The sequence below is a fragment of the Massilia sp. HP4 genome (assembly GCF_005222695.1).
Taxonomy (GTDB): Bacteria; Pseudomonadota; Gammaproteobacteria; order Burkholderiales; family Burkholderiaceae_D; genus Telluria.
The window spans coordinates 1-114,787 of sequence record NZ_STGG01000035.1 but is presented as its reverse complement, the minus strand read 5'-3'; the positions used below and the strand labels follow the sequence as shown (position 1 = coordinate 114,787).

The window sequence follows — 114,787 nt, the reverse complement described above, 5'->3', positions numbered from 1 at the left end:
GCCACGACAATGCCGTGGCAGAGAGCTTTTTCTCAAACCTGAAAAACGAAGTGACCCATCACACGATCTACGATGACCACCAATCAGCATTGGCTGCAATCACTGATTACATCGACGTGTATTACAATCATCAGCGCCTCCACCAAACCCTCGGCTACCAAACGCCCTCCCAGGTGGAAAAAATGCACAGGTGTACCTGATTAACCCTGTCCACCATCCCGGTGCATCTCACTCTGACCCTCATTATTCCCCTACCTGACTGCCGGCACCTGCTTATTAGAAATAGCTGCCGATCAAGTCAAGAAATTGCTCAATAATTTTACTCTGACCCTAATTGTGGAAGCTTAGCTGCCGAAGTAGCGGCCGGCGCGGTGCCAGGCCATGACCATGCTGCTCATGGCGATTGCGCTTACTGCCGACCAGCCGACCAGGTGGGGGGCCACCAGGCCCAGGGCCAGCAGCAGGATGACGCTGTCGATCATCACCTGGGTGCGGCCGGCGTTGATGTTGTATTTCTTTTGCAGCCACAGGGTCACGATGCCGGTGCCGCCCACGCCGGCGCCATGGCGCGCCAGCGCCAGGATGCCCATGCCGCAGAAGGTGCCGCCGCCCAGCGCCGCCACCGCGGGATGGATGTGGTCGATCACCAGCACGTAGGGCATGATCTTCAGCAGGCCCATGATCAGCGCACTGCCGGCCAGCGACTTCAGCGTGAAGAGCGGGCCCATGAACAGGTAGCCGAACAGGAAGAATGGCACGTTGATCATCATGAACAAGGTGCCGACCGATACCCCGCTCACATACGACGACAACAGCGCGATGCCGGCCACGCCGCCGGTGATCAGCTGGGCCGCCTGCAACAGCACGATGCCGACCGTGACGAACAGCACGCCCACGGTAATCCCGTAGACGTCATCGAGCAGCGAATGCGGCTTAGCCACGACGGGGCGCGGGCTCGGCGCGGCCGAACCCGGGAACATGGCAGACTGGCTCATCCTCGTACCGCCGCATCGGTGTCGATGGAAGCGATCGCCACGCCAACGGAAAGGTTCCGCCGGATGGCCGTGCAGGGGGTAGTGACGAGCGACGAGCTGAAGTTCATGTTCCTTGCGATAGTCTGGCAACAGGGTTCAACGGCGCGCCTGGTGGGCGCAAAAGACCGAATCTCACGGGGTACGGAGTGCTTCGGGTCGCTATTATCGCTCATGTTGCGATGCAATGTCGATACGTGCGGCATCCGTGCGTACCGAATGGGAAACATTCTTGTGCGATGCACTATTGCGGTGCAGTCACTCCCGATCGAGGTGCGGCCCAGGCCGTAACTATGCCCTAGCCTGGCGCCTGCGCCGCCGCCAGTTCGCGCTCCAGGAACTCCACGCACACCCGCACCTTGGCCGAATTACCCAAGCGCTGCGGATAGACGGCCCACACATTGGCGTCCTGGGTGAAATCGGGCAGCACCTGCACCAGCCGCCCGGCATCGAGATGGGGCTGCGCATGCCAGCGCGAGCGCAGGATGATGCCGGCGCCGTCGAGCGCCCAGCGCAACGCGATCTCGCCATGGTTGGTCGACAGCGCGCCCGAGACCTTCACCGTCTCGTCGACACCGCGCGAACGCAGCCGCCACACGCCGAATGGATGGTCGCGTTCCTTGATCACCAGGCACTGGTGACCGGACAGCTCCTGCAGCGAACGCGGTGCACCGTGCTGCGCGACATATCCAGGCGCGGCGCACAGGATGCGGTGATTGGCCATCAGCTGGCGCGCAATCAGCTGCGGCGCGATCTCGTCGCCGATCCGCACATCGAGGTCGAAGCCCTCGGCCACCGGATCGACCAGGCGGTCGAACACCTCGAACCGGATCTGCAGCGCCGGCCAGGCGCGCACCAGTTTCGCAATGGCCGGCGCCACCACATTGCGCCCGAAGCCGAAGCTGCTGCAGATGCGCACCCGTCCACTCGGCTCGCGGCGCCGCTCGGACACCTCGTCGACCAGGTCGTCCAGGCTGTCCAGGATGGCCTGGGCGCGGCCGAATGCCTGTTCGCCGTCCTCGGTGATGACGATGCGGCGCGTGGTGCGCTGGAACAGCCGTACGCCCAGCGCGTCTTCAAGCACGCCGATCCGCTTGCTGACATAGGCCGCTGACATGCCCAGCTCCGCAGCCGCCGCCGCGAACGATCCCTTGCGCACCACGGTCACGAAGACCCGCAGGTCGGCATTCTCCAACAGATTATTCACGCATCGTGTTCCTTGATATCACAGAGTGCCACATTATAAACAATCCGTTTGGGATTATGCTGATCGCTCTACCTAAGCACAGCAAGAGGACGCCCCATGAAAACCCACAAGATCGCAGTCATCGCCGGCGACGGCATCGGCAAGGAAGTCATGCCCGAGGGCCTGCGCGCGCTGGACGCGACGGCGCGCCGTTTCGGCATCGCGCTCGAATTCACCACCTTCGCCTGGGCCGACTGCGACTACTACGCGCAGCACGGCAAGATGATGCCGGACGACTGGCGCCAGCAGCTGGACGGTTTCGACGCCATCTATTTCGGCGCCGTCGGCTGGCCCGACACGGTGCCCGACCACATCTCGCTGTGGGGTTCGCTCCTTAAATTCCGGCGCGAGTTCGACCAGTACGTCAACCTGCGCCCGGTGCGCCTGATGCCGGGCGTGCCCTGCCCGCTGGCAGGCAAGAAGCCGGGTGACATCGATTTCTACGTGGTGCGCGAAAACACCGAAGGCGAATACTCCTCGGTCGGCGGCAAGATGTTCGAAGGGACCGAGCGCGAATTCGTGCTGCAGGAATCGGTGTTCACCCGCCACGGCACCGACCGCATCCTCAAGTACGCTTTCGACCTGGCCCGGCGCCGCCCGAAGAAGCACCTGACCGCCGCCACCAAGTCGAACGGCATCTCGATCTCGATGCCCTACTGGGATGAGCGCGTGGCCGCCATCGGCCAGGACTACCGCGACGTCAAATGGGACAAGTACCACATCGATATCCTGTGCGCGCGCTTCGTGATCTCGCCCGAGCGCTTCGACGTGGTGGTGGCCTCGAACCTGTTCGGCGACATCCTGTCCGACCTCGGCCCGGCCTGCACCGGCACCATCGGCATCGCGCCATCGGCCAACCTGAACCCGGAACGCACATTCCCTTCCCTGTTCGAACCGGTGCACGGCTCGGCGCCCGACATCTACGGCCAGAACATCGCCAACCCGATCGCGATGATCTGGTCCGGCGCGATGATGCTCGAATTCCTGGGCCAGGGCGATGCGACCTATACCGCCGCGCATGACGCCATGCTGGCGGCAATCGAGCAATGCCTGGTCGAGGGTCCGCGCACGCCGGACATGGGTGGCGCCGCCAGCACCACCGAGGTCGGCGAGGCAGTAGCGCGTTACCTGGGTGCCGGCGCCTGATTCGCAGCGGCTTGCCTGGCCGTGTTCCAGGTGCTAATGTCGCTGGCACCATCGACATCACGCCAGGAATGACAGCATGGCGCCACACGACACGAACGAACCGGAATACGTTGGCTTCTGGGCCAGGGTGGGCGCGGCCCTGCTCGACACCATCCTGTTGATGATGCTCACCGTGCCGCTGCTCTGGCACCTGTACGGGCCGGCCTACTGGCACGAACCGTCCTTCGACGGCGGACTGGCCGACCTGTTCATCAGCTGGGTACTGCCCGCCATCGCGGTCATGCTGTTCTGGCTCGCGCGCTCGACCACGCCGGGCAAGATAGCGATCGACGCAGTGATCGTCGACGCCCGCACCGGCGAGCAGCCCAGCGCGCGCCAGTTCCTGCTGCGCTATATCGGCTACTACGTCTCCACGATCCCGCTCGGGCTCGGCCTGTTCTGGGTCGGCATCGATCCACGCAAGCAGGGCTGGCACGACAAGATGGCAGGCACCGTCGTGGTCAAGCGACGAAAGCCCTCGGTCAGGCGCCGCTGACAAGCATCGAGATGGCGGCGCCCAGCAGCACTGTGCAGAACGCCACCCGGAGCAGGCGCTGCGGCAAGGTATGCGCCAGGTGCACGCCCCACGACACGGTGAGCACACCGCCCAGCGCCAGCGGCAGGCCGACCTGCCAGTCGACCGCGCCGCTATGGCCATAGGTCGCCAGCGCCACGAAGGCGCCCGGCACCACCAGGGCCAGGGCCATGCCCTGGGCCCGCGTCTGCGGCATCTTGAACAGGCTGACCAGGGCCGGCACCACCACCATGCCGCCGCCGATCGTGAAGAAACCGGACACCGCGCCGCTGGCGACACCGATCACCGGCATCAGGCGGCGTGGCACTTCCCTCTCCGGCGGTGGAGCACCGGTCTTGCGGCGCGACGGCCAGCCGAAATACACGGCCAGCGCGACCAGGAAGGCGGCGAAGGCGTAGTGCAGCAACTGCGCATCGATCGCGACCGCGAAGCGCGCCGCCAGCCATGCCGTGCCGATCGAGCACAGGCCGGCCACGCCGACCGAGCGCAAGTCGACCGGATGCTTCTGGTGATAGCGCCAGAAGCCGATCGCCACGTTCGGCGCGATCATCACCAGCGCCGTGCCCTGGGCCAGGTGCTGGTTCATGCCGTACAGGATGCCCAGCACCGGAATGGCGATCAGGCCACCGCCGATGCCCAGCATGCCGCCGGCAATCCCGAGCGAGGCGCCCAGGCCAAAATTCAGTGCGATGTCGATCAGGGAAGCCATGGCTGAAAAAAAAGGACGGCGGCCCGCAAGGGGCCGCCGGATATCCGGCCGCGACCGGAAAAAGCGCGCTTAAACGACCTGCGCAGCCGCCAGCGCCGTCATGTTGACGATGCGGCGCACGGTGGCGCTCGGGCTCAGGATGTGCACCGACCTGGCGGCGCCCAGCAGGATCGGGCCGACCGTCACGCCCTTGCCGCTCGCGACCTTGAGCACATTGAACAAGATGTTGGCCGCGTCCAGCGACGGCATCACCAGGAGGTTGGCGCTACCCGAGTAGCCGGCGTCGATCCCGTAGATGTCGCGGATTTCCTGCGACAGCGCGGCGTCGCCGTGGATCTCGCCGACCACCGCCAGCCCGGGCGCCTGCTCGGCCAGCAGCGCACGCGCCTCGCGCATGCGGCGCGCCGACGGACGCTCGGACGAGCCCTGCGACGAATGCGACAGCAGCGCCGCCTTCGGCTCCAGGCCGAAGTGCTGCAGCGCGTCGGCCGCCTGGCGGGTGATCGCCGCCAGTTCCTGGGCGCTCGGGGTCTCGTTGACGTAGGTGTCGGTGATGAACAGGGTCAGCTTGTCGAGCACCAGCGCGTTCATCGCGGCCAGCACGGCGCCGGGCGCCACGCCGATCTCGCTCTTGACGTGCTCCAGGTGGCTGTCGTAGCTGCCCTTCATGCCGCAGATCAGGGCGTCGACCTGGCCCGACTTGAGCAGGCGCGTACCTTGCAGCGTGGTGTCGGATTCAGCGGCGACCACGGTGTAGTCGCTGCCTTCCTGCAGGCGCAGGCCGGCGGCCTTGATGCCGCTGGCAATCGCCTCCGGCGCGCCGATCAGGACCGGATGCGCGATGCCCTCATCGACCACGGCCTGCACCGCGCGCAGCACGCGCGGCTCTTCTGCTTCGGCGTAGGCCACCTTGCGCACATTGGCGCGGGCCTTGTTGAACACCGGCTTCATGAAGAAACCGGTGTGGTAGATCATCTGGCCCAGCTTGTCGCGGTAGGCGTCCATGTCCTCGATCGGACGGGTCGCCACGCCCGATGCGGCGGCGGCTTCGGCCACGCGCGGGGCAATCGCGGCCAGCAGGCGCGGATCGAACGGTTTCGGGATGATGTACTCAGGGCCGAAGGCCAGGTCTTGCCCTTCGTAGGCCAGCGCCACCACGTCGCTCGCCTCGGCTTCGGCCAGTTCGGCGATCGCGGTCACGCAGGCCAGCTTCATCTCGTCGGTGATGCGGGTCGCGCCGCAATCCAGGGCGCCGCGGAAGATATACGGGAAGCACAGCACATTGTTGACCTGGTTCGGATAGTCCGAGCGGCCGGTGGCGATGATGACGTCCGGACGCGCGGCCTTCGCCACCTCTGGACGGATTTCGGGTTCCGGGTTGGCCAAGGCCAGGATCACCGGCTTGTCGGCCATGGTCTTGACCATCTCGGCGGTGAGCACGCCGGCGGTCGAGCAGCCCAGGAACACATCGGCGCCAGCCACGATGTCGGCCAGGTTGCGGGCGTCGGTCGCCTGCGCATAGCGCGCCTTGTTCGCTTCCATATTCGCTTCGCGGCCCTGCCAGATCACGCCGCGCGAGTCGGTCACGTAGATGTTCGACTGCTTCACGCCGAGCAGGACCATCATGTCCAGGCAGGCGATTGCCGCCGCGCCGGCGCCCGAGGCGACCAGCTTGATCTGGCCGATGTCCTTGCCGACCACCTTCAGCGCGTTCAGCAGCGCCGCGGTCGAGATGATGGCGGTGCCGTGCTGGTCGTCATGGAAGACCGGGATGTTCATGCGCTCGCGCAGCTTCTTCTCGATGTAGAAGCATTCCGGCGCCTTGATGTCTTCGAGGTTGATGCCACCCACGGTCGGCTCGAGCATGGCGATGGCGTCGACCAGCTTGTCCGGATCGAGTTCGTCCAGCTCGAGGTCGAACACGTCGACGCCGGCGAATTTCTTGAACAGGCAACCCTTGCCTTCCATGACCGGCTTCGAGGCGAGCGGGCCGATGTTACCGAGACCCAGCACCGCGGTGCCGTTCGAGATCACGGCCACCAGGTTGCCGCGCGAGGTGTAATCGAAAGCGGTGGCCGGGTCGGCGGCGATTTCCTCGCAGGCGTAGGCCACTCCCGGCGAGTAGGCCAGCGACAGGTCGCGCTGGTTCGACAGCGGCTTGGTCGCGACCACCTCGATCTTGCCGCGGGTCGGGCTGCGGTGGTATTCGAGCGCGTCGATGCGCAATTGCGTGTTCTGGGCTTCGTTCAGATTACTGTCGGTACTCATGTTCTTCCTATAGCTTGGTGTCGCGGCGTGGAAGGCGGCCTTCCATTCATGGGCAAACATTCTAGCCGAAGCGACAGCATCGCGTGCGGGCCTGCTTCAGCACGATCGTTCGCAATTCACGACCGCCGCAGGCGCGCATACAGCAGCACGGCGCCGGATATGTCGCGCGCCAGCAGCAGCAGCGCCACCAGGAGGAACAGGCCGGCGGGCCGCGCCAGCACCGCCGGGAACACGCAGGCCAGCGCCAGGAGGACCAGGCCGGCGAGGTGCCAGCGCCACTGGCGCGCCGCCTGCGCCTCGCCCAGCACCGCCGACAGTTTCGGCATGCGCTCGCGCGGCAGGCGCGCATCGTCCACATGTGCGTGCGCCAGGTGATACCAGACCAGGAAGGGCACGATCTTGTACAGCATGCCGTTCACCGCCGACATCGCGCAGCCGACGATCACCAGCACGCCGGTCAGCAATGGCAGCGCATCGGGCGGCACGAGCAGGCGCTCGAGCGCAATGAAATGCAGCAGCGCCGCCAGCAGCAGGCTCCCCATCGCCAGCATCCAGTAGCGGGTGCCGGTATCCGGCTTGCGCTTGCGGCGCCGCAGGTAGCGCACAGTGGTGAACGCATAATGCAGCAGCAGCGCGGCGATGCCGATCTCGCAGGCCAGGCGCCACCAGGCGGCGTCGTGCAGCCGGGCCGCGCTCCAGCCGAACAGCAGGACGAACAGCAACGGCGGCAGCCAGGTCTCGAGCAGGCGAGGATAGGTCGCCGTGCCCTGGAACATCGGGATCACCTGGAACGACACCGTCGCGGTCAGCACGATCACCCAGCCGACCAGGCCCCAGGTGGCGTGGATATCGGTCAGCAGCGGCGCATTCACGACACCGATCCCTCCCAGGTAAAGGGCCAGCGTCGCGCCGATCGCGATGGTGATCGCCAGCGACGCCGCGGCATAGCGGATGCCTTCGACCAGCGCCTTCGCGCCCGGCGGCACGCGCCCGGCGATCGCGGCGCCGATCGCGCTCAGGAACACGAAGCCGGCGCTGCCGAGCAGGCCCGCCGCGACGCGGAACGCCTCCGCGCCCAGTCCAAGGCCGAGCGAGGCGGCCAATAGCGCGGTGCCCAGTCCCAGCGCGCACCAGCAAAAGAGCGCCACCGGTCGCGCCAGCGGCACGGCCACGCCGGCCGTCACCGGCAGCAGCTGGAACAGCGCGCCGACGATGGTCATGGTGAGAAAACCGAGCGCGATCAGGTGGGTCATGCCGAGCGTGACCGGGGTCCAGCGCGAGACCAGCGCCAGTTCGCCATGCCACACCAGCAGCAGCGCAGCCGCCAGCGCGAAGCACGGCGCCGCCAGCATGAACGACAGCGGCACCGAGATCGCCGGCATACCCGCGTAGTTCAGGGCGCGCTGCATGCCATCGCTTCGATCTCGAGGTCGTAGCGCGCATCCGGCCGGCGCATGGTGCGGTGGGCGTAGCCGCGCCGGTCGAGGATTTCGTACAGCGGAAACGGTTCGCGGTGGATCAGCACCTGCAGCCGGCCGCCGGGCGGCAGCGCATCGAGCGCGTCGAGGATGCGCTCCATCGGTTCCGGCGCTGCCAGGGCCGAGACGTCGATGGCGACGATCTGGTGACTGTTCATGCGCCCTCCTCCAGCGTCGAATGCTGCCAGCGCCATGCATTGGTCGCCAGCCAGCCCGGCACGCCGTCTTGCGGCTGGGCGCTGCTGGAAATCAGGTCGGCCAGGGTCACGCGATTGAGTTCGGCCAGGTAGGCGGCGGTGGCCACCGCCAGCGATTGCTGCAGCCGGTCGTCCGGCTGGCCGCATGCGGGCCGCTCTCCCTCGGGAGCGCCGCGCGCGCCGCGCGCCAGCCCGCGCTCGGTGCAGCGCACGACTTCACCCAGGCGGATGTCGCGCGGCGCGCCGGCCAGGCGCATCCCGCCCAGGCGGCCGCGCGAAGTCTCGATCAGGCCCGAGGCGGCCAGCACGCACGACACCTTGGCCAGGTGATGGCGCGAGATGCCGTAGCGTTCGGCGATCTCATTGATGGTCGCGATGCGTTCGCGGTGCTTGCCCAGGTAGACCAGCAGGCGCAGTGCGTTGTCGGTGAATTCGGTCAGGTGCATGTACATATGACTGCCTCCGTAAGTGGGTGATGGCGGCGCGGCGTCAGCCTTCATAGGCGCGCAGGCGCTCGATATCGAGGATGGTGATGCTGCGCCCGGCGATGCCGACCATGCCGCGGTGGGCCATGTCGTGCAGCACGCGCGAGAAGTATTCGGGCGACAGCGAGAGGCGCGACGCAATCATCTTCTTGCGCGCCGCCAGCGTCACCTGCGCGCCCTGCGGCGGGTCGTCCTTGAGCAGGTAGCTGACGATGCGCTGGCTGCCGCTGCGCAGCGTGTAGGATTCGACGTCCGAGATCAGGCCGTGCAGGCGCCGGCTCATGCACGCCAGCATGCGCCGCGCGAAGCCGGGATTGCGCTCGATCTGCGCGAACAGCGCGTGCTTCGAGATATGCAGCAGCATGCTGTCGGCCAGCGTCTCGGCCTGGGTCATGTAGGGCCGCTCCATGAACAGCGGCGCCTCGCCGAAGCTCTGGCCGGGGCCGATCAGCTCGACCACTTTCTCGTCGCCTTCGCTCGAAACGATCGAGAGCTTGACGTCGCCGTAGATCACGGCGTGCAGGCCGCTGCAGGATTCGCCGCGCTCGACGACCACGCGGCCGCGCGGCACATGCAGCTCGGTGGTTGCTTGCGCGAGCAGGTCGAGCTGCTCGGGCGAGAGGTCGGCGAACAGGGGCAGGGTTGCCAGGAACTGGCGGGGTGCGATGCGATGTCGGCTCACGATAAACTCGGGGCGAAGCCCATAAAAACACGGTCAGGACTGGTGCGCCGACAAGTTCCGGTGCACCGGCAGTGCGTCCGGCCAGAGTGGTGAACGCGTATGCCGCATCCTACAATTCGTTGACTAAATAAAAACTTGATGTGGATCAAAAACGACCGAGCTAAGTGTTGAAGTAGTCAATTTGAACTAGCGACCGTACGTCGTCATGCCAACTGCCTGCGCCGCGGCCCCTGCCTACAATGCGGTAAACCGGAGGCCGACATGCAGGACATCGAAAAATTCATCCGCGGCTTCAGCCGCTTCCAGGACCAGTACCTGAAAGAGCCGACCGCGCTCGACAGCCTGCGCCAGGCCCAGCACCCGCGCACCCTGGTCATCGGCTGCTGCGATGCGCGCGTCGATCCGGCGCTGCTGACCGGCTGCGACCCGGGCGACATCTTCGTGGTGCGCAATATCGCCAACCTGGTGCCGCCCTGCGCGCCGGATGCGCCGCCGGGCGTGAGCTCGGCCATCGAATTCGCCGTCTGCGGCCTGGAAGTGGCGCGCATCATCGTGCTCGGTCACGCGCGCTGCGGCGGCATTCGCGCGCTGATGTCGGGCGCCGGCACCAGCGGCGAGGCGCAGGAAACCGGCTTCGTCGCGCGCTGGATGCAATTGGCCGAACCGGTGCGGGTCGAGGTGCTGCGCGAGCTGCACCACAAGCACGGCGACGAGCAGTGCCGCGCCGCCGAACTGGCCAGCATCCTGCACTCGCTCGACAACCTGCTGACCTATCCATGGATCCGGCGCCGGGTCGAGGCTGGTACACTGGCGATGCACGGCTGGTATTTCGACCTGGCCGCCGGCACCCTGCTCGCGTACTCGGCGCGCAAGCAGGAGTTCTTACCCATCCTCGATCCGGTCGCGGTCCCGAGGCCACGCGCCGCCTGAACCGCCTGAACCGCATGCCAGCCTATTCCGCCCTCGCTCCCGCCAAACGCCTGTCGACCAAGATCGTCGGCGCCCTGATCAGCTTTTTATTGCTGGCCCTGGCGGCAATCGGCGCCACCCTGTGGCTGTCATGGCAGCTCGAAGGCGCGGCGGCGGCGATCAACGAGACCGGCAGCCTGCGCCGCCACAACTACCGGCTCGCGCTGGTCTTGCCGCGCACCCCGCAGGCGCCCATGGTCGAGGCCTACCGCAATGTCGAGCGCCAGATCGCCACCATCGAGGCGACCCTGCTGCTGCTCGAACGGGGCGACCCGCAACGCCCGCTAGGCCTGCCGCCGACGCCGGCGATCCACGGCGCCTTCCTCGACGTGGCGCGGCGCTGGGGCAGCCAGGTGCGCCCCGCGGCGCGCCAGGTGCTGCAACAACAAGGACCGGCGCGCGCCGAGGCCCTGCGCCTGTTCGACAACCAGCTCGAAGACTACGTGGCCGACATCGACCGCCTGGTCTCGCTGATCGAACGCGACAACGAGTTGCGCACCTTCTGGCTGCGCGCCTCGCAGCTGGTGCTGGTCGCGCTGGCGATTGGCGGCACGGTGGCCCTGGTCTACCTGATGTTCGGGATGATCGTCGCGCCCGTGATGCGGCTGCGCGAGGGCATGCGCAGCATGGCCGGCAGCGATTTCGGCGTGCGCCTGGACGTCGAGAGCCGCGACGAATTCGGCCAGCTGTCGAGCGGCTTCAACGAGATGGCCGACCGCCTGCAATACTTGTATTGCAACCTCGAAGACGAGGTGCGGCGCAAGACCGCCAGCCTCGAAGACAAGAACCGCGAACTGGCCCTGCTGTACGACTGCGCCGCCTTCCTGCAGCAGCGCCATACGCTCGAGACCATGAGCAGCGGCTTCCTGGCGCGCATCGCCGCCTATTTCGGCGCCGCCGGCAGCACCGTGCGCATCGTCGACCCGGGCAACGAGAACATGCACATGGTGGTGCACGACGGCCTGTCGAGCGAGATGGCCGAGTCCGAGCGCTGCATGAAGATCGGCGAATGCCTGTGCGGCGAAGCGGCGGCCAAGAAGATCTCGGTGGTGCACAAGCTCGAAGACATGCCGCAGGTCGGCCCGCTGGCCTGCAGCCGCGAGGGCTTCGCGACGCTCTCGGTGTTCCAGATCCATGCGCAAGACCAGCACGTCGGCCTGTTCAGCCTGCACTTCATGGAAAAACGCAGCTTCAGCGAACGCGAACGCGCGCTGCTCGAGACCCTGGCCAAGCTGGTTGGCGTGGCGATCGAGAACATGCGCCTGGCCGCGCGCGAGCGCGAGATGGCGATCTCCGAAGAGCGCAACCTGGTCGCGCGCGGCCTGCACGACAGCATCGCCCAGGGCCTGAACTTCCTTAACCTGCAAGTGCAGATGCTGGAAACTTCGCTCGCCAAGGGCCATCATGCCGAGGCGCAGGACATCGTGCCGCTGCTGCGCGCCGGGGTCCAGGAAAGCTACGAGGACGTGCGCGAGCTGCTGTTGAACTTCCGCAGCCGGCTGGCGGAAGAAGACCTGAACGCGGCCCTTCACAAGACGGTGCGCAAGTTCGCCGACCAGTCAGGCGTCGAGACCGCGTTCTCGGTGCACGGTAAGGGTGGGCCGCCGATCGGGCGCGAGGCGCAGCTGCAGATCCTGTTCATCGTCCAGGAAGCGCTGTCGAACGTGCGCAAGCATGCGCAGGCCAGCCGGGTGGAGGTGCGGGTCGACGACGGCGACGACTACCTGGTCGGCATCAAGGATAATGGCGCCGGCTTCGACACCGACGCCCGGCCGGGAGCCGACGGCAGCCACGTGGGCCTGCACATCATGGGCGAGCGCGCCGGCCGCATCGGCGCGAGCCTGGACATCGAATCGAGGCCGGGAGCGGGCACGCTGGTGCGGCTCCGGCTCGCGCAGGCGCAGCGCCGCGCCGCCTGAACCACTGGATAGGAGACCATGAATGACTGTTGAGTCCAATACGGAGGGCAGCACGATCAGCGTGCTGCTGGTGGACGACCATACCCTGTTTCGCAGCGGCGTGCGCTCGCTGCTGCAGCGCAATCCGCGTTTCAATGTGGTGGGCGAAGCGGCCGACGGCGTCGATGGCGTCAAGCGCGCCTTGCAGCTACGGCCCGACGTCGTCCTGCTCGACCTGAACATGCCCGGCATGTCGGGTATCGAGACCCTGCAGTTGATGCTGCAGGACCGACCCGGCGCCGCGGTGCTGATGCTGACCGTGTCCGAGGAAGCCGACGACCTGGCGGCGGCACTGCAGGCCGGCGCGCGCGGCTACCTGCTCAAGAATATCGATGCCGACTACCTGACCCGGGCCGTGGAACGGGCCGCCGCCGGCGAATCGGTGCTGGCCGAATCGTTGGCCGGCAAGCTGTTCGCCCACGTGCAGCGCGCCAACGCGCCCAGGGCTCCGACGCCGGCCTCGGAACTGGATAAACTGACCCCGCGCGAGCGCGAGATCCTGGCCTGCCTGGCGCGCGGCGAAAGCAACAAGGTGATCGCACGCGCGCTCGACCTGGCCGAGAGCACGGTCAAGATCCACGTCCAGAACATCCTCAAGAAGCTCGGGCTGTCGAGCCGGGTGCAGGCGGCGGTGTTCGCGGTGGAGCATGGGCTGCAGTCGGGCCAACAGGCGGGACAAGAGCGGCGCGACTAGCCGCGCCCATTACTCGCCGTCGAGCGCCATCCTGACCTGGCTTGCCAGCTGCGCCAGCGTGAACGGCTTGGCCAGGATCCTGGCCCGCGCCAGCATGCCTTCCAGGACTTCCACGTTGCGCGTATGCCCGCTGGTGAACAGGACCGGCAGGCCGGGCCGCTGCTCCAGCGCGCGCACGGCGAGCTCGCGGCCGTCGAGTTCGGGCATCAATACATCGGTAAACAGCAGTGCGATATCGGGATGCGCAGCGAGCAGGCGCAGGGCCGCCGCCGCGCCGTCCGCCACGTGCACCGTGTAGCCCAGCATCTGCAGCATTTCCGCCGACAGGTCGCGCACCGCGGCCTCGTCGTCCACCACCAGGACCGCCTCAAAGCCGCGCGCGCGCACGATGTCCGGCGCCGCCACGCTCGGCACGCTCGGCACGGCCATGCTCGCTGGCGCCAGGTGGCGCGGCAGGTACAGTTCGACCCGGGTCCCCTGGCCGGGAACGGAGTCGATCCGCACCTGGCCGCCGGACTGCTTGACGAAGCCGTAGACCTGGCTCAGGCCCAGCCCCGTGCCGCGCCCCACTTCCTTGGTGGTGAAGAAGGGCTCGAAGGCCTTGGCCAGCACCTCGCGCGCCATGCCGGTGCCGGTGTCGGCCACCGCGATCATCACGTACTCGGACGGCGCGGCGTCGCCCAGTTCCACGAAGGCGTGCCGGTCGAGCACGCGGTTGGCGGTCTGGATCAGCAACTGGCCGCCGCGCTCCATGGCGTCACGTGCGTTGACGGCCAGGTTCAGGATCGCGTGCTCGAGCTGGTTGTGGTCGACGTGCAGCAGCCACGGATCGCCGCCCAGTTCGAGCTCGACGCGGATGGCGCCGCCGAGCGAATGGCGGATCAACTCGGACATGCCGGCCACCAGGTCGTTGGCGCACACCGACTCGGGCTGCAAGGGCTGCTGGCGCGAGAACGCCAGCAGGCGCTGCGTCAGCTGGGCGGCGCGCCGTACGCCCCCCTTGGCGATGCCGACATAGTGCAATGCGCGCTCGTCGCTGCCGGCCAGGCGCCGGCCGAGCAGCTCCATCGCATTCGACACCACGGCCAGCATATTGTTGAAGTCGTGCGCGATCCCGCCCGTGAGCTGGCCCACCGCCTCCATCTTCTGCGACTGGCGCAGCGCTTCTTCCATGCGCGCATGGCGCTGGACTTCTTCTTGCACCCGGCGCTCGAGCGTGTCGTTCATGTCGCGCAGCGCCAGTTCGGCGCGGTGGCGCTTGGTGATGTCCTGGAACAGCACCGCCACCTGGCGCCGCTCGGGCGGCTCGATGCGCAGCGCCGCCAGTTCCAGGAAACGTCCGGTATGCCGCAGCTCGCGCTCGAAGCGCAGCGGCCGGCCGCCCTCGAGCACTTCGCGGTAGGTGTCGATCCAGGCCTGGGCCTCGAGCGGCACCATGTCCCTGGCCCGTTGCCCGACCACGTCCTCGATGCCGGTATTGGCGGCATACGCCGGGTTGGCCAGCACGTGCACATAGTCGCTCAGCGGCCCATGCGGGCCATCCACGAACTCGATCACGCAAAAGCCCTCGTCGATCGACTCGAACAGGGTGCGGAACAGGCGCTCGCTTTCCCGCAGCGCCGCGCGGGTCGCCTTTTGCTCGCTCAGGTCGAGCATCGCGCCGATCATGCGCAGCGCCCGGCCGTCGGCATCGCGCAGCACCGTGCCGCGGTCGAAGATGTCGGCATAGCTGCCGTCGGCGCGCCGGAAGCGGTACTCGCCCGACCAGCTGCTGCCCTGGCTGTCGATCACCGCATGGATCGTGCTGTCGATGCGCGGCCGGTCGTCGGGATGGATGTGGTCGAGCCACCAGTCGGCGCTGGTCGCGTCCGGCGTGTGGCCGAACAGCGTCTGCACCGCCCGGTTCCAGATCACGTGACCGTCGGCCAGGTTCCAGTCCCAGACAGCATCGTTGGTCGACAGAACCGCCAGCCGGTAGCGCTCGGCCGTCTCCAGGGTCTGGGCATTGCGCAGCGCCGCCGCGGCCTCGCTGTCGCGCAGGCTGCACCGGGCGGCCACCAGCGGGCCCAGGTCCTGCATGGTGCACAGCAGGCCGCGCACGCGGCCATCGTCGTCGCGCAGCGGCGCGAACGAGAACTCCGCCCAGGCCGAGGCGGCGCCCTGCCCACGCTCGACGCGCAACTCCAGCTCTTCGATCAGGCTGCCCCGGCCCTCGATCGCCTGCATGGCGGCCGGCCGCAGCGCGTCCCAGGCATCGGCCCAGGCATCGGCGGCGGGCGCGCCCGGCCGATAAGCGTGCGCGGCCGGCAGCAGTGCGCGGCAGGCGTCGTTGGCAAGCAGTGCCAGCGCATCGTCCCAGGCCAGCCACATGGGCGCGGGCGAATCGCGCACCAGCGATGCGGCCAGGCGCAGTGCCGACGGCCAGCCGCACGGGTCGCCCAGCGGCGAATCGCGCCACTGCTGTTCGCTCCATTCCGCCTGGCGTGATACGGCCATGTTCATCGATCCATGCAGATAAAGTAAAGGGACTCGGGTGGCCAATGCCGCCAAGGATGGTACAGGAATGCCAAGTCATTGTCGCGTCAAGAATCAGCCCGCCGGCTTCCAGCGCAGCGCCCGCACGGATACCGTCACCCGCCGGAATGCGGCTCTCGCTTACGTACCCTGGCGTCGCGGCAGTGTCAGGGTAAAGGTCGTGCCGTCTTGCGGCGTCGACGCGACGCTCAGCTGGCCGCCGTGCGCCTGGACGATCTCGCGCGAGATGAACAGGCCGATCCCGAGGCTCGTGCGCTCGGTGTAATCGGTGTTGACGCTCGACGCGATGCGCACCAGGGGATCGAAGATCCCGGCCAGCTTGTCGGGCGGGATCGAGGGACCGCGGTTGTTGACCGCAATGACGACCGCCTCGTCGCCATCTTTCACGCGCACCTTGACCGAAGCTTCCGGCGCGCCGTACTGCAGGGCGTTGCCGATCAGGTTCGACAGGACCTGGGCCATGCGGCTGCCGTCGAATGCCGCTTCGAGCTTGGCCGGCGCCTGGAAGTCGATCAGCTTTTCGGGGTGGGAGGTGCGCAGTTCCTCGACCACGTCTTCACATACCTTCAGCAGATCGCCGTCCCTGGCCTTGATCGGAATGCCCGGCCCCAGGTGAGTGCGCGTGAAATCGATCAGGTCGTTGATCAGTTTGCTCATGCGCTTGGCGCTGTTGAACATCCGTGTCGCCACCAGCACGTATTTGGGCGGGATGTCCTGCGCCTGCATGACGACGCTGGCGCCAGTGACGATGGTGCCGAGCGGGTTGCGCAGGTCGTGGCCGAGAATGGCCAGGAACATGTTCTGCGATTGCTTGACCATCGCCTCGTAACGCGCGACCGATTCGGCCAGCGCCTGGTCGACCGCCTCGTTGAAGCGATTGACGTCGTCCATGTCGGTCGACTGGCCGGTCGCGACATCAGCCGCCCACAAGGTGAGCACACTGGATCGCAGCGCGCGGTACTCGGACACCAGTTGCACCACGGTATAGCCGGAAACCAGGCGCGCTTCGGCATGGACTTCGGCTGCCGTGTCGGCGCGCCCACGTTTGCCGAGGCCGCGCGATTTCGCGCTGCGCTCTTCGTCGCTCTGGGGCTGCGCCAGGTCGTTGGCGAACGCCTGCAGCATCTGCTTGGCGTGGTCGCGCAATTCGACGTCGTCCATCGTCAGTGCGGGAGGCTCGATGGTGCGCGCGAAATCTTCCCAGGCCTGCAGGATAGGCTCAAGATTATCGCGGATAAAATCACCGAGTCGATGTTTTGTCATTATTATCTATTCCATTTCCCGACTTTGCGTCAATCGCATCGCACCGAGCCATTTCATCATAACAGTCATCCTCGATTCGCGTAAAAAAGCGCTCGACATTCAACGGGAGATTAAATTAAGAAACAGTTAGGACATCCGACCAAAGTCGTGTATCTTTCAATCCTGCACTACATCAAGTCGTTGTTATTGTTGGATTTTCTTTCCTGTCTCGCCGTTTGGCAGTCCTGTTTGATTCCCTCCCGTCACACCTTTTCTTGGTCGAATGTGCATTTGAGCAATCTTGCTCTGATTAATGCAAAAGGAATTATCGAATGACTACCCAGACCGGCACCGTAAAATGGTTCAACGATTCCAAGGGCTTCGGCTTCATCTCCCCTGATGCGGGCGGCGCCGATTTATTCGCGCACTTTCAGGATATTCAATCCGACGGTTTCAAGAGCCTGTCCGAAAACCAGCGCGTGTCCTTCGTGCGCTCGACCGGACCCAAAGGCGATAAGGCAGGAAACATCTGCGCCATCTGACCTGACGGCCTGCCGGCGGCGCGCACCACGCAGATAGCGTGGGCGAGGCTGCCGCGGGCTGCAAGCGCTTCCCAAAGCCCGCCCTTCGGCGGGCTTTTTGTCGTGGCCGCGCCAGTCGCGCCGCCCTCCGGCCCGGCCCCGCCAACGCTAGGCCCTTGTGCCTAGCCGTTTCCACGCCTCCTAGCCCATCCGGCTGACTTGCCCTAGGCCGTTATTGCTGGCGCCGGCCACCCTCCGGCGAATGGCCGCGCACGCCCGCATTCCCTAACCTTGGTGGTAACCGTCCCACCACCCAAGGAGAAAAACATGGGAACCGATAACCGTCACGCCCATCGTCAAGACCGGCGCCCCCTCGCCGTCCTGGTGAGCAGCACCTTCGCCTTCACGATCTGCTTTGCCGTCTGGATGATGTTCGCCGTGCTGGGCATCCCGATCAAGACCCAGCTCGGCCTGAATGAAACCGAATTCGGCCTGCTGGTCGCCACCCCGGTGCTCACCGGCTCCCTGATCCGGGTCCCGCTCGGGATCTGGACCGACCGCTATGGCGGCCGGATCGTGTTCTTCCTGCTGATGCTGGCCTCGATCCTGCCGATCTGGATGATCGGCTATGCCACCGAATTCTGGCACTTCCTCGTCTGCGGCCTGTTCGTCGGCCTGGCCGGCGGCTCGTTCTCGGTCGGCACGCCCTACGTGGCGCGCTGGTTCAAGCAGGAGCGGCGCGGCTTCGCGATGGGCGTGTTCGGCGCAGGCAACTCCGGCTCGGCCCTGACCAAGTTCCTGGCCCCGGCCATCATCGCGGCCTGGGGCTGGCAGGCGCTGCCCCATGCCTACGCTGCCCTGATGCTGGGCACCGCCCTGCTGTTCTGGGTCTTCTCTTACTCGGACCCTGCGCACAAGGCCCCGACCGGCGTCACCTTCGCCCAGCAGATGAAGGTGTTGAAAGACCCGCGCGTGTGGCGCTACTGCCAGTACTACTCGGTGGTGTTCGGCGGCTACGTGGCCCTCGCCTTGTGGATGACCAAGTACTACGTCGGCGAATACGGCTTCGACCTGAAGCTGGCCGCGCTGCTGGCTGCCTGCTTCTCGCTGCCGGGCGGCGTGCTGCGCGCGCTGGGCGGCTGGATCTCCGATAAATACGGCGCTTATAAAGTCACCTGGTGGGTGATGTGGGTGTGCTGGGTGTGCTTCTTCATCCTGTCCTATCCGCAGACCAGCATGACCATCCAGACCGTCGAAGGAGCCATGGGCCTGGACATCGGCCTCGGCCCGGTCCTGTTTACCGTGCTGCTGTTCGTGGTCGGCGTCGCCATGGCCATCGGCAAGGCATCGGTGTTCAAGTTCATCTCGGACGACTTCACCGACAACATCGGCGCCGTCTCGGGCGTGGTCGGCCTGGCCGGTGGCCTCGGTGGCTTCGTCCTGCCGATCATGTTCGGCGCCGTGGTCGACCTCACCGGCATCCGCTCCAGCTCCTTCATGCTGCTCTACGGGACCGTCTGCGTCTCGCTGGTGTGGATGCATTTCTCGTTCAAGCCCGGCCAGCAGGACCAGCCTGCGGCCGCGCCGCTCAAGCGCGCAGCCTGAGCCCAACCCCATTACAACCATCAGGAGAACAACGTGAGCCGTTACCTCATATCGACCTGGGAGCCCGAGGTTCCCGCATTCTGGCAAAGCCAGGGCAAGGCCACGGCCAACCGCAACCTCTGGATCTCGATCCCGGCCCTGATGCTGGCCTTCGCGGTCTGGATGGTATGGAGCGTGGTGGTGGTCAACCTGCCGAACATCGGCTTCACCTACAGCACCAACCAGCTGTTCTGGCTGGCCGCCGTGCCCGGCCTGTCGGGCGCCACCTTGCGCATCTTCTATTCCTTCATGGTGCCGATCTTCGGCGGGCGCAAATGGACCGCGATATCCACCGCCTCGCTGCTGCTGCCGGCGATCGGCATCGGCTACGCCGTGCAGGACCCGGCCACCGGCTACCCGACCATGCTGGTGCTGGCCCTGCTGTGTGGCTTCGGCGGCGGCAACTTCGCCTCGTCGATGGCCAATATCAGCTTCTTCTTCCCCAAGGCGCAGAAAGGCTATGCCCTCGGCATGAACGCCGGGCTGGGCAACCTGGGCGTGTCGGCGGTGCAGTTCGTGGTGCCGCTGGTGATCACCGCCGCCGTCTTCGGCGGCGACCCGCAGACCTGGACCCGCGCTGGCGTAGTCAAGGAGATGTGGTTGCAGAACGCCGGCTTCATCTGGGTGCCCTTCATCGCCCTGACCGCGCTGGCCGCCTGGTTCGGCATGAACGACCTGGCCTCGGCCAAGGCTTCGTTCGCCGAGCAGGCCGTGATCTTCAAGCGCAAGCACAACTGGCTGATGTGCTGGCTGTATGTCGGCACCTTCGGTTCCTTCATCGGCTACTCGGCCGCCTTCCCGCTGCTGACCACGACCCTGTTCCCCGACGTGAACCCGCTGCAGTACGCCTTCCTCGGCCCGCTGGTCGGCGCCCTGGCGCGCGTGGCCGGCGGCTGGATCTCGGATAAATTGGGCGGTGCGGTCGTCACGCTGTGGACTTTCGTCGCCATGATCGCGGCGGTCGTCGGCGTGCTGCAGTTCCTGCCGCTGCAGGGCAACGCAGGGCAAGGGGTTGGCAACTTCGGGGGCTTCTTCTGGATGTTCATGGTGCTGTTCGCCTGCACCGGCGTCGGCAACGCCTCGACCTTCCGCATGATCCCGGTGATCTTCCTGAGCCTGCACCAGCGCGCCGCCAAGGGCAAACCCGAGGCCGTGCAGCAGCAGGCGATCGTCAACGCCAACAAGGAAGCGGCCGCGGTGCTGGGCTTCACCTCGGCGGTGGCGGCCTACGGCGCCTTCTTCATCCCCAAGAGCTACGGCACCTCGATCGCCCTCACCGGCAGCCCCGGCGCGGCGCTGTGGTGCTTCATCGGCTTCTACGCGACCTGCATCGCGATCACCTGGTGGTACTACTCGCGCAAGGGCGCGGAGATGCCTTGCTAATCAGTCATTAGATCGAAAGGACTAGTCGGTCTAGTCCCGATGCGACGGCACCGACCGACTTCCTGCGAATACCCAGCGTCGCAGCGCAAACCTACACTGGTTCCAGGCTGTACGCACCAATGGAGAAATCATGAGTCACTTTCTGGACCGCCTGAATTTTTTCGGCAAACCGAAGCAAACCTTCTCGAACGGCCATGGCGCCGTGGTCGAGGAAGACCGTACCTGGGAAAACGCCTATCGCCAGCGCTGGCAGCACGACAAGATCGTGCGCTCGACGCATGGCGTGAACTGCACCGGTTCGTGCAGCTGGAAGGTCTATGTCAAGAACGGCCTGATCACCTGGGAAACCCAGCAGACCGACTACCCTCGCACCCGTCCCGACCTGCCCAACCACGAACCGCGCGGCTGCCCGCGCGGCGCCAGCTACTCGTGGTATGTGTATTCGGCCCAGCGCGTCAAGCACCCGATGGTGCGCGGCCGCCTGATGCAGCTGTGGCGCGAGGCGCGCAAGACCATGGCTCCGGTGGAGGCCTGGGCCTGGGTCAGCCAGGATCCGGAGCGTGCGCGTAGCTATAAATCGATCCGCGGCCAGGGCGGCTTCGTGCGCGCCAAATGGGACGAGGTCAACGAGATGATCGCCGCCGCCAACACCTACACGATCGACGAATTCGGCCCGGACCGCATCATCGGTTTCTCGCCGATCCCCGCCATGTCGATGGTGAGCTATGCCGCCGGCACCCGCTACCTGAGCCTGATCGGCGGCGTGGCGATGAGTTTCTATGACTGGTACTGCGACCTGCCGCCGGCCAGCCCGCAAGTCTGGGGCGAGCAGACCGACGTGCCGGAATCGGCCGACTGGTACAACTCGACCTACCTGATGGTATGGGGCTCGAATGTGCCGATGACCCGCACCCCGGACGCCCACTTCTATACCGAGGTGCGCTATAAGGGCACCAAGACCGTGGCCGTGTCGTCGGACTTCGGCGAGATGGCCAAGTTCGGCGACATCTGGCTGGCCCCCAAGCAGGGCACCGACGCCGCGCTGGCGATGGCCATGGGCCACGTCATCATGAAGGAATACCACGCCACGGGTAAATCGGCGTATTTCAACGAGTACGCCAAGCAGTACACCGACTTCCCGATGCTGGTCATGCTCAAGGAAAAAGACGGCCTGCTGGTGCCGGACTACTTCCTGCGCGCCTCGCACCTGGCGAACAATCTCGACGAGACCAATAACCCCGAGTGGAAAACCCTGGTGCTCGATGCGGCCAGCGGCAAGATCGTGGCCCCGAGCGGCTCGATCGGCTTCCGCTGGGGCGAGAGCGGCAAGTGGAACCTGGAGCAGAAGGACGGCAGCTCGCGCGCCGCCATCGATCCGCAGCTGTCGCTGCTGGGCAGTCAGGACGATATCGTCACGGTCGGCTTCCCCTATTTCGGCGGCAAGGATGCCGAGGATCTCCTGGAACGCAAGGTGCCGGTCAGGAAGGTCACCCTGGCCGACGGCACCCAGGCCCTGGTCACCACCGTGTTCGACCTGTCGATGGCCAACTACGGCGTCGACCGCGGCATCTGCCCCAACACCCCCACGAGCTACGACGACGACCTGCCCTACACCCCGGCCTGGCAGGTCAAGCATACCGGCGTCAAGGCGGCCGACGTCATCACCGTCGCGCGCGAGTTCGCCGACAACGCCGACCGCACCCGCGGCAAGTCGATGGTGATCGTGGGCGCCGCCCTGAACCACTGGTATCACATGGACATGACCTACCGCGGCATCATCAATATGCTGATGATGTGCGGCTGCATCGGCCAGAGCGGCGGCGGCTGGTCGCATTACGTGGGCCAGGAAAAGCTGCGTCCACAGACCGGCTGGACCCCGCTCGCCTTCGCGCTGGACTGGAACCGTCCTTCGCGCCAGATGAATTCGACCTCGTTCTTCTATGCCCACACCAGCCAGTGGCGCCACGAGAAGCTCAGTACGTCCGAGATCCTGTGCCCGACCGCCGACGGCGAACGCGCCGAAATGTCCCTGCTCGACTACAACGCCAAGGCCGAGCGCATGGGTTGGCTGCCGTCGGCGCCGCAGCTCGAGACCAATCCGCTGGACGTGGTCCAAGCCGCCGAACGCGCCGGCGAGGATCCGGTCAAGTACGCCGTCGACCAGATCAAGGCCGGCACGCTGAACCTGTCGTGCGACGATCCGGACAATCCGAAGAACTTCCCGCGCAATATGTTCGTGTGGCGCTCCAACATCCTGGGCAGCTCAGGCAAGGGCCACGAATACTTCCTCAAGTACCTGCTCGGCACCCAGAACGCCCTGATGAGCGACGAGGACGATTGCGTCAAGCCGCGCGACGTCAAGGTGCGTCCGGCCGCCGAAGGAAAACTCGACCTCCTGGTGGTGCTCGATTTCCGCATGTCGACCACCTGCCTGTACGGCGACATCGTACTGCCGACCGCCACCTGGTACGAGAAGGACGACCTGAACACCTCGGACATGCACCCCTTCATCCACCCGCTGTCCGAAGCCGTGCAGCCGCTGTGGGAATCGAAGTCGGACTGGGAGATCTATAAAGGCATCGCCGCCAAGTTTTCCGAGATCGGCGGCGCCCACCTGGGCACCCGCAAGGACCTGGTGCTCACGCCGCTGATGCACGACACCCCGGGCGAACTGGGCCAACCGTTCGATCCGAAGGACTGGCGCGCCGGCGAGTGCGAGCCGATCCCCGGCAAGACCATGCCCAGCATGACCGTGGTCGAGCGCAACTTCGGCGACGTCTATAAGAAGTTCACCTCGGTCGGTCCGCTGCTCGAGAAGGTCGGCAACGGCGGCAAGGGCATCGGCTGGAAGACCGGTCACGAAGTCGAGGTCCTGCGCGGCATCAACCGCACCGTGCTGGCCGACGGCGTCTCGAAAGGCCAGCCGCGCCTGGACACCGCGATCGACGCCGCCGAGATGATCCTGTCGCTGGCGCCCGAGACCAATGGCCACGTCGCCGTCAAGGCCTGGGATGCGCTGTCGAAAATGACCGGGCGCGATCACACCCACCTGGCGATCCCGCGCGAGCATGACAGCATTCGCTTCCGCGACATCCAGGCGCAGCCGCGCAAGATCATCTCCTCGCCCACCTGGTCGGGCCTGGAAAGCGAGGAAGTCAGCTACAACGCCTGCTACACCAATGTGCATGAACTGATCCCATGGCGCACCCTCACCGGCCGCCAGCAGTTCTACCAGGACCATGCCTGGATGCGCGACTTCGGCGAGGGGCTGTGCGTGTACAAGGCCGCGATCGACACCAAGACCACGGATGCGCTGCTCAATGCGCGCCCGAACGGCAACAAGGAGATCGCGCTGAACTTCATCACGCCGCACCAGAAATGGGGCATCCACTCGACCTATTCGGACAATATGCGGATGCTGACCCTGTCGCGCGGCGGCCCCCACGTATGGCTGTCGGAGATCGACGCCAGGAATGCGGGGATCGAGGACAACGACTGGATCGAGGTGTTCAACGTGAACGGCACCCTGACCGCGCGCGCCGTGGTGAGCCAGCGCGTCCCCGAGGGCATGACCCTGATGTACCACGCCCAGGAAAAGATCGTGAACGTGCCCGGCGCCGAAACCTCGAAGAAGCGCGGCGGCATCCACAACTCGGTGACCCGCGCCGTGACCAAGCCGACCCATATGATCGGTGGCTACGCCCAGCTGTCGTATGGCTTCAACTACTACGGCACGGTCGGTTCCAACCGCGACGAATTCGTCCTGGTGCGCAAGATGCGCGATGTGGAATGGATGGAAGGCCCGCGTGACGAATCGCGTCCGAATGGCGACCCGGGTGTCCGGGGCGGCAAGAAGCCAGCCGGCGCAGTGCGCGCCGTGGACGCCGCCGCCGCATCAAAGTCCAGCCAGGCGCAGGAACCAGCGCTGGCGTCCGCCGCCAAGGGCGCTTGAGAATAACAGGAGTCAAACATGAAGATCAGAGCACAAATCGGGATGGTGCTGAACCTGGACAAATGCATCGGTTGCCACACCTGCTCGGTGACCTGCAAGAACGTCTGGACCAGCCGCGACGGCGTGGAATACGCCTGGTTTAATAATGTGGAAACCAAGCCCGGCATCGGTTATCCGAAGGAATGGGAAAACCAGGACAAGTGGAATGGCGGCTGGCGACGCAACGCGGCGGGCAGGATCGAGCCGCGCCAGGGCTCGCGCCTGAAAATCCTGGCCAATATCTTTGCCAATCCAAACCTGCCGGCAATCGACGAATACTACGAGCCGTTCACCTACGACTACGAACGCCTGCAGAACGCGCCGCTGTCCGAGACGCCACCGACCGCGCGTCCGGTGTCGGTCCTGACCGGCAAGAAGATGGACAAGATCGAGTGGGGCCCGAATTGGGAAGATGACCTGGGCGGCGAATTCGCCAAGCGTAGCCGCGACAAGCTGTTCGACAATGTACAGAAAGAGATGTATTCGACCTTCGAGAACACCTTCATGATGTACCTGCCGCGCCTGTGCGAGCATTGCCTCAACCCGGCGTGCGTGGCCTCTTGCCCTTCGGGCTCGGTGTACAAGCGCGAGGACGATGGCATCGTGCTGATCGACCAGGACAAGTGCCGCGGTTGGCGCATGTGCATCTCGGGTTGCCCGTACAAGAAGATCTACTACAATTGGTCGTCGGGCAAGGCCGAGAAGTGCACCTTCTGCTATCCCCGCATCGAGGCCGGCCAGCCGACCGTGTGCTCCGAGACGTGCGTGGGCCGCATCCGCTACCTGGGCGTGCTGCTGTACGACGCCGACAAGATCGAGGCCGCCGCCTCGGTGCCCGACGAACAGGACCTGTACGAATCGCAGCTCGGCCTGTTCCTCGACCCGCATGACCCCGAAGTGATCGCCGAGGCGCGGCGCCAGGGCATCCCCGACGCGTGGCTCGAATCGGCCAGGCGCTCGCCGGTGTACAAGATGGCGGTCGAGTGGAAGATCGCCTTCCCGCTGCACCCCGAATACCGCACCCTGCCAATGGTGTGGTACATCCCGCCGCTGTCGCCGATCCAGGCCGCGGCCGAGAGCGGCAAGATGGGCATGAACGGCATCCTGCCCGATACCCGCAGCCTGCGCATCCCGGTGCGCTACCTGGCCAACCTGCTCACCGCCGGCAAGGAAGCGCCGATCGTCCACGCGCTCGACCGCATGCTGGCCATGCGCGCCTATATGCGTGCCAAGACCGTGGATGGCCAGCCCGACCTGAAGGTGCTGGGCCAGGTGGGCCTGACCCAGGACGTGGTCGAGGACATGTACCACATCATGGCGATCGCCAACTACGAAGACCGCTTCGTGATCCCCAGCAGCCACAAGGAGATGGCCGAGGACAGCTTCAACGACAAGGGTTCGTGCGGCTTCTCGTTCGGCAACGGCTGCTCGGACGGGGTCAGCGACGCTTCGCTGTTCGGCAAGAAGAAGCAGGGCTCGACCCACTTCATGTCGATGCCGAAATCGCGCAAGAAAAAAGAAACCGAGCAGGCCTAGGAGTCATCATGCAACACTACCGCATCCTTTCCGCCCTGCTGCTCTATCCCGAGCCCGAACTGGTCGCCGCGCTGCCCGAGATGCAAGGACACCTCGATGCCCGGCCCGGCATGCGCGCCGCCCTGCGGCCGCTGCTGAATCACCTGGCGAGCGAAGACCTGATCACGCTGCAGCAGTATTACGTGCAAACCTTCGACCGCACGCCCTCGCACTCGCTGCACCTGTTCGAGCATATCCACGGCGAGTCGCGCGACCGCGGCCAGGCCATGGTCGACCTGATGGAAGAGTACGAGAAGCACGGCCTGCAGATGGAGGGCGACGAATTGCCCGACTTCGTGCCGCTGTTCCTGGAATTCCTGTCCCAGCTCGAGGGCGAGGACAAGGCCGGCCCGCTGCTGGGCGACGCCGTGCACGTGCTGGCCCATATCGGGGGCAAGCTGGCCGCCAACGGCAATGTCTATGCCTGCGTGTTCGACGTGCTCGAGCAACTGAGCCCGGTGCAGGCCGAGGCATTGAGCGAGCCGCCGATCAAGGACATGGACGAGGCGCTCGAGACCTTCGGCCCCGGCGTCGACGGCGTCGAGCCGCTGCTCAAGCATGCACCCGGCGGCGCGCACCCGATCAACTTCTATCCGCAAGGCGCACGCCGCGCCCCGGCATCCGCCTGAACAGGAGACCCATCATGGACTACGTGAACCAATTCTTCTTCGGGATCTATCCCTATATCGCGCTGGCGATCTTCCTGCTCGGGAGCCTGATCCGCTTCGACCGCGAGCAATACAGCTGGAAGTCCGAATCGACCCAGGTGCTGCACCGCGGCAGCCTGCGCTGGGGCTCGGCGCTGTTCCACATCGGCATCATCGGCCTCTTGTTCGGCCATGCCGTCGGCCTGCTCACCCCGGTGTGGGTGTGGGACACGATGGGCGTCGCCCACGGCACCAAGCAGATCGTCGCCATGGCCGGCGGCGGCGTGATGGGGCTGATCTGCCTGGTCGGCCTTACCATGCTGCTGGTGCGCCGATACACCAGCGACCGCCTGCGCCGCGTGACCACCTTCAAGGACAAGGTCGTGCTGCTGTGGATCCTGGGCACCCTGCTGCTCGGCCTGGGCTCGATCTTCACCTCCTTCGACCACCTCGATGGCGAGACCATGGTCAGCCTGATGCGCTGGGCCCAGCACATCGTGACCTTCCGCGGCGATGCGGCGTCCTATGTGGCCGAGGCGCCGATCGTCTTCAAGCTGCACCTGTTCATGGGCATGTCGCTGTTCGTGATCTTCCCGTTCACCCGCCTGGTGCACGTGTGGAGCGGGTTCGGCGCCCTGACGTACCTGGGCCGCGCCTTCCAGCTGGTCCGTCCACGCTAAGGAGCGATTATCATGGGACTCTCGGTCAACGGCGTCGACATCGACGACCGTGTCATCGAACGCGAGCTGGCGCACCACCAGCATGCCGACAATCCGCTCAAGCAGTCGGTGCATGAAGTGGTGCTGCGCACCCTGCTGCTGCAAGAGGCGGATCGCCTCGGCCTGTGCATGCTGGGCGAGGATGAGGATACCTGCATCGAAGCGCTGCTCGAGAGCGAGGTGAAAGTGCCGCAGGCCGACGATGCCGCCTGCGCCCGCTTCTACGCCGCCAACCCGCAGCAATTCACCAGCGGCGAGCTGGTCGAGGCGCGCCACATCCTGTTCCAGGTCACGCCCAACGCGCCGCTGGAACTGCTGCGCGAGACCGCCGAATCGGTGCTGGCGGCGCTCAAGGCGGCGCCGGAGCGCTTCGACGAGCTGGCGCGCCAGTACTCGAACTGCCCGTCGGGCGCCGTCGGCGGCAACCTGGGCCAGCTGGCGCGCGGCCAGTGCGTGCCGGAGTTCGACGATGTCGTGTTCCGCCTGGCGCAGGGCCAGCTGGCCGAGCGTCCGGTCGAGACCCGCTTCGGCCTGCACCTCGTGCAGGTCCAGCGCCGGGTCGAAGGCCGCCTGCTGCCGTTCGAGGCCGCGCGCGACCGGATCGCCGACTATTTGACCTCGGCGGCCTGGCAGCGCGGCGTGCACCAGTACCTGCAACTGCTGGTCGGCCGCGCCGACGTCCAGGGCGTCACGCTCGAAGGCGCGGCCTCGCCGCTGGTGCAGTAGCGCCTTGGCCGCCCCCGCCCCACAGGCGCACGGCATCCTCGACGACCTGCAGGCCCTGGTCGCGGGCGCCATGCTGGTCTCGCTCGGCATCGCCCTGATGGGCGCCGCCGGGCTGGTAACCGGCGGCGTCGCCGGCCTGTGCCTGCTGCTGCACTACGCCAGCGGCATCGGCTTCGGCCAGATCTTCTTCGTCCTCAGCCTGCCCTTCTATGCCTTTTCGCTGCGCCGGCTCGGCCCCGTCTTCACCTTCAAGACGCTCGGCGCGGTGCTGCTGTTCTCGCTGTGCGCCGAATACCTGCCGCGCATGCTGCGGCTGGAAAGCGTGCATCCGCTGTACGCTGCGCTGATGGGCGGCATCCTGGTCGGGGTCGGCCTGCTGATGCTGTTCCGGCACCGCGCCAGCCTGGGCGGCTTCAACATCCTGTGCGTCTACCTGCAGGAACGCTTCGGCTGGCGCGCCGGCCTGGTGCAGCTGGGCCTCGATCTGCTGATCCTGCTGCTGTCGCTGGCGGTGGTCGAACCGGGCGCCTGGCTGCTGTCGCTGCTCGGCGCCGTGGTGCTCAACCTGACCCTGGCCGTCAATCACCGGCCCGGGCGCTATCTCGCTCAATGAGCCGGCGCGCCATGCGCCGGCTTCACCTATTTCATCCCTCATCATGCACATCTCGAATTTTTCCGATTTCCTCGCCGCGGCCCGCACCCAGGACCAACCGCAGCGGCTGCTGTTCCTGTTCGCCGTGCGCGAACTGCCGCACAACCATACGCCAGGCCAGAAGAAGCGCTTCGAGGCCGGCCAGGGCGGCGCATTGACGCCGGTGATGTGCGTCGACAAGGGCGTCGACGAGCTGGCCGATTTCGCCGCCCTGGCGCAGGAGTCGCGCCAGACCGGCCAGCCCTGGGATGTGGCGTTCGCCGCGGCCCTGGCCGGCCAGGACGGTGCGCCGCCGACGGCGTCAGAGATCGAGCGGGCGCTGCGCATGATGGTCGACGCCGTGCACCGTGGCGCCATCGAGCGCTTCATCGCCTTCGACCCGCAGGGCGCGGCGATGCGTTTCCAGTAGATCGCGGGCTCAGGCCTCGGCGCCCAGCGCGCCGGGGCTTGCCTCTCGATCGCGCTTGCCGCGCATCAGCCGCAGCGCGAACAGCGACAGGCACAGGATGCCGGCCGCGAACACGATATCGCCCGGGACCCGCAGCCACACCATCGTCTCCATGAACGGCGAGTGCACCACCTCGGCCGAACGCGCATACCACATGCCCCTGGTGATGCTGGCATGGGCCTGGTAGATGCCGGCCGGGACCAGCGACATGAACACCATCCCCGCCAGGCCGGCGTTGAGCAGCCAGAAGGTCGGGCGCAGCAGCGCATCGGACCAGCCGTGGCCGGCGCAGAGGCCGCGCAGGCAGAACAGCATCAGGCCGATCCCCAGCATGCCGTATACCCCGAACAGGGCGGCGTGGCCGTGGGCGGCGGTCATGTTCAGCCCCTGCATATAGTACAGCGCGATCGGGGTATTGATCGAGAAGCCCAGCAGGCCGGCGCCGACGGTGTTCCAGAAGCCGACCGCGATGAAGCACAGGATCGCCCACTTGTAGTTGCGCACCCATGGCGCCGCCTTCGAGCGCCGGTAGTTGCGGTAGGCCTCGATGCCGATCAGCGACAGCGGCACGACCTCGAGCGCCGAGAACATCGCGCCGATCGCGATGACCGAGGTCGGGGTGCCGGTGAAATACAGGTGATGCAGGGTGCCGAGAATGCCGCCGAACAGGAATACGATGGTCTCGAGCACGATCGCGCTATTGGCCGAGGCGGCGCCGATCAGGCCCAGGCGGGTAAACAGCAGCGCGATCACGGCGGTGGCGAATACCTCGAAGAAGCCTTCCACCCACAGGTGGACCAGCCACCAGCGCCAGTACTCGACCATCGAGTAATGGGTCTCGCGGCCCCATGCCAGCGAGGTGGCGTAGAAGCCGCCGATGCACAGCGCGGCCAGGAACACCATGGCGATCAGGCCGCGGCTCTCGGACGGCTTGCGCAGCGCCGGCCACAGGCCGCAACCGAGCAGGCCGGCCCAGAACATCAGCCCGATGAACAGCAGGATCTGCCACACCCGGCCCATGCTGGTAAATTCCAGCCCCTGGTTGCCGATCCAGAACGAGAAGTCGGTGCCGGCGGCGCTGATCGTGCCGATCCAGCCGGTGGCGGTCGACCCGACCACGATGAACAGCAGCGCGTAGAACAGCACGTTCACGCCCAGCTTCTGGTATTTGGGCTCATGGCCCGAGATGGCCGGCGCGATATACAGGCCGGTCGCCAGCCAGGCGGTGGCGATCCACAGCACGGCGAACTGGGTGTGGATGGTGCGGCTGACCGTGAACGGGAGTACCTCGGCCAGCGGAATGCCGAAGAAACTCTGCCCTTCGACCGCATAATGGGCAGTGATCACGCCCATGCCCACCTGGGCCAAAATCAGTCCGATCACCACGAAGAAGTACTTGCGGGTAGCGCGCATCGATGGCGTGATGCGCATGCCGCCCAGCGGATCGCGGTCGGGCACGGGTGGATCGTTGTCGTCCTTGTGCATGCCATGGAAGAACACCATGCCGGCAATCGCGGCGATCATCAGGATCACGCTGGCGATCGACCAGATGCCTGCGCCCGAGGTGGGCGTGTTGCCGGCCAGCGGCTCGTGCGGCCAGTTGCTGGTATAGCTCAGGCCCGATTCGCCGGGACGGTCGGTGGCGGCCGACCACGAGGACCAGAAGAAGAAGGCGGTCAGCGCCGCCCGGTCGGATGCCTGCGGCAGCGAACCGGCTTTCATGGCGTACTGCTCGCGCAAGCCGTCGAAGCGGCTGTCGCTGCCGAACAGGCCCGCGTAGTGCTGCGCCACCTGGCGCACGGCGGCGGCGCGCACCTCCGACAGCCGCAGGGTCCTGGACCCGGCGTCGTAGGTATTGGTGCGCAGCTCCTCGCGCACGAAGGCGTCGACGTGACCGCGCAGGGGGGCGTCGAGTTCGGCGTAGGGACGGCCGAACTCGCGCCGGGCCAGGCCGTCCTGGATCGCCAGCGCTTCGCGGTGCAGCCAGTCGGCCGACCAGTCCGGCGCCAGATAGCTGCCGTGGCCCCAGACGCTGCCGAGCTGCTGGCCGCCGGCAGCGAGCCAGGCCTGCTGGCCATGCTGGATCTGCGGGCCTGAGTAGATCACCTCGGCGCGGCTGTCGGTGACGGAGAGCGGAATCGGCGGCGCCGTGACGTAGATTTCGCGACCGACCCAACCGAGTACGGAAAACGAGAGAACGCAGATGACGGCCAGCCATGTCCAGAGTTTGCGTGTGGCGTGCATGAAGATGTCCTTGTGATTGAAAGGTGGAAGGCGTGCGTGCCGTCCGGGACGAATCTTAGGCCCGCGCCAATTAAGATGTAAATAGTATGTATCTTTAAAACTTATGCCTGGTCAAGTAAGTGCGACCCCACATGCTCTGTGCGGCACCCTTGCTATCCCGCTGCGCCGCAGCGCATTTGCTTACTTGAACCAGTTCAATGCATCGGCCAGGGCCCGTGGCTATAGTCGGGGCACGCTACCAAGGAGCTTCCCGCTGCCCATGACATCCACCCCGAACGACACCCCCACCGCGGACGCCTTGTCGGCGCGTCCCCCCATGGAACTGGTCTGCCCCGCCGGCAGCCTGCCCGCCCTCAAGGCCGCCGTCGACCACGGCGCCGACTGCGTCTACCTCGGTTTTCGCGACGCCACCAACGCCCGCAACTTCGCCGGCCTGAATTTCGGCGAGGACGCCATCCGCTCCGGGATAGACTACGCCCACCAGCACGGCCGCAAGGTGTTCCTGGCCCTGAACACCTATCCCCAGGCCGCCGGCTGGGACGCCTGGCGCGCCGCCATCGACCGCGCCGCCGACTTCGGCATCGACGCCGTCATCCTGGCCGATCCCGGCCTGATGGAGTACGCGGCGCGCGTGCATCCTGGCCTGCGCCTGCACCTGTCGGTGCAGGGCTCGGCCACCAACCTGGACGCCATCGATTTCTATCACCGCCACTTCGGCATCGCGCGCGCGGTGCTGCCGCGCGTGCTGTCCCTGAGCCAGGTCGAGCACCTGATCGGACGCACCCCGGTCGAGATCGAGGTGTTCGGTTTCGGCAGCCTGTGCGTGATGGTCGAGGGCCGCTGCCAGCTGTCGTCGTATGTGACGGGCGAATCGCCCAATACCCACGGCGTCTGCTCGCCGGCCAAGGCGGTGCGCTGGCAGCAAACGCCCAAGGGCCTCGAAGCACGCCTGAACGAGGTGCTGATCGACCGCTACGGCGAGGGCGAGCATGCCGGCTATCCAACCCTGTGCAAGGGCCGCTTCGACGTCGGCGATGAAACCTATTACGCGGTCGAGGAACCGGCCAGCCTGAACACGCTCGAGATCCTGCCCAAGCTGGCCGCCCTTGGCGCGCGCGCCATCAAGATCGAGGGCCGCCAGCGCAGCCCGGCCTATGTGGCGCAAGTCACGCGCGTCTGGCGCGAGGCGATCGATACCGTTCTCGCCGGCCAGCGCTTCTCGCTCAAGCCGGCCTGGATGGCGGCACTCGACAAGGTCGCCGAAGGCCAGCAGCACACGCTCGGCGCCTACCACCGCCCCTGGAAGTAGGATTGGAGCAAACCGCATGAAAATCTCCCTTGGCCCCATCCAGTACTACTGGCCGCGCGCTACCGTCCTTGCGTTCTATGAGGCGGTGGCCGGCAGCCCGGTCGACATCGTTTATCTCGGCGAAGCGGTCTGTTCGCGCCGCCACGAGCTGCGCCTGCCCGACTGGCTGGCCCTGGCCGAACTGCTGCAGCAGGCCGGCAAGCAGGTGGTGCTGTCGACCCAGGTGCTGATCGAATCCCACTCCGACCTCGGCACGATGCGCCGCGTGGCGTCCAATGGCCGCTTCCTGGTCGAAGCCAACGACATGGGCGCGGTCCACTGCATGAGCGGCCAGCCTTTCGTGGCCGGGCCGCACCTGAACCTGTACAGCGCCCAGTCGCTCGGCATCGTGGCGCGCCTGGGCGCCACGCGCTGGGCGATGCCGCTCGAGATGTCCAGGACCGGCCTGGCCGCGCTGCTGGCCGAGCGCCCCGCGAACCTCGAGACCGAGGTCTTCGCCTACGGCCGCCTGCCGCTGGCGTACTCGGCGCGCTGCTTCACTGCGCGCCAGCGCAACCTGCCCAAGGACGATTGCCGCTTCAGCTGCATCGAGCATCCCGACGGCCTGGTGATGCAGACCCGCGAGAAGCAGCCGTTCCTGGTCCTGAACGGCATCCAGACCCAGTCGGCCCTGGTCTACAACCTGGTGGCCGAGGTCGACGACATGCGTGCGATGGGCGTGGACGTGCTGCGCCTGAGCCCACAGTCGACCCAGATGCCCGCCATCCTGGCCCTGGTGCGCGGCGCCGTGGACGGCGCCATCGCGCCGGTGGAAGCAGCCGCGCGCATGGCGCCCCTGATGCCGGACCAGGCCTGCGATGGATTCTGGCACGGCCGGCCCGGACTCGAGCGGTGCGCCGCCTGACCACATATGAAAGCTCCACTCATGCACCCTGAATCGCATCCCGTGCCCGCCCCCGTCAAGCGCTTGCTGTCGCTGCTGCCGGCCGCTCCCGGCTCGCGGCTTTTCTCCAGCGCGCTCAACCTGGCGCTGCTGCGCCACTTGCCCGACGACGTGCGCGCCGCCCTGCATGGCAAGCGCCTGCGCCTCGCCGCGCCGGACGCCGGCATCGCCTTCGACTTCGCCTGGAACGGCAGCGCCTTCAAGCCGGCCGCGCGCGGCGATACCCCCGACCTCGTCATCAGCGCCAGCCTGCACGACTTCGCCCAGTTGGCGGCGCGCAAGGAAGACCCGGACACCCTGTTCTTCAGCCGCCGCCTGCTGATGGAAGGCGACACCGAGCTGGGGCTCATGGTCAAGAACACGCTCGATGCGATCGACGGCCCGCTGTTCGACCCCGCCTGGCTGGCGCCGCACCGGGTACTGGCGTCGCTGGCCGCGCGGCGCCCCGGCGTACCGCCCCGTCCCCATTGAAAGACCAGCATGGACAAGACAACTTTCCCCGTGGTGTATTCGTGCTCGGGCTGCTCCAGCGCGGCCCAGACCGCGAACCAGGTCGCCCTCGAACTCGATCGCATGGGCGTTGCCGAGATGTCGTGCATCGCCGGCATCGGCGGCGACGTCAAGCCGATCCTCAAGCTGGCCAGGTCGGGCCGTCCGCTGGCGGTGATCGACGGCTGTCCCTTGCTGTGCGCCCGCCGCTGCCTGGCGCGCCACGGCATCGAACCGAGCCTGCACTGGCAGCTGGCCGAGCACGGCGTCAAGAAGCGGTATCACCATGACGTCGACCCCGGCCAGGCGCGCACGATGACGGCGGTCATCGCCCAGGATATCCGGGCGCTGGCGCAGAGCATAGGCCAGGGCGCGGTCCAGGATTCTTGAATTGGTTTAAGGCGCCGGACGGGCGAAGCGCGGATAGTGGATGGATACCCAGACTTCACCCACTCAGTAGAACCCGATGAACGCCAAAGACCACTTGATTACCACCGCCATGCCTCCACAAGAGGTATCGACCGACGTCCTGCGCGAAAAATACGCGCGCGGCCTGGAAACCACGATCGAGGAAGTGCGCGCCCGCGTGGCGCATGCACTGGCCAGCCACGAGCCGCAGGCGCTGCGCGCCGAGATGGAGGGGCGCTTCCTGTGGGCCCAGGAACACGGCTTCGTGCCGGCCGGCCGCATCAACTCCGCCGCTGGCCTGGGCATCAAGGCCACCCTGATGAACTGCTTCGTGCAGCCGGTGGGCGACTCGATCACCGGCGAGGACGACAGCCTGCCCGGCATCTACACGGCGGTGGCCGAGGCCGCCGAGACCATGCGCCGCGGCGGCGGCGTCGGCTACGATTTCAGCCCGATCCGCCCGGCCGGCAGTGCGGTCAAGGGCACCCACTCGCGCGCTTCCGGCCCGGTGTCGTACATGGAAGTGTTCGACGCGTCCTGCCGCACGGTCGAATCGGCCGGCGCCCGTCGCGGCGCCCAGATGGGCGTGCTGCGCATCGACCATCCCGATATCGAGCGCTTCATCGCCGCCAAGGACGGCGGCGCCTTCAGCAATTTCAACCTGTCGGTCGGCGTCACCGACGCCTTCATGGGGGCGGTGCTGGCCGACGAGCAGGTCGACCTGGTGCACCGCGCCCCACCCGCCCAGGACGCGATCGACGCCGGATCTCTCCAGCGCGACGACGGCCTGTGGGTGTATCGCAGCGTGCCGGCGCGCGCGCTATGGGACAAGGTGATCGGCTCGACCTACGACCACGCAGAGCCGGGCGTGCTGTTCATCGACCGCATGAACCAGGAAAACAACCTGTACTGGTGCGAGCGGCTGGCGGCCACCAATCCCTGCGGCGAGCAGCCGCTGCCGCCCTACGGCTGCTGCGACCTGGGTTCGCTCAACCTGACCTGCTTCGTGAGCCAGCCCTTCACGCCCGGCGCCGCCTTCGACTTCGACACCATGCGCGAAGTGGCAGCGATCGGTGTGCGCATGCTCGACCTGGCGCTGGACGCCAACCAGTGGCCGCTGCCGCAGCAGGCCGAGGAAGGCGCCAACAAGCGCCGCATCGGCCTGGGCTTCATGGGCCTGGGCAGCGCCCTGGTCATGCTCGGCCTGCGCTACGACGCGCCGGAAGGCCGCGCCATGGCGGCCTGCATCGCGCGCGAATTGCGCAACGCCGCCTATGCGGCCTCGATCGCGCTGGCGCGCGAAAAAGGGCCGTTCCCGCTGTTCGACGCCGAGCGCTACCTGGCCGGCCAGTTCGTCGGACGCCTGCCGGACGCCCTGCGCGAGGACATCGCGCGCCACGGCATCCGCAATTCGCACCTGCTCTCGATTGCGCCGACCGGCACCATCTCGCTGGCCTTCGCCGACAATGCCTCGAACGGCATCGAACCGGCGTTTTCCTGGGTCTACCAGCGCAGGAAGCGCATGCCGGACGATACCATCCGCACCTATGAAGTGGCCGACCATGCCTGGCGCCTGTACCGCCACCTGGGCCTGCAGGCCGACGAAGGCGAGCCGCTGCCGCCGCAATTCGTCACCGCGCTCGAGATGCCGGCCCTGGATCACCTGCGCATGATGGAAGCGGTGCAGCCGTATATCGACACCGCGATCTCGAAGACCGTCAACGTGCCGGCCGACTATCCCTACGCCGACTTCAAGGACCTGTACACCGAAGCCTGGCGCGCCGGCCTGAAGGGCCTGGCCACCTATCGCCCCAACAGCGTCACCGGCAGCGTGCTGAGCGTGGCCGCGCCGGCGTCCGAAGCTGCGCCAGGCAGCACGCTGCCCGAACCGGATCCACTGCGCAAGCGCTTCGAATCGCGGCCCTTGGGCGAACTGGAGTCGCTGACCTCGAAAGTCGAATACACGACCCAGGAAGGCAAGAAAGCAGTGTATCTGACCATCAGCTTCCTGCGCGTCGAGGGCCTGCACGAAGACCGTCCGGTCACCATCGAGCGGCCGTTCGAGTTCTTCATGCCGGCCAACCAGCGCAGCGACGGCCACCAGTGGATCACCTCGACCATGCGCCTGCTGTCGCTGGCGGCGCGCGCCGGCAGCCCGGTGGCCAAGGCCCTGGCCGATATGCGCGAGGTGGTGTGGGAAAAAGGACCGGTTCGCTGCGGCCACCTGACCCGCGAAGATGGCGTACAGGTGCCGGTCTATCACGACTCGGAGGTGGCGGCGATTGCCTTCATGCTGCAGCGGATGCTGATACGGCGTGGTTTCCTGGACGCCCAGGGCAACCAGGTGCCGGTCGACCAACTCGACCGGGCGCTGGCCGCGCGCGCAGCCAGCCATGCCGAACCGGCACAGCCGCCCGCCGCCGAGGCAGCCGCGCCCGAGCCGCATGCGGCTACCGCCGCCGCCAAGTGCCCGGAATGCGGCGCCCGCGCCCTGCAGAAAGTCGACGGCTGCGCGCACTGCGCCGAGTGCCACTACATCGGCAGCTGCGGCTGACCGCTCACCTCACCTTTGAAGGAACACATTCATGGAACATCTCCTGCAACTGGACGCCGCGCTCGACCAGCCCGGCGCCGACCACATCCTTTACTGGCTGCGCGCGATACCCGGCGTGAACGCGGTCGAGGCGAATGCCGGCGCCAGCCAGGTAAGGGTGCTGTACGACGGCGATCTGACGTCGTCGCGCGAGATCGACATCACGGCCACGCGCGCGGGCTTCCCCGTGCGGCAGGCGCGCGCCAGCGGCTGTTGCGGCGCCTGCGGCGGCGGCTGACGCCCTATAAGCCTAGATGCTGCTCAGGTAATCCGCCGCGTCCGGCCTCGGGCGCGGCGGTTTTTCCATTGCCGCGGTGCCGATACCGATGAAGCAGATCGCGCTTTCATGGGACGCGAGGCGCAGCAGGCGCCGCATGCCCGCGGCGTCCATCGCGGCACCGCTGGCCAGGCCGGTCGCGAAACCGGCGGCGCCAGCCGCCAGCAGCAGGTTCTGGAGCGCGCAGCCGAGCGACACCAGCTTTTCGGCCACCGGTATCGTCTTGGCTCCAGCATCGTCGCGCAATACCGCTACCAGCAGGCAGGGCGCGCGAAAGGCCTTGTCGCGCGCGGTGGCCAGCGCTTCCTCGTCGCAGCCGGGATCGCGCTCGGCCAGGGCCGCCGAGAACACCTCGCCCAGGTCGCCGCGCCGCGCCTGCGGGATCAGCACGAAGCGCCACGGCCGCAACAGGCCATGGTCGGGCGCGTGGGCGGCCGCTTCGACGATGCGGTCGAGCGCTTCGCGGTCGGGCCCGGGCGCGTGCAGGCGCCGCAGCGTGAAATTGCGGCGCGCCGCCACTAGGGTCTGGAAATCGGCGTGGGCGCCTGGTTGGGGGATCGTCATGCGCGCAGTATAACGAGGGCGGCGCTACCCTGCAGGCGCCGTGCGACCTAGGCCGAACGGATGGACCGGGGCCCCGCGCCTCCGCCAGAGGGAGGAGAAAGGCGCAAGCTGGCGCCGGTTTGCTTGACTTGGGGCAAGGCCAAGATAAGATAGATTGTAAATATATCTTCTGATCGTCACCATGCGCCTGACTTCGTTCACCGACTACACGCTGCGCGTGCTGCTGCACCTGGCCGCCAACGACGGCACCCAGTTCACCATCCAGGAGATGGCCGACCTGCACCGGATTTCGAAGAACCACTTGATGAAGGTGGTGTGCGCGCTCGGCCAGGCCGGCTTCGTCGAGACCGTGCGCGGGCGCAAGGGCGGCTTTCGCCTGGGCCGCCCCGCCGCCGGCATCCGGATCGGCGAAGTCGTGCGCGTGGCCGAAGCCGATTTCCACATGGCCGAGTGCTTCGGCAGCGGCGGGAGCAACTGTGCGATGGGGCCGGCCTGCGGCCTGAAGCATGTCCTGGCGCGCGCCACCGACGCGTATCTCGACGAGCTCGACCGCCACACGCTGGCCTCGCTGCTGACCGCATCGGCCCAGTTCGCGCCACCGATAGCACCACAGCGCATCATCCACCTGCTGCCCATCTCCCAAGAGCGATAGCCTGCAACAGGCCGAGGAACATTGCGAACAGGTAATAAGGTACATACAATATGCATGTTCAAACCAAGACGCCGTTACCGGTATTTTTTTTGAATCTAAAGCTGCATTTGAAATACATTTTTAAGGAGAACACCATGCATGCCACCACACGCGGCTGGCGCGGCGCCGCCGCCGCCCTGCTTGCGATCGGCGCCCTGGCCGGGAGCGCCGCGTTCGCGGCCGAGCGCAAGTTCGAGATGAATATCGAGGACACCCGCATCACGCTGGTCGAGAAGCAGCAGTTCCATACCTTCGCCTTCCAGGGCCAGGTGCCGGGCCCGCTGTTCTATGTCGACGAAGGCGACCAGGTCGAAGTCACCGTCAATAACGTCACCGCGCTGCCGCATACCATCCATTGGCATGGCATGGTGCAGAAAGGGACCTGGCAGATGGACGGGGTGCCGGGCGTGACCCAGCCGAACATCGCCCCCGGCGAGTCCTTCACCTACAAGTTCACCGCCGATCCTTCGGGCACCATGTGGTACCACTGCCACGTCAACGTCAACGAGCACGTCGCCCTGCGCGGCATGTGGGGGCCCTTCATCGTCAAGCCGAAGAAGCCGACCGCGCTCGAGAAGACCGTCACCAAGGACTTCATCCTGATGTTCTCGGACTGGGATTCGAAGTGGGCCAACAAACCGGGCTTCGGTGGCGTGCCGGGCGACGTCTTCGACTACTTCACCATCAACGGCAAGTCCTACCCCGACAACCAGCCGATGCGCGTGACCAAGGGCGACGTGGTGCGCCTGCGTCTGATCGGCTCCGGCGACAAGGTCCACAGCATCCACCTGCACGGCCACGTGATGACGGTCGCCTTCAAGGATGGCTTCCCGCTGCCGGCGCCCTACAAGGCCGACACCATCGCGGTCGCGCCGGGCGAACGCTACGACGTGATCTTCACTGCCGACAATCCCGGCCTGTGGATGCTGCACGACCACGTCGACACGCACACCATGAACGGCGACCGTCCGATGGGCGGGATCATGAGCGTGCTCGAGTACACCGAGATCAAGAAGCCCGACTTCTACGAGTGGAAGAACAAGAAGTTCGAGCCGAACTTCTACTACGAGGATTCGCTGCGCAAGGGTCCGGGCATTTATATGCACGATGGCTTCAAGGGCCAGGCGGTCCAGTAAGGAGAAATGAGATGAACACGACTTCCCTGCGCGCCATCCTGGCCGCCCTCGCCTTCACCCTGCTCCCCGGCGCGGCCCACTCGGCCGACCTGCTGTCGCAGCAATGCGTGGCCTGCCACGCGATCGCCAAGCCAGAGAAAGCCTCGCTCGAGCGCATCCTCGAACGCAAGGGCCCCGACCTGTACTACGCCGGCGCCAAGTTCAACCAGGAGTGGCTGGTGGCCTGGCTGCAGAACCCGACCACGATCCGCCCCGGCGGCGCCATGTTCCTGCACGCCGTGAAGGCCGGCGCCGACCGCGCGGTCGACACCATCGACGCGGCCAAGGTCGCGCCGCATCCGAAACTGTCGGCGGCCGACGCCAAGGCCGCGGCCGAACTGCTGATGGCCCTCAAGCCCGACGGCCTGGTCACACCAGGCGCCCACAAGGGCGAACCGGGCGGCTCGATGGCCTCGATGCTGTTCTCCAAGCTGCGCGGCTGCACCTCGTGCCACGCCGCCAAGCCGGGCGATGCGCCGCTGTCCGGGCCCGAACTGTACAGCGCCGGCGCGCGCCTGCAGCCCGACTTCATGCTGGCCTATATGAAGGATCCGCAGCGCTTCGACCCGCACACCTGGATGCCGACGCTCGGCCTGACCGACGCCGACATGCAGAAGCTGACCAGCTACATGTCCACGTTGAAGAACCAGGAGAAGAAATGATGCGCACGCCTATCACGCTCCCCCGCCTCGTGCCCACACTCGCGCTCGCGCTCATGCTGGCCGGCGCACTGTCGCCTGCCCGCGCTGCCGAACCGAACCCGCGCGCCGTCAAGCTGTACGACACCTATTGCGTCCAGTGCCACGGCATCAACCGCGACGGCAACGGCATCAACAGCGCCGCGATGGCGGTCAAGCCGCGCGACCACACCGACACCAAGGCCATGGGCGACACCCCCGACGAGACCCTGTTCAAGGCGATCAAGGGCGGCGGCCTGGCGGTGAGCAAATCCGTATTGATGCCTAAATGGGAAGGAGTACTGAACGACGAACAGATCAACGAACTCGTGACCTACCTGCGCTTCGTCAGCAAGAGCGGCGCCAAATAAATCCATAACAGGGAAACACCATGAAACAAACCTCACTTTGCATCGCTCTCGGCCTCGCCCTGGCGCTGTTGGCACCGATGGCCGCGCAGGCCAAGACCGTCAAGGTCAGCATGACCGCCAAGGAAGTCGAAACGCCGATCGACAACAAGGGCACGATGTACCGCTCCTGGACCTTCGACGGCATGGTGCCCGGCCCCGTGGTCCACGTGGAAGAAGGCGATATCGTCGAATTCACGCTGTACAACGACAAGTCGAGCAAGAACTCGCACTCGATGGACTTCCACGCGGCGCGGGTCGACGTGGTCAAGGACTTCGAGCAGGTCAAGCCGGGCGAGAAAGGCAGCTACACCTTCCGCGCCGACTATCCGGGCATCTTCTACTACCACTGCGGCGCCGATCCGATGATCCAGCACATCGCGCGCGGCATGTATGGCGCGATCATCGTCGAGCCGAAGGACAAGAAGGCGATGCCGAAGGCCGACCGCGAATACGTGCTGATCCAGTCCGAGCTGTACCAGAACCCGGACAACCAGGCCGAGATGATGGACAACAAATGGACCAACATCCTGTTCAACGGCGGCATCTTCAAGTACGACCCGGTGCACGATCCGGCCGCCACCCGCATGCTGCAGGCCAAGCCGGGCGAGCGCGTACGCATCCACTTCATCAATGCCGGCGCGAACGAATTCGCCTCGTTCCACGCGATCGCCGGCATCTGGGACCGCGTCTACCCGAGCGGCAATCCGAAGAACCAGCTGCACGGCCTGCAGAGCTATGTGGTGGGCCCGGGCGACGCCTCGTCGTTCGACATCATCTCGCCGGTCGAAGGCGCCAACGCGCTGGTGACCCACTCGATGCGCCAGGCCCTCACCGGCGGCATCGCGATCCTGCAGTTCACCAACGACGCCGATCCGAAGATGGGTCGCGGCGAAAACATCCTGGTGCGCTAAGCGCTTCAATTCGCCAGGAGGGTGGGCCGCAAGGCCCGCCCTTTTCCAAAGGAGCACGAGATGGCACTGTCACGCCGATCCTTCATCGCCGGCCTGGCGCTGGTCGCCGCCGGCGGCGCGGCGGGCGGCTACGCCTGGACCCGCCGCGGCGCCGGCCCCGCGCAGGCCGCGGGCGCGCTGTACACCTGCGGCATGCATTCGCACCTGCGCCTGCCCAAGCCCGGCAACTGCCCGATCTGCAATATGACCCTGGTGAAGGTCGGCGCGGCGCCGATGACCATGGGCCCTGCCGGCGACGGCGTGCACGTGGCGCCCGAGGCCCAGCGCAGCATGGGGCTGGAAACGGCGGTCGTCGCCAGCGGCCCGCTGGCGCGCACCATCCACGCGTATGCCAGCATCGCGCTTGATGACAGCGCCGTGGTCGAGGTCAATCCCACGGTCGAGGGCTGGCTGCGCAGCATGCAGGCGCGCGGCGTCGGCGACCGCATCCGGCGCGGCCAGGTGCTGTACGAGATCTACTCCCCCGAATTGCAGCAGCGCCAGCGCGAGTACATCGACCTGCTGGTGCGCAAGGACGCCCTGCTGTCGACCGACGGCGGAATGGGCGGCGCCACCAATGCGATGGCCGGCAGCCTGGCCAAGGAGCGCTTCCGCAATCGCGCTCGCCTGATCGCGGCCGGCATGGACGAGGAACTGGTCGAGGAACTCGAACGCGGCCGCCGCATCATCGAGGTGGTGCCGGTGCGCGCCCTGCGCGACGGCGTGGTGACCGCGATCGGCGCCCGCGCCGGCGGCTACGTGACGCCGATGCAGCAGATCCTGGCCTACGCCGACAACCGCCGCCTGTGGGCCGAACTGACCCTGTTCCCCGACCAGCTGGCCTGGCTCAGGGATGGCGACCGGGTGCGGCTGCGCTCGACGATCGAGCGTGGCGCCGTGGCCGAGGCACGGCTCGACCTGTCGACCGTGCAGATCGATCCCGGCAGCCGCACCGCGCGCGTGCGCGTGGCAGTGAGCGGCCATGGCGCGGCGTTCGCGCCCGGCGCCTTCGCCGACGCCACCATCGAGACCCGCAGCCAGCATGGCCTCAGCATCCCGCGCGAAGCCCTGATCCGCACCGGCGCCGGCGACTACGTGCTGCGCGCCGCGCCCGACAACCATTTCGAGCGGGTCGCGATCGAGACCGGCATCGAATCCGACGAAGCGATCGCCGTGGTGTCTGGCCTCAAGGCCGGCGAGCGGGTCGCGGTGCGCGCGCAATTCTTGCTCGACGGCGCGCTGGCGCTGCAGGCCAATGCGCGGCCCGATCCATCGATGCTGCCCATGAGCCTCGACGACCCGGACATCTGCCGCACGCCGCCATCGGTCCCGGCCGCCCCGGCCACCCCGGCAGCCCCGGCTTCGCATGCGGGTCACGGCCACCAGCATGGCGGGAGCATGCCATGAGCGTCGCTTCTCTCATCGACTGGTCGCTGCGCCACCGCCTGCTGGTGCTGGCCGCCAGCGTCGCGCTGCTGTTTGGCGGGATCGTCTCGCTGCAGCGGCTGCCGCTGGACGCCCTGCCCGACCTGTCCGACGTCCAGGTCATCGTCAACACCGACTACCCTGGGCAGGCGCCGCAGCTGGTCGAGGACCAGGTCACTTATCCCCTTGCCGCCGCCCTGCTGGCGGTGCCCGGCACGCGCGCCGTGCGCGGCTTTTCGATGTTCGGCGAATCCTTCGTCTACCTGATCTTCCACGACGGCACCGACCTGTACTGGGCCCGGACCCGGGTCCAGGAAGTGCTGGCCCAGGCCCGCGGGCAGCTGCCGCCGGACGCCATGCCGCGCCTCGGCCCGGACGCCTCGGGCATCGGCTGGGTCTATCAATACGCGCTGCGCGACCGCACTGGCAGGCTGGGGCCGGAACGCCTGCGCGCACTCCAGGACTTCCACCTGAAGCTCGAGCTGCAGGGCGTGCCCGGCGTGTCCGAGGTGGCCGCCATCGGGGGGCAAGCGCGCCAGTTCCAGATCGAGGTCGATCCGGCGCGCCTGGCGGCCCACGGCGTGGGCCTGGAACAGGTAGCCGCCGCCGTGCGCGGCGCCAATCGCGCCAGCGGCGGCGCGCCGCTGCAGCTGGGGGGCGCCGAATACCTGCTGCGCATGGACGGCCGCCTGGAAGGCGTGGCCGACCTGGCCCAGGTGGGCGTGGCGGCCGGCGAGCGTTTCATCCCGCTGCACCAACTGGCCCAGGTCGGCACCGGCCCGGCCCCGCGGCGCGGCATCGCCGACCTCGATGGCCGCGAGGATGTCGCCGCGGCGGTGGTCGTGATGCGCCACGGCGCCAACGCGCTCGAGGTGGCGCATGCGGTGCGTGCCCGCCTCGATGCGCTGGCCAAGACCCTGCCGCCCGGGGTCGAGATCGTCACCACCTACGACCGGGCCGGCCTGATCGAGCGCGCCATCGCCACCCTGCGCGGCAAGCTGGTCGAGGAATCGATCGTGGTGGCGCTGATCTGCGGCGTGTTCCTGTTCCGCCTGCGCTCGGCGCTGGTGGCCATCGTCACCCTGCCGCTCGGGATCCTGGCCGCGCTGTGGGTCATGCGCCTGCAGGGCGTATCGGCCAATATCATGTCGCTGGGTGGGATCGCGATCGCGGTCGGCGCCATGGTCGATGCCGCGATCGTGATGATAGAGAACATGCACCGCCACCTCGAGCGTCTCGACCAGCCGCCCAGGGGCGCCGCGATCTGGCCGCTGGTGCGCCAGTCGGCGATCGAGGTGGGCCCCGCCCTGTTCTTCTCGCTGTTGATCATCACGGTCTCGTTCCTGCCGGTGTTTACCCTGCAGGGCCAGGAGCTGCGCCTGTTCGCGCCGCTGGCCTATACCAAGACCTATGCGATGGCGGCCAGCGCCATGCTGGCGGTGACGCTCACGCCGGTGCTGATGGGCTACCTGATCCGCGGCCGCCTGCCGCCAGAAAACGCCAATCCGCTCAACCGTTTTCTCCAGCGCCTGTACCGGCCGCTGCTCGGCGCCGCCCTGCGCCGGCCGCGCGCGGCGATCGCACTTGCGCTGGCGGTGCTGGCCTCGAGCGCGCTGCCCCTGGCGCGCCTGGGTTCCGAGTTCATGCCGCCGCTCGACGAAGGCGAGCTGCTGTACATGCCGACCACCATGCCCGGCATCGGTGCCGACGAGGCGGCGCGGCTGCTGGCGGCGACCGACCGCATCATCCGCGCCATGCCCGAGGTGGCCCAGGTCTTCGGCAAGGCCGGGCGCGCCGAGAGCGCGACCGACCCGGCGCCGCTGTCGATGCTGGAAACCACGATCTTGCTCAAGCCGCGCGACCAGTGGCCAGCCGGCTCGGCCCCCAGCCAGGCGGCGCTGGTCGAGAAGCTCGACGCGGCGCTGCGCATCCCGGGCCTGACCAATGCCTGGGGCTACCCGATCAAGACCCGGATCGACATGCTGTCGACCGGCATCCGCAGCGAACTCGGGATCAAGATCGGCGGTCCCGACCTGGCGGTGCTGGACCAACAGGCGCGCGCCGCAGAGCGCCTGCTGCGCACGGTGCCGGGCGCACGCTCGGTATTCGCCGACCGCGTCGGCTCCGGGCGCTACCTGGCGGTCGACATCGACCGCGCCGCCGCCGCCCGCTACGGCCTGGCCGTGACCGAGATCCAGGATGCGGTGGCGGCGGCGGTGGGCGGCAACACCATCGACACCATCATCAAGGGCCGCGAACGCTATCCGGTGCTGCTGCGTTATCCGCTGGCGCAGCGCCAGGACCCGACCGCCCTGGCGGGCATCCGTCTCGAGGCGCCTGGCGGCGTGCAGCTGCAGCTGTCGCAGGTGGCGCGCCTCGCCGTGACCGACGGCCCCACCGAGATCAAGAGCGAGAACGGACGCCCGGTGGCCTATGTCTATGTCGATGTCGCCTCGAGCGACGCCGGACGCTTCCTGGCGGCGGCCGAGCCGCTGCTCGACGCCGCGCTGCGCCTGCCGCCCGGCTATACCGTGCACTGGCAGGGCCAGTACCTGCAGTTCAGGGACGGCAAGCTGCGCCTGTGGGGCGCCAGCCTCCTGACCCTGGCCCTGGTGGCGGGCCTGCTGCAACTGCATTTGCGCAGCGGCGCGAAGGTGGCGCTGGTGCTGGCCAGCCTGCCGTTCGCCGCCACCGGCGGCCTGTGGCTGACCTGGCTGCTGGGCTTCCAGCTGTCGGTGGCGGTGGTGGTGGGCCTGATCGCGCTGGCCGGGGTGGCCGCCGAATTCGGCATCGTGATGCTGCTCTACCTCGACCATGCGCTGGCTGCGGATCCGCGCCGCCCCTACCGCGCGCTGGTGGCCGGCGCCGTGCTGCGCCTGCGGCCCAAGGCGATGACGGTGGCCGTGATCCTGGGCGGCCTGGTGCCCGTGATGCTGTCCGACGCGGCCGGCGCCGACGTCATGCAGCGCATCGCCGCGCCCATGATCGGCGGCATGCTGACCGCCCCGCTGTTCTCGCTGCTGGTGATCCCGGCGGTCTACCGCCTGGCCATGGCCGGCCAGGTCAAGAGAAACCGGAGTCGTCCATGATCGCCCTGCTGCGCTCGATGCGCTTTGCGGTCGCCGTGCTGTGCGTGGTGGCGCTGGCCGCCACCATCGGTTCGGTACTGGCCCAGAACCAGCCAACCGCCGAGTATGTGGGCCGCTATGGCGCGCACTGGACCGCGCTGTTCCGCCTGGCCGGCCTGATGGACGTGTACCACGCGCCCTGGTTCCTGGCCCTGCTCGGCTTCATGGCGACGTCCACCTCCCTGTGCCTGTGGCAGCGCACGCCGGCCATGTGGCGCGAGATGCGGAGCTTTCGCGCCCAGCGCAGCCGCGCCAGCCTGCTCCGGGTGCCGCACCATGCGGCCTGGCCGCTGGACCGGGTGAGCGCCAGCGCCGCCCATCCGGCGCTGCGCACCCTGCTCGCCGGCGCCGGTTTCGCGCTGCGCCACGAAGCTGTCGACGGCGGCTGGGTGCTGGCCGCCAGGCGCGGCGTGGGCCGCCGCGCCGGCTATGTGCTGGTGCATGGTGCCATGGTGCTGATCTGCGTCGGCGGCCTGGTCGACGGCAACCTGCCGCTGCAATGGCGGCTGTGGCGCGGCGAGGCGGCGCCGGCCCCGCTGCACCTGGCGCCGCAGGATGCCCCGCTTGCGGCGCGGCTGGCGCCCGGCGGCGGCTCGTACCGCGCCATGCTGACCGTGCCCGAAGGCGGCGCGGCCGACAGCGCGATCCTGGCCGCGGGCGACGGCTACTTGGTGCAGCCGCTGCCGTTCGAGGTCCGCCTCAAGCGCTTCAGCCTGGAGCAGCATGCCAATGGCCAGCCGCGCGACTTCGCCAGCGAGATCGAGATCCGCGACGGCGAGCGGGTGATCCCGCTCACCCTGCGCGTGAACCAGCCGGCCAGCCATGACGGCGTGACCTTGTACCAGTCGGGCTTCGACGACGGCGGCAGCACCGTCGCGCTGCGCCTCGGCGGCGGGGTCCAGCGGCTGCGCATCGGCCAGCAGGCGGCGCTGCTGGTGGGCGACGAGCCGGTCACGCTCGAGCCGGTCGAGCTGCGCACCGTCAATGTGCTGGCGCGCGAGTCGCTGCCGGCCAGCTGGCGCCGCCTGGCGCGGCCGGGCGAGCGCAGCATCGACGTCGGCCCCTCGGTGCTGCTGCGCGTGCGCGACCGCCAGGGGCAGGCCCAGGAATGGCTGTCGTACCAGAAGCCGTTCGAGATCGAGGGCAAGCGCTGGTTCGTGTTCGGCCGCCGCACTGTCGGCGCGGCGGAGATGCAGTACCTGCGCCTGCCGGCCGATGCCGAAGGCACGCTGGACGGCTACCGCGCCTGGAGCGCGGCACTGAATGACCCGGCCGCGCGCGCCGCCGCTGCGGCGGCGGTGGCTTCCTCGAGCCAGGACCGGCGCCTGGCCGCCACCTTGCGCGCCAGCGCCGAACACCTGCTGGCCCGCTATGCCGAAGACGGCCTGCCGGGCATCGCGCAGATGGTACAAGCCGCGCCCGAAGGCGGCGCCGGCCTGGTGCTGGACCTGCTGCGCCACGCCGCCGCCCGCCTGGCGCCCGACATGCCGCGCGCGCTGCTGGACGACAGCCTGCTGGCCTACAGCGAGGCAAGCGCCATGCAACTGACCGCGCCGGCCGAACTGGAAGGCTATACCCAGGTCCAGGCCTCGGTAATACAGGTCACGCGCGCGCCGGGCGCGGGCCTGGTGTATCTCGGCGCAGCGCTGCTCGGCCTGGGCGTGATCGCCATGACCTTCATCCGCGAACGCCGCCTGTGGCTGCACTACGACGGCCATGCCCTGCTGCTGGCGCTTGATGCCAACCGTCCCAGCCCCGTGCTGGACGACGAATTCACCGCCCATCGGGCGGCCATCGACCAACTCCTGCTCATCGAGGTGTCCCATGTCCACCATCCTGTCCGCGCCTGAGGGCCGGCTTGCCACTCCTCCCCGCCTGCCGCGGCGCCTGGCCGACGGCCTGTTCCTTGCCCTCGTGGCCGGCGCCGTCGGCTATGTCCTGGTGCGCCACCGCGCCGCCCTGGACGAATACGATCTCGCCATCCTCGGCTGCAGCGCCGTCTCGCTGTGCGTGCTGGCGCTGCGCTGGCGCGCACTGCAAGTGCTGGGCGCGAGCTGCGGCCTGCTGGTCGTCGGCGCGGTCGCGCTGTACCGCGGCGACCCGGCGCGCGCCGAAGAGGCTTTCTTGCTGCGCCACTTCCTGTCCAGCCAGAGCGCCATCCTGTGGATGGGACTCTCGTTCTGGACCGCCACCCTGCTGTACGCGATCGGCTGGTGGAAGGCGTCCGGCGCCTGGCTGCGGCGCGGGGCTTGCGCAGCCTGGATCGGCAGCGCCGCCGGCCTGCTCGGCCTCTTGGTGCGCTGGCACGAATCCTATCTACTGGGCGACGGCATCGGCCACATTCCGGTGTCGAACCTGTACGAGGTATTCGTGCTGTTCTGCTTCTTGACGACGCTGCTGTACCTGCATCTCGAGCACCGCTCGGGCAACCGCCAGCTCGGCCTGTTCGCCATGCTGCCGGTGAGCGCCGCAGTGGCCTTCGTGTTCGTCTACGGCCGCGGCGCGCACGAGATCCAGCCCTTGATTCCCGCATTGCAGTCGTGGTGGATGAAGCTGCACGTGCCGGCCAATTTCATCGGCTACGGCGCGTTCTCGATCGCCGCGGCGACGGGCGCCGCCTGGCTGCTGGCCGGGATCCCCGCGCTGGCGGCGCGCCTGCCATCGCGGCGCTGGCTCGACGAATTGTGCTACCGCAGCAGCGCGCTCGGCTTCGTGTTCTTCACGATCGCCACCATCCTCGGCGCGTTGTGGGCGGCCGAGGCCTGGGGCGGCTACTGGTCGTGGGATCCGAAAGAGACCTGGGCCCTGGTCGTATGGCTCAACTACGCGGCCTGGCTGCATGCCCGCCTGGTGCGGCAGATCAGTGGCAAGGCGCTGGCCTGGTGGTCGCTGGCGGGATTCTGCATCACGCTGTTCGCGTTTATCGGGGTGAATATGTTCTTGTCCGGCCTGCACTCCTATGGCTCGCTTTAGGAGACGACGATGTCTGCCGAACTGATTCCTGCCCTCCACCTGGCGCTGGGCGCGCTGCTGGCCAACCTGCCGTGGCTCACGCCGCGTTGGCGGTTTCCATGGCGCCTGGCTCTAGCCCTTGGCGCTTATGCGCTGTGGGTCGGCGGTGCGCAATTGGCGCTGCGCAGCGGCGGCCATGCGCCGGTCACGGCCTGGGAATTGTGGCCGGTCACGCTGGCGCTGTTCGCCGTGGCCGGCTTTCCCGGCATCGTCTGGCGCTATTTGCGATGACCCAAAACACCAGATTACCACGCTTTAGGTCACTTGCACGATAGGATATGAGGCAGACTTTTGTCCCCCCATATCTGGTGTGGCGGCTGCCTGGCCGAAGGAATGTAATGGAGGTCCACACACAAGGAGAACTTTCATGTCCAAGTACTCATCCACCATCGGCCGCCTGCTCGCCGGCGTCCTGGCCAGCGCCGTCCTGGCGGGCGGCGCTGCCGCCCAGATCCCGAAAGCCTATGCCGATCCGGCCAAGCCGGCCCTGCCCGATCCCGGCATGCAGCTCGACCTGAAGCGCACCGCGCTGGTCGTGATCGATCCGCAGATCGACTTCATGAGCGCCAAGGGCGCGGGCTGGAGCGTGGTCGGCGAGAGCGTCACCGAGCAGAACCTGGTGCCCAACCTGGGCAAGCTGTTCAAGGCGTCGAAGGCAGCCGGCATCGTGGTCTCGATCTCACCGCACTATTACTACCCGCACGACCACGCATGGAAGCATGGTGGCCCGGCCGAGATCTTCCAGCACAAGATCAAGATCTTCGACCGCCCGAGCGCCCTGAGCCTGGACGGCTTCCGCGGTTCCGGCGCCGACTTCATGCCCGAGTTCAAGCCATATATCGAGGATGGCAAGACCATCGTCGCCTCGCCGCACAAGTTGTACGGGCCGCAGTCGAACGACCTGATGCTCCAGCTGCGCAAGCAAGGCGTGGACAAGATCATCCTGGCCGGCATGCTGTCGAACCTGTGCGTGGAATCGCACCTGCGCGAATTCCTCGAACGCGGCTTCGAGGTGGCCGTGGTGCGCGACGCGGTCGCCGGTCCCAAGACGCCGGAAGGCGACGGCTATGCCAGCGCACTGGTCAACTACCGCTATATCGCCAATGCGCTGTGGACCACCGAGCAGACCGTACAGCGCCTGCAGGCCGGCAAATAAACCTTAATAGACGTCGCGCCGGTAGCGCCCCGTCTCGATCAGGCGCTCGAGCTCGGGCCGGCCCAGGATGGCGGCCAGCGCCTCGTCCACCGCGCCGGCCATGCCCTGCAAGCTGCCGCAGACGTGGATCGTGGCGCCGTCGTCGACCCACTGGCGCAGCAGGTCGGCGCGCGCGTGCAGCCGGTCCTGGACGTATTCGGGCGCGGGGTCGCGCGAGAACGCCAGGTCGAGTTCGGGCAGCATGCCTTCGGCCCGCAGCACCGCGAGCTCGGCGCCGCACAGCCTGTCGACCTCGCGCTGGCGCTCGCCGAACAGCAGCCAGTTGCGGGCCCGCCCCAGGCTGGCGCGGCCGCGCAGATGACTGCGCAGGCCCGCCATGCCCGAGCCGTTGCCGATGTAGATGCAGGGGCGGTCGTCGTCGGGCGCATGGAAGCCCGGATTGGCGACCAGCCGCGCGCGCACCGCCTGGCCGATGGCGAGGTGCTCGGTCAGCCAGCCCGACGCCAGGCCCAGGCCCTGTTCGTGACGCTGCTGGCGCACCAGCAACTCGATCGCGCCATCCTCCTGCACGCTGGCGATGGAATAGCGGCGCGGCGCCGACGCCTTGAGCGTGGCGGCGCATTCCTGGGGCGACGCGAAGCGGTGGCCGGCGCCCGGCAGTTCGCTCCAGGCCAGCGCCTCGAGCAGGGGCTGGCGCTTGCCTTGCCATTCCACGAGCGCGTCGCCATCCAGGCCGCTGGCGGCCAGCCAGGCGGCGATCGCCGCAGGCGCATGGGGCGCCGCGATCTCGACCAGGTCGCCCGGCTGCCAGCAAGCGTCCGGGCCGGCCAGTAGCCTGATCTCGTAGAGTGGCGCGCCCAGGCTGCCGTGGTTGAGCAGTTGGCGCGCACCGAGCACCCAATCCGAGAACGGCGCGCCCTGCCCGGCCAGCGGCAGCTCGCCCCCGGCGGCGCCAAGCTCACCCAGCGCATGCATCCAGCGCCCGAGCGCCGCCACGTCGCCCTGGTCGACCTCGATCAGCGGGAACAGCGGCGCGGCGCCCAGCGCCCGCAGGCGGCGCTCGAGCGCATGGCCATGGCCGCAGAACTGGGCATAGTTGCGGTCGCCCAGCGCCAGCACCGCGAAGCGGCAGCCGGCCAGGCCGGCCTGCTGCGCCGCCAGCTCGCGCCCGAAGCGGCGCGCGGAGTCGGGCGCTTCGCCTTCGCCGAAGGTGCTGGCCACGAACAGCGCGTTCTCGTAGCCGGCCAGGTCGCCCGGCGCCAGCGCCGACACGGGGCGCAGGTCGACCGCACGGCCGCCGGCGCGCAAGGCGCCGGCGCTGTGCAGCGCAATCCGTTCGGCCTGGCCGCCCTGGGTGGCAAAGGCCACCACGATCGGCGCGCCGTGGGCGCTGGCATTGGCATCGGCGGCCAGGGCGCGCTCGCGTGCCAGGGCCCGTTTCTGGCGCCGGCGGCCCAGGTACAGCATCCAGCCGGTGACCGCAAAGCCGGGCAAGGCCAGGCTGGCGAGCATCATGACGATCCGCCCCGGCAGGCCGAAATAGGTGCCGGTATGTAGCGGACGGATGGTGGTGAGCGCACGCTGGCCGGTCGTCATCCCGGCATGACGCTCGTCCTTGAGCAGGGCGCCGTCGCCGCCCAGCGCCATGCGGTTGCGGGCGCGGTCGTGCGGCGCATCCTGCGCCACCCAGGTCAGCTGGTAGGCGCCGCCGCCGCGTTCCGGGAGGCGGATGGTCGCGTTCGACCAGCCGGGGGCCCTGGCCACGAAGCCCTGCCAGGCCGGGTCGATGCCGCCGCCAGCCGCATTGCGCCCCGTCCTGGCCGGCTTGCCCTCGCGCGGCTGGGCAGGCGGCGTGGCGGCCCAGTCCTGCAAGGTGCCGCGCACGATGTCGAAGCTCCAGTAGATGCCGGTGCCGGCCACGACCAGGTAGGCGACCAGCGCCCAGGTGCCCGCGATCGCATGCAGCGCCCACAGGAAGGAGCGGCCGCGCAGCTTCGTGTTGAAGGTCAGCCAGCTGCGCCAATCCTTCTTGCGCGGCCAGCGCAGGTACAGGCCGCTGAGCGCCAGGCCCACCAGGCACAAGGCCAGGATGCCGAGCACGATGCGGCCCGGGGCGCGCGGCAGCAGCAGCCAGCGGTGCAGCGAGTCGACGAAGTGGAACACGGCTTCGCCGCGCACCGCCGGCAGCAGCGCGCCGCTATAGGGGTGGATGTGGACTTCGAGGCCGCGCCGCTCGCCGGGCGGCGCGGCAAAGCGCAGGCTGACGCTGCTGCCGGGCTCGGCCTTGAAAGAAAGGCTGGCCACGCGCGCGCCGGGGTGGGCCTGCTGGGCGGCCTGCATGAGCTGCGCGCGACCGAGCAGCGGCCGCGCTTCTACCGGCACGCTCGATACGCCGGGATTGATCGCTTCGACGATCTCGTCTTCGAAGGCGAGGATGGCGCCGGTCAGGCCGATCAACGCCAGCAGGGTGCCGGCCGTGATGCCGACGAACCAGTGCAGCTGGAACCAGACCTCGCGCAGCGTCGGCAAGCGCCAGCGCCGCACGTCCGGCGCCGGCACTGGCACCGGCGTCGCCAACGTTACCGGCTCGGACCGCTCGAGCATTGCGCCGGCGCTCACAGTTCCACCTTCATCGACAGCTTCACCAGGCGCGGCAGGCCGGCCGAGAGACGCGTGCCGGCCCCCGCCCAGTACTGCTTGTCGCCCGCGTTATCGACATTGAGCTGCCAGGTGGCGCGCTTGCCGAACATCTGCCCGGCGTAGCGGCCGCCTACGCTGAACAGGGTGACACCGCCCAGCCAGGCCTGGTTCAGGTCATTCACCGGTCGCCTGCCCGTATGGTAGGCGCCGAGCGTGAGCGACAGGCCCGGCACCGCATCGAGGTCGTAGGCCAGGAAACTGCTGGCGGTGCGGCGCGCGGCGTTCTCGGGCAGCTTGCCGTCGTAGGCCGGACCGATGTCGCGAAACTCGGGATCGAGCACCTGGGCCGAACCCTGCCACGAGAGGTTCCGGGTCAGCCGCCCCTGGGCCGACAGCTCGATGCCGCGATAGCGCTGCTCGCCGTCGGCGGTGAACACGTTCGCGGCATTGGTGTAATAGCCGGGGCGGTCGATGTCGAACAGCGCGAGCTGGGTCAAGAAGCCGCCGCCCGTGCGCCAGCGCGCGCCGATCTCCTTCTGCTTGCTGATGCCGGGCGCCATGCGGGTGCCCTCGTTGGCGCTGCCGGCGGGCGCCGCCTCGCCTTCTTCGAGCCCTTCGGCCATCGAGGCATACAGCGAGATGTCGTCGCGGGCGCGCCAGATCACGGCCGCCATCGGCGTGGTCTCGCTCACGTCGTAGCGGTTGGCGCCCTGGCTGCTCTCATAGTCGACCCGGCGCACGCCGCCGATCAGCTGCCACTGGCCCAGCTGGATGCGGTCGACCAGGTACAGGCCCTTGTCGCGGCTGTCGAGGGCGGCGGTGGTCGGCCGGGTCGGCACCGCGCCGAAACTGGTATTGCGGATCGGGACCGGGTCATACAAGTTCTGCGCGGGGATCGTGTAGTTGGATTGGTAGACCGGCGCCTGGCCCTTGTCGGTGCCGCTCACGCCGATGGTCAGGTCGTGGCTCAGTGCGCCGCTGGAAAAGCGCCCGGCCAGTTCGGCGCGCAGCATGTCCGAGTCCACATCCGCGTGCTGCAGGTTGCCGGTGATGCGGCCGGCGCCGGTGGCGACGCTGGCGGCATTGTCGAAGCGGAAGATCGGCAGGCTGCGGTCGCGCTTCGTCTCGGCGTGGCCCGCCTCCAGGGTCAGGGCCCAGTCCTGGTTCAGGGCGATGTCGGCGCGCAGCTGGGCGTTGCGCGCATGCGTCTCGAAGCGCGCCCAGTCCGGGCCGACGAGGCCGCGCGGGTCGACCGCGCGCGGCAAGGCGATCACGCCACCGACCACCTGCGGCAGGTTGATGCCGGCCTGCTCGGTCACGCGGCGCTTGTCGTACTCGAGGTCGGCGCGCACGCGCACGCGCTCGTTCAGGCGCCAGTCGAGGGCGGCGGAAGCAAAGCCGCGATTGCCGTTGCCGACGCCATCGAGATGCGAACCGAGCGTGCCGCCGGCGGCATTGATGCGCACGCCGAATTCCTGGCGCTGGCCGAAGCGGCGCGCCACGTCGGCCGTGGCCACGGCGCTGCCGTTGTCGTCCAGGCTGAGGCCCACCGTATTGACCGGCGTACTGCCGGCGCGCTTGGTGACGAAATTGACCACGCCGGCCGGCGAAGTAAAGCCGTAGTACAGGGCGGTGGCGCCCTTGAGCACTTCGACCCGTTCTTTATTCTCCATCGAGACCTGGCCGAAGTTCATCAGCGGCAGCGAGCCGTTGAGGCGGTAGTTGGTGCGGTTCTCGACCGCGATGCCGCGGATGACCAGCTGGTCCCAGGTGTCGCCGCCGTTCTGCTGGCGGGTGACGCCGGCGGTGTTGCGCAGCGCATCGTACAGGCCGGCGGCGGCCTGCAGCTCGAGCACCTCGCGCGTGATCACATTGACGGTGGAAGGCACGTCCATGACGTCCGAGCCGCGAAAGCTCCCTGCTTCGACCGTGTTCGGCATGAAGCCCTGGGCTCGGGTGGCGGTGACCCGCACCGCCTGCATGTCCTGTTCATCGCGCTCCTGCGGGGCAGCGAACACGGGACAGGCCTGGGACAGGGCAAGGACGGCCAGGAGCGGGCGCAGGGCAAGGGACGGCGGCATGGCATGCAGGTTTCATGAACAATCCCGCATCATATCGAGAATGAGAATCATTTTCAATACGAACAATTACCTAGCCGCGCTACCGGTACCAGCGGTCCTTGCCCAGCATGATCTCGTGATGGCCGCGCCCTGCGGGCATCATCGGAAAGCAGTTCTCGGACTGCGCCACCGCGACGTCGAGCAGGAAGGGCTTGTCCGACGCCAGGCAGGCGTCCATGCCCTGTTCCAGTTCGCCGGCATGCTCCACCCTCTTCGCTTCCCAGCCGAAGGCGCGCGCCAGCGCCACGAAGTCGGGCAAGGCTTCGGAATAGCTGTGGCTATAGCGCCCGCCGTGGTGCAGCTCCTGCCACTGGCGCACCATGCCCATGCAGCCGTTGTTCGACAGGACCAGCTTGACCGGACAGCGGTGCTGCACGGCGGTCGACAGCTCCTGGATATTCATCAGCACCGAAGCGTCGCCGCTCACGCACACGACCAGCGCATCGGGATGGGCGATCTGGGCGCCGATCGCGGCCGGCAATCCATAGCCCATGGTGCCCGCCCCGCCCGAGGTCAGCCAGCGGCGCGGCGCATCGAAGCCGAGGTACTGCGCGGCCCACATCTGGTGCTGGCCGACGTCGGTCGAGACGATCGCGTTGCGGCCCGCCAGGCGGCCTGCCAGCGTGGACATCAGTTGCTGCGGGATGATCGTCGAGGCCGAGGCAGCGAACTCCAGGCAGCGTTCGGCGCGCCAGGCCCCGATCGTGCGCCACCAGTCCATGACCAGGGCCGGATCGGCGCGCAGGCCGCCAAGCCGGTCCAGCAGGCCGCGCAGCACCGCGCCGCAATCGCCGCGCAGGCCGACGTCGGCCGCCACTACCTTGCCGATCGAGCGCGGGTCGATGTCGACGTGGACGATCTTCGCATCGGGACAGAAATCGGCCATCCGCCCGGTCACCCGATCGTCGAAACGCGCGCCGACGCACACGACCAGGTCGGCGCCATGCATCGCCAGGTTGGCCTCCAGCGTGCCATGCATGCCGAGCATGCCGAGCCAGCGCCGGTCCGAGGCCGGGAAGGCGCCGAGGCCCATCAAGGTGAGCGTACACGGCGCATCCTTCCAGCGCACCAGGCGGGTGAAGGCGGCGCAGGCGTCCAGGCCCGCATTGATCAATCCACCGCCGCCATAGAATACCGGGCGCCGTGCATGGCGGATGAGCAGCGCGGCGGCATCCAGGCCGTCCAGGTCTTCGCCCGCGGCGCGCAGCTGCGGAGCCGGCTTGAGCTGGCGCCCGAAATCGGCCGCCTCCACGGCCCGCGCCTGGATATCCTTGGGCACGTCGACCAGCACCGGGCCCGGCCGGCCTTCGGTGGCCTCGGCCACGGCGCGCCGGATCGTGGCGACGATGTCGCGCGTGGCCCGTACCTGCGTATTCCACTTGGTGACGGTGCGCGAGATGCCCAGCGCATCGCACTCCTGGAAGGCATCGGTGCCGATCGAGGCGGTTGCGACCTGGCCGCTGATGCACAGGACGGGAATCGAATCGCTCAGGGCGTCGAGCAGGCCCGAGGTGGTGTTGGCGATGCCCGGCCCCGAGGTCACGAACACGACGCCCAGCCGGCCGGTCGAGCGCGCATAACCCTGGGCCGCATGGACGGCGGCCTGCTCGTGGCGCACCAGCACGTGGCGCAGGCGCCCGTCCTGTGCCAGCGCATCGTACAGGGGCAGCACCGCGCCGCCGGGATAGCCGAACACGGTGTCGACGCCGCAGGCGACCAGGGTGTCGAGCAGCAGGCCGGCGCCGGTGAGCGCGATCTGGCCGGCTGGCGGCGGAAGGAATTCGGGATGTGGTTTCATGCCTTGAAGTCTATCGACTCAAGAGATGAAAGTGCTTCATATTTTCCGCTAGAATTGGCTAGTTACCTGAATACTTTTCACCAAAGATGACAACCGACAAAAAATCTTTCGATGCGACCGATCTCGCCATCCTGGGCATCCTGCTGCGCGACTCGCGCACGCCGCTGCAGGAGATCAGCGCCACGGTCGGCCTGTCGACCACCTCGTGCTGGAACCGGATCAGGCGCATGAGCGATTGCGGGGCCTTGCAGGGCTATACCGTCAAGGTCGACCTGCCCAGCCTGGGCTACCACGACACGCTGATCGTCCAGGTCACCCTGGACAGCCACAGCGAGGAGACTTTGTACGAATTCGGACGCGCACTCGAATCGATCCCCGAGGTGCTCGAGGCCTCGCTGATCTCGGGCGACTACGATTACTTCCTGCGCATCGCCGTCAAGGACACGCGCGACTACGAACGCCTGCTGCGCGAACGCCTGTACAAGATTCCCGGCATCCGCCACAGCAAGTCGAGCTTCGTGCTGCGCACCCTGAAGAAGGTCGATACGCCCTTGATTGCTTAGCGCAGGTCCATGCCCAGCTTGACCGCGGCCGCGATATTGCGCGCCGCGCTCTGCAGGTTGACCTGCGCGCCGGCCAGTACCTCGGCCACCGTCTCCGCCTTCATGACGGTGCTGAAGGTCGCCGCGATGCCGTGGGCATGCACCGCGCTGGCGTCGTTGGCCAGGCAGCCGCCAATGGCGATCACCGGCTTGCCATGGCGTCCGGCCACGCGCGCCACGCCGATCGGTGTCTTGCCGTTGACGGTCTGGCTGTCGATCCGGCCCTCGCCGGTGACGACCAGGTCGGCGTCGCGCACGGTGTCGTCCAGGCCCACGGCATCGGCCACGATCTCGCTGCCGGGACGCAGGCGCCCTTCCAGGAACACCAGCATCGCCGCCGCAATGCCGCCGCCGGCACCCGCGCCCGGGACCTCGGCCACATCCTGGCCCAGGTCGCGCGCGATCACGCCGGCGTAATGGCGCAGGTTGGCGTCGAGCTGCTGCACCATCTCCGGGGTGGCGCCTTTTTGCGGTCCGAAGATCGCGGACGCGCCCCTTGGCCCCACCAGCGGATTGCTGACGTCGCAGGCGACCTCGAACACGCAGTCGTTGACGCGCGGATCGAGGCGGGACACGTCGATGCTGGCCAGCCGCGCCAGCGCGCCGCCGCCCGGCGCCAGCTGCTCGCCTAGCTCGTCGAGCAAGCCGACGCCCAGCGCCTGCAGCATCCCCGCCCCGCCGTCATTGGTGGCGCTGCCGCCCACGCCGAGGATGAAGCGGCGCGCGCCGGCATCGAGCGCGGCGCGGATCAGTTCACCGGTGCCGCGGCTCGTGGCCCGCAACGGGTCGCGCTCGCCGGGCGCCACGAGTTCGAGCCCGCTGGCGGCCGCCATCTCGATCACCGCGGTCGACTCGTCGCCGGTCAGGCCATAGAAGGCCTCGACCGGGCGGCCCAGCGGGCCGGTGGCCTGCAGTGTCACCAGGCGGCCGTCGGTGGCGGCGATCATGGCGTCCACCGTGCCTTCACCGCCGTCGGCCACCGGCACTTTCACGTAGATCGCGTTGGGGAAGATCTCGCGAAATCCGGCCTCGATGGCGCTCGCGGCTTCCAGCGCCGACAGGCTTTCCTTGAATGAATCGGGTGCAATGACGATTTTCATGGGCATTCCCTTTCAACGGTTGACAAGGCGGGCCGGCACCACCAGCACGAGCATGGCGCCGATGAACAGCACAGTCGACAGGATGTACAGCGCGACATCGGTACTGCCGGTAACATCCTTGATCCAGCCGACCAGGAAGGGGCTGACGAAGCCGGCCACCTGGCCCATCGAGTTGATCAGGGCCAGACCGCCGGCCGCCGCGGCGCTACCCAGGAAGGCTGCCGGCAGCGGCCAGAACATCGGCAGGCCGGTCAGCGCGCCCATCGTGGCCAGTGACAGGCCGACCAGCACGATCACCGCATTATTCGAGAAATTCGCGGCCAGCAGCAAGCCCACCAGCGCCATCAGCAGCGGCGCCGACAGGTGCCAGCGGCGTTCGCGCCGGCGGTCGGCCGAGCGGCCCACCAGCACCATGAACACGCCGGCGAACAGGTAGGGGATGGCGCTCAGCCAGCCGACCGTGGTCGCGTCCTCGAAGCCGAGCGACTTGATGATCGAGGGCAGCCAGAAGTTAATCGCATATACGCCCATCTGGATGCTGAAGTAGATGAAGCCCAGCATCCACACATGCCAGTCGCGCAGCACGGCGCCGAAGGAATGCACGGCGTGCACGCCCTTCGAGCGCTGCTGCTCGTCCTGGTCGAGCGCGTCCTGCATGGCGGCCTTCTCTTCCTGCGTGAGCCAGGCGGCTTGCGCGATACCGTCGTTCAGGTAGAAGAACACGGCCACGCCCAGGAATACGGTGGGCAGGCCTTGCAGCAGGAACAGCCACTGCCAGCCATCCATGCCGCCCTGGCCGTGCGCGAAGTGGCTCAGCATCCAGCCCGACAGCGGGCCGCCGATCAGGCCCGAGACGGGGATCGCCGACATGAACAGCGCCATCACCTGGCCGCGCTTGTGGGACGGGAACCACTTGGTGAAGTACAGGACCATGCCGGGGAAGAAACCGGCTTCGGCCACGCCGGTAAAGAAGCGCAGCACGTAGAATTCGGTCGGCGTGGTCACGAACAGCATGCAGGCCGACAGCGCGCCCCAGGCCATCATCATGATGGCAATCCAGCGCCGCGCGCCGAGCCGGTGCAGGATCAGGTTGCTCGGCACCCCGAAGGTGACGTAGCCGATGAAGAAGATGCCGGCGCCCAGGCCGTATACGGTTTCGCTCAGTTGGAGCGCGTCGAGCATCTCGAGCTTGGCGAAGCCGACGTTGACCCGGTCCAGGTAGTTGAACAGGTAGCAGACGAAGATGAAGGGAATCAGGCGCCAGGTGGCCTTGCGGTAGGCGCCATCCAACAGGGCCGAGCCGCCGGCTCCGCCCTGGTTGCCGGATGTGCTTGCGGTGGTGCTCATGCTGTCTCCGAGTTTCTAATAACCGATTCACCAGATTATCGGCCAAACAAGACGATTCGGGCGTCGGCGACACGCACAAGCGACAGGGCCCGATTACAGGCTTTTTTGGTGCATATTCACAAAAGGCACGAATATCCGCCAGGCGCGACGACCTCTGCGCGAACGATTTTGTGCATAATCACAAGACCGAATCGCTACCGCCTACACGCCATGCACATCCTCGACACCCGGCTCGCCCAGGAAATCGTCATCCGCACCATGCGGATCATTCCGTTCAACGTCAATGTGATGGATGCGAATGGCGTGATCCTCGCCAGCGGCAATGCCGATCGGGTCGGCGAGCTGCATGCGGGCGCCCTGCTCGCGCTGGCCAAGAAGCTCACGGTCGAAATCGACGCGGCCGCCGCGCGCAAGCTCCATGGCGCCCAGCCGGGCACCAACCTGCCGCTCTGCGTGGACGGCCAGGTCTGCGGCGCGGTGGGCCTTTCCGGCGCCCCCCATGAGGTCCGCCAGTTCGGTGAACTGGTGCGCCTGACGGCCGAGATGATCCTGGAACAGGCGGCGCTGGCCAGCCAGTTGCAGGACAATTCGCGCTACCGCGAAGCCTTCGTGCTGAACCTGATCCGCAATGACAGCGCGCAGCGGCCCGAGCTCGAAGGCTGGGCGCGGCGCCTGGGCCTGGACCTCGAGCGCATGCAGCTGGTGTTCCTGCTCGAGCTGCAGCCGGAACCCGCCGCCGCCGCCAGCGCCCTGCACGACATCCAGCGCCTGCAGACGCGCCTCTTTGCGCGGCGCGACGACGCGCTGACCGCCACCGTCGGCCCGTCCGAGATGGTCTTGCTCGACTCCTGGGAACCGGCGCGCAAGGGTTTCGAGAGCACGCCGCAGCGGCGCCTGGAGGCCCTGGCCCAGCTGGTGCGCGAAGAATGCGAGCTGCCGTTCACGCTCTCGATGGGCATCGCCCTGCCCGGCCTGGAGGGCGCCGCCATCTCTTACCAGAGCGCGCGCAGCGCCAGCCGGCTGGGGCGCCTGCGCGCCCCGCGCCAGCAGCTGTTCAGCTATTACGACCTGGCGCTGCCGGTGCTGCTGTCGGGGCTTGACAGCGGCTGGCAGGCGCACCAGCTGCGCATGCCGATCGGTCGCCTGGCGAACGACAAGAGCCGCGCCATGCTGCGCGTCACGCTCGACACCTGGTTCGGCCGGGACGAGAATTCGGCCGCCACCGCGGCCTCGCTCGGCATCCACCGCAACACGCTCGACTACCGCCTGCGCCGCATCGGCGAACTGACGGGACTCGACCTGGCGCGCAGCGAAGACAAGCTGCTGCTGTACGTGTCGGCGCTGCTCAGCCCTGCCTGATCGGCGCGCGGTGCTTACCGGTTCACCAGCCGCGCCGGCACCACCAGCACCAGCATGGCGCCGATGAACAGCACGCTCGAGAGGATGTAGAGCGCGAGGTCGGTGCTGCCGGTGGCGTCCTTGATCCAGCCCACCAGGAGGGGGCTGACGAAGCCGGCCACCTGGCCCATCGAGTTGATCAGGGCCAGGCCGCCGGCCGCCGCCGCGGTGCTCAGGAAAGCCGCCGGCAGCGGCCAGAACATCGGCAGGCCAGCCAGTGCGCCCATCGTGGCCAGGGAGAGGCCCACCATCACCAGCACGACATTGTCCGAGAAGTTCGCGGCCAGCAGCATGCCCGCCAAGGCCATCAGCAAGGGCGCCGACAGGTGCCAGCGGCGCTCGCGTCGGCGGTCGGCCGAGCGGCCCACCAGCACCATGAACACGCAGGCAAACAGGTAGGGAATCGCGCTCAGCCAGCCGACCGTGCGCGCGTCCTCGAAGCCGAGCGCCTGGATGATCGACGGCAGCCAGAAGTTGATCGCATACGCCCCCATCTTGATGCTGAAGTAGATAAAGCCGAGCATCCATACATGGCGGTCGAGCAGCAAGGCGCGCAGCGATTGCACGGCTTCGACGCTGGCCGGGCGCTCGCGCTCGTCGCGCGCCAGCGCATCCTGCAGGGCCGCCTTTTCGTCGGCGCCAAGCCAATGGGCCTGTGCCACGCCGTCGTTCAGGTAGAAGATCGCCGCCAGGCCCAGGAACACGGTCGGCAGGCCTTGCAGCAGGAACAGCCACTGCCAGGCGGCCATGCCGCCCTGGCCGCCGGCGAAGTGGCTCAGCATCCAGCCCGACAGCGGGCCGCCGACCAGGCCCGAGACGGGGATCGCCGCCATGAACAGCGCCATCACCTGGCCGCGCCGGTGCGAAGGATACCAGCGGGTGAAGTACAGCACCATGCCGGGGAAGAAGCCGGCTTCGGCCACGCCGGTCAGGAAGCGCAGCACGTAGAATCCGGTCGGCGTGGTCACGAACAGCATGCAGGCCGACAGCGAGCCCCAGGCCATCATCATGATCCCGATCCAGCGCCGCGCGCCAAGGCGGTGCAGGATCAGGTTGCTCGGCACCCCGAAGCTCACGTAGCCGACGAAGAAGATGCCGGCCCCCAGGCCATAGATGGTCTCGCTGAACTGCAGGGCATCGAGCATCTCGAGCTTGGCGAAGCCGACGTTGACCCGGTCCAGGTAGTTGAACAGGTAGCAGACGAAGATGAAGGGGATCAGGCGCCAGGTGATCTTGCGGTAGGCCCCGTCCAGCAGGGCCGGGCCGGCCCCTGCCGCCGGCATGCCGGGCCGGCTTGCGGTGTCGCTCATGCTGTCTCCGAGTTATTCGATAATCAAACCTGCCCATTATCGGCTGAACCGGAGACATCGGGGGCCTACGCGCGTTGCCCGAGGTCGCGTGGGCATGGCGGAGCTCAGCGCGCCTGCCGCTTGCGCTTCCAGGCGCGCCAGGTCATGGCCCACTGCGACGGATCGTCGAGATGGCCTTTCAGGCGGTGGATCGCCCCGTTGTGCGGCGCGGTCTTGACCAGTTCGGGATTCGAATAGGCTTCATCCGAGATCTGCGCCAGCACCGCGATCCAGGTGTCGAGCGCTTCCTTGCCATACATCTCACCGGCTTCCGGCGTGAACGGTTCGGGAATCAGCCAGGGGTGGTGGCTGCTCCACATCGGGTCGATGCCGAAGTCGCTCATCCGGTTCTGCACGTCGTGGGCGTCGACGCCGGTGTCGTCCTTCATCTGCTGCAGGCTGTAGCGCGTCATTTCCAGGCGCGGCGCAGTGTGGCCGGGATGCGAACGGGTCACGCCGCGGATCGCCAGCAAGCCCTTCTCCATATAGTTATTGGCCAGCACCGAGATGTCGGCGGCTTCGGCCATGCCGGTCGCGCCCATCGCGCGCGCCCAGGCATAGGCCTTGATAATCACCGGGACGTTGCCCCAGAATTCGCGGATCTTGCCGATGCTGAGCGGGCGGTCGTGGTCGAGGCGATAGCGCTCGCCGTCGCGCACCACGATCGGCCGCGGCATGAACGGGGCCAGTTCGGCCGAGCAGCCATAGGCGCCGACCGCCGGTCCGCCGACGCCGCTCTTGGGCGCGCCGAAGGTCTTGTGCAGCATGAACATGCAGGCATCGAAGCCCAGTTCACGGGCGCGCAGGCGGGTCATCACGCCATTGAAGTTGGCGTGGTCGTAGAATGACAGGCCGCCGGCCTCGCGCACGATGCGGGTCCATTCCTTGATCTCGGGGTTGTACACGCCCATATCGTCCGGATTGTTCACCATCAGCGCCGCGGTGCGGTGCGACACGGCCGCCTTGAGCGATTCCAGCGACGGGTAGCCGGTCTGTTCGTCGATCATCAGAGTGATCACCTTGAAGCCGGCCGCCGCCGCGGTGGCCGCGCTGCTCGGGTGGGTCTGGATGGTCGTGATGATCTCGTTGCGCTGTTCCAGCTCGCCGTGCGCGGCGTGGTAAGCGCGGGTCACCGCGGCGCTGGTATAGGCCGCGTCGGCGCCGCCGCCGGCCTGGAACACGAACTGGTCCATTCCCGACAGCTCGCGCAGGATGGCGTCCATGCCATGCACGATTTCCAGCGCGCCCTGCAGCGTGTCTTCGTCCTGGAGCGGATGCACGTGGGTCACTTCGGGACGCCAGGCCAACGCTTCGTTGACCTGGGCGTTGTACTTCATGGTGCAGGTGCCGAACAGGCTGATGTTCATCATGCCCAGGGTCTGCTGCGACAGGCGCAGGTAGTGGTACAGCACCTCGGGCTCGGACATCTCGGGCAGCGCCGGCCGCTTCTTGCGCCGCATGGCGGCCGGCACGAGACCGGCGCCGGCGCCGACCGCTGCCTGCACCTCGTCCTCGGCTTGCGGGATTAGCACGCCGCGACGGCCGGGATGGCCCATCTCCATGATGATGGGTTCGTTCCACACCGGTGCGTGGTATTGCTTGACTGGCTTATTCATCGTTGATCACCTTGTCGATTGCCGCGGCCAGGCGGTCGATATCGGCCTGGGTATGCACTTCGGTCACGCAGTACAGTGCGCTCTGGCCGAGTTCCGGGAAATCCCGGCCCAGGTCCTTGCCGCCGAAGATCCCCTCGGCCAGCAGGCGCTTGTTGATCTCGGCCACGCCCAGTGCGGCGCCGTCGAAATTGACGACGAATTCCTTGAAGAAGCCCGAGGGGAAGGTCACGCGCACACAGGGAATGGCGGACAGCTTGTGCGCCGCATAATGCGCGCGCTGCAGGATCAGGTGGCCCACTTCCTGGAAGCCCTGCGGCCCCATCATCGCCACGTACACGGCATTGGCGATGGCCCACATATAGACCGAGTGGCCGGTCCAGTCGTTGCCCTTGTCGCGCAGGCCATACGACGACTGCTCGAACAGGCTGAGGCCAAAACCGTATTCGCCGGCCTGGGTGGTTTCGGCGATGCTGATGAACAGGGTCGGGTACTGGTGGGCGTAGCGCTCCTCGTCGCGCGAGGCCATGAAGCCGCTGACGCCGCCGCCGATATTCATGTGCACGCCCAGCGGCTGCATAGGGCCGACGACGATGTCGGCGCCATAGTTCGCCGGCGTCTCGAGCACGCCAAGCGAAATCGGATCGACGCCGACGATCACTTCGGCGCCGGCCGCGTGGGCGATGGCCGCGATCCCGGCGCCCTGCCGTTCGATCACGCCAAAGTAAGATGGCGTCTCGAAGTACACGGCAGCGGTGTCCGGGCCGACCAGGCTGCGCAGGTGGTCGAGGTCCATCAGGCCGCTGGCCGGATCGAAATCGACCTGGCGGATCGCGATATGGCCCGGCATCTGCACCGGTTCGCAGAAGTTCTCGATCACGGCCAGGCGTTCGGGATCGATGGCGCGCACCACCACGACTTCATTGCGTCCGGTGAGGCGCGCGGCCATGCGGATCGCGTGGCCGGCTGCGACGCCCCAGCTGCGCACCGGCAGCGCGACCAGGTCGAGCTCCAGCAGTTCGCCGAGCTGGCTGCAGAATTCGAACCAGGCCTGGTTGCGGCCGTGGTCCGAGCTGGGCTCGCCGAACACGGACGTGAGCCACTCGTTGCGGCGCACGACTTCGTCCACGGCGGCCGGCACGTGGTGCTGCCAGACGCCGGCGCCGAGGAAGTTCAGGTTGTCCTCGGCCGTGCGGTTCTTCGACAGCGTCTCGACCAGGTGCCGGCGCAGCTGGTTCTCGGTCAGGGCCGGCGGCAGGGCAATCGGTCGGGTGGTGCGATGATCCTGCGGGATCTGGACAAACAGCTCTTCGATGCTGCCGGCGCCGATTGCGTCGAGCATTTCCTGCTTGATCGCCGGCACCGAGTTGGCCATATAGGGATGGGCGGTGTGGTCACGCATGTGGACCTCCTGGTGGGTACTGCGGGTGGAACCAGGTCACGACCGGACCTGGAAGAAAATGGAACGGTCGGGCGCGGTGCGCACTGGCATTGGGCCGGCGAGCGTGGCGTCGAGCGCCTCGTCACCGGTATCCACGTAGAGGGCGCGCGGCGAGAGCTGCAGCAGCTTCTCGATCGACGCCACGACGATGATGTGTTCGCGCCCGACGCGGCGTATGACTTCGCTGCTGATCTGCTGGTTGCCGCGCCCGAACAGGCTGCCGTGGCCGCCCAGCACGCCGACGATGAGCGAGGCCTCCCTGCCCTCCATCAGGCGCAGCAGGTCGGCCTCGGCCAGGTCGGACCCGACCAGCTTGCCGTCGGCGACGACATCGACCCCGAGCAGCGTGGCCGGCAGCGACAGCGCCGACAACACGCGCCGCGTGGTGGTGCCCGGCCCCAGGATGTACAGGCGGCCGGGTTCCATCTCGCGCGCGACCTGGCGGCACACGGCCTCCAGCGCCACGTCTGCGCGCAGGCTGGAACCGGCCTTGGCGTTCTGCGACAGCGCCGAGGCATACGGACTGCGGGCGTAGCCATACAGGCGGGTCGAGACGCGATCGCCGCGCATCGCGTCCTCGTCGATGTCCATCACCTCGGCCTCGCGCATGCGCACCGTCGGGTCGCCGGCCAGGAAGCGCGCGGCCAGCGTGCCCACGTTGCCAGGCGTGGTGCCGAAGATCGCCGACACCATCTTGACGCCGGCCGGGATGCCCAGCAGCGGGATGGTGTCCTGGACCACGTCGAGAATGTCGCGCGCGGTGCCGTCACCGCCGGCGAACAGCAGCAGGTCGACCTTCGCCTCCAGCATGGCGCGCGCCGCGGCGCGGGTATCGTCGGCACTGCTGCCGGCGTCGGATTCGGGCATGTGCACGATCATCGGCGCCAGCCCGGCGCAGCGGGCCGCGTCTTCGCCCAGCGCACCGGCCGCGGTCAGCACGACCAGCTGCGGGGAGGCTGCGGCCAGGCGCAGCAGGGCTTTCAACACGCGCTCCTGCGAGGCGGGAAGCGCGCCACGGCGGCGGGCTTCCTCCAGCGCCGCGCCGCCGTCGGTGCCTTTCAGGCCGACCCGCCCGCCCATGCCGGCGATCGGGTTGACGATCAGGCCGATCGTCCGTGGGCAGTGTGCTGGAGACATGGGGCGTCCTTTCCTGGAACTGTGAGCGGCGCGTGGAAGCCAGAAACACTCACATACGCCTCGTATGTGATGTATACTAGTCACATACATCGCGTATGTCAAATTACATTCGCGGCGTATGCGAATTTATCCGGATAGAGAGAGGCCGATGGCACAGAAGCGCGCAGACATGATTGCCCAGACCCGGGAAAAGCTGATCAAGGCGGCAAGGGAAGCCTTTGCCAGCAAGGGATTCGCCGACAGTTCGATGGACGAGCTGACGGCCCAGGCCGGACTGACCCGGGGAGCCCTGTACCACCATTTCGGTGACAAGAAAGGCTTGCTGCAGGCGGTGATCGCGCAGATCGACGGTGAAATGATGGCGCGGCTGGCGGCGATCCTGGCGAACGCGCCGACCGCATGGAATGGCTTCGTGGACGAGAGCGTCGCCTACATCATGATGGCGACCGAACCCGAGATCCAGCGCATCATGCTGCTCGACGGCCCGGCGGCGCTGGGCGATCCGTCGCAGTGGCAGATGCAGAACGCCTGCATCGGCAGCACCCAGCGCAGCCTGGAAACGCTGATGGAAGAAGGCACCATCCGGGAGGTGGACGCGCTGGCAACTTCGCGCCTGATCAATGGCGCCCTGCTCAGCGCCGCACTGTGGATCGCCCACGCCGACGACCCGCAAGCGGTATCGAAGCAGGCGGTCGACAGCTTCGTGGTACTGGTCGAAGGCCTGCTGCTGAAGCCTTAGGCGACGTGCGCCGGACGGCGCCCGTATTCCAGGTTCCGATCAAGTCCTCAGAACCGGTGCCGGATCCCCGCCCCGACCGAGGTGCCCGAGGCGGTCTCGCTCAGCTTGTCGTAGAGCGAGGTAATGTACACGTCGGTGCGCGGCGAGAGGCGGTAGTCGTAGCCCAGGCCGACGGTGTCGCGGGTGCGCGCGACCGTGGGCAGGGCATCGTTGCGCGCCCGCGCCCAGGACAGCAGGATATCGCCGCCGCCGGCCGGCACCGCGACGCCGAGCTGGGCCTGCTTCACTTCCTGGTCCGGGGTACGGTCGCGCGCCACGGTGTACGAGGCATAGGCCCTGGCCAGGCTGAACTTGTACGAGCCGCCCACGAAGTACGCCCGCTGCACGCTCTCGCCCACCTGGCTCACGCCCGGTCCCACCTTCACCTGCTGCGCGTGCGCCGTCGCATACAGCGGTCCTTTGCTATACACCAGGTTGATGCTGGCATTGCTGGTGCTGGTGCCGAATTCGGTCTCGCCGGCCTGCCACATCGCGGTGGCCTTGACGCCGTTCCTGGCCGGCAGCGCAAACGAGATCGTGTTGTCCCAGCTGGTGTCACCCGAGACCACCCGGCCGTAGGGCAAGGTCCAGGCCTGCGTCAGCAGGGGCGCAAAGCGCGTCGAACCACCGAAGGGATTGGACAACGCCGTCGAATAGAACAGCGGGTTGATGATGCGGCCGATCTTGAGTTCGCCCCAGCTGCCCGCCACGCCGACCCAGGTGTCGCGCGAGAACATGCGGTCGGTCGCCGTCCGGCCAGCCGCGCCGGTGTCCATCAACAAGTAGCCTTCGATGTTGAACAGGACCTTGAGGTCGTCGCCAATCCGTTCCGAGCCCTTGATGCCCCAGTACGAGGTAGTCAGTCCGCCGCTGTTGACGACGGTCGACGAGCGTTCCTCGCCGCTGGCCTTCGAGGTGCCGGCCCAGGTATCGAGGACGCCGTAGAGCTGGATGCTGTCTTGTGCCAGCGCCGTGGGTGCGGCAAGGATGCTGGCGGCCGCCAGCACGGGCCCGAGGGCCCGGTGCGCTTGTTTCATGCTTGTCTCCTGTGATCGCTCGTAGCGATCTTTTTATGGATGGTTGGTTGCGCCGGCGGCGCCTCAGGCGATGGCGGGCAGCACCTGGCCGCGGCATTCGCCGAAGCCGATCCGCGCCGCTCCCTCGCGTTCGCACCAGCCGCGCAGGATGACGGCGTCGCCGTCGTGCAGGAAGCTGCGCTGTTCGCCATCGGGCAGCTGGAATGGCTGCTTGCCGGCCTGCGCCAGCTCAAGCAATGCCCCGGCTTCGCTGGGCTCGGGGCCCGAGATGGTGCCGGTGCCCAGGATATCGCCGGCCTGCAGGCTGCAGCCGCCCATCGTGTGATGGGCGAGCATCTGCGACACGGTCCAGTGCTGGTGGCGGAAGTTGCTGCGAGAGAGCAGCGCGCCGGCGCTGCCCCGTTCCCGCATCTGCGCCGTCTGCAGCGTGACGCTCAATGCGATGTCGAGCACCCCGCGTTGGCGCAGCCCGGCGCCGTCCAGGTAGGGCAGCGGCGCCGGATACTGCGCCTCGCGTTCGAACGGGGAACGAAACGGCGCCAGCGCCTCCATGGTCACGATCCAGGGCGAAACCGTGGTCGCGAAATTCTTCGCCAGGAAAGGCCCGAGGGGCGCCATCTCCCAGAACTGGAAGTCGCGCGCCGACCAGTCGTTGAGCAGGCCCAGGCCGAAGACGTGTTCTTCGGCCTGGCCCAGGGGCACCGGCTGCCCCTGGGCATTCGGCTGGCCGATATAGATCGCCAGTTCGAGCTCGTAGTCGAGCCGCTCGCAGCGGCGCACGACCGGCGCCTCGGCGCCCGGCTCCAGGCATTGGCCCAGCGGCCGGTGGAACTGCTGGCCGACGCCCAGGGTCGAGGCGCGGCCGTGGTAGGCGATCGGCATCCACAGGAAGTTGGGCGAGACCATGTTCGGATTGCCGATCGCCTTGCCGCAGTTGCGCGCATGGTGCAGCGAGGTATAGAAGTCGGTGTAGTCCCCCGCCCGCACCGGCATCCTGTGCTCGACGGCGTCCTGCGGCACCAGGCAGGCGCGCACGGATTCGCGCACCCCGCTCGCGACATCCTCGCGCAGCAGGGCGAACAGCGCGTGGCGCAGGGTGCGCCACGCGGCCGGGCCCATGGCCATGAAGCCGTTCAGTTCAGCCGCCGCTGCGGCTTCGGCCGCGCGCTGGGCCAGCCGTGCGCCGTCGCCGTGGCCGGCCTCGAGCAGCCGGGTGCGGGCCAGCGCCGCCAGGTCGAGGACGGCGTCGCCGATCGCCACGCCGGCGCGCCAGCGTTCCTCGGTGCCAGCGCGGCGAAACACGCCATATGGCAGGTTCTGGATCGGAAAATCGCCGCCCTGCCCGGCGCTGTCGACCCAGCTGCGCAGCGCCGGATCGTGGGTATGGTTGATGTGCATATCGCTCCCCCTGCGAAGTCTGCGCCTCAGGCCCGTGGCGCCAGCAATGCGTCGTCGAAGATCGCCACCGCGCGCGTCCAGCCGGCCGAGGCGCCGCGGATCTTGTGCGGGAAGCAGCTGATGATGAAACCGGTCGGCGGCAGCGCCTCGAGGTTGTGCAGCTTCTCGATGTGGCAGTAGCCGATGTCGCGGCCGGCCTTGTGGCCTTCCCAGATCAGCGAGGCGTCGCGGGTGTCGGCGTATTTATCTGCCGTGTGCACGAAGGGCGCATCCCAGCTCCAGCCGTCGGTGCCGGTCAGGCGCACGCCGCGCTCGAGCAGGTACATGGTGGCCTCGTAGCCCATGCCGCAGCCGCTGCTGACGTAGTCGGACTCGCCGTAGCGCGAGCCGGCGCGGGTATTGACCACGACGATTTCGAGCGGCGCCAGAACGTGGCCGATGCGCGCCAGCTCGGCCTCGACGTCGGCCGCGGTGACGACATAACCGTCCGCGAAGTGCCGGAAGTCGAGCTTGACGCCGGGCTGGAAACACCATTCGAGCGGAACTTCGTCGATCTTGATGGCAGGCTTGCGCTCGCCCAGCGCCTGGTCCATCGTCGAATGGAAGTGGTAAGGCGCATCGAGATGGGTGCCGTTGTGGGTGGTCAGCTGGATCTTCTCGATGGCCCAGGCTTCGCCGTCCGGCAGGTCGTGTTTCTGCAGGCCGGGGAAGAACGGCGTGATCTGCTCGACGGTGCTCTCGTGATCGAAATACTCGATCTTCGGTGCGAACACGGGTGGGTCGCTGATGACGTCGTTCTCGAGATAGATCGACAGGTCGACGAAGGTGCGCGTCATGGATGCTCCAATAAATGGTTGATGGTCAGGCAGATGCCTGGTCAGGCGTCACTGCGGCTTGCGCGGCATGGCGGTCGCCGTCCGGCATGAAGAACACCGTGATGGCCGACAACAGGAAGAAGCATGCGCACAGCGCGATACCGGTCGCCAGGCCGAATTGCGAGGCGATCCAGCCCAGCACGAAGGGCGCGAAGGCCGATACGCCGCGGCCGGCGTTGAAGCAGAAGCCGGCGCCGGTGGCGCGCACGTGGGTCGGATACAGCTGGGCGAAGTAGGCGCCGAACAGTCCGGCGAACGAGATGAAGAAGGCATACACGGGGCCCAGCCACAAGAGCGCGGTATGGTCGCGCACCAGCATGTACAGGGGCAGCGTGACCACGGTGCCCATCAGCGACAGGATGATGGCGCGGCGCTTGCCGATCACGTCGGCGATGTAGCCGAACACGTTGTAGCCGATGAACATGCCGACGTTGAGGATGACCACGAACAGCGCCATGGTTTCGACGCTCAGGCCGCGCTCCTTGACCAGGTAGGTCGGCAGCCAGGTGGTCGAGCCCCAGTAGGCGGTCAGGGCGAACGACGCGGCCAGCGTGCCCAGGATCGTGTGGCGCAAGAGGCCGGGCGCGAAGATCTCGCGCACCGAGACGGTGGCCGGCTTGCCGGCGCGCGCCGCCTGTTCGCGCTGGCGCGCCCAGCCCGGCGACTCGGGCAGGTAAAAATACAGGATCGCGGCCAGCGCGACCGAGCCCAGGCCGCACACCAGGAACAGCATGCGCCAGCCGTAGACCGGCAACACCAGCGCCGCGATCCCGGCCGCCAGGCCCGCCCCCACCGGGAAGGAACTCAGGACGAAAGAGGTGGCGCGGGCGCGCTGCTTCTCGGGCCAGCTCTCGGCGATATAGGCGGCAACCACGCCCCACAGGCCGCCCAGCCCGAGGCCGGCAAAGAAGCGCAGCACGACGATCTGCAGCCATGTGTCGGCGGCGGCCACCGCCGCGGTCAGGGCGCCGAAGCTGACGAGGCACAGCAGCAAGGCCTTCTGGCGGCCGTAGTTGTCGGCATACCAGCCCACCAGCACGCTGCTGCAGCCGATGCCCAGCAGGGTGGCCGTCACCAGGAAGCCGGCTTCGCTGGTGCTCATGTCCAGCGCCAGCATCAGCACGGGAATGGCGATGGTCAGCGCGATGATCTCGACGGCGTCGAACATATAGCTCAGGAACCCGGCCGAAAGCACCCGCCATTTGTCAGGGATGTGCATTGTTGTCTCCAATATTGTGTGGTGTCGGCCGATGCGTGGCGCTCGTCCGTACAGAAACTATACGAACGTACAGTCAGGATGGCAAGCGCTTTTTAAAATTTTGTGGAGACGCGCGGGCAACGCCTATAATTTTCACCATTGATGGGAGAACCGATGACAGTCAAACGGGCAGGAGACGCAGGGACGAAGAAGAAGGAGCATGGCGAAGAGCCAGCGCCGGCGCCGAGCAAGCGCGAGCGCGTGCTGCACGAAGCCGAGCGGCTGTTCGCGCTGGATGGATTTCACGGGGTATCGATGCGCGACATCGCGCAGGCGGCCGACGTCAAGCTGGCGCTGATCGTGTATCACTTCGAGACCAAGGAAAAGCTGTACCGCGCCGTATTCGAGCACCGCAAGCACCTGTTCGACGAGCGCCTGCAGTTGCTGCGACTGGTCACCGACCATGCGGCGCCGGACGCGCTGGAACGGATCGTCCATGCCTTCGTGGAGCCGATCCTGCGCAGCCACATGCTCGATACCGGCCGCTCGTATGCGCAACTGGTGGTGCGCGAGGCCTCCGATCCGCGCGAGGATACCCGCGGCATCATCGGCGACTACTTCGACCCGTTCGCCAAGGAGTTCATCGCAGCCCTGCAGAAGGCGCTGCCCGACGAATCACTCGATTACATCCGCTGGGCCTACCTGTTCGCGGTGGGAGCGCTCGTGATGAGCGTATTCGACAGCCGCATGACCCGCATCTCGGACGGGGCGACGCGCCCTTCCGACCTGCAGCGCAAGACGCGCTACCTGTGCAACTTCATCGCGGGCGGCATGCGCGGCGGCCAGGACACTAGTTCAGGTGCGGATTCGCGCGCAGGTGGCCGGCCAGCAGGTCGATGAAATTGCGCACCTTGGATGAGCCGAACTTGCTCTCGCGGTGCACCAGGTGCACCGGCCACGGCGCCTCCTCGTATTCGGCCAGGACGATCTTCAGGCGGCCGGCACTCAACTCGTCGGCGACCTGGTAGGACAGCAAGCGGCAGATGCCCAACCCCGCGCAGGCCGCCTCGATGGCCGCATCGTTGCTGGTCACGGTCAGGCGCGGGCGCAGGCGCACCATGGTCGGATCGTCGACCGCGCCGAACTTCCATTCGACCCGCGGCGAGATGCCACTGGCGGCGATCACCGTGTGGCGCAGCAGGTCGGCAGGATGCTGCGGCAAGGGGTGTTTCGCGAGGTACTCGGGCGAGGCGCACAGCACGCGCCGCACCTGGCCCACGCGCAGCGCCTTGAGGCCGGAGTCGGGCAAGTGGCCGATGCGCACGGCGACGTCAATGCCCTCGTCGACCAGGTTCACGATGCGGTCCAGGAACAGCGCCGACACCTCGACTTCGGGATACTGGTTCAGGAACTGCACAATGCAGGGCATGACGAAGGTCTTGCCGAACAGGACCGACGCCGTCACCGACAGATTGCCCTTGGGCGCCGAATTGACGCCGGCCGCCGCCGCGTTGGCCTCGATGATGCTGGCCAGGATGGCGCGCGTATCGTCCAGGTAGCGCCGCCCGGCTTCGGTCAGGCGCACATTGCGCGTCGTGCGCAGCAGCAGCTTGATGCCCAGCCTTTCCTCGAGACTGGCAATGGCACGGGTAACCGCGGCCGGCGACAGGTCCAGGCGCCGCGCGGCCGCCGCGAAGCTTTCTTCTTCGCCGACGGCGACGAACACGTTCATCAGATGGATCTGATCCACTCGTTTCTCCCTGCGAAATAGCGCTCGTCAGCGGCGCACCACCGGCGCGGTCAGGAGATAGCCGCGTCCGGGCACGTTCAGGATCAGCCGTTCGACGCCGGCAGCGTCGAGGGCGCGGCGCAAGGCCGCGATCTGCACCCGCAGATTGGCTTCGCCGACCACGCGGCCGGCCCAGGCCCGCTCCATCAGGTAGCGGTGCTCCAGCACCTGTCCGGGCGCCTCGGCCAGCAGCCGCAGGATGTCGAAGGCGCGCGACCCGATCGGGACGACGGCGCCGTCGCGGCTGAGGCGGCGCAGGCGCGGTTCGATGTCGAAATGCGCGAACGACAGCGTATAGGGGGCGGGCTCGTCCCCGCTCATGTTTCCGATCATGGTATACCGACAGGTCGACGCGCTTCCGGCCACGTCGGCCGGTTTGGCGCTCGTCATCATTGTCGTAAATACCGACAATTTAGGGAATCGATATCGCCAGCAATTCATCGTTTCGTTGAAAGCAACAGTCAGCAGCAGATCCCCCCGCCTCGTGTTGCGCGCGCTTAGAGTCCCAGGTCGGACAGGCCCGGGTGATCGTCCGGACGGCGCCCCAGCGGCCAGCGGAACTTGCGCTCTTCTTCCTTGATCGGCATGTCGTTGATGCTGGCGTAGCGGTTGACCATCAGGCCGTCCGCGCCGAACTCCCAGTTCTCGTTGCCATAGGACCGGTACCAGTTGCCCGAATCGTCGCGGCTTTCGTAGGCATAGCGCACGGCGATGCGGTTGTCGCTGAAGGCCCACAGCTCCTTGATCAGGCGGTACTCGAGCTCCTTCTTCCATTTGCGCTCGAGGAAGGCGCGCGCCTCGTCGCGGCCGTTGGCGAATTCGGCGCGGTTGCGCCAGCGGGTGTCCAGGCTATAGGCCAGCGACACCCTGGCCGCATCGCGCGTGTTCCAGCCGTCTTCGGCCAGGCGGACTTTCTCGATCGCGGATTCGCGGGTGAATGGCGGCAGCGGCGGGCGGGTTTCGGCGGATGTTGTCATGGCAGACCTCGTGGTGGTGGTGTTGAAAGAGCGGCAGCCCCTGGGCCGTCGCCGGGAATCATTCTCATCGATTATGCGGCTACCGGGAATCCACGCATGCCGCAATTCATTATTTCGCCAGCAGTAATACTTGAACGGATTGCTGCGCGGCGTACCAGATTCGCAACATCCCTCGAATCCGGCAACGATTGTTCTTTACGCCGCACGCCGCCCGTTTAATATCGACGATTATTCTGTAGTTACACAAGGACAATTGATGAATATGAAGTTAAGGGCGGTAACGCGCGCCGTGCGCGGCGCCATGCTGGCAGGCGCCTGGATGGCGGCCGGGGTGTCCGGGGGCGTGCTGGCACAGGAAACAGCCGCAGCCACCACGCCGGCCGACATGCCGAAGGTCGAAGTCACCGGCTCGGCCATCCGCCGGGTGCTCTCGGAAACCGCCCTGCCGGTGCAGATCGTGTCGCGCGCCGAGATCGAGAAGGCCGGCGTGACCACCGCCTCCGAGCTCCTGGCCCGGGTCTCGAGCAACGTTGGCGGCCTGACCGACGGCGCCAGCATCAATGTCGGCGGCGACCAGCGCGGTTTCAACAGCGCCAACCTGCGCGGCATCGGCACCTCGTCGACCCTGGTGCTGCTCAACGGCCGGCGCATGGCCAACTTCGCTTCGCCCGGCGACGACAGCGGCGTGGACCTGAATAACATCCCGGCCGCCGCCCTGGAGCGAGTCGAGGTGCTGCTGGACGGCGCCTCGGCGCTGTACGGCACCGATGCGATCGGCGGCGTCATCAACTTCATCACCCGCAAGGACTTCCAGGGCCTGGAGCTGAACGCCTTTGGCAGCACCACCGACGAGGGCGGCGCCGGCAAGCGCACCGCCAGCATCAGTGCCGGCAAGGGCGACCTCGAACGCGACGGATACAATGTGTTCGCGGTGGCCGACTTCCAGCGCACCAATGCACTCAATACCTCGCAGCGCAGCTTCATCCCCGGCCTGCGGGTCGAGGAACGGCTGGGCCACCTGCTGTCCGGCTACACCGGCCCGGCCAATATCCGCCTGACCGCGAACCAGCGCGACCACCTGCAAGACCTCGGATTCACCATCAACGGCCGCCCGATCACGAACCGCCTGATCAACCTGTCGGCGCCCGACTGCGCGCCGCCGGCCAACGTCTACCTGCCAGACGGCACCGGCGGCGTGGATGCCTGCACCTATAACTACATGGGCGACACCGAGCTGTATCCGAAGACCGAGAAAGCCAGCCTGCTCAGCCGCGGCGTGTTGAAACTCGGCGGCGGCCACCAGGCCTATGCCGAGGTCGCGCTCAGCCGCTCGAAGTCGTACTACACCGGCTCGTCGGCGCGCGTGACCGGCTATGTCGACTACCGCCTGGTGCCGCAACTGGTGGGCACCGGCCTGGAAGACCTGGACGACGACTATCCGGGCGAACTCGAACTGCGCATGCGCCTCTCGGAGGCCGGCCAGCGCACCAGCGAACTGACCAGCGAAGGCATGCGCTTCGTGGTCGGCATGAGCGGCACCGTGGGCGGCTGGGACTACGACACCGCCTACAACCACAGCGTCAACACGGTCAAGGACCGCGACACCAACGGCTATGTGCTGTACAACGAGCTGATGGAAGGGATCATGGACGGCCGCATCAATCCATTCGGCCCATCCAGCCCCGAGGGCCTGGCCCTGCTCGACAGCATCCAGGTCGACGACGTCGTGCGCCGCGCGCGCGGCACGCTCGACGCGCTCGACGTCAAGTTCTCGCGCGCGCTGATGCCGCTCGCGGGCGGCGAGCTGGCGGTGGCCATCGGCGGCGAAGTGCGGCGCGAGAAGAACAACTTCACGCCGTCCGCCCTGCTCCTCTCCGACAACATCAACAACGACGCCGCGCCGGAAGGCGGCCGCGCCACCAGCGACAAGCGCGACGTGGCCGGCCTGTATGGCGAACTGCTGGTGCCGTTCGCGAAGCAATGGGAAGCCCAGCTGTCGGCGCGCTACGACCATTACGAGAAAGTCGGCGGCGCGGCCAGCCCCAAGATCGGCCTCTCCTACCGCCCAACGGACGCCTTGCTGCTGCGCGCATCAGCCGGCCGCGGTTTCCGCGCGCCGACCATGAATGAGCTGTACCGCCCCACGGTCTACAGCAGCACCGCAACCCTGCCCGATCCGGTGTATTGCGCCACGGTCGAGAACAACTACGCCGATTGCGCCGACAACTGGGATACGCGCCGCTACAGCAACGCCGACCTGAAGCCCGAGCGCAGCCGCCAGTTCTCGCTCGGCGCCGTGTTTGCCGCCGGCCGCAACGTGAGCGCCTCGCTCGACTACTGGAACATCAAGCGCACCGACTTGATCAGCGAGATCGGCGACGACATCATCCTCGGCAACCTGGCCAAATATGGCAACCTGGTATACCGCGATGAAGACGATGTGATCGACTACATCGAGCTGCGCAAGGAGAACCGCGGCGCGCAAGTGGCCAAGGGGCTGGACCTGGCGGTCACGGTGCGCGGCGTCGATACGCCCATGGGGCGCTTCGGCGGCCGCCTGAACGGCACCTATGTGCTGTCGTCCGAGATCCAGAACGCGCCCGGCGACGCGTTTGTGAGCAACCTGAACAAGTTCGTGACCGATGGCGTGGTCCAGCGCTGGCGGCATACCGTGAGCTTCGACTGGGAACGCGGTCCGCTGTCGGCCAGCCTGCAGAACACCTGGTCGAGCGGCTACGACGACCAGAACACGGCGATCAATATCGACGACGGCTCGGTGGTGGCGCAGAACAAGGTCAAGTCGTATTCGCTGTGGGATATCTCGGCGGCGTATGTGATGACGCCGCGCCTGAAGCTGCGGGCGGGCGTGCAGAACCTGTTCGACGAGAGCCCGCCGTATTCGAACCAGGCGTATTTCTTCTTGTCGGGGTACGATCCGAGTTATACGGATCCGCGCGGGCGGCGGTTCTATGCCAGCGTGAACTACGCTTTCGATTGAGCAGCAGGTGAAATACCTGGGTTTTCTGTTATTGCTCCTGTCGCCGCTAGCCCATGGGTCATTTACACCTGTGTCGGGCACCTTCAGCAATGCTGGCGGCGACACTGCGGCATACGGTTTTAACCTGGTCGTGACCGTGACAGGCAAAGGGCAGCAATTCTTCCTGCAGTGCTTCAGGGACCGGATGCCGGCATTTGGCACCGTCACCATTTTCCGGCGCCCGAAAATCGAAGCCGTTTTGAATGCAGGACGAGACTGTCCAGAAAAGAAACTGCGGATACGTTTGGACTATGAAGAAGCCTACATCGAGGTCAACGGTCAATGGACGCCCCTGCCAAGGAGGGACATCGTGATTCCGATCGTCGATTAGCATCCGCCAGCTCAGCCTGGACACTACCTGGCTCCGCTGGCGGACGGCTTGGATCATTTCGCCGTATACATCGCCGCGTATTTGGCGCCGAAGTACAAAACGAAGGCATAGCACGCCGCCGGCAGCAGGAACGACACCTGCACATTGAACGCATCGGCCAGCGCCCCTTGCGCGAACGGCACCAGCGCCCCGCCGACGATCGCCATGCACAGGATGCCCGACGCCTGGCCCGTATGCTTGCCCAGGCCATGCAGCGCCATGCTGAAGATGGTCGGAAACATGATCGAATTGCACAGGCCAACAGCCAGGATCGCCCACATGGCCAGGTCGCCTTCGGTGAAGGTCGCCACCAGCACCAGCGCGATCGCCGCCAGCGAGTTGAAGGCCAGCGTCTTGCCAGGGCTGACCACGCGCATCACGGCAAATCCGATGAAGCGCCCGATCATCGCGCCGCCCCAGTAGATGCTGACATAGTGCGCGGCGTCGGCGTGCGACAGCCCGGCGATATGCGGCTCGCCGATGAAGTTGATCAGGAAGCTGCCGATGCTCACTTCAGCCCCGACGTACAGGAAGATGCCGATCGCGCCCAGCACCAGGTGGCGGTGCGCCAGCGCCGAACCCTGGCTTTCTCCTGCCAGCGGCACGTCGTCGGTGTCGGCGATCGCCGGCAACCGCGCCAGCCAGAACAGCACCGCCAGCAGCGCCAGCATCCCTGCCAGCACGAGGTAGGGGCCGCGCACCGACGCTGCTTCGGCGGCCGCCTCGGCCACCCCGTCGCTGCCGGCTACGGCAACCGCACCAGCAGCCGACAGGATCAGCAGGCCGCCCACTGCCGGCCCGATTGTCGTGCCCAGCGAATTGAAGGCCTGGGTCAGGGTCAGGCGGCTCGATGCCGTACGCGCCGGGCCGAGGACCGCCACATAGGGATTGGCCGCCACCTGCAGCACCGTGATGCCCGACGCCAGCACGAACAGCGCCAGCAGGAACAGGCCGTAGCCGCCGAACGAGGCCGGATAGAACAGCGTGCAGCCGACGGCGGCGACCAGCAGGCCGGCCACGGCGCCTTTCTGGTAGCCGATGCGGCGGATCAAAGCGCCGGCAGGCAGCGACACGATGGCGTAGGCGCCGAAGAAGCAGAACTGCACCAGCATCGCCTGCACATAGGTCAGGGTATAGACCGCCTTCAGGTGCGGGATCAGCACGTCGTTGAGCGACGTGATCAGGCCCCACATGAAGAACAGGATCGTCACGATGACGAGCGCACCGGTATTGCTGTCGAGCTGCGTCGCCGCACCCTGGTTGTGGGCGGCGGGCGCCGCCTTGTATGGCATATTGGCCATGCTGTCTCCTGATTATCTTTTAATGGGCGCCTGGAGCCTATCCCGGTAGGTGGGGGAAAGCTCATGGCGACATGCGGGTAGGCGATGCATGGCGGGCGTGAGCAAGGCGCGAGGAGGTCGCATGGCTAGCCATGCAACGACGAGCAACGCCGCGCACGCCCGCCAGGCGCGGCAGGAGCGACTCCGACCTACCGGGATAGGCGCTTAGTGCGCCACACCCGCTGGCGCCCGCGGCAGGTCACGCCCGCGCGTGCCCCAGCCCCTGGTGTCCGGCTTGGTGGTGAGCTGATACTTGAGCGTGCCGGCCGACTGCAGCTGCTCCCAGTCCAGCCATACGCGCTGCACCGCCTTGCCGCTGTAGTCGACCGACTTGACGAAGCGGCGCTCGCCCGGCTTGGCGCCCGGCGCCTCGATGCGCAGGACGCGGCCTTGCGGCAGGTCGATCTCGGCCTTTGCGAAGCGCGGCGCGTGCAGCAGGAAGCGGCCGCTGCCCGGCATGTCCGGATACATGCCGAGTGCGCTGAACAGGTACCAGGACGACATGGTGCCCAGGTCGTCGTTGCCGGTCACGCCGCCGGGGCCGTTGGTAAACAGCGTCTCGGCCGCGCGCGCCACGGTGGTGGTCTTCCACGGCTGGCCCATCAGGGTGTACATCCATGGGGCGTGCAGGTCGGGCTCGTTGTTCGGGTTGTAGCGGAACTGGGCGTAGTAGCTGTACGGGCCCACCACCCACGACTTGCGCACCGCGTTCGGATCGGCCAGCACCGCCTCGTAGTCGAAGAACTGGTCCAGGCGTTTCAAGGCTTGCGGGGCGCCACCCATCGCCGCGGCCAGGCCGGGGACGTCCTGCGGCACCAGCCACTGGTATTGCCAGGCCGTGCCCTCGTGGAAGCCGTGGTCGCCGCGCGGATCGTAGCCGCTGCCGACGTCGCCGAACCAGCTGCCGTCCAGCAGGCGCGGACGCGGGAAGCCCTTCTGGCCGGTCTCGGCGTCCACCACGCTCGGGTCCCAGATCGTCTTCCAGTTCAGGGCGCGCTGCGCCAGCACCCGGGCGTCGTCGGCGTGGCCGAGCGCCTTGGCCATCTCGGCCAGCGCGCCATCGGCGGCCGCGTATTCCAGGGTCGCCGAGGCGCCGTGGTGCGGGTCGGTGTCCATGCCCTTCGAGATGAAGCTGCGGTCGTACTGTACGAAGCCCTGTTTCAGGTAGCTCGGGTTGCCCGCACGGCCCTGGGGACGGATGCCGTGGGCCGGAATGCCGAAGGCGTTCTCACGCAGTGCGGCATAAGCCTCGGCTTCGCGGCCCTTGAGCGCGCCGAAGCGCCACAGGTCGACCAGGAATGGCGTCACCGGGTCGCCGGTCATGATATTGGTCTCGAAGTTGGCGTAGCCCCAGCGCGGCAGCCAGCCGCCCTGCTCGCGGATCTTGAGCACCGAGGTCGCGATATCGCTCGCGCGCTCGGGACGCAGCAGCGCCAGCATCTGGTTTTGCGCCCGGTAGGTGTCCCACAGCGAGAAGAACTCGTAATAGGTCCAGTCTTTCGCCACGTGGATGGCGTCGTCGTAGCCGCGGTAGCGGCCGTCGGCGTCGTTGCCGGTCAAGGGCTGCAGCAGCGTGTGGTACAGCGCGGTATAGAACACGGTGCGGTCGTCATTGCTGCCGCCCTCGATGCGCACGCTGGCCAGCTCGCGCTGCCAGTTGGCTTGCGCCTTGGCCTTCATGGCGTCGAAGCTCATGGCGCGGCCGCCTTCCATGCCCTCGGCCTTCAGGTTGATGCGGGCGCCCTCGGCGTCCACGTGCGAGATCGCACTGACCGCGGTCACGGCTTGCCCGTCCTTGAGGTCAAAGCTCAGCCACACACCGTGCGGCTTGCCCTCGCCCTGCTGGCTCGGGCCGTCCACGCCAGGCCAACCGGCGCGGTCGTCCCAGATGCCGCGCTTGGCGAAGGGCTGGTCGAACTCCATGCGGAACCAGGTCGTGTACTTGGCGCCGCCGCAGAAGCTCCTGGTGACGATCCTGCCTTCGACGCTGCGGTCGCCCACCACTTTCACTTCGCTGCCGATGACGGAATGGCGCTCGTTGGCCTGGCCCAGGTTGAGCAGCACGTGGCCGGTCTTCGTTCCCGGCGCATAGGTATAGCGTTCGGCGGCCGCGCGCGTCAGCGCGGTGGCTTCGGCGGTAATGCCGCCATAGCTGGTGAGCTTGACCTTGTAGTAGCCGGCCTGGCCGACTTCGCCCTCATGCGTGTACTCGGCGGCGTACTTCTTGTGGTCGAAACTGCCTTTCGCGCCCGTGTCGAAGTCGCCGCCCGGGCCGATGGTGCCGGTCACCGGCAGCACCGACAGCTGCCCGCCCTGCTCCCAGCAACCGGCGCCGGAGATGAAGGAGTGGCCAAAGCCGCGGATCTTCTTGTCGGTGTAGCGGTAGCCGGCGTAGTGGTCGGCGATCGGGCTGACCTGGATCATGCCGAAGGGAGCCGAGGCGCCGGGGAAGGTATTGCCTTCGTCCTGGGTGCCGATGAAGGTGTTGACCGGCATCGTGCCCACGGCGACGGCCGCCTTGGCCGGCGCGCCGGCCGCGGTCGCGTCAAACGCGGACAGCGGTAGCAGGCAGGCGGCGAGGGCGAGGCAGACGCCGCGCAGGATCGGTTGGAAGGGGTTGGTGGGTGTGTGACTGATCACGCTGCGTCTCCTTCGAGTTGTTCGAATAGTTGTTGCATGGCCGCGGGCGGCGGCGGCGTGGCGCCGGATTGCAGGCAGGCGGCGGAACCGGCGGCCAGGGCCGCGTGCAGGTGCGATTGCAGGCGGCGTTGCGGGTGATGGGCCAGGCTGCTCAACAGGCCGGCGGCGCTGGCGTCGCCGGCGCCGACGGTGTCGACCACCGTCACTTTCGGGGCCATCGCATCGCAGCGCTCGGCGCCGTGGAACAGGCTCGCGCCCTGCCCGCCGCGCGTCAGCAGGCAGTACGCCGCCGGATTAAAGGCGCGCAGGCGCACCAGCGCTTCGTCCAGCTCGACGCCGGGGAACAGGCCGCGCAAGTCGTCGTCCGACACTTTCACGATATCGGCGATCGAGGCCATCGCTTCGAGCGTCGGCGTATAGCGCTCGTCCATCAGGTTGCGGTAGTTAGGGTCGTAGCTGATCGCGACGCCCTGCGCCTTGAGCTGGCGCGCCAGCACGACCAGCTTCGCCGCAAGCGGCTCGCGCGCCAGGCTGATGCCGCCGAAATGGGCCCAGCGCAGGCGGTCGGCCCAGCCGGCCGGGAACAGCGCCGGCTCGAAGTGCAGGTCGGCCGAATCGTCGCCGATGAAGAAGTAGCGCGGCGGCTCGCCCTGTTCGACCACCGCCAGCAGCGGCGAACGGTCGACCCGCTGCAGCAGGCGCGTGTCCAGGCCCACGGCTTCGCTTGCGGTCCACAGGGCGTCGCCGAAGCGGTCCAGGCTGATGGCGCCCGCGAACGCGGTCGGCTCGCCCAGTGCCGCCAGCGCGCGCGCCACGTTCCAGGTAGAACCGCCCACGCGGCTCACCCACTGTTCGTCGCCCTGGTGGATCATGTCGGTCAGCGCCTCGCCGGCGCACAGCATCAGGGGAGCATCAACCACGATCTTTCCCCTTGAGCACCGCCACGATGTCGTAGACCGCGCCCATGGTGTGGTAGTCAACCTTGCCGGCCGGGCTCTTTTCGTCGGAAAGCTTGCGGTTCTCGCGGTCCAGGATGCGGTACCAGGCGCCGTGCTGGTGGTCGACGAAGTGAGACCAGCTGTATTCCCACAGGCGCTCGTACCAGGTCCAGTATTCGGCATTGCCGGTGCGCGCGGCCAGCATGGCCGCCGCGGCGGCGCTTTCGGCCTGCACCCAGAAATACTTGTGCGCGTCGCACACGGTCAGGTCGGGCGCCAGCGAGTAGCACAGGCCGCCGTGCTCCGGGTCCCAGCCCTTCTCCACTGCCACCTTGAACAGCTTTTCCGCGGTCGGCAGCAGCCACTCCAGGTCCTGCTCCAGCACGCCCTTGCCGCGCGCCTCCAGCTGCACCAGCAGCTTGGCCCACTCGGTGAAATGGCCCGGCTGATAGCCCCAGGGACGGAACAGGTTTTCCGGATCGTCGATATTGAAGGTCCAGTCGGGCTGCCAGTCGGTGTCGTAGTGTTCCCAGACCAGGCCACCGCAGCGCGCGGCCTGGCGCTGGGTGATGTTATAGGCCACGGTCCAGGCGCGCTCCAGGTAGCGCCGTTCGCCGGTGGCGGCGTGCGCTGCCAGCAGCGCCTCGCAGGCGTGCATGTTCGCGTTCTGGCCGCGGTAGGTCGACAATGTGCTCCAGTCCTGGCTCGCTTCGTCGGCATACAGGCCGTCGGCCGCGTTCCAGAAGCGCTTTTCCATCAGCTCGAAGGCCTCGCCGATCCAATCCCGCGCTTCGTCCAGGCCGGCCATCGTCGCGTGGGCATAGGCCAGCAGCACGAAGGCTTCGCCATACGCATGCTGGGTGCCGTCCTCGATCGCGCGGCCGTCCAGCATCCAGGCATAGCCGTCGCCATCCGGGGCGCGGTGCGCCTCGCGCAGGAACCTCACGGCGTGCTTCAGGCCATCGAGGTAGGCCGGGTCCTGGAACTGGCGCCAGGCCATGGCATAGGTGAACACGAAGCGTGTACTGCTGACCAGGTGGCGGTGGCGCGGATCGTAGACCGCGCCGTCGTCCTTGAAATAGTGGAACATGCCGCCGGCGGGATCGATCGCGCGCGGGTGGTAGAAGCGCATGGTGTGGCGCGCGTGGTCGAGCAGCACGTCCGGGCTGCGAAAGTTCGGGAAAGTGGTCATGGTGGCTTGGGGTGGGTGTGCGCTAGTCGTCGTAGCTGCTCTCGCGTACGATCATCTCGACTGGCAGGGTTATCTGGGATGGTTGTTCGTCTGTCTTGTGCAGCAATGAGTCGACCCCGGCCCGTCCCAGCGCTTCCTTGTCCACGTGGACGGTGGACAGCGGCGGGATGGCGGCGGCGGACGCCGCGATATCGTCGAAGCCGACGATGGCGAGGTCGTAGGGAATCTTCATGCCCTCGGCCAGGCAGTACTTCATGGCCACCAGGGCGGTGCTGTCGTTGTAGCAGAACAGCGCGTCCGGCGGCTTCGGCAGGGCCAGCAGGCTGCGCATGGCCTCGACCACGCCCTCCTCGCCCTCGCCCATGGTGGGCACGATGACTTCGAAGCTCGGGTCGGCGTGCATCCTGGCGTCGAACAGCGCCTGGCGAAAGCCCCGGTTGCGCTGCTGGATGCTGTAGTGGGCCAGGGAGCCGGACAGCATGGCGATGCGCTTGCGGCCGCAGCGCAGCAGGTGTTGCGTGGCCAGGTAGCCGCCGCCCATATTGTCCGGGTTGATCGACGTAAAGCCGCGCCGGTGCATGTCCACCAGCACCATCGGCTTGCCGGTCTGCTGCAGCGCGCTCAAGACCTCGGGCTCGAAGAAGCCGGCGCACAGGATCGCGTCGGGCTGGTGCAGGCGGATCTGTTCCAGCACCGGCTCGGCCGGGCCCACCACGATCAGCGACAGCGCGATGCCCTCGCGCCGGCAGGCTTCCTCGGCGCCATGCAGCACCGGCGTGAAGAAGGGGCTGGAAGTGAGCGTGTTGTGCTGGCTGTGCAGCAAGAAGGCGATGCGGCGGATGCGGCCCTTCTTGAGCAGAGAGAAATCGTAGCCCAGGCGGATCGCCGCCTCGCGCACCACGCTGCGGGTCGCCTCGGTCATGCCGCCCTGGTTCTTGAGCGCGCGCGAGACGGTGCCGATCGACAGCCCGGTCTCGCCCGCGATGTCGCGCAGGGTCACCTGGCTCATGGCAGCACCAAAATCGACGACATGCTGTGTCTCCGTAACTTATTATTCAAAACTGTTTTATTAAACGCTGGGCGCCGTGTTTTACCGCTTCTTACCTGCCTATGGAATTCGCGTACACCCAGCAGGTTTTATAACAGTCGTACTTTCGACGCGTCAATCGAAGAGCGGCCACCCAAGCGCTTTTTAGCGCTTTTTAGTAAACAGCCATTGCGGCACCTCGCATGACGCCCTGCCGGCGCATCGCATGCCCCGGCAGAACGTACTTACTTCGTGTTTACCGCGTGTTTACCTGGCGCTCAAGACACCGGTTGACGGCTTGCGCACGCCCGGCTCGAGCAGCTCGAGTTCGGCCAGTTCCACCGTGCTGCCATTGTCGAAGCGCAGGCGGTATTCGCGGTAGGCGCCCGGCTTGGCGATGCCGAACGGACGCAGCTGGCGTTCCCAGTCGAAGCGCTCGCCGCTGCGCTGGTCGAGCGCGGTCCAGCCGCCCTTGCCACTGCGGCCTTCCAGGGTCCAGCCCAGGCCTTGCAGCGCCGAGGCGCCCGCGGTGATCGTGTAGTGGCTGATCCGGGTGGGCGCCGCGAACGCGAACGCCACGCTGGCGCGCGCCGGCAGCGCCAGCGCGGTGGCCGCGTCGTCGTCCACCAGCGCGCCGGCAATGCGCTTGCCCCCCAGGGTCACGCTGCGCGCGCCGCTGCTGCGGTCTTCCAGCCCTGTCGGCTTTGCGCCGGGCGCGGTCAGCGACGCCGGCAGCGTCGCTGCATCGCTGCCCCAGGTCGACGGCGTGCTGCCCATCGTGAATTCCAGGGTGGCGCCATTGGCGATGTCGGCGTGCCCGATCCAGGCCTGGTTCCACGGCTTGCCGTTGACCTTGAGCGACTGCACGTACACGTTCTGCGCGCTGTTGTTGTTGGCGATCACGCTCAGCATGCGCCCGTTCTCCAGCCGCACGTCGGTGCGCGCGAAGGCCGGCGAGCCGATCACGTACTCGGGAGAGCCCATGCGCATCGGATACAGGCCCATCATCGCGAAGGTATACCAGGCCGACATCTCGCCATTGTCCTCGTCGCCGGCATAGCCCTGGCCGATCTCGCTGCCCAGGTACAGGCGGCGCAGCGCTTCGCGGGTCAGCGCCTGGGTCTTCCAGGGCTGGCCGACCGAGGCGTACAACCACGGAATATGATGCGAGGGCTGGTTACTGTGCGCATACATGCCCATGCGCACATCACGCGCCTCGGTCATTTCATGGATCACCCGGTTGTAGCGGCCAGAGAACTTCTGCTCGCCCGTCTCCGGGGTGGCGAAGAACTGGTCGAGGCGCGCCGCCAGCTTGTCGCGGCCGCCCATCAGGCTGGCCAGCCCCTCGGCATCGTGCGGCGTGGTGAACGCGAAGGTCCAGGCATTGGCTTCGGTGTAGTCGGCGCCCCACAGGCGCGGCTCGAAGCTGGCCGCCGGCTGGCGCCACTGGCCCTTGGCGTCACGGCCGCGGAAGAAGTTCGTCGCCGGGTCGAACAGGTGCACGTAGTCGGTGGCGCGGGCGGCGAAATACTCGCTCTCCTCGCGGTAGCGGCGCGCGCGCGCGGCATTGCCCTTGCCGGCCTCCTCGACCGCCAGCGCCTGACCCATCCGGGCCAGGCCGAAGTCGTTGAGCGCGCCTTCGAGCGTCCACGACATGCCCTCGTGCACCGTGGTATCGGCGTAGCCGCGGTACATCGACTTGGCCAGGCCCTTGCGGCCCACGTTCGAGACGGGCGGCGCCACCGTCGCGTTCTTCAGCCCCGCCTCGTAGACCTGGTGCACGTCGAAACCGCGCACGCCCTTGAGCCAGGCGTCGGCGAAGGCGACGTCGGAGCTGGTGCCGACCATCAGGTCGGCGTAGCCCGGCGACGACCAGCGCGCCATCCAGCCGCCGTCGCGGTACTGCTGCAGGAAACCGTCGACCAGTTCGCCGGCACGGGTTGGCGTGAACAGCGCATAGGCCGGCCAGGTGGTGCGGAAGGTGTCCCAGAAACCGTTGTTGACATAGTTCTTGCCGGGGATGATCCTGGCCGAGGTGCTGACGGCGTCGCCGCCGGCATTGTCCTTGGACCAGCCGCTCTGGTCGGCATGGCGCCAGTCCGGCTTGTCGACCGTGCCCACGTTTTCATGTGCCATATTCGGATACAGGAACAGGCGGTACAGGTTCGAGTACACGGTCACCAGCTGGTCCTGGCTGGCGCCCTGCACGTTCACCCGGCCCAGTTCCGCGTCCCAGGCCGCCTGGGCGCGCTCGCGCACGGCCTCGAAGCCGGTGTCGCCGACTTCCATGTCCAGGTTGCGGCGCGCCTGTTCGAGCGAGATCAGCGAGGTGGCGATGCGCATGCGCACCTCGCCGTTGGCATCGGGCTTGAACTTGACGTAGCCGGTCGGGCGTCCGGTCTCGAGCGCGCCGCTGGCGGTCCATGGCTGGTCGAAGCGTGCGAACACGAACATGCGCGAGGCGCCGTTCGACAGGCCGCTGCGGGTGTCGGTATAGCCGCGCAGGGTCTGGGTCGCCGCGTCCAGCGTCAGGGCCCCGCGCGCGTCGACGTTGTCGAACAGGAGGTTGGCCTCGCCATCGGCAGGGAAACGGAAGCGGAACACGGCGGCGCGCTCGGTCGGCGCGATCTCGGCCCGGATGCCGTTGTCGAAGTCGACGCGGTAGCCATGCGCGCGCGCTTCTTCCTGCTCGTGCGAGAACGACAGCGAGCGGCGCTGGCGGTCGGGGTCGGGCTGGCCGCTGGCGGCCGACGGCATCACCTGGAAGGTCTGGCGGTCGGCCATCCATGGGCTCGGCTGGTGGCTGAGCGACAGCGCTTGCAGGCGCGGCCGGTTGTCGTCACCGTTCTTCTCGTTCCAGCTGTACATGAAGCTGAGCGTGCCGGCGTCGGTGACCGGGGTCCAGAAGTTGAAACCATGCGGCATCGCCGTCGCCGGGATGTTGTTACCGCGCGAGAAAGTGCCGTTGGCCTGGGTGCCGCGCGTGGCCAGCACGTAGTCCGACACGCGGGTGACCGCCAGCGGGGCCTGGTCGGCGATCACGATGTCGTCCAGCCAGCCGATGGCCTTGCCCGCCTTGCCGCCGGCAGGCTGCACCTCGAGCTCGATCGACTTGATGCGGCGGCCTTTCAGTTGGCCCAGGCGCACCGCTTTGTTCGCCCACTGCTGCGGGTACAGGGTCTTCGATTCGGCCTGGGCAACGGCGCCGACGCGTACACCGTGGTGATCGAGCATGCCCAGCCCCGACAGGCGGCTGCCGTCGTCCAGCACCAGGTCGAGCGAGACGCCGGTCGAGGCCACCGTGTCGTCGCCGACGATCTCGGGCAGCACTTTCCACGACAGCGTGGTGTCCGCATCGATGGCGATGTCGACCGGGAACAGCTGCATGCGGCCGCCGCTGCCGTCGGCCTGGTAGCGCAGCGCGCGCAGGCCCGTATAGCCGGCCTTCGGCTTGGCGGTATACGGGCGCTCCGGGCCCGCGCCGGGTTCGACGCGCACGCCGCCGCCGGCCAGGTTTGCCGGCATGGGGTCGCCGGCCTCGAACGAACTCGAGAACCGGGCCGCGTCCTTCGCGGTCCCCAGGGTATCGGGCGTGGTGCTGGCGCAGCCGAGCAGCAGCGCGGCGGCGGCGACCTGGGCGGCGATGGCGCGCCGCCGTGGGGCAGCACCGCGACGGCGTGGTTGGTCGGACAGCAAGGCGGCGCTGCGGGTATCGTGAGCGGTTGCTTTCTGCGTCATGGTGCGGAAGGGCTCCTGGTCTGTGGAAGGGTGGCTGGCACGGCATCGGCCAGCGTGCGAAGTTGGAGGGCGGCGCGCAAGGCGTCTTCGCTGGCGTCGGACGTCACGTTCAGCGTGATGCGTTCGCCGGGCAGCAGGGTCAAGGCGTTGTCGGACAGGTCGGCATCGAGGTCGCCGAACCCGATCCAGACCGCGCGCGCAAGGCTGGCGGCGGAGATCTCGAGCAGGTAGGCGCCGGCATGGTGGGGATCATGGTGCAGTTCGGCGCGCAGGCCGGCGTCCTTCCAGGCGATGTTCCTGGCCGGCGCGAAGTACACCACGGCGCGCGCGGCCGGTTCACCCTCAGCCAGGAGCTCGAACACGGCGACGGTGTTGGCTGGATCGGCCCTGCCGAGCAGGTCGGCGTCGCGGTAGCCGGCCACTTTCGTTGCCGACAGCGGGGCCATCTCTACCGGCTTGCGTTCGTCGCGCAGCAGCTTGCCGTCCAGCGTCATCACGCGGGTGCGCAGCTCGCCGCGCACCCGGCTGGTGCGGTCGTTCATCAAGCTGATCCCGGTCTGGCCCCTGGCGTCGCGCAGCGCGGCCAGCGTCACCGGCGCGAAGAAGCGGCGCGCGTGAAAGTGCAGCGCCTTCGGGCGGCCATACCAGTCGATACTGGACCAGGAAGCGCCCGGCCAGACGTCGTTGAGCTGCCAGTACAGCGAGCCCATGGTATACGGACGGCTGCGGCGGTGATGCAGCGCCGCCAGTTCGATGCCCTCGGCCTGCATCGCCTGGCTCAGGTAGACAAAGCCGGCGAAGTCGCGTGGCGTGCCGAATTCGTCCTCGATGTACTTCAGCAGGCGTTCGTTGCCCTTGCCGGCCATGAATTTCTGGTGGGCGTCGATCACGGGCGCGCCAAGCTGCTGCTGGTCGCGCGGCGCGAACGCATCGATAGTGCGCTGCACCGGCCACGCCTGCAGGCCGTATTCGGACATGAAGCGCGGCGTGATCTCCAGGTATTTGGTGACCGGATGGGCCGGATTGCCCCACACCTCCCAGTAATGCATGTCGCCGCTGGCTTGGGTATTGGCGACTTCCTGCAAGTCTTCGCCCGGTGAGCTGGACCAGTAGCCGATGCCGCCGCCCTCCTCTTGCACCACCCGGCGCAGGTCGACGCCGAACAGCTGCACATAGCCCTTCCACACCTGGTCGGCGAAGGCCGGGTCGGCCGCCTTCAGCGTCTTGCCGTGCCCCCAGTATTTCCAGGCGATCTCTTGCTCGTTATTGCCACACCAGAGCACCACGCTTGGATGGTTGCGCAGGCGCCGCACCTGGTCGCGCGCCTCGTGCACGACGTTGGCGCGGAAGGCCGGGTCGTAGGCCGGCTGCATGCCGCCGCCGAACATGAAGTCCTGCCAGACCAACAGGCCCAGCTCGTCGGCCAACTCATAGAAGTCGCGCCCCTCGTAGTAGCCGCCACCCCAGCTGCGCAGCATATTCATATTGGCGCCCTGCGCCAGTTGCAGCGCGCGGCGCAGTTGCGCCTTCGTGACGCGCGGCTGGAACATGTCGAACGGGATCGTGTTGGCGCCCTTGGCGAACACCGGGATGCCGTTGACGACGAAATAGAAGGCGTTGCCGCGCGGGTCGCGGTCGCGGCGCAGTTCGACGCTGCGCAGTCCCGTGCGGGCGGAGACGCTCGCCAGCCGGGTCTCGCCATCGGAGATCTCCAGCTCGTAGCGGTACAGCGGCTGCCTGCCGTAGCCGTTCGGGAACCAGCGCTGCGGCTGGTCGATTGCCACCGGCAGCGCGATGCGATTGGCGCCGGCCGTCAACCCGGCGCGCTGGCGGGCGGCCAGCGTGCGGGCGCCATCGGGCGCGGTCTGCCACAGGCGCAGCTCGACCGCAGCGGCGCGCACCGCGTCGAGCGAGGCGATCGCGGTCAGTTCGGCGCGCGTGGCGTCGACCCGGTCCTGGCGCAGTTGCAGGTCGTCGATGCGCACCGCATCCCAGCTTTGCAGTGCTACCTGCCTGGTGATGCCGGCGCCGACGTAGCGCGGCCCCCAGTCCCAGCCGTAGTGATAGCCGGGTTTGCGCACGAAGTTGCCGGTCATGGCGTCCTTCGGCTCGTCGCCGTAGGGAGAAGGATAGTTGCCGGCGATTTTGTGCGGCATCGCCGCGACCTGCGGCAGCATCCGCGCGATCGGCGAACGCAGCACGATGCGCAGGATGTTGCCGCTCGCGCGCAGCCGGCCCTCGACCGGTACCCGCCAGCTGCGGTGGGCATTGTCGGCGTCGAGCACCTTGTGGCCGTTGAGCCAGACTTCGGCGAAGGTGTCGAGGCCGTCGAACACCAGGTCGCTGCGCGCATTGTGCAGGGCCGCGCGCGGGGCGTCGAACACCACGCGGTATTCCCAGTCCGCCAGGCCTATCCATTGCAGGTCGGCCTCGGGTGCGCCGACATAGGGATCCGGAATCAGCTTGTGCGCCAGGAGGTCGGTATGCACCGTGCCCGGCACCGTGGCCGCGCGCGACGGCGCCGCCTCGGGATGGGCGCTGGCCTGGGCGTGGCCCGGCACAAGGCGGAAGGTCCAGCCCTGGTCGATGGTGAGCTGCAGCGGGGCGTCGGCCAGGGCGACGCCAGAGAACAGCGCCATGAAGAGGCCGAGCAGCAGGCGGGTAGAGGCCATCATGGGACGGGAGCCTTCCAGTAGCGCTCGATCCACTCGCTGTGGGTCGGCATGGTGGGGACGGCTTGCGCCAGCATGGCGCGCACGCCGTCGACGTGCTCCGCCACGCGCTCCCCGGGCATCTGGTCGACCATCGGGTGGTACGACCGCGGCACGATTCCCTGCCCCAGCATCACCTGCACCCAGTTCGGCAGCGCGAAAAAGTCCTCGCCATGGCGCAGGTAGCGCCCATCGGCGCGGAACAGTTCGATCGCCTCATGCAGGCTGTCGGGGATCGCCATCGTGCGGCAGGCGTTCCAGAACGGGGTGTCGTCGCGCGTGGTGGCGTGGTAGTGCAGGATCAGGAAATCGCGGATGCGTTCGTATTCGGCGGCGGTGTCGCGGTTGTAGCGCTCGGCCAGCAACGGATTGAAGTCACGCCGCGGGAACAGGCCCAGCAGGCGCGTGACGCCCGACTGGACCAGGTAGATGCTGGTCGATTCGAGCGGCTCGAGGAAACCGCTGGCCAGGCCCAGCGCCACCACGTTGCGGTTCCAGAATTTCTTGCGCATGCCGGCGGTGAAGGCCAGCCGGCGCGGTTCGGCCAGGGCTCTGCCGTCGAGATTGGCCAGCAAGGTGGCGGCCGCTGCATCGTCGCTGAGGTGGCGGCTGGAATAGACATAGCCGTTGCCGGTGCGGTGCTGCAGCGGGATGCGCCACTGCCAGCCGGCGGCCCGCGCCGTGGCGCGGGTATAGGGCGTCAGCGGCTCGACCCGCTCGCTCGGCACGGCCATGGCGCGGTCGCACGGCAGCCAGTGCGACCAGTCGACATAGCCGGTGTCCAGGGTTTCCTCGATCAGCAAGCCGCGAAAACCGGAACAGTCGATGAACAGGTCGCCGTCGACGACCTGCCCGTTATCGAGCGTGACCGACTCGACGAAGCCGTCGCCGGCGCGTTGCCTGACCTGGGTGATCTTGCCTTCGATGCGCTGCACGCCGCGGCTTTCCGCCAGTTCGCGCAGGAAGCGCGCATACAGGGTGGCGTCGAAGTGATAGGCATAGGCGATGTCGGCCAGCGGCGAATCGGCGGGCGCGTTGCGCGCGCCGGGGGCGAACTTGCCCGATGGCGCCATCACGCCCTGTGCCGAATAATTGCCGATCGGTCCGGCCTTGCCGGCCAGGCGCTCCTTGAGCCAGAGCTGGTGGAAGGGCAGCGGGCCGAGCGAGCGGCCGGGGGCGCCGAAGCCGTGGATATAGCTGTCGCCGATCCGGCCCCAGTCCCTGAACTGGATGCCGAGCTTGGCGGTGGCCTGGGTGCGCCGCACGAAATCGGCCTCGTCGATGCCGAGCCACTGGCCGTTGAACTGCCGCAGGTGGGGCACGCTGGCTTCCCCCACGCCGACGATGCCGATGGCCTCGGACTCGACCAGGCGGATCGTCGTGCCCGCGCCGACATAGGTGGCGAGGGCCGCCGCGGCCATCCAGCCCGCGCTGCCGCCACCGACGATCGTGATCCTGCCGACCCGCTCGGGGTCGGCGCCGTCGTGTGCATTCATAGTCACATCCATGGAGCGAAGACCTTGTCCGGCGCGCGGACAAGGCCATGGAGACGCCTCCCGGCGCCTCATGGTCGAGGCGCCGGGAGGAGCGAGGCCTTAGAACTTGTAGTTCAGGCCCACGTAGGCCACGCGACCGCTATAGCCACTCGAGTAGTAACGCGCCTTGGTGTCGTTGCCCAGGCGGGAACGCGACTCTTCCTCGGTCAGGTTCAGCACCGACGCGGTCAGGCTGAGCTCCTTGGTGAAGTTGTAGGCGGCGTTCAGGTCGACCTGGCTGTACGGCTCGTCATACACGTTCAGGCCATTGACCAGGCCGTTGACCACTTCGCCACGGCGGTTGTACGAGGCGCGCAGCATCATCCTGTCGTCCGAGTAGAACACGGTCAGGTTGGCCTGGTTCTTGGCGCTGCCCACCAGCGGCGAGGTGCCGATCTGCTGGCCGTTGGACAGGGTGATCGCGGCCTGGTTGGTCTTGTTGTAGGTGTAGTTGGCCTGGAAGCCGATACCCGAGCTGAAAGTGTGCTGGGCATACACTTCGATGCCCTTGGACACCGCGTCGCGGCCGCCGGCGCTGGTGCTGTAGTTCTGCACCGCCACCGCCTGGCCGCCGATGTCCAGGGTCACGTCACGCACCACCGGCACCGCGAAATTGCTCACGTTCTTGCGGAACACGGCCGCGCCCAGCACCGAGCCGCGCGTGAAGTACCATTCGAGGCCCAGGTCATATTGGGTAGCCTTGTAGGCATCCAGTTCCTTGTTGCTGCCCGAACCGAACCAGCCGACCTGGTCGCCGCCGCCGATCAGGCGGCGGTCATCGACGTATTCCTGGCTGAAGTTGCGCAGGCTGCCGGGGGCGGCGATCGCGTTGTAGCTCGGCCGCGCCACCACCTTCGACGCCGCGCCGCGCAGCAGCAGGGTGTCGGTCAGGTCGAAGGCCAGGTTCAGGCTTGGCAGGTAGTCGGTGTAGGTGCGGTCGAGCGCGCTCACCACGAAGGTCGAGATGTGGCCGCTGGCCGGATTGGTCTGGCTGTCCGGCAGCACGGTGAAGCCGCTGGTGCAGCCCGAACCGGCCGGTGCGCCGGCAGCAGGTGCGCCGCCCGGCAGGCAGGGCGCCGGAGAACCGTCCGGGCCGTCGAAGAAGTAATCGTTGTAGTAATCGACCTGGTCGGTCGAATCGGCGTGCTGGCGGGTGCGCACCACGCGCATGCCCAGGTTGCCGCGCAGGCGGTCGGTCTTGATATTGGCCTGCAGGTACATCGAGGTGATCTTCTCGTCGACGTTGTAGACGAAGTTGTCCTCGTTACGGGTCTGCATCGGGCCGTAGGTGTCGTTCAGGTGCGCGATATAGGCCGGGTAGTTAATCGCCGGGAAGGCGCTGGCCTTGAGGCCGTTGGTCAGGTTACCCAGTTCTTCGCTGTACAAGAAGTCCGGACGGAACTTGTTGGCATTGATGTCGCAACCGTTCTGGAAGCGCTTGTCGTAGTCGCCCGGGTCGGCGCCCTGGCACACCCAGTAGTTATTGCCGGTGCGGCGGTTGGTGCCGCCGTCGCGGTACTTGGCGCCGAACTGGACCGAATCGAGCCAGCTGCTGTTGTCGACGTGCCAGGTCAGGTCGGCCTGGGCGTAGTTCTGGTCGGTCTTGTTGCGGGTCCAGGACGAGCTGGTCGAACCGAGGTCGATCTCGCCGATGCCGTTGCGCAGATTGGCCATCAGCTCGGGCGAGAAGTTCATGGTCGGGGTGCCGCTCAGGTCCCACGCCGAGTAGTGGTTGCCCAGGCTCCAGCTGCCGTCGGCATTCTGGCGGCGCGGCTTGATCGGCATGCCGAGGGACATTTCCGGACCGCCCTCGGCCCAGGTGCGGCCGAGCTTGATGTCGGCGTCGAGCGACTCGCCCTTCCAGTTCAGTTCGAAGTCGGCGGTCTGCGACAAGGCTTTTTCGCGGTTCAGGTTACCGGCGATCTGCGGGGTCGGAATGGTGCAGTCGTCGGGACCGAAGCCGCCGGTATTGGCCAGCCCAGCGGCGCCAGCCTGCTCCGAGCTGCAGTAATAGTTCTTGCCCGGACGCGCGCTGTACTGGGCGCCGGTGACGATGGTGCCGCTCGGGTCGAAGGTCAGCCCGTCGAGCATGCGGCCGCCCGGATAGTTGCCGTCGCCATTGAAGCGCGCGATGCTCCATTCCGGGATCTTCAGCGAGTTGGTCTGCGTATTCTGCTTCAAGTCGAAGCGGAAGTAGTTGGCCGTCATGTTCAGGTTGCGCAGGGGCTTGAACTGCAAGGTCAGCTGGCCGCCCTTGCGCTCGCGTTCATTGGTCACCACGTCCAGGTTGACCGAGGTTGGCAGCGCGAAGTTGGTGTAGTAGTCGCCATCCTGGTTGTAGAAGCCCGATTCGCCCCACCAGTACGAGTTCAGGCCGTTCGGCTGGCCGTTGACGTCGACCGACGGATTGGTGGCGCGGCTGTCGCTGTACCACTGCCAGTTGGAGGTGCTGCCGCCCATGGTGCGGATGGTGCGCTTCTGCTGGGTATAGCCGATCAGGACGCCGATGCGCTTGCTTTCGTCGTGCCAGGCGTACTGGCCCGAGATCTGCGGATCGGTCTTCTTGGTCGTGTCGGACCAGGTACCTTCGGCATTGACGAAGCCGGAGCCCGATTCCACGTCCAGCGGACGGCGGGTGCGCAGGATCACGGTGCCGCCGATGCCGCCTTCATCGAAGCGCGCTTCCGAGGTCTTGTACAGTTCGGCGCTGGCCAGCATATTCGACGGCATCAGCGTGTAGTTGAACGAACGCGACGGATCGCCGTTCGATTCGGCGGTGGCGACGTAGTTGCCGTTCAGCTGGGTCAGCGTCAGTTCCGACGACAGGCCCCGCACCGAGACGTTCTTGCCCTCGCCGCCGCTGCGCGTGATGATCACGCCCGGCACGCGCTGCAGCGCGTCGGCCACGTTCTTGTCGGGGAACTTGCCGACGTCTTCGGCGGTGACCACCTCGACGATCGAGTTGGCTTCGCGTTTCTGGTCGAGGCTTTTCTCGATCGCGTAACGGTAGCCGGTCACGTGGACCGTCACGGGGCCGGCGCCGGCCGCCGGCGCGGCCGGCTGCGCGGCCTCGGCTTGCTGGACCACCGGCTCGGCCGGTGCTGGCACGGGGGTCGTGGCGGTCTGGGCGTGGGCGCTGGAAATCGACAGCAGTGCGGCGCCGACCGCCATGGCGATCGGCGTGACGCGGCAGCGCAGCTGGGTGGAAGCGGCTTGGGTTCTTGAAGTCATCATCTGTCTCCTGATCGTGCCCTGTAGCGGGCTTTCTTTTATGGCGAAGTGGCCTGGATGCCGTACCGCCCGATGCGTCGACCGGTTACGGCGATCCACCTTTGAAGCGCATGCGAAGTCCGGCAAATGATAGCGTTCACAGGAATTTACTAAACGACCTGATGCTGCTTGCATGACGGAGGACATCGCTTTCCTACAAAGCGAATTTATACAAAGGAAACAACTAGCACTCAACAGTCACGCGTAAAACCGGTGAAGTTTAGCGTCGTTTACTAAACTCACGTGATGCTTAGCGTTGCGTCACGCCAATGACGATTGCTTTATCATCGCGGCAACTTAACCAAAGACAAGAGTGCTGCCGCTGTGTTTTTCCCTTACGTCTACATCGCCTACATCTACCTGGTACTGCGCCTGATCGTTCCCCTCCCCTTGCACCGTTTCACCCGCATCGGCCTGGGCCTCGCCCTGCTGCTGGTCTGCCAGCACCACATGATCCAGCGCTGGGTGTTCGGCACGATGTTCTCGCCCGAGATCCCGCGCGTCTTCATCATTGCTCTCGGCTGGCTGTACTGCAGCTTCCTGCTGGTGCTATTGCTGCAGCTGCTCGCCGACCTGGCGCTGCTGGCCGCCTGGGCGCTGCGCCGCGGACGCGCGATCGACGGGCGCCTGGCCTTGCGCCTGCGCCATGCGGTCGTGGCCTGCGGCGCGCTGCTGTCGGCGGTGGGTGTCAGCCAGGCCATCGTGGTGCCCGAGGTGCGCCGGGTCGAGCTGGCGGTCCGCAACCTGCCTGCCAGCCTGGAGGGATTCAGGATGGTGCAACTGACCGACCTGCACATCAGCCGCCTGATGCACGAGGACTGGGTGCGCGCGGTGGTCGAGCGCAGCAATGCCCTGCGGCCCGACCTGGTCGTGATCACCGGCGACCTGATCGACGGTTCGCCGCAGGCGCGGGCACGCGACGTGCGGCCGCTGGCCGATCTGGCGGCGCGCCACGGCGTCATCGCCAGCCTGGGCAACCACGAATATTATTTCGGCGCCGAGCGCTGGACGGGCGTCTTCGAGGGACTGGGGATGCGGGTGCTGGCAAACCGCCACGCCGTGGTCGAGCACGAAGGGGCCAGGCTGACGGTGGCCGGCGTTACCGACCGGGTCGCGCCGCGCTTCGATATGGAAGGGCCGGACACGCGCCGCGCGCTCCTCGATGCACCGGCTGGCGCGCCGGTCGTCCTGCTCAGCCACCAGCCGATCGGCGTCGCCGCCAATGCCGAAATGGGGATCGACCTCCAGCTGTCGGGCCATACCCATGGCGGCATGATCCGGGGCGTGGACCAGGTGGTCAAGCGCGCCAATGGCGGGTATGTGTCGGGCGCCTATCGCATCGGCGGCATGCAGCAGTACGTCAGCAATGGCACCGGCTTGTGGAACGGGTTCCCGATCCGGCTGGGCGTGCCGGCCGAGATCACGGAATTCGTGTTCAGGCGCGCACCTTAGTTGAACGCGTGGACGGCTCGGCCGTCCACGCGTCCGACAGGCCTCAACGCGGTTTTTTCTCGAGCTTCGGCACCGGCGGCAACGACGCCCGGTGCTTCTTGATATCGCTCTGCAGCAAGCGCGCCTGGGTACCCCAGCCGCCGATGAAGACGTCGTCCTTGCCGTCGCCGTCGAGGTCTCCCCTGCCCATGCTCCAGCTGCGGCCGACGGTCACGCCGGGCAGCACCGACAGGGTCACGTCCCTGAAGTTGCCCTTGCCGTCGTTCTGCCACGCGCGCGGCTGTAATGGGACGAAGCCCGGCACCTGGATCGCACCGACCAGCAGGTCGGGCGCGCCGTCGCCGTTGAAGTCGACCACCGTCCCGGCCCAGCTCGAGAAGGTATGCTGCGGCAAGCGGGCCGCGGTCTCGTCCCGGTAACGACCCTTGCCGTCGTTGATGAGCAGCCGGGTTTGCGGATCCTTCTCCCAGCCGGCGTTATTGCTGGTGATGTTGAAGAAGACGATGTCGGGCAGGCCGTCCCCATTCGCGTCAAGCACGTGGACTTCGCGCGTCTCCATCGGCACTTTCAGCTCGAGCCGGTGCGACTCGTCCCTGAAGCGTCCGCTGCCGTCGTTGACCAGGAGCCGGTTCGGCTGGCTGGGGCTGGCCAGCACCAGGTCGAGGTGGCCGTCGCCATTCATGTCGGCCATGACCGCGCCCTCGGTCTGGTCGTTGGCCTGCGGCAGATGGGTGGCAGAGGCATTGATGAAATGACCGGGCCGCCTGGGGTCGCCCAGGAACAGCAGGTTCCTGGCCGGCACCTCCTTGCCGCCGCCCGCTTCGCCGGTGCTGCCGATGAAGATGTCGGGCAGGCCGTCGCCATTGACGTCGCCGACCGCCAGCCCATTGCCCTGGCTGTGGGCCGGCAGGCGCGCGCTGGCGTCAACGAAGCCGCCCTTGCCGTTGCCCATGTAGAGCTGGTGGTATTCATCCGCCTCGGCCACGAACACCACGTCCATATTGCCGTCGCCGTCGAAATCGGCGGCGCGCACGTGTTCGCTGTCGTGCATGCGGGTGCCGAAGGCGTCCGGCACATAGGTCAGCTTGCCGCCGCCGTCGTTGCGGTACAGGCGGTTGACGCCATGCTCGACCGAGACCACCACATCCAGGTCGCCGTCGTGGTCGACGTCGATGAATACCGAGTCGGTCGCGTGCAGGGCCGGGGCCACCGGCACATTCGGCAGGGTGGCATCGATCCAGCCCGAGCCTGGCGCCTCGGGAATCAGGGCGAAGGCATCGTAGGCGGGATCGCGCCCGGCCTGCTGGCCGGGCTGCCGGGCGGACTGGATGCGCCACAGGTCGTCGAGCTCGGGTCCACCGCCGCGATTGCCGCTGCCGGCCGCGATATACAGCTTGCCATCGAGGTGGGCGGCCTGGGTGCCGTGGCGGCCGACCGGCAAGGCGGGCAGCGTCTGCCAGCGGGCCGTCTTCGGATCCCAGGCTTCGACTTCGCGATGGGCCGGTTCCTGCTTCAGGCTCTCGCCGCCCATGACCACCAGCTTGCCGTCGATGACTGCGCTGGCCGTGCCGGCGCGTTGCGTGGGCAGCGGGGCCGGGAGCGTGTTCCAGCGCTTCGCTGCGATGTCGTAGACGTCGACTTCGCCCACGGTCTGGGCCAGGGCATTGCCCAGGTCGTGGGCGGAGCGGCGCCCGCCGGCTGCGTACAGCTTGCCGTCGATGACAGCGGCGTGGAAGTGGTCGCGCGCATGCGGCGCGTCCGGCAACTCGGTCCAGCGTCCGGTGGCCGGATCGAAGGCGTCCAGCCACGCGACGTAGCCGCTCATGTGGCCGCGGCGGTTGCCGCCAACCAAGTAGATCAAGCCCTCATGCACCGCCACCCCGCTCGCGCCGCGCCGGCGATGCGGCGGGATCTCGGGGCCCTTGTGCCAAAGGTCGGCGGCGGGATCGTAGATCAATATGTCGGGCACCGGCGCCTCTTCGGGGAACTTGCCGGTCAATGCGCCGAGTACGTACAGCTTGCCGCCGAATTCGACGCCCTGCAGGTGGTGGATCTCGAACGGCGGCTGCTCGCCCCGGGTCCAGCGTCCTGTCCTTGGGTCGTAGATGTCGAGCGGCCGGTCACCGCGCCCGCCCACCAGGACCAGGCGTCCGCCGACGGCAACGAAGCCGTTCTCGTGGCGCGCGGTGGGCCGCGATGCGGCGTCCTGCTGGCGCCATTGCAGCGCCGTCGTCTCATGTGGCAGGGGCGCTTGTGCGTGGGCGCTGGCGCCGGCCAGCGTCGCGGTGGCCAGGGCGATGGCGGCGGCGCGCCAGATCCAGCGGGTGTTGCGCGGCTTGGCGCAAGGGGCTATCGTCATCGATGCTTTCCTCCAGTGGCTGCGAACCGGCAGCATAGCAGACCAGGCATGTCGCCCACGAGCCCCGATGTCACCTTCATGTCACGCGCTTGTCATGCGGCGCTGATAGGATGGGTCAATTTGGTTCTGTAATATAACAGCCCGGTGCCTGCCCAGATCCCTACTCCGCTCGCCATCCTGCGCCGCCGCGTGCTGTCACTGGTCAGCCCCAATGCCCTGCTGCCCATGACCTGCATCCTGGGCTGCACGATCGCGGTCTCGATCTGGCTGTTCTACTTCGACCGCGCCGAGCAGGAAAAGACCGTGGCGCGCCAGGCGGCGATCACGAGCAGCGAGAACATCGCCCTCATCGTCGCCACCAATCTCGAAGAAGTGCTGGGCCGGGGCAAGCTCTATGCGCGCATCGCCGCCAGCGACGGCCTGGCCATGCAAGCCACCGCCATGCACCTGAATCCCCAGCTGGTCGGCGATTCGGCCTATGTGCGCGCCGCGGTGTTCGACGGCGCCGGCGCCCTGCTGTATTCGTCCGCCAGGCAGGCCCGCGAGCCCGGGCTGCAGCCGCTGCTGGCGCGCGCACTCGGCCAGCCGCGTGCGGCGCCCGCGATGTCGATCGGCCACCCGGCGGCGGACGGCAGCCACCCCTGGCGCCTGCCGGTGCTGGTCCGCCTCGATGGCGACGGCGGCGGCATGCCTGGCTACTACGGCGCCATGGTCGACCTGGGATATTTTTTGGGCAGCTACCGCAACGTCGACCTGGGACCGGACGGCCGCATCGAGATCGTGCACCAGGACGGGGCGCCGCTGGCGATCATGCAGGGCGGGATCCTGCTGCCGGCCAGCGGCCAGGCGAGCGCGCCGCTCGCCGCCGGCAGTGCGATCGCGGCGCGCGAAGTCCTGGCCGACATCCCGATCCGGGTCGCGGTGATCCAGGACCCGGCGCTCGTCATGGGCCAGCTCGACGCCCGGCACCAGTCCTATTTCCTGCGCGCTGGCGCCTATTCGCTGCTGATCCTGGTCGTCACGATCGGCATCTCGGCCGGCCTGTGGCAGCAGCAGCAACTGCATCGCGCCGTGGCCACATCAGAGCAGGAAAAGCAGCGCCTGATCGCCCAGCTGGAGCAGGAAAAGACCCGCGCCCTGGCCCTGGCCTCGCAAGACCACCTGACGGGCCTGGCCAACCGCCGCATGTTCCAGGAGATGGCGTCGGCCGAACTCAAGCGCGCCCGGCGCAGCCGCAACCTGTATGCCCTGCTGTTCTTCGACCTCGACCGCTTCAAGGTGATCAACGACACGCTGGGCCATGGCGTCGGCGACCAGCTCCTGAAGGCGGTGGCCGCGCGCCTGCGCGGCGCGGTGCGCGAATACGACCTGGTCGCCCGCCTCGGCGGCGACGAGTTCGTGGTCTTGCTGTCCGAAGTGCCGTCCGAGGAATTCGTGGCCCAGCTGGCCGGCAAGCTGGTGCAGGGCCTGTCCGCGGTCTACCACGACCTGGACGGGCACGACGTAGTGACGAGCCCCAGCGTCGGCATCGCCCTCTACCCGCGCGACGGCCAGCACCTGGACGCCCTGCTGCTGCACGCCGACCAGGCGATGTACAGCGTCAAGGCGCGCGGCCGCGGCTTCTTCAGCTTCTACGACGCCTCGCTCAATGCCTCGAGCGCGCTGCATTCCGAACTCGCGGCGCGCTTTCGCCAGGCCATCCACGACGACGAGTTCTGCCTGCATTTCCAGCCCAAGCTCACGCTCGACACGCTGCAGATCGTCGGCCTGGAAGCCCTGATCCGCTGGCAGCACCCGGACCACGGCCTGATCTTCCCGGGCGACTTCATCCCGCTGGCCGAGGAACAGGATTTCATCGTGCCGCTGGGCCGCTGGATCATCGACGCCGTGTGCCGCCAGCTGGCGCAATGGCGGGCCGACGGCGTGCCTTTGGCGCCGGTGGCGATCAATGTGTCGGCCCGCCAGCTGCGCGACGAACGGCTGACCGCGGACTTCATCGGCGCCCTCGCCCAACACGGCATCGCGCCCGGGCTGATCGAGATCGAGATCACCGAGAGCAGCCTGATCGAGGACGCTGAGCTGGCCCAGCGCAACCTGGACGGCCTGGCCGCGGCCGGCATCCGGATGGCGCTCGACGACTTCGGCACCGGCTTCTCGGGCCTCTCGCGCCTGAAGCAATTCCCGATCAATACCGTCAAGATCGACCGCTCCTTCATTCGCGACATCCGCAACGACACCAACGACGCGGTGATCGTCGCCTCGACCATCTCGCTGGCCCACAACCTGGGCCTGACCGTGGTGGCCGAAGGCGTCGAAACCAAGGACCAGCTGGTGCACCTGAAGGCGGCGGGCTGCGACCAGGTGCAGGGCTTCTACCTGCAACGCCCGGTCGGCGCCGCGCAGATCGCGCCCCTCCTCCACAAGAAGTCCCTGACCCTCCAGCCGACATGAACCTCGATCCACGCCGCCGCGCCATCATCCGGCTGCCTTCCCTCGCAGCGCTCGCGGCGCTCGCTACGCACAGCGTACCGTCCTTCGCGGCAGCCTGCGAGCGGCCCGAGCGCCTGCGCTTTTCGATCATCCCGCGCGGCGACGTCAGGAAGGAGATCGCCGAACTGCAGCCGCTGCTCGACCAGCTGCGCGCGGCGCTCGGCATCCCGGTCGAGGTCTATGCCGCGCCATCGTACGGCGCCGTGATCGAGGCGTTGCTGTCCGGCGCCGTCCACCTGGCCCGGCTGGGGCCGGCCACCTATGTATCGGCCCGGCGCGCCGACCCGCAGCTGACGGCCTTCGCCAGCTATGCGACCAAGGCCTCCACGTTCCAGCCGGCCGGCGCCTTCTACCACTCGCTGCTGATCGTGCGCGCCGGGAGCAGGATCGCGAACCTCGACGACCTGCGCGGCAAGCGCCTGGCACTGGTCGATCCCGAGAGCACGTCCGGCGCCCTGGTCCCGCGCCACGTGTTCGCGAAACAGGTGGGCCGGCCGCTGGAATCGTATTTCTCCCAGGTCGGTTATTCGGGGAGCCACACCCAGTCGGTGAACCGGGTGCTGGCGGGACAGGTCGACGCCGCCTTCGTCGGCAGCCAGAACCTGGCGACCGAGACGGCCTCGAACCCGTCAAAGGAACAGCAGATCCGGGTCGTGTGGCGCTCGGGCCCGATCCCGACCGACCCCTTCGTGTTCCGGGGCCAGCTGTGCGACGCGCTGAAGGACAAGATCCGCGGCGCCTTCTTCGACCGCGGCGCGCAGCGCGCGGACGTACTGGACAAGCTGAATGTCGCGCGGTTCGTGCCGGTGTCGGACCGGGATTACCGGATCGTGCGCGAACTGGATTGAGCTGGCTGTGCCCGGTGGCCGGCATGCCGGCGCATACCTGCTATGCTGCGAGACCCGCATAGCCTCGCCGCATCGCAAGCGAAACGAATCACCATGAATCACACGAACAAGGCCACCCTGACCGGCCTGGTAGCCATCCTGCTATGGAGTTCCATTGTCGGCCTGATCCGCAACGTCAGCGAACACCTCGGCCCGACCGGCGGCGCCGCCATGATGTACAGCCTGGCCTCGGTATTTTTGTTGCTGTCGGTCGGATGGGTGAGGCTGGACGAATTCCCGCGCCGCTATCTGATCTGGGGCAGCCTGCTGTTCGTGGCCTATGAATTGTGCCTGGCGCTGTCGATCGGCCATGCCAACTCGGCCCAGCAGGCGATCGAGGTCGGCATGGTCAACTACCTGTGGCCGGTGTTTACCATCGTCGCGGCGATCCTGTTCAACGGCCAGCGCAGCAACTGGCTGATCGTGCCCGGCTTCGCGCTGTCGATCGCCGGCATCTGCCGGGTGCTGGGCGGCGAACAGGGCTTCGACGCGGCCGGCATGCTGGCCAATGTGCGCGACAACCCGCTCAGCTACGGGCTGGCCTTCGGCGGCGCCCTAGTCTGGGCAGCCTATTGCGCCCTGACGGCGCGCATTGCGAACGGAAAGAACGGCGTGACCCTGTTCTTCATCCTGGTGTCCCTCACCCTGTGGAGCAAGTACGCCCTGCAGGGCGGCGGCCGCATGGATTTCAGCCTGGACGCGATGCTGTACCTGGTGCTGGCCGCCGCGGCCATGGGCTTCGGATACGGCGCCTGGAATATCGGGATCTTGCATGGCAACGTCACGATCCTGGCCGGCGCCTCCTACTTCACCCCGGTGCTGTCGGCCGCGCTGTCGAGCGTACTGCTGCATACGCCCTTGTCGTGGGCGTTCTGGCAGGGCGCAGCCATGGTGTGCGGCGGCGCGATCCTGTGCTGGCTGGCGACGCGCGCCAGGCGCGCCGCACCGACTCCAGCCTGATCAGAAGTCGAACTGCGCCGACACCAGCGCGGTGCGCGCCGCGGCCGCCGTCACGAAGCTGCCGCTGGCCAGCCAGTAGGCCTTGTCGGCGACATTCTGGACGCTGGCGCGCAGGATGACCGGCTTGCCCATCAGGCTGGTGCGATAGCGGGCGCCGACGTCGAGCCGGGTCCACGATGGCAGGTACAGCGTGTTGGTGGCATTGAGCGGCATGTCCGAGGTGTGGATGGCGCGCGCGTTGAAGCTCAGGCCAGGGACCTGGTCGAGGTCATATTCCAGGCTCGCGTTGAAAGCGCGCTTGGCCACGTTGGCGGCCTTGTTGCCGTCGTTGATGCCGCCCACGGTGCGCTGCAGCTCGGCGTCGTTGAACACCGCACTGGCCATCAGGCGCAGGTTGCGCGCCGCCTCGCCCATCACCGACAGTTCCAGGCCGCGGTTGCGCTGGTTGCCGTCCATGCTGTAGATGGTGGTGACCGGATCGGTGACGGCGTTCGGGCGGTCGATCTGGAACACGGAAACGCCGGCCAACAGCTTGCCCTGCTCGACCTTCACGCCGGCCTCGTACTGCTTCGATTTGTACGGAGGGAAGACCTCGCCCCGGTTGGCGGCGGTATCGGGTGCGGTACTGCCGCGCGACAGGCCGGACGTCATATTGGTATACAGCGACACGTTCGGCAGGGGCTTGACGACGATGCCCACCAGCGGCGTCGTCGCGCTCGCGTCGTACGAGGTCGAGCTGGCGCCTGCAGGGGAGATGTTTTTCGCGACCACCTTCTGCCTCCTTACGCCGCCGGTCAAGAGCAGGCGGTTGTCGAAGAACGACACGGTATCGGTGAGCGCCACGCTGGACAGCTCGCTGCCGGAGGTCGTGGTCGGCGACTGGCGCGCGCCGGTCATGGGGATCAGCGGCGCTGGATTGTAGATGTTCGAGATCACCGCGACGCCGGCCGGCGCCGCCAGGAAGAAGCTGCCCGACTCCTGCTCCAGGCGCGAGGCCGAGACGCTGACCAGGTGCTTTACGCCAAGTCCTTCGAGGCGCGCGCGGGCGCCGACCTCGCCGGTCTTGTTGCGGGTGGCGGCATCGTACCAGGCGTTGCTGACGCGCAGATTACCCGCCATGTCGATCGCATCGTTACCGCGCGCGGAAGGGAAATCCTGCTCGCTGGCTCCGTAGTGGTAGCCGGCGGCGGCGTACAGCATCACATCGGGGGTAAGGTCGTATTCAAGCCGCGACGCGATCGTCGAGTCGCGCATCGTGAGTTCGACGCCCGGATACATCGCGCGGTGGCCGGACGGCGCTTGCGGGACGCGCGTCACGTTCGGCCGGAAACTCGACTGGCCGCGGAAACCGTCGGTATCCTCGCGCTGGGCATAGGCATCGACCACCCAGCGCAGGTTCGACGAGCGGTAATCGAGCCCCAGCGCGGCGATGGAAGCTTCGGTCTTGCTGTCGTCGAGCGTGGTGTCGCCCTTGCGGTAGACGCCATTGAAGCGCACGCCCCACTGGCCCGCGTCGCCGAAGCGGCGGCCGACGTCCACGTGCGTGCCGAGGATGGACTTGCTCTGGTAGGTGCCGGTGATGCGGGTCAAGGGCTTGTCGCCAGCGCGCTTGGTCACGATATTGATGCTGCCGCCGACGCTGCCGCCCGGGCTCATCCCGTACACCAGCGAGCCTGGCCCTTTCAGCACTTCGACGCCCGCCATGATCTCGGCCGGCATGCGGTTGCCCGAACTGAGTCCGTACAGGCCGTTCAGGCCGACGTCGCCGCTGCCCACGCTGAAACCGCGGATCTGGAAGTCGTCGCTGAAGCCGGCGGTCGACGTCTGGACGCGGATCGACGCTTCATTGATGACCACATCGGCCAGCGTGCGCGCCTGCTGGTCTTCCAGCATTTGCGAGGTGTAGTTCATCGTGCTGAACGGCGTATCCATGATGTCCGCCGCACCCAGCACGCCGACGCTGCCACGCCGCGCCACGCCGCCGCCCATGTACGGCGCCTCGTCGTTGGTGCGGGCGCCGGTCACCAGGACCTGCTCGATCTGCGGGGCCGCGGTGTCCTGCGCGTGCGCGGCGCCAGCCAGCAGGGCGATGGGCGCGGCCGCGAAGGCGGTCCCCCAGGCACTGCCGATCATCAGCGACAGCGCCTTGCGGCGGTTGGATTGGGCAGGTGGCGGGGTCCGAAGCTTGTTCATGGAGAAGTCCAGTCAGTTGGAGATTAATAAATGCAAATGAGAATTATACTCATTTGCATAATCAATCACAATACCGGACAGTAAACCGCTTCCACCGTCACCCCTCGGAAGGAGGGATCGGACCCCTCACCGAAGCTCAGAAGAACGGCCAGGCAAGGAGCCGCCTGAGGTGCAGCACGACCCGCAGCACGGGATAGCCGAGCGCGAATCCGAAAGCTTGCAGGCAGCGCCAGTCACCCATGAAGGCCAGCCAGAAACCGGCGACCATGCTCGCAGCCGCCAGCACCATCAGCCATAGCTCGATGCTCAGCAGGAAGCCGGCCACTTCACTTCGGACGTGCCGTACTTCGGCGGCGACTTGCCTGGCGTATTTCAGGTGGTGGGCCATGTTGGTCTCGATTCTGGTATGAGCGCGACGGACCGGATGCCGGCGACATCGGGCGTCCGTCGCCGATCCATCCTAGTCCCAGCCTACTACGGCATTTTTGCCTTACGCCAACAAAGCTGTTTTGGTATGTCCTTGACCGCAAACCTACTAGAAGGTAGACTTATTGCCAATCCGAGCCAGCTGGGACTCGGACAAATAAAGGAGCAACCATGCCGCACGACCAATCATCGTTCGAGCAGCGCCTGGCCGTCATCGAAGACCGGCTTGCCATCTATAACCTCATTGCCTCGCATCCGCTCAGCGCGGACACGGGCCACGGTCCTTTCTTCCCCGAGGTGTACACCGAGGAGGCGGTATTCGACCGCGGCTCGGCGGCGCCGGGCGCGGTCGGGCGCGAGCAGCTGGCGGCGCTGGTCGGCAGCCCCGCCCACCATGCGGCCCTCGACGGCGGCCTGGCCCACTTCGGCAACCTGCCGTATATCGAACTCGATGGCGACGAGGCGCGCGTCACCTCGTACCTGATGCTGCTGCGCTTCGACCGCGATGCACAGGAAACCGCGCTGCCGAACCACGGCCTTTCGCGCGGCCACAGCATCTTCCGGGTCCTGGCCAATCAGTGGCACGTGGTGCGCACGCCCGAGGGCTGGCGCATCAAGTCGCGCAAGCTGTTCCCGATGGACGGGAGCGCGCCTGCGCGCGGCCTGCTGCGCGACGTCGTTGAACGATAGGCCGCCGGCTGCGTCGTCATCGCTGCACCACGCGGCCGATGCTAGAACGCGGCGCCGGCCACCAGGGCCAGGTTGCTGCGGTCCGCCAGCAGGTTGTAGGCGCCGCCGGAGAAGCGCATATACGCGGCCTCGATGAAGTAGCGCTTGCCCCAGTCCGCGCGCAGCCCGAAGCGCGACGTCGGGCGGCCCTCGCTGAAGGTGGAGTCGTGCGAGTAACCCTTCAAATCCTTCGCCGTCGTCAGCTGAAATGCGAACTCGGCACCGCGCTGATCCGCATGTCGCACATCATGCACGACGATGCCGGCCGCCCGGTGCTGTACGTGACGGCGCACCTGACGCCGCAGCACACCCGCATCCTGATGGAGATCCAGGGCGACGCTATCGACACGATGAGCGCGGGCCACGTCACCAACGATCCCTCGCTGCTCGGCCAGGCTGGCGCCGGCAAGAGGCGGGTCAAGCCCTGAACCGACCTGCCACGCCCGCTTTACGACTGCCCGCGTGCCGGGAGCAATGCCCTGCTCTTGACTACGTGGCGCCCGAGTTCAGTCCGAAGATCTCGGGCACGCGTTCCAGATAGTCATGCGTGAATTCGGCCCGACGATCGCGCAGGCTATCCACCGAATACCTGAACCCGAATCCGGCGAGCGAAGTCACCGTCGGCTCTCGTGCATCGTCCAGCGACTTTACGCGCTTTTGATGGTAGAGCCCGCCGCGACTGCGCTGGGAATTGGCGTCCTCGAGCGTGCGATACACGGTGCGGCCGTCGGTGATGCGCGCATCCATATAGCCGCCATCCTCGCGCTCGAACGCCACCAGGCGCAGCGCGGCCTTGTCCCCCAGCGGCAGGTTGACCATCGCGTTGAGCGCGTGGTTATCTCCGCCGCCCGCGGTCTTCGAGGCGGTAGCCTGGTAGGCCGCGGCGGCCTGGTCGAAGCGCGGCTTGTTGGCGATGAAGCGCACCGTGCCGGCCAGCGAACCCTCGCCGAACAGGGTGCCCTGCGGGCCCTTGAGCACCTCGACGCGCTGGATGTCGAAGGCGCCGATGCCGGGAAAGCGGCCGCCCGCGCTCAGCGGCATCTCGTCGAGGTACATGCCGGTGGCCGAACCGGTGCCGCCGTACAGGTTCATCATGTTCAGTTCCGAGATGCCGCGCACCGCCACGCCACCCTGCCCGGCCTGCTCCTGGCGCAGTTCCACGCCCGCCATCGACCCAATCAGGCCGGTTAAATCGCGGGCGCCCGTGTCCTTCAGGTTCTTCTCTGAAAATACATTGATGGTCTGGGGTACGTCCTGCATGGCCAGCGCGCGCCGGGTCGCGGTGACCACCACGGTTTCCAGCGCGCCGCCGGCCGGCGGTTCAGGAGGCGCGGTTTGCGCAAGGCCGGTCAATGGAATAACGGGAATCAGGCCGGCGAGCGCCAGGCCTCGTTGCAGCTTCTTCATGTTGTCTCCTTTTATTTTTGGATCGACATGAGCTGGTAACGCGACGCTCGTCGACTTGATCAGGCTATTGGGTCAATTCAGTCGTGTCAATCTTGACGAATTCCAGTCAACCATAAATCACGCAGTTACGCGCACCGGCAGAAAAAAGACCCGGCATCGCGCGCGCGATGCCGGGTCCGGGAGCGTCGTCCGCTCGCTTGCCCGCGTCAGGCTTGCTGGCGCCGCAATTCGACCACCTGCCCGCCACGGTAGGCCGCCAGCAGCCTTTCCCAATCGGCGTCGAAGCGGTCCATGGCCGCCAGCTTGACGTGGCCATAGCCGCGCACGCCATCGGGCAGCTGGGCCAGCGCCAGCGCGGCCTGCAGGTTATCGGCGCGCAGGCTGCCCGCCAGCATGTCGGCGAAGGCCAGGTAGCGATCGCGCAGCGCCCGTTCGCGGCGGCGCTCGGCGGTATGGCCGAACACGTCGAGCGCCGTGCCGCGCAGCCGCTTGCCCCTGGCCAGCATGCCGAACACGGGCATCATCCAGCCTCCCAGGCGCATCTTGCGCGGCACGTTCGATCCCGGTTTGCGGCGCGCCAGCAGCGGCGGCGCCAGGTGGAAGGCCAGCTGGTAGTCGCCTTCGAAGGTGGCCGCGATCCGGGCGCGGAAGGCCGGGTCGGCGTGCAGGCGCGCCACCTCGTACTCGTCCTTGTAGGCCATCACCTTGAACAGGTTGCGCGCGACCAGTTTGGCAAGCTTGCGCGCGCCGCCGGGCGCCAGCTCGCCCTCGCGCCGCTCGACGGCGGCCACCGCCCGCTCATAGCGCGCAGCATAGGCGGCATCCTGGTATTGCGCCAGGAAGGCGCTGCGCAGCGCGACGCTGTCGGCCAGCGACGTTGGCGGCGTGAAGCCGACGACTTTCTCGTTGCGGCGGTCCAGCCGCTCGAGCGCCCCCATGTCGGCGGCGGCCAGGCGGCCCAGCGTGAAGGCGCGCTTGTTCATGTCGACCGCCACGCCATTGAGTTCGATCGCGCGCATCAGGGCCGGCAGGCCGACCGGCACCAGGCCCGCCTGCCAGGCATAGCCCATCAACAGGATATTGCCGCCGATCGGGTCGCCCAGGAAGCGCGCTGCCGTCTCGTGCGCGTCCAGCCGCCGCAGGTTCTCCGCTCCCGCGGCCAGGCCGATCTTTTCCAGCAGGCCGTCTTTCTGGATCGTGGCGTCGCGCTCGCGCGTGAAGTCGGCGGTGGGGATCTCGCGGTCGTTGGCCACCACCCGGGTGTGCCCGGCGCGCATCACCGATAGGCTGTCGGGCATGGCCGCCACCACCAGGTCGCAGGCGAAGACCGCGTCGGCCTGGCGCAGGTCGATGCGCACCTGGTTCAGGTCGGCCGGCGAACGCGCCACGCGCACGTGCGACAGCACCGCCCCGCCCTTCTGCGCGAAGCCCATGAAGTCCAGGGTCGAGGCGCCCTTGCCCTCGATGTGGGCCGCCATCGTGACCAGCGCGCCGACAGTGACGATGCCGGTGCCGCCCACGCCCGCCACCAGGATCTCGAACGGCTTATCGAGCGCCTGCGGCGCCGGCATCGGATAAGCGGATAGAGCCTGCTCGAGGTCGGCCAGGGTCAGCGCGACGCTGGCTGGTTTACGCAGCGCGCCGCCGAGCACCGACACGAAGCTCGGGCAAAAGCCTTCGACGCAAGAGTAATCCTTGTTGCACGACGATTGCTCGATCTGGCGCTTGCGCCCGAACTCGGTCTCGAGCGGCAGGATCGACAGGCAGTTCGACTGGACGCCGCAATCGCCGCAGCCCTCGCACACGGCCGGGTTGATCACCATGCGCCGCGCCGGATCGGGAAACACCTCCTTGCCCGGCCGGTTCTTCTTGCGCCGGCGGCGCTTCTCGGCGGCGCAGGTCTGGTCGTAGACCAGCACCGTGACGCCGGGGATCTCGCGCAGCATGCGCTGGATCGCATCGAGCTCGTCGCGGTGGTGCACGGTGACGCCTTCGGGCAGGCGCACGCCGGCGTAGTTGGCCGGCTCGTCGGTCACCACGACTGTCTTGCGCGCGCCTTCGCTCACCACCTGCTGCACGATCTGCGTCACCGACAGGCTGCCGTCCACCGGCTGGCCGCCGGTCATCGCGACCGCGTCGTTGTACAGGATTTTATAGGTGATGTTGGTGCGCGCGGCGATCGCCTGGCGGATCGCCAGCGAGCCCGAATGATAAAAGGTGCCGTCGCCCAGGTTCTGGTACACATGCGGCGCGTCGACGAAGCGCGAGGATGCCACCCAGCTGATGCCCTCGCCGCCCATCTGCGACAGGTAATGGGTGTCGCGCTGCATCCAGGTCGCCATGAAATGGCAGCCGATGCCGGCCAGCGCGCGGCTGCCTTCCGGCACCCGGGTCGAGGTATTGTGCGGGCAGCCCGAGCAAAAATAGGGCGTGCGCTTGACGCCGTCGGCCGCGTTCGACGGCAGCGCCGCGCCGCAGAAGGCGGGCAGCATCCGCTGCAGGTCGAGGTGCGGAAAGCGCGGCGCCAGCCACTGCACCAGCACCGGCGCGATGCGCGAAGGACGCAGCTCGCCCAGCGCCGACAGCAGCGGCTGGCCGTTGCAGTCGGTCTTGCCGAGCACCATCGGGCGACGTTCGGCCGGCAGGTTGTAGAACAGGTTCTTGAGCTGCTGTTCGATGACCGGGCCTTTTTCTTCGACCACCAGGATTTCTTGCAGCCCGTCGGCGAAGGCGGCCAGGCGGGTGCGCTCGAGTGGGAAGGTCAGGCCAGGCTTGTAGACTCGCACGCCGAGCCGTTCCAGGCTGGCCAGCGGCACGTCCATGCGCGCGAGCGCCTCGACCAGGTCGAGATACGCCTTGCCGGCAGCGACGATGCCGATGCGGGCCTGCGGCGCGGCCACTACCAGGCGGTCGATCGGATTGGCCCGGGCAAAGGCCTGCACCGCCTCGAGCTTGGCGGCGGCGCGCTGTTCCAGCGCTAGGCCCGGCAGGTCGGGCCAACGGTTGTGCAGGCCGTCGGCGGGGGCTACGTAGTCTTGCGGCGCGGCGAAGCGCGGCAGCGCCGGCAGCTCGACCACCGCCCCGCCCTCCACCGTCTCTGAAATCGCCTTGAAGCCGCACCAGGCGCCCGAGAAGCGCGACAGGGCCCAGCCATACAGGCCGAACTCGAGGTATTCCTGGATATTGGCGGGATTGAGCACCGGCATGCTCCAGGCGATCAGCGTCTGCTCGCTCTGGTGCGGCATCGACGACGACACGCAGCCATGGTCGTCGCCCAGGATGACCAGCACGCCGCCATGCGGCGAGGAACCGTAGACGTGGCCGTGCTTGAGGGCGTCGCCGGCGCGGTCCACGCCGGGCCCCTTGCCGTACCACATGCCGAACACGCCATCGACCTGGCGCGTCGGGTCGGCCTCGACCTGCTGCGAGCCCATCACGGCGGTGGCGCCGAGTTCCTCGTTGATCGCCGGCAGGAACTCGATGCGGTGTTTCTCGAGCAGCGCGCGGGCGCGCCACAATTCCTGGTCGACCGCCCCCAGCGGCGAGCCGCGGTAGCCGCTGACGAAGCCGGCGCTGTCGATCCCGTCGCGCTCGTCGAGGACTTTCTGCATGCACAGTAGGCGCACCAGGGCCTGGGTGCCGGTCAGGAACACCCGGCCCGCCTCGCGTGTCAGGTTGTCGTCGAGCGCGTAGCCTGGATCGGCCAGCGCGCCCGGTGGGGTGGTCATCGAATTCATGGTCTCGTTATCGTTATCGTTATTTGACCAGACAGGATATGCCGCACGACACGAAAAATTATTTCTATTTGTTTGATGGCCGGCAGTAAACTGGCGAGATCCTTTCGATTGACATGGCAAAAAATGAAAAATACACCGCTCGACCCGGCGTCGCTCAAGATCCTGGCAGAACTCCAGAAAAACGGCAGGGTGTCGTCGAATGAACTGGCCGAAAAGATCGGCATGTCGGCCAGTCCCTGCTGGCGGAGACAGAAGGAGCTCGAAGAGAATGGCTATATCGTGCGGTACGCCGCCCTGCTCGACCGCCGCAAGCTGGGGCTGGCCGTGGTGTGCCTGCTGCACATCACGCTGCTGCGCCATGCCGAAGGCGTGGTCGAACAATTCGAGGAAGCGATGCGGCTGCGGCCCGAGGTGGTGGAATGCTATGAAACGACCGGCAGCTCGGACTATATGGTCAAGGTGGTCGTAGCAGATATGGATGCCTACCACGACTTCCTGCACAATGTGCTGGTCAAGCTCAATGGGGTGGCGCAGGTCAATACCAGCGTGGCGCTGCGCGAAGTGAAGTACGACACCAACCTGCCGCTCCATGCGGCAGGATTGTGAACGATCCGGTCAGCGGTCCGTGATTATTTCTTCGGTGGACCGTTATCGCGGCCACCTCCGGACTTCTGTCCATCCTGCTTGCTCGGCCAGTTTGCTTGCTTACCCATGATGCTGCTCCTTTGATGTATCCCGGTCGGATGCCGCCTGCAGCCGGGATGCGCTGCAGGGGCGTCGG

At 67.3% G+C, this 114,787-nt stretch carries 89 protein-coding genes; 46 read left to right on the top strand and 43 right to left on the bottom strand.

Translation table 11 applies throughout. From position 1 onward, the window contains the following. On the top strand, positions 1 to 200 hold a 200-nt coding region (locus tag E8M83_RS13255), incomplete at its 5' end, for an IS3 family transposase (RefSeq protein WP_170976771.1). A gap of 144 nt (positions 201 to 344) precedes the next feature. Here the strand turns inward: E8M83_RS13255 and E8M83_RS13250 are convergent. Both E8M83_RS13250 and E8M83_RS13245 read right to left on the bottom strand, forming a co-directional pair. After that, complete coding sequence (locus E8M83_RS13250; protein ID WP_229491516.1) at positions 345 to 995, bottom strand: YitT family protein; 651 nt, start codon at positions 993 to 995, stop codon at positions 345 to 347. Between the two features lie 334 nt (positions 996 to 1,329). Next, positions 1,330 to 2,238 (bottom strand): LysR substrate-binding domain-containing protein, encoded by a 909-nt coding sequence (locus tag E8M83_RS13245; RefSeq protein WP_137173814.1) that lies wholly within the window; start codon positions 2,236 to 2,238, stop codon positions 1,330 to 1,332. A 96-nt stretch (positions 2,239 to 2,334) separates the two neighbouring features. On the opposite strand from E8M83_RS13245, the gene E8M83_RS13240 reads away from it, so the two are divergent. Both E8M83_RS13240 and E8M83_RS13235 read left to right on the top strand, forming a co-directional pair. Continuing rightward, positions 2,335 to 3,423, top strand: a complete 1,089-nt coding sequence (locus E8M83_RS13240; RefSeq protein ID WP_137173813.1) for a tartrate dehydrogenase — start codon at positions 2,335 to 2,337, stop codon at positions 3,421 to 3,423. Positions 3,424 to 3,499: 76 nt separating this feature from the next. Then, a complete protein-coding gene (locus tag E8M83_RS13235; protein WP_137173812.1) occupies positions 3,500 to 3,958 on the top strand; it encodes an RDD family protein in 459 nt (152 codons plus the stop codon). Here E8M83_RS13235 and E8M83_RS13230 read toward each other — a convergent pair. The 6 genes from E8M83_RS13230 to E8M83_RS13205 form a co-directional block, all read right to left on the bottom strand. Then, positions 3,945 to 4,706, bottom strand: a complete 762-nt coding sequence (locus E8M83_RS13230) for a sulfite exporter TauE/SafE family protein (protein WP_137173811.1) — start codon at positions 4,704 to 4,706, stop codon at positions 3,945 to 3,947. The genes E8M83_RS13235 and E8M83_RS13230 overlap by 14 nt on opposite strands. A 69-nt stretch (positions 4,707 to 4,775) precedes the next feature. Next, positions 4,776 to 6,974, bottom strand: a complete 2,199-nt coding sequence (locus E8M83_RS13225; RefSeq protein ID WP_137173810.1) for an NADP-dependent malic enzyme — start codon at positions 6,972 to 6,974, stop codon at positions 4,776 to 4,778. Positions 6,975 to 7,090: 116 nt separating this feature from the next. Next, entirely contained in the window at positions 7,091 to 8,383 is a 1,293-nt protein-coding gene (locus tag E8M83_RS13220) for a permease (RefSeq protein WP_137173809.1), read from the bottom strand. Then, positions 8,368 to 8,610, bottom strand: a complete 243-nt coding sequence (locus E8M83_RS13215; protein WP_137173808.1) for a DUF2249 domain-containing protein — start codon at positions 8,608 to 8,610, stop codon at positions 8,368 to 8,370. The genes E8M83_RS13220 and E8M83_RS13215 overlap by 16 nt, the downstream gene beginning before the upstream one ends. Continuing rightward, positions 8,607 to 9,101, bottom strand: coding sequence for an Rrf2 family transcriptional regulator (locus E8M83_RS13210; protein WP_229491515.1), 495 nt, complete (start codon positions 9,099 to 9,101; stop codon positions 8,607 to 8,609). The genes E8M83_RS13215 and E8M83_RS13210 overlap by 4 nt, the downstream gene beginning before the upstream one ends. A 37-nt stretch (positions 9,102 to 9,138) precedes the next feature. Beyond that, on the bottom strand, positions 9,139 to 9,819 hold the full coding sequence (locus E8M83_RS13205) for a Crp/Fnr family transcriptional regulator (protein WP_170976796.1): 681 nt from the start codon (positions 9,817 to 9,819) through the stop codon (positions 9,139 to 9,141). A gap of 258 nt (positions 9,820 to 10,077) precedes the next feature. On the opposite strand from E8M83_RS13205, the gene E8M83_RS13200 reads away from it, so the two are divergent. Genes E8M83_RS13200 through E8M83_RS13190 form a run of 3 tightly spaced genes read left to right on the top strand, consistent with a single transcriptional unit; the run spans position 10,078 to position 13,437 of the window. Next, positions 10,078 to 10,746 carry a carbonic anhydrase gene (locus E8M83_RS13200; RefSeq protein WP_137173806.1) on the top strand — a complete coding sequence of 223 codons (669 nt, stop codon included), beginning with the start codon at positions 10,078 to 10,080 and terminating at the stop codon, positions 10,744 to 10,746. Positions 10,747 to 10,760: 14 nt separating this feature from the next. Further along, complete coding sequence (locus E8M83_RS13195; RefSeq protein WP_137173805.1) at positions 10,761 to 12,704, top strand: type IV pili methyl-accepting chemotaxis transducer N-terminal domain-containing protein; 1,944 nt, start codon at positions 10,761 to 10,763, stop codon at positions 12,702 to 12,704. A gap of 22 nt (positions 12,705 to 12,726) precedes the next feature. Further along, positions 12,727 to 13,437 carry a response regulator transcription factor gene (locus tag E8M83_RS13190; protein ID WP_137173804.1) on the top strand — a complete coding sequence of 237 codons (711 nt, stop codon included), beginning with the start codon at positions 12,727 to 12,729 and terminating at the stop codon, positions 13,435 to 13,437. A 9-nt stretch (positions 13,438 to 13,446) separates the two neighbouring features. On the opposite strand, the gene E8M83_RS13185 is transcribed toward E8M83_RS13190, so the two are convergent. Together E8M83_RS13185 and E8M83_RS13180 are read right to left on the bottom strand one after the other, a co-directional pair. Continuing rightward, complete coding sequence (locus tag E8M83_RS13185; protein ID WP_229491514.1) at positions 13,447 to 15,933, bottom strand: hybrid sensor histidine kinase/response regulator; 2,487 nt, start codon at positions 15,931 to 15,933, stop codon at positions 13,447 to 13,449. Between the two features lie 159 nt (positions 15,934 to 16,092). After that, complete coding sequence (locus E8M83_RS13180; RefSeq protein WP_137173803.1) at positions 16,093 to 17,235, bottom strand: sensor histidine kinase; 1,143 nt, start codon at positions 17,233 to 17,235, stop codon at positions 16,093 to 16,095. A 311-nt stretch (positions 17,236 to 17,546) separates the two neighbouring features. Between E8M83_RS13180 and E8M83_RS13175 the strand changes: the two genes are divergently transcribed. From E8M83_RS13175 to E8M83_RS13130, 10 genes are all read left to right on the top strand, one after another. Continuing rightward, on the top strand, positions 17,547 to 17,756 hold the full coding sequence (locus E8M83_RS13175; RefSeq protein ID WP_137173802.1) for a cold-shock protein: 210 nt from the start codon (positions 17,547 to 17,549) through the stop codon (positions 17,754 to 17,756). Between the two features lie 306 nt (positions 17,757 to 18,062). After that, entirely contained in the window at positions 18,063 to 19,340 is a 1,278-nt protein-coding gene (locus tag E8M83_RS13170) for a nitrate/nitrite transporter (protein ID WP_137173801.1), read from the top strand. Positions 19,341 to 19,373: 33 nt separating this feature from the next. Then, complete coding sequence (locus tag E8M83_RS13165) at positions 19,374 to 20,762, top strand: NarK family nitrate/nitrite MFS transporter (RefSeq protein ID WP_137173800.1); 1,389 nt, start codon at positions 19,374 to 19,376, stop codon at positions 20,760 to 20,762. Positions 20,763 to 20,892: 130 nt separating this feature from the next. Continuing rightward, the gene (locus tag E8M83_RS13160; protein ID WP_137173799.1) at positions 20,893 to 24,714 is read left to right on the top strand and encodes a nitrate reductase subunit alpha; all 3,822 of its coding nucleotides are present in this window, start codon (positions 20,893 to 20,895) and stop codon (positions 24,712 to 24,714) included. 18 nt (positions 24,715 to 24,732) lie between these two features. Continuing rightward, positions 24,733 to 26,289: a nitrate reductase subunit beta gene (narH, locus tag E8M83_RS13155; protein ID WP_137173798.1), complete on the top strand. Its 1,557-nt coding sequence runs from the start codon at positions 24,733 to 24,735 to the stop codon at positions 26,287 to 26,289. 8 nt (positions 26,290 to 26,297) lie between these two features. Further along, a complete protein-coding gene (gene narJ / locus E8M83_RS13150) occupies positions 26,298 to 26,957 on the top strand; it encodes a nitrate reductase molybdenum cofactor assembly chaperone (protein ID WP_137173797.1) in 660 nt (219 codons plus the stop codon). A 14-nt stretch (positions 26,958 to 26,971) separates the two neighbouring features. Then, complete coding sequence (gene narI / locus E8M83_RS13145; protein ID WP_137173796.1) at positions 26,972 to 27,655, top strand: respiratory nitrate reductase subunit gamma; 684 nt, start codon at positions 26,972 to 26,974, stop codon at positions 27,653 to 27,655. 12 nt (positions 27,656 to 27,667) lie between these two features. Next, positions 27,668 to 28,420 carry a peptidylprolyl isomerase gene (locus E8M83_RS13140; RefSeq protein WP_137173795.1) on the top strand — a complete coding sequence of 251 codons (753 nt, stop codon included), beginning with the start codon at positions 27,668 to 27,670 and terminating at the stop codon, positions 28,418 to 28,420. Positions 28,421 to 28,424: 4 nt separating this feature from the next. Further along, on the top strand, positions 28,425 to 29,033 hold the full coding sequence (locus tag E8M83_RS13135) for a YitT family protein (protein ID WP_170976792.1): 609 nt from the start codon (positions 28,425 to 28,427) through the stop codon (positions 29,031 to 29,033). Between the two features lie 43 nt (positions 29,034 to 29,076). Continuing rightward, the gene (locus E8M83_RS13130; RefSeq protein WP_137173794.1) at positions 29,077 to 29,481 is read left to right on the top strand and encodes a ribonucleotide reductase subunit alpha; all 405 of its coding nucleotides are present in this window, start codon (positions 29,077 to 29,079) and stop codon (positions 29,479 to 29,481) included. Between the two features lie 9 nt (positions 29,482 to 29,490). On the opposite strand, the gene E8M83_RS13125 is transcribed toward E8M83_RS13130, so the two are convergent. Further along, positions 29,491 to 31,764, bottom strand: a complete 2,274-nt coding sequence (locus tag E8M83_RS13125; RefSeq protein WP_137173793.1) for a nitric-oxide reductase large subunit — start codon at positions 31,762 to 31,764, stop codon at positions 29,491 to 29,493. Positions 31,765 to 32,023: 259 nt separating this feature from the next. Here E8M83_RS13125 and E8M83_RS13120 point away from each other — a divergent pair, with 259 nt between their 5' ends. From E8M83_RS13120 to E8M83_RS13095, 6 genes are all read left to right on the top strand, one after another. Then, positions 32,024 to 33,073, top strand: coding sequence for a peptidase U32 family protein (locus E8M83_RS13120; protein ID WP_137173792.1), 1,050 nt, complete (start codon positions 32,024 to 32,026; stop codon positions 33,071 to 33,073). Between the two features lie 16 nt (positions 33,074 to 33,089). Next, on the top strand, positions 33,090 to 33,977 hold the full coding sequence (locus tag E8M83_RS13115; RefSeq protein WP_137173791.1) for a U32 family peptidase: 888 nt from the start codon (positions 33,090 to 33,092) through the stop codon (positions 33,975 to 33,977). Between the two features lie 6 nt (positions 33,978 to 33,983). Further along, positions 33,984 to 34,487: an SCP2 domain-containing protein gene (locus tag E8M83_RS13110; RefSeq protein ID WP_229491513.1), complete on the top strand. Its 504-nt coding sequence runs from the start codon at positions 33,984 to 33,986 to the stop codon at positions 34,485 to 34,487. Positions 34,488 to 34,496: 9 nt separating this feature from the next. After that, entirely contained in the window at positions 34,497 to 34,895 is a 399-nt protein-coding gene (locus E8M83_RS13105; RefSeq protein WP_137173790.1) for a putative zinc-binding protein, read from the top strand. Between the two features lie 76 nt (positions 34,896 to 34,971). Next, positions 34,972 to 37,467, top strand: coding sequence for an adenosylcobalamin-dependent ribonucleoside-diphosphate reductase (locus E8M83_RS13100; protein ID WP_137173789.1), 2,496 nt, complete (start codon positions 34,972 to 34,974; stop codon positions 37,465 to 37,467). A 31-nt stretch (positions 37,468 to 37,498) separates the two neighbouring features. Further along, positions 37,499 to 37,744 (top strand): hypothetical protein, encoded by a 246-nt coding sequence (locus E8M83_RS13095; protein ID WP_137173788.1) that lies wholly within the window; start codon positions 37,499 to 37,501, stop codon positions 37,742 to 37,744. Between the two features lie 12 nt (positions 37,745 to 37,756). Here E8M83_RS13095 and E8M83_RS13090 read toward each other — a convergent pair whose 3' ends face one another. Then, positions 37,757 to 38,347, bottom strand: a complete 591-nt coding sequence (locus E8M83_RS13090) for a nitroreductase family protein (protein ID WP_137173787.1) — start codon at positions 38,345 to 38,347, stop codon at positions 37,757 to 37,759. Positions 38,348 to 38,528: 181 nt separating this feature from the next. Between E8M83_RS13090 and E8M83_RS13085 the strand changes: the two genes are divergently transcribed. The 11 genes from E8M83_RS13085 to E8M83_RS13035 all read left to right on the top strand — a co-directional run bounded on the left by E8M83_RS13085 (position 38,529) and on the right by E8M83_RS13035 (position 50,971). Next, positions 38,529 to 38,999, top strand: a complete 471-nt coding sequence (locus tag E8M83_RS13085) for an Rrf2 family transcriptional regulator (RefSeq protein ID WP_137173786.1) — start codon at positions 38,529 to 38,531, stop codon at positions 38,997 to 38,999. Between the two features lie 134 nt (positions 39,000 to 39,133). Beyond that, complete coding sequence (locus tag E8M83_RS13080) at positions 39,134 to 40,174, top strand: multicopper oxidase domain-containing protein (RefSeq protein WP_137173785.1); 1,041 nt, start codon at positions 39,134 to 39,136, stop codon at positions 40,172 to 40,174. 11 nt (positions 40,175 to 40,185) lie between these two features. After that, complete coding sequence (locus tag E8M83_RS13075) at positions 40,186 to 40,875, top strand: cytochrome c family protein (RefSeq protein ID WP_137173784.1); 690 nt, start codon at positions 40,186 to 40,188, stop codon at positions 40,873 to 40,875. Next, entirely contained in the window at positions 40,872 to 41,261 is a 390-nt protein-coding gene (locus E8M83_RS13070; RefSeq protein WP_206077452.1) for a cytochrome c, read from the top strand. The genes E8M83_RS13075 and E8M83_RS13070 overlap by 4 nt, the downstream gene beginning before the upstream one ends. Before the next feature lie 20 nt (positions 41,262 to 41,281). Beyond that, positions 41,282 to 42,211: a multicopper oxidase domain-containing protein gene (locus E8M83_RS13065; protein ID WP_137173783.1), complete on the top strand. Its 930-nt coding sequence runs from the start codon at positions 41,282 to 41,284 to the stop codon at positions 42,209 to 42,211. Positions 42,212 to 42,271: 60 nt separating this feature from the next. Then, positions 42,272 to 43,657, top strand: a complete 1,386-nt coding sequence (locus E8M83_RS13060; protein ID WP_137173782.1) for an efflux RND transporter periplasmic adaptor subunit — start codon at positions 42,272 to 42,274, stop codon at positions 43,655 to 43,657. Then, positions 43,654 to 46,764 carry an efflux RND transporter permease subunit gene (locus tag E8M83_RS13055; protein WP_137173781.1) on the top strand — a complete coding sequence of 1,037 codons (3,111 nt, stop codon included), beginning with the start codon at positions 43,654 to 43,656 and terminating at the stop codon, positions 46,762 to 46,764. The genes E8M83_RS13060 and E8M83_RS13055 overlap by 4 nt, the downstream gene beginning before the upstream one ends. Next, positions 46,761 to 48,653 (top strand): cytochrome c biogenesis protein ResB, encoded by a 1,893-nt coding sequence (locus E8M83_RS13050; RefSeq protein ID WP_137173780.1) that lies wholly within the window; start codon positions 46,761 to 46,763, stop codon positions 48,651 to 48,653. The genes E8M83_RS13055 and E8M83_RS13050 overlap by 4 nt, the downstream gene beginning before the upstream one ends. Next, positions 48,628 to 49,776, top strand: a complete 1,149-nt coding sequence (gene ccsB, locus E8M83_RS13045) for a c-type cytochrome biogenesis protein CcsB (RefSeq protein WP_137173779.1) — start codon at positions 48,628 to 48,630, stop codon at positions 49,774 to 49,776. Before E8M83_RS13050 ends, ccsB begins: the two co-directional genes overlap by 26 nt. Positions 49,777 to 49,785: 9 nt before the next feature. Further along, positions 49,786 to 50,046: a DUF2818 family protein gene (locus tag E8M83_RS13040; RefSeq protein WP_137173778.1), complete on the top strand. Its 261-nt coding sequence runs from the start codon at positions 49,786 to 49,788 to the stop codon at positions 50,044 to 50,046. Positions 50,047 to 50,182: 136 nt separating this feature from the next. Further along, positions 50,183 to 50,971: a cysteine hydrolase gene (locus E8M83_RS13035; RefSeq protein ID WP_137173777.1), complete on the top strand. Its 789-nt coding sequence runs from the start codon at positions 50,183 to 50,185 to the stop codon at positions 50,969 to 50,971. Positions 50,972 to 50,974: 3 nt separating this feature from the next. On the opposite strand, the gene E8M83_RS13030 is transcribed toward E8M83_RS13035, so the two are convergent. The 3 genes from E8M83_RS13030 to ilvB form a co-directional block, all read right to left on the bottom strand. Next, positions 50,975 to 53,590 (bottom strand): sulfite reductase flavoprotein subunit alpha, encoded by a 2,616-nt coding sequence (locus E8M83_RS13030; RefSeq protein WP_229491512.1) that lies wholly within the window; start codon positions 53,588 to 53,590, stop codon positions 50,975 to 50,977. After that, complete coding sequence (locus E8M83_RS13025; RefSeq protein ID WP_137173776.1) at positions 53,587 to 55,692, bottom strand: TonB-dependent siderophore receptor; 2,106 nt, start codon at positions 55,690 to 55,692, stop codon at positions 53,587 to 53,589. The genes E8M83_RS13030 and E8M83_RS13025 overlap by 4 nt, the downstream gene beginning before the upstream one ends. 79 nt (positions 55,693 to 55,771) lie before the next feature. Further along, entirely contained in the window at positions 55,772 to 57,529 is a 1,758-nt protein-coding gene (gene ilvB, locus E8M83_RS13020; RefSeq protein WP_137173775.1) for a biosynthetic-type acetolactate synthase large subunit, read from the bottom strand. Positions 57,530 to 57,615: 86 nt separating this feature from the next. On the opposite strand from ilvB, the gene E8M83_RS13015 reads away from it, so the two are divergent. Continuing rightward, complete coding sequence (locus E8M83_RS13015; protein WP_137173774.1) at positions 57,616 to 58,092, top strand: Lrp/AsnC family transcriptional regulator; 477 nt, start codon at positions 57,616 to 57,618, stop codon at positions 58,090 to 58,092. Here E8M83_RS13015 and E8M83_RS13010 read toward each other — a convergent pair. Both E8M83_RS13010 and E8M83_RS13005 read right to left on the bottom strand, forming a co-directional pair. Beyond that, positions 58,089 to 59,231 (bottom strand): glycerate kinase, encoded by a 1,143-nt coding sequence (locus E8M83_RS13010; RefSeq protein ID WP_137173773.1) that lies wholly within the window; start codon positions 59,229 to 59,231, stop codon positions 58,089 to 58,091. The two genes, E8M83_RS13015 and E8M83_RS13010, sit on opposite strands and share 4 nt — an antisense overlap. 12 nt (positions 59,232 to 59,243) lie before the next feature. Further along, entirely contained in the window at positions 59,244 to 60,578 is a 1,335-nt protein-coding gene (locus E8M83_RS13005; protein WP_170976791.1) for an MFS transporter, read from the bottom strand. A gap of 210 nt (positions 60,579 to 60,788) precedes the next feature. Between E8M83_RS13005 and E8M83_RS13000 the strand changes: the two genes are divergently transcribed. Beyond that, positions 60,789 to 61,937 (top strand): sugar diacid recognition domain-containing protein, encoded by a 1,149-nt coding sequence (locus E8M83_RS13000; protein WP_137173772.1) that lies wholly within the window; start codon positions 60,789 to 60,791, stop codon positions 61,935 to 61,937. A 14-nt stretch (positions 61,938 to 61,951) separates the two neighbouring features. Here the strand turns inward: E8M83_RS13000 and E8M83_RS12995 are convergent, their stop codons facing one another. The 4 genes from E8M83_RS12995 to E8M83_RS12980 form a co-directional block, all read right to left on the bottom strand. Further along, entirely contained in the window at positions 61,952 to 63,286 is a 1,335-nt protein-coding gene (locus tag E8M83_RS12995) for an MFS transporter (RefSeq protein ID WP_137173771.1), read from the bottom strand. A gap of 104 nt (positions 63,287 to 63,390) precedes the next feature. After that, a complete protein-coding gene (gene gcvPB / locus E8M83_RS12990) occupies positions 63,391 to 64,941 on the bottom strand; it encodes an aminomethyl-transferring glycine dehydrogenase subunit GcvPB (RefSeq protein ID WP_137173770.1) in 1,551 nt (516 codons plus the stop codon). Further along, entirely contained in the window at positions 64,934 to 66,340 is a 1,407-nt protein-coding gene (gcvPA, locus tag E8M83_RS12985) for an aminomethyl-transferring glycine dehydrogenase subunit GcvPA (protein ID WP_137173769.1), read from the bottom strand. The genes gcvPB and gcvPA overlap by 8 nt, the downstream gene beginning before the upstream one ends. Before the next feature lie 36 nt (positions 66,341 to 66,376). Beyond that, entirely contained in the window at positions 66,377 to 67,516 is a 1,140-nt protein-coding gene (locus E8M83_RS12980; protein WP_137173768.1) for an ATP-NAD kinase family protein, read from the bottom strand. A 148-nt stretch (positions 67,517 to 67,664) separates the two neighbouring features. On the opposite strand from E8M83_RS12980, the gene E8M83_RS12975 reads away from it, so the two are divergent. After that, complete coding sequence (locus E8M83_RS12975) at positions 67,665 to 68,255, top strand: TetR/AcrR family transcriptional regulator (protein WP_137173767.1); 591 nt, start codon at positions 67,665 to 67,667, stop codon at positions 68,253 to 68,255. 47 nt (positions 68,256 to 68,302) lie between these two features. Here the strand turns inward: E8M83_RS12975 and E8M83_RS12970 are convergent, their stop codons facing one another. The 4 genes from E8M83_RS12970 to E8M83_RS12955 all read right to left on the bottom strand — a co-directional run bounded on the left by E8M83_RS12970 (position 68,303) and on the right by E8M83_RS12955 (position 72,823). After that, positions 68,303 to 69,331 carry a porin gene (locus E8M83_RS12970; RefSeq protein ID WP_137173766.1) on the bottom strand — a complete coding sequence of 343 codons (1,029 nt, stop codon included), beginning with the start codon at positions 69,329 to 69,331 and terminating at the stop codon, positions 68,303 to 68,305. A 63-nt stretch (positions 69,332 to 69,394) separates the two neighbouring features. Further along, positions 69,395 to 70,729 (bottom strand): fumarylacetoacetase, encoded by a 1,335-nt coding sequence (fahA, locus tag E8M83_RS12965; RefSeq protein WP_137173765.1) that lies wholly within the window; start codon positions 70,727 to 70,729, stop codon positions 69,395 to 69,397. Positions 70,730 to 70,755: 26 nt separating this feature from the next. Beyond that, positions 70,756 to 71,565 (bottom strand): cyclase family protein, encoded by an 810-nt coding sequence (locus E8M83_RS12960; protein WP_137173764.1) that lies wholly within the window; start codon positions 71,563 to 71,565, stop codon positions 70,756 to 70,758. Between the two features lie 25 nt (positions 71,566 to 71,590). After that, positions 71,591 to 72,823 (bottom strand): MFS transporter, encoded by a 1,233-nt coding sequence (locus E8M83_RS12955; RefSeq protein ID WP_137173763.1) that lies wholly within the window; start codon positions 72,821 to 72,823, stop codon positions 71,591 to 71,593. A 153-nt stretch (positions 72,824 to 72,976) separates the two neighbouring features. On the opposite strand from E8M83_RS12955, the gene E8M83_RS12950 reads away from it, so the two are divergent. Continuing rightward, positions 72,977 to 73,702, top strand: a complete 726-nt coding sequence (locus tag E8M83_RS12950; protein ID WP_137173762.1) for a TetR/AcrR family transcriptional regulator — start codon at positions 72,977 to 72,979, stop codon at positions 73,700 to 73,702. Here E8M83_RS12950 and E8M83_RS12945 read toward each other — a convergent pair. The 3 genes from E8M83_RS12945 to E8M83_RS12935 all read right to left on the bottom strand — a co-directional run bounded on the left by E8M83_RS12945 (position 73,653) and on the right by E8M83_RS12935 (position 75,568). Continuing rightward, positions 73,653 to 74,552, bottom strand: coding sequence for a LysR family transcriptional regulator (locus E8M83_RS12945; protein WP_137173761.1), 900 nt, complete (start codon positions 74,550 to 74,552; stop codon positions 73,653 to 73,655). The two genes, E8M83_RS12950 and E8M83_RS12945, sit on opposite strands and share 50 nt — an antisense overlap. A 27-nt stretch (positions 74,553 to 74,579) precedes the next feature. Continuing rightward, on the bottom strand, positions 74,580 to 74,912 hold the full coding sequence (locus tag E8M83_RS12940) for a winged helix-turn-helix domain-containing protein (RefSeq protein ID WP_170976790.1): 333 nt from the start codon (positions 74,910 to 74,912) through the stop codon (positions 74,580 to 74,582). A 176-nt stretch (positions 74,913 to 75,088) separates the two neighbouring features. After that, a complete protein-coding gene (locus E8M83_RS12935; protein WP_137173759.1) occupies positions 75,089 to 75,568 on the bottom strand; it encodes a nuclear transport factor 2 family protein in 480 nt (159 codons plus the stop codon). A gap of 256 nt (positions 75,569 to 75,824) precedes the next feature. Here E8M83_RS12935 and E8M83_RS12930 point away from each other — a divergent pair, with 256 nt between their 5' ends. Together E8M83_RS12930 and E8M83_RS12925 are read left to right on the top strand one after the other, a co-directional pair. After that, positions 75,825 to 78,566 (top strand): TonB-dependent receptor, encoded by a 2,742-nt coding sequence (locus E8M83_RS12930; RefSeq protein WP_137173758.1) that lies wholly within the window; start codon positions 75,825 to 75,827, stop codon positions 78,564 to 78,566. 7 nt (positions 78,567 to 78,573) lie between these two features. Then, the gene (locus E8M83_RS12925) at positions 78,574 to 78,936 is read left to right on the top strand and encodes a hypothetical protein (RefSeq protein ID WP_137173757.1); all 363 of its coding nucleotides are present in this window, start codon (positions 78,574 to 78,576) and stop codon (positions 78,934 to 78,936) included. Between the two features lie 53 nt (positions 78,937 to 78,989). On the opposite strand, the gene E8M83_RS12920 is transcribed toward E8M83_RS12925, so the two are convergent. From E8M83_RS12920 to E8M83_RS12880, 9 genes are all read right to left on the bottom strand, one after another. Continuing rightward, entirely contained in the window at positions 78,990 to 80,276 is a 1,287-nt protein-coding gene (locus E8M83_RS12920) for a sugar MFS transporter (protein ID WP_137173756.1), read from the bottom strand. Positions 80,277 to 80,480: 204 nt separating this feature from the next. After that, complete coding sequence (locus tag E8M83_RS12915) at positions 80,481 to 82,955, bottom strand: GH92 family glycosyl hydrolase (RefSeq protein ID WP_229491511.1); 2,475 nt, start codon at positions 82,953 to 82,955, stop codon at positions 80,481 to 80,483. Further along, the gene (locus E8M83_RS12910) at positions 82,952 to 83,857 is read right to left on the bottom strand and encodes a carbohydrate kinase (RefSeq protein ID WP_137173819.1); all 906 of its coding nucleotides are present in this window, start codon (positions 83,855 to 83,857) and stop codon (positions 82,952 to 82,954) included. The genes E8M83_RS12915 and E8M83_RS12910 overlap by 4 nt, the downstream gene beginning before the upstream one ends. A 10-nt stretch (positions 83,858 to 83,867) precedes the next feature. Continuing rightward, positions 83,868 to 85,085 carry an AGE family epimerase/isomerase gene (locus tag E8M83_RS12905; RefSeq protein ID WP_137173755.1) on the bottom strand — a complete coding sequence of 406 codons (1,218 nt, stop codon included), beginning with the start codon at positions 85,083 to 85,085 and terminating at the stop codon, positions 83,868 to 83,870. A gap of 22 nt (positions 85,086 to 85,107) precedes the next feature. Then, the gene (locus E8M83_RS12900) at positions 85,108 to 86,094 is read right to left on the bottom strand and encodes a LacI family DNA-binding transcriptional regulator (RefSeq protein WP_137173754.1); all 987 of its coding nucleotides are present in this window, start codon (positions 86,092 to 86,094) and stop codon (positions 85,108 to 85,110) included. A gap of 285 nt (positions 86,095 to 86,379) precedes the next feature. Further along, complete coding sequence (locus E8M83_RS12895; protein WP_137173753.1) at positions 86,380 to 89,850, bottom strand: GH92 family glycosyl hydrolase; 3,471 nt, start codon at positions 89,848 to 89,850, stop codon at positions 86,380 to 86,382. Next, complete coding sequence (locus E8M83_RS12890; RefSeq protein WP_206077451.1) at positions 89,847 to 92,525, bottom strand: glycoside hydrolase family 2 protein; 2,679 nt, start codon at positions 92,523 to 92,525, stop codon at positions 89,847 to 89,849. Before E8M83_RS12890 ends, E8M83_RS12895 begins: the two co-directional genes overlap by 4 nt. Beyond that, positions 92,522 to 94,057, bottom strand: a complete 1,536-nt coding sequence (locus E8M83_RS12885; RefSeq protein ID WP_137173752.1) for a tryptophan halogenase family protein — start codon at positions 94,055 to 94,057, stop codon at positions 92,522 to 92,524. Before E8M83_RS12885 ends, E8M83_RS12890 begins: the two co-directional genes overlap by 4 nt. Before the next feature lie 99 nt (positions 94,058 to 94,156). Then, the gene (locus tag E8M83_RS12880; RefSeq protein WP_229491510.1) at positions 94,157 to 97,330 is read right to left on the bottom strand and encodes a TonB-dependent receptor; all 3,174 of its coding nucleotides are present in this window, start codon (positions 97,328 to 97,330) and stop codon (positions 94,157 to 94,159) included. Positions 97,331 to 97,690: 360 nt separating this feature from the next. Between E8M83_RS12880 and E8M83_RS12875 the strand changes: the two genes are divergently transcribed. Further along, on the top strand, positions 97,691 to 98,818 hold the full coding sequence (locus tag E8M83_RS12875; RefSeq protein WP_137173751.1) for a metallophosphoesterase: 1,128 nt from the start codon (positions 97,691 to 97,693) through the stop codon (positions 98,816 to 98,818). Positions 98,819 to 98,861: 43 nt separating this feature from the next. On the opposite strand, the gene E8M83_RS26060 is transcribed toward E8M83_RS12875, so the two are convergent. Further along, positions 98,862 to 101,177, bottom strand: coding sequence for an FG-GAP-like repeat-containing protein (locus E8M83_RS26060; RefSeq protein ID WP_206077450.1), 2,316 nt, complete (start codon positions 101,175 to 101,177; stop codon positions 98,862 to 98,864). Positions 101,178 to 101,321: 144 nt separating this feature from the next. Between E8M83_RS26060 and E8M83_RS12865 the strand changes: the two genes are divergently transcribed. From E8M83_RS12865 to yddG, 3 genes are all read left to right on the top strand, one after another. Next, positions 101,322 to 103,628, top strand: coding sequence for a bifunctional diguanylate cyclase/phosphodiesterase (locus E8M83_RS12865; protein WP_229491509.1), 2,307 nt, complete (start codon positions 101,322 to 101,324; stop codon positions 103,626 to 103,628). Beyond that, entirely contained in the window at positions 103,625 to 104,515 is an 891-nt protein-coding gene (locus E8M83_RS12860; RefSeq protein ID WP_137173750.1) for a phosphate/phosphite/phosphonate ABC transporter substrate-binding protein, read from the top strand. The genes E8M83_RS12865 and E8M83_RS12860 overlap by 4 nt, the downstream gene beginning before the upstream one ends. A gap of 93 nt (positions 104,516 to 104,608) precedes the next feature. Then, entirely contained in the window at positions 104,609 to 105,514 is a 906-nt protein-coding gene (gene yddG, locus E8M83_RS12855) for an aromatic amino acid DMT transporter YddG (RefSeq protein ID WP_137173749.1), read from the top strand. Here the strand turns inward: yddG and E8M83_RS12850 are convergent, their stop codons facing one another. Both E8M83_RS12850 and E8M83_RS12845 read right to left on the bottom strand, forming a co-directional pair. Next, positions 105,515 to 107,707: a TonB-dependent siderophore receptor gene (locus E8M83_RS12850; RefSeq protein WP_137173748.1), complete on the bottom strand. Its 2,193-nt coding sequence runs from the start codon at positions 107,705 to 107,707 to the stop codon at positions 105,515 to 105,517. It lies immediately after the preceding gene. Between the two features lie 136 nt (positions 107,708 to 107,843). Beyond that, positions 107,844 to 108,095, bottom strand: a complete 252-nt coding sequence (locus E8M83_RS12845) for a hypothetical protein (protein ID WP_137173747.1) — start codon at positions 108,093 to 108,095, stop codon at positions 107,844 to 107,846. Positions 108,096 to 108,304: 209 nt separating this feature from the next. Here E8M83_RS12845 and E8M83_RS12840 point away from each other — a divergent pair, with 209 nt between their 5' ends. Continuing rightward, a complete protein-coding gene (locus tag E8M83_RS12840) occupies positions 108,305 to 108,823 on the top strand; it encodes a nuclear transport factor 2 family protein (protein WP_137173746.1) in 519 nt (172 codons plus the stop codon). A 41-nt stretch (positions 108,824 to 108,864) separates the two neighbouring features. On the opposite strand, the gene E8M83_RS25940 is transcribed toward E8M83_RS12840, so the two are convergent. After that, positions 108,865 to 109,107 carry a DUF1302 family protein gene (locus tag E8M83_RS25940; protein ID WP_267874218.1) on the bottom strand — a complete coding sequence of 81 codons (243 nt, stop codon included), beginning with the start codon at positions 109,105 to 109,107 and terminating at the stop codon, positions 108,865 to 108,867. On the opposite strand from E8M83_RS25940, the gene E8M83_RS25935 reads away from it, so the two are divergent. Next, the gene (locus E8M83_RS25935) at positions 109,099 to 109,290 is read left to right on the top strand and encodes a hypothetical protein (protein WP_170976788.1); all 192 of its coding nucleotides are present in this window, start codon (positions 109,099 to 109,101) and stop codon (positions 109,288 to 109,290) included. The two genes, E8M83_RS25940 and E8M83_RS25935, sit on opposite strands and share 9 nt — an antisense overlap. 61 nt (positions 109,291 to 109,351) lie before the next feature. Here the strand turns inward: E8M83_RS25935 and E8M83_RS12830 are convergent, their stop codons facing one another. Then, positions 109,352 to 110,269 carry a TonB-dependent receptor plug domain-containing protein gene (locus E8M83_RS12830; protein WP_137173744.1) on the bottom strand — a complete coding sequence of 306 codons (918 nt, stop codon included), beginning with the start codon at positions 110,267 to 110,269 and terminating at the stop codon, positions 109,352 to 109,354. A gap of 206 nt (positions 110,270 to 110,475) precedes the next feature. After that, positions 110,476 to 114,006 carry an indolepyruvate ferredoxin oxidoreductase family protein gene (locus tag E8M83_RS12825; RefSeq protein WP_137173743.1) on the bottom strand — a complete coding sequence of 1,177 codons (3,531 nt, stop codon included), beginning with the start codon at positions 114,004 to 114,006 and terminating at the stop codon, positions 110,476 to 110,478. 123 nt (positions 114,007 to 114,129) lie between these two features. On the opposite strand from E8M83_RS12825, the gene E8M83_RS12820 reads away from it, so the two are divergent. Then, positions 114,130 to 114,612 carry an Lrp/AsnC family transcriptional regulator gene (locus E8M83_RS12820; RefSeq protein ID WP_137173742.1) on the top strand — a complete coding sequence of 161 codons (483 nt, stop codon included), beginning with the start codon at positions 114,130 to 114,132 and terminating at the stop codon, positions 114,610 to 114,612. Positions 114,613 to 114,787 lie beyond the last annotated feature (175 nt).

Excerpts from the sequence above, each read along its gene's own strand:
- E8M83_RS13250 (WP_229491516.1), bottom strand. The coding sequence starts at position 995 with ATGAGCCAGTCTGCCATGTTCCCGGGTTCGGCCGCGCCGAGCCCGCGC.
- E8M83_RS13240 (WP_137173813.1), top strand. The coding sequence starts at position 2,335 with ATGAAAACCCACAAGATCGCAGTCATCGCCGGCGACGGCATCGGCAAG.
- E8M83_RS13235 (WP_137173812.1), top strand. The coding sequence starts at position 3,500 with ATGGCGCCACACGACACGAACGAACCGGAATACGTTGGCTTCTGGGCC.
- E8M83_RS13230 (WP_137173811.1), bottom strand. The coding sequence starts at position 4,706 with ATGGCTTCCCTGATCGACATCGCACTGAATTTTGGCCTGGGCGCCTCG.
- E8M83_RS13225 (WP_137173810.1), bottom strand. The coding sequence starts at position 6,974 with ATGAGTACCGACAGTAATCTGAACGAAGCCCAGAACACGCAATTGCGC.
- E8M83_RS13220 (WP_137173809.1), bottom strand. The coding sequence starts at position 8,383 with ATGCAGCGCGCCCTGAACTACGCGGGTATGCCGGCGATCTCGGTGCCG.
- E8M83_RS13215 (WP_137173808.1), bottom strand. The coding sequence starts at position 8,610 with ATGAACAGTCACCAGATCGTCGCCATCGACGTCTCGGCCCTGGCAGCG.
- E8M83_RS13210 (WP_229491515.1), bottom strand. The coding sequence starts at position 9,101 with ATGTACATGCACCTGACCGAATTCACCGACAACGCACTGCGCCTGCTG.
- E8M83_RS13200 (WP_137173806.1), top strand. The coding sequence starts at position 10,078 with ATGCAGGACATCGAAAAATTCATCCGCGGCTTCAGCCGCTTCCAGGAC.
- E8M83_RS13195 (WP_137173805.1), top strand. The coding sequence starts at position 10,761 with ATGCCAGCCTATTCCGCCCTCGCTCCCGCCAAACGCCTGTCGACCAAG.
- E8M83_RS13190 (WP_137173804.1), top strand. The coding sequence starts at position 12,727 with ATGACTGTTGAGTCCAATACGGAGGGCAGCACGATCAGCGTGCTGCTG.
- E8M83_RS13185 (WP_229491514.1), bottom strand. The coding sequence starts at position 15,933 with ATGGCCGTATCACGCCAGGCGGAATGGAGCGAACAGCAGTGGCGCGAT.
- E8M83_RS13180 (WP_137173803.1), bottom strand. The coding sequence starts at position 17,235 with ATGACAAAACATCGACTCGGTGATTTTATCCGCGATAATCTTGAGCCT.
- E8M83_RS13175 (WP_137173802.1), top strand. The coding sequence starts at position 17,547 with ATGACTACCCAGACCGGCACCGTAAAATGGTTCAACGATTCCAAGGGC.
- E8M83_RS13170 (WP_137173801.1), top strand. The coding sequence starts at position 18,063 with ATGGGAACCGATAACCGTCACGCCCATCGTCAAGACCGGCGCCCCCTC.
- E8M83_RS13160 (WP_137173799.1), top strand. The coding sequence starts at position 20,893 with ATGAGTCACTTTCTGGACCGCCTGAATTTTTTCGGCAAACCGAAGCAA.
- narH (WP_137173798.1), top strand. The coding sequence starts at position 24,733 with ATGAAGATCAGAGCACAAATCGGGATGGTGCTGAACCTGGACAAATGC.
- narJ (WP_137173797.1), top strand. The coding sequence starts at position 26,298 with ATGCAACACTACCGCATCCTTTCCGCCCTGCTGCTCTATCCCGAGCCC.
- narI (WP_137173796.1), top strand. The coding sequence starts at position 26,972 with ATGGACTACGTGAACCAATTCTTCTTCGGGATCTATCCCTATATCGCG.
- E8M83_RS13140 (WP_137173795.1), top strand. The coding sequence starts at position 27,668 with ATGGGACTCTCGGTCAACGGCGTCGACATCGACGACCGTGTCATCGAA.
- E8M83_RS13130 (WP_137173794.1), top strand. The coding sequence starts at position 29,077 with ATGCACATCTCGAATTTTTCCGATTTCCTCGCCGCGGCCCGCACCCAG.
- E8M83_RS13125 (WP_137173793.1), bottom strand. The coding sequence starts at position 31,764 with ATGCACGCCACACGCAAACTCTGGACATGGCTGGCCGTCATCTGCGTT.
- E8M83_RS13120 (WP_137173792.1), top strand. The coding sequence starts at position 32,024 with ATGACATCCACCCCGAACGACACCCCCACCGCGGACGCCTTGTCGGCG.
- E8M83_RS13115 (WP_137173791.1), top strand. The coding sequence starts at position 33,090 with ATGAAAATCTCCCTTGGCCCCATCCAGTACTACTGGCCGCGCGCTACC.
- E8M83_RS13110 (WP_229491513.1), top strand. The coding sequence starts at position 33,984 with ATGAAAGCTCCACTCATGCACCCTGAATCGCATCCCGTGCCCGCCCCC.
- E8M83_RS13105 (WP_137173790.1), top strand. The coding sequence starts at position 34,497 with ATGGACAAGACAACTTTCCCCGTGGTGTATTCGTGCTCGGGCTGCTCC.
- E8M83_RS13100 (WP_137173789.1), top strand. The coding sequence starts at position 34,972 with ATGAACGCCAAAGACCACTTGATTACCACCGCCATGCCTCCACAAGAG.
- E8M83_RS13095 (WP_137173788.1), top strand. The coding sequence starts at position 37,499 with ATGGAACATCTCCTGCAACTGGACGCCGCGCTCGACCAGCCCGGCGCC.
- E8M83_RS13090 (WP_137173787.1), bottom strand. The coding sequence starts at position 38,347 with ATGACGATCCCCCAACCAGGCGCCCACGCCGATTTCCAGACCCTAGTG.
- E8M83_RS13085 (WP_137173786.1), top strand. The coding sequence starts at position 38,529 with ATGCGCCTGACTTCGTTCACCGACTACACGCTGCGCGTGCTGCTGCAC.
- E8M83_RS13080 (WP_137173785.1), top strand. The coding sequence starts at position 39,134 with ATGCATGCCACCACACGCGGCTGGCGCGGCGCCGCCGCCGCCCTGCTT.
- E8M83_RS13075 (WP_137173784.1), top strand. The coding sequence starts at position 40,186 with ATGAACACGACTTCCCTGCGCGCCATCCTGGCCGCCCTCGCCTTCACC.
- E8M83_RS13070 (WP_206077452.1), top strand. The coding sequence starts at position 40,872 with ATGATGCGCACGCCTATCACGCTCCCCCGCCTCGTGCCCACACTCGCG.
- E8M83_RS13065 (WP_137173783.1), top strand. The coding sequence starts at position 41,282 with ATGAAACAAACCTCACTTTGCATCGCTCTCGGCCTCGCCCTGGCGCTG.
- E8M83_RS13060 (WP_137173782.1), top strand. The coding sequence starts at position 42,272 with ATGGCACTGTCACGCCGATCCTTCATCGCCGGCCTGGCGCTGGTCGCC.
- E8M83_RS13055 (WP_137173781.1), top strand. The coding sequence starts at position 43,654 with ATGAGCGTCGCTTCTCTCATCGACTGGTCGCTGCGCCACCGCCTGCTG.
- E8M83_RS13050 (WP_137173780.1), top strand. The coding sequence starts at position 46,761 with ATGATCGCCCTGCTGCGCTCGATGCGCTTTGCGGTCGCCGTGCTGTGC.
- ccsB (WP_137173779.1), top strand. The coding sequence starts at position 48,628 with ATGTCCACCATCCTGTCCGCGCCTGAGGGCCGGCTTGCCACTCCTCCC.
- E8M83_RS13040 (WP_137173778.1), top strand. The coding sequence starts at position 49,786 with ATGTCTGCCGAACTGATTCCTGCCCTCCACCTGGCGCTGGGCGCGCTG.
- E8M83_RS13035 (WP_137173777.1), top strand. The coding sequence starts at position 50,183 with ATGTCCAAGTACTCATCCACCATCGGCCGCCTGCTCGCCGGCGTCCTG.
- E8M83_RS13025 (WP_137173776.1), bottom strand. The coding sequence starts at position 55,692 with ATGCCGCCGTCCCTTGCCCTGCGCCCGCTCCTGGCCGTCCTTGCCCTG.
- ilvB (WP_137173775.1), bottom strand. The coding sequence starts at position 57,529 with ATGAAACCACATCCCGAATTCCTTCCGCCGCCAGCCGGCCAGATCGCG.
- E8M83_RS13015 (WP_137173774.1), top strand. The coding sequence starts at position 57,616 with ATGACAACCGACAAAAAATCTTTCGATGCGACCGATCTCGCCATCCTG.
- E8M83_RS13010 (WP_137173773.1), bottom strand. The coding sequence starts at position 59,231 with ATGAAAATCGTCATTGCACCCGATTCATTCAAGGAAAGCCTGTCGGCG.
- E8M83_RS13005 (WP_170976791.1), bottom strand. The coding sequence starts at position 60,578 with ATGAGCACCACCGCAAGCACATCCGGCAACCAGGGCGGAGCCGGCGGC.
- E8M83_RS13000 (WP_137173772.1), top strand. The coding sequence starts at position 60,789 with ATGCACATCCTCGACACCCGGCTCGCCCAGGAAATCGTCATCCGCACC.
- E8M83_RS12995 (WP_137173771.1), bottom strand. The coding sequence starts at position 63,286 with ATGAGCGACACCGCAAGCCGGCCCGGCATGCCGGCGGCAGGGGCCGGC.
- gcvPB (WP_137173770.1), bottom strand. The coding sequence starts at position 64,941 with ATGAATAAGCCAGTCAAGCAATACCACGCACCGGTGTGGAACGAACCC.
- gcvPA (WP_137173769.1), bottom strand. The coding sequence starts at position 66,340 with ATGCGTGACCACACCGCCCATCCCTATATGGCCAACTCGGTGCCGGCG.
- E8M83_RS12980 (WP_137173768.1), bottom strand. The coding sequence starts at position 67,516 with ATGTCTCCAGCACACTGCCCACGGACGATCGGCCTGATCGTCAACCCG.
- E8M83_RS12975 (WP_137173767.1), top strand. The coding sequence starts at position 67,665 with ATGGCACAGAAGCGCGCAGACATGATTGCCCAGACCCGGGAAAAGCTG.
- E8M83_RS12970 (WP_137173766.1), bottom strand. The coding sequence starts at position 69,331 with ATGAAACAAGCGCACCGGGCCCTCGGGCCCGTGCTGGCGGCCGCCAGC.
- fahA (WP_137173765.1), bottom strand. The coding sequence starts at position 70,729 with ATGCACATCAACCATACCCACGATCCGGCGCTGCGCAGCTGGGTCGAC.
- E8M83_RS12960 (WP_137173764.1), bottom strand. The coding sequence starts at position 71,565 with ATGACGCGCACCTTCGTCGACCTGTCGATCTATCTCGAGAACGACGTC.
- E8M83_RS12955 (WP_137173763.1), bottom strand. The coding sequence starts at position 72,823 with ATGCACATCCCTGACAAATGGCGGGTGCTTTCGGCCGGGTTCCTGAGC.
- E8M83_RS12950 (WP_137173762.1), top strand. The coding sequence starts at position 72,977 with ATGACAGTCAAACGGGCAGGAGACGCAGGGACGAAGAAGAAGGAGCAT.
- E8M83_RS12940 (WP_170976790.1), bottom strand. The coding sequence starts at position 74,912 with ATGAGCGGGGACGAGCCCGCCCCCTATACGCTGTCGTTCGCGCATTTC.
- E8M83_RS12935 (WP_137173759.1), bottom strand. The coding sequence starts at position 75,568 with ATGACAACATCCGCCGAAACCCGCCCGCCGCTGCCGCCATTCACCCGC.
- E8M83_RS12930 (WP_137173758.1), top strand. The coding sequence starts at position 75,825 with ATGAATATGAAGTTAAGGGCGGTAACGCGCGCCGTGCGCGGCGCCATG.
- E8M83_RS12920 (WP_137173756.1), bottom strand. The coding sequence starts at position 80,276 with ATGGCCAATATGCCATACAAGGCGGCGCCCGCCGCCCACAACCAGGGT.
- E8M83_RS12910 (WP_137173819.1), bottom strand. The coding sequence starts at position 83,857 with ATGCTGTGCGCCGGCGAGGCGCTGACCGACATGATCCACCAGGGCGAC.
- E8M83_RS12905 (WP_137173755.1), bottom strand. The coding sequence starts at position 85,085 with ATGACCACTTTCCCGAACTTTCGCAGCCCGGACGTGCTGCTCGACCAC.
- E8M83_RS12900 (WP_137173754.1), bottom strand. The coding sequence starts at position 86,094 with ATGAGCCAGGTGACCCTGCGCGACATCGCGGGCGAGACCGGGCTGTCG.
- E8M83_RS12895 (WP_137173753.1), bottom strand. The coding sequence starts at position 89,850 with ATGACGCAGAAAGCAACCGCTCACGATACCCGCAGCGCCGCCTTGCTG.
- E8M83_RS12890 (WP_206077451.1), bottom strand. The coding sequence starts at position 92,525 with ATGATGGCCTCTACCCGCCTGCTGCTCGGCCTCTTCATGGCGCTGTTC.
- E8M83_RS12885 (WP_137173752.1), bottom strand. The coding sequence starts at position 94,057 with ATGAATGCACACGACGGCGCCGACCCCGAGCGGGTCGGCAGGATCACG.
- E8M83_RS12880 (WP_229491510.1), bottom strand. The coding sequence starts at position 97,330 with ATGATGACTTCAAGAACCCAAGCCGCTTCCACCCAGCTGCGCTGCCGC.
- E8M83_RS26060 (WP_206077450.1), bottom strand. The coding sequence starts at position 101,177 with ATGACGATAGCCCCTTGCGCCAAGCCGCGCAACACCCGCTGGATCTGG.
- E8M83_RS12860 (WP_137173750.1), top strand. The coding sequence starts at position 103,625 with ATGAACCTCGATCCACGCCGCCGCGCCATCATCCGGCTGCCTTCCCTC.
- yddG (WP_137173749.1), top strand. The coding sequence starts at position 104,609 with ATGAATCACACGAACAAGGCCACCCTGACCGGCCTGGTAGCCATCCTG.
- E8M83_RS12850 (WP_137173748.1), bottom strand. The coding sequence starts at position 107,707 with ATGAACAAGCTTCGGACCCCGCCACCTGCCCAATCCAACCGCCGCAAG.
- E8M83_RS12845 (WP_137173747.1), bottom strand. The coding sequence starts at position 108,095 with ATGGCCCACCACCTGAAATACGCCAGGCAAGTCGCCGCCGAAGTACGG.
- E8M83_RS12840 (WP_137173746.1), top strand. The coding sequence starts at position 108,305 with ATGCCGCACGACCAATCATCGTTCGAGCAGCGCCTGGCCGTCATCGAA.
- E8M83_RS25935 (WP_170976788.1), top strand. The coding sequence starts at position 109,099 with ATGTCGCACATCATGCACGACGATGCCGGCCGCCCGGTGCTGTACGTG.
- E8M83_RS12830 (WP_137173744.1), bottom strand. The coding sequence starts at position 110,269 with ATGAAGAAGCTGCAACGAGGCCTGGCGCTCGCCGGCCTGATTCCCGTT.
- E8M83_RS12825 (WP_137173743.1), bottom strand. The coding sequence starts at position 114,006 with ATGAATTCGATGACCACCCCACCGGGCGCGCTGGCCGATCCAGGCTAC.
- E8M83_RS12820 (WP_137173742.1), top strand. The coding sequence starts at position 114,130 with ATGAAAAATACACCGCTCGACCCGGCGTCGCTCAAGATCCTGGCAGAA.